Raw genomic sequence first — 108,335 nt, 5'->3', positions numbered from 1 at the left:
CACAGCTCGCTCAGCGTCTGGCCGTTGTGCTCGCGCAGTCGGTCGAGCAGGAGTCGTCGGGTGGGGTTGGCAAGTGCTTTGAAGACCGAGTCCATAGGGCCTGGCCGACCAGGCGCGGCGGCTCGACGACGACCCGCTGACCGTCGCGCGGCTGGCGGGGCTGCGCGGCCGGATCGCCTTCGACCGGGGAGCCGTGCACGACGCCCATCGGATCCTGCTCGACGGCGCCGCCTCCATCTCCGTCCTGGATCGCAAGGCCGCGGCGCTGATCCTGCTCGACGCCGTGCGCAACGCGTGGTACCTCAGCGATCCGGCGGCCGTCGCCGAGTCCGCGGCGCGGCTCGCCGAGCTGCCGTTGTCGCCGGAGGACGGGCTGGACGGCTTCGTCAGGGCGGCCCGCGCCATGGCCGACTTCCTGGCCGGCGACCTGGACCGGGCGCTACCGCCGTTCCGCGAGCTCATCGCCGTGGCCGTGGCGATCCCCGCCGGCATGACGGCCCTGAGGATCAGCCTCTGCTCGCTGGCCGGGATCTCGGGGGACTTCGACAACGGGGAGGCTATCGCCCAGTCGGCGATCGAGGAATGCCGGTCCGTCGGCCTGATCGGGCTGCTGCCGCTCGCTCAGGCCGTGCTGGCGATCCACCAGATGTACCTCGGGCGCTTCCGCGACGCCGTCACGACCGCGACGGAGGGCCGTCGGCTCGCCGTCGACATCGGCCACACGCACCGCGTCGCGCACTTCGAGAGCGTCATGGCCATGGCGAGCGCCGTCCAGGGCCACGAACAGGAATGCCGCGAGCTCGCCGAGCGGACGATCGCGCACGTCGCCGCCCATCCGGTGGCGACCATCGTCGGCTGGGCCGAATGGGCGCTCGGCCTGCTGGACCTCGGCCAGGGCCGCTTCGAGGCGGCGCTGGAACGCTTCGACGCCGCCGCCCGCGGGCCGCTCCGGCACCAGATCATGCCGATCTACTTCGCTCCCGACCAGATCGAGGCCGCCGTGCGACTGGGCCTGCCCGCCCGCGCGGAGCAACCGCTCGCCCGCTTCGCCGCCTGGGCCGCGGCCGCCGGCCATCCGTGGGCGGAGGCCGTGCTGCACCGCTGCCGCGCTCTCCTCGCCCACGACGACCACGAGGCGGAACAGCACTGGGAGCAGGCCGCGCGCTCGCACGCCGAGGCGAACCGGCCCTACGAGCGGGCCCGTACCGACCTGCTCCACGGCGAGTGGCTGCGCCGCAACCGCCGCAGACACGAGTCCCGGGCCCGCCTGCGCGCGGCACTGGAGACCTTCGAGCGCGTCGGCGCCCGACCCTGGGCTGAGCGGGCCCGCGCCGAGTTGCGCGCGGCGGGCGAGAACGTGGCCCAGGGCGGCCCTGACCTGGCCGCTCTGCTCTCACCCCAGGAGCAGCAGGTGGTACGCCTCGCCGCCACGGGGATCACCAACCGGGAGATCGCCGCCCAGCTCTTCCTCAGCCCGAAGACCGTCAGCCACCACCTGTACCGCGCCTTCCCCAAGCTCGGCGTCACCACCCGCACCGAACTCGCCCACCTCGACCTGAGCTGAACGACCCAAACCGGCTGCGGAACCGCGACCTGGGCTGATGCCTGGCGACGGGTCTCCCGGTCACCAGGCATCAGGCGGTCAACGCACGGCGTACGCGGTGCTGCGCGCCCCCGACAGGCGGGCGCGAGACGGCCAGCTCCGCCCACCGCCGTCAGGCCCCGAAGCAACCTCGCAGGAGAACTCCAAACCCGGACAGACGCCGTAGAGCCGTGCTGATGGACGAGCCTGTCTCCTTTGTCTCGGCCTCGCAGCGGCAGGACCATGCGGGCGCGTGACCAGCCACAGGGGGAGGCCGTCAAACGGCGCTCGGCTGGTCACGGGCTTGTGGTTAGTGATCGCGGGCCAGAGATGGCCAGGCAGCGGGGTACGGCAAGTCGGCCCAGACCACACGGCGTTCACCGCTCAGGTGTGTGCCCCAGGCGCCTGAGAGCGTCTTCACGATGTGCAGGCCCCGTCCTGATTCCGTCAGGGCCTTCAACCCCTCACCCGCAGCACCACCCGGTCGCGCCCCTCGCCGCCCCGACATGTGTGACGGCATTCGCGATCCTTATGATCCTTTAACATGTAGGAGCATAAAGTACTAGCAGGCTAGATAAATGGAGAAGCCAGTGATCGAGTTCCATCTGGACGGCAGATCGGGTGTTTCGCCGTACCTGCAGCTGGTCCAGCAGGTACGGCATGCGCTACGGCTCGGGCTGCTGCGCGAGGGCGACCAACTACCGACCGTCAAGGAAGTGGTGGCGCATCTGGCGATCAACGCCAACACCGTCCTGAAGGCCTACCGGGAACTCGAGCACGAGGGCCTGATCGCCGCCCGGCCAGGGGTGGGGACGTTCGTGACGGCGACGCTCACCGACACCTCCCTGGCCGCGCACGGCCCGCTGCGGCTGGACCTGCGGCGCTGGCTGGCCAAGGCCCGCCGGGCCGGCCTCGACGAGGAGAGCATCGAGGCCCTCTTCATGACCACCTTTCGGACCACCGCTCAGGAGGACATAGCGTGAACGCCGTCCTGCAGGCCCAAGGACTGGGCAAGAAATACGGCAAGCGCTGGGCGCTGCGCGAGTGCACCATCGACATCCCGGCGGGCCACGTCGTCGGGCTGGTGGGGCCCAACGGGGCCGGTAAGACCACGCTGCTGAAGCTGGCCGGCGGTCAGCTGGAGCCGACGGCGGGAGACATCACCGTGCTCGGCGGCCGGCCCGCGGCCACGCCCGCGCAGCTGGCCAGGGTCGGCTTCGTCGCCCAGGAGACCCCCGTCTACGCGGGACTGACCGTCGCCGATCACCTGCGGTTAGGGGCACGGCTCAACCCTCGCTGGGAGGCCACCATGGCGCGCGAGCGTATCGCGCGACTCGGTCTCGATCCCCGCCATCGGGCGAGCAAGCTGTCCGGCGGGCAGCGCGCTCAGCTCGCCCTCACCCTGGGCCTGGCCAAGCGACCTGAGCTGCTGATCCTGGACGAGCCGGTCGCCTCGCTCGACCCGCTGGCCCGCCGCGAGTTCCTGCAGAGCCTGATGGAGGCCACCGTCGAGCACGAGTTCAGCGTGCTGCTCTCCTCCCACCTGGTCTCCGACCTGGAACGGGTCTGCGACTTCCTGATCGTGCTCGTCGACTCCCGCGTCCAGGTCGCCGGGGAGGTCGACGAGTTGCTGGCCACCCATCACCGGCTCACCGGCCCGCGCCGCGACCCCGACCGGCTACCCGCCGACCAGCACGTGATCTCCGCCAGCCACACCGACCGGCAGAGCACGTTCATCATCCGTACCGACGCCCCGATCCACGACCCCGCCTGGACGGTCACCCAGCTCAGCCTGGAGGACCTCGTCCTCGCCTACATGGAGAAGCGCACCACCGAGAACCGAGTCGCCCTGGAGGTGCAGCGATGATCTGGCTGACCTGGCGCCAGCTGCGCGGCTCGGCCGCGATGTTGGCCGCCCTGCTCGTCATCCTCGCCGTCGTCCTGGCCCTGACCGGCCCGAACCTGGCCGCCGACTACTCCACCGGTATCGCCGCTTGCACTCAGGACGACACCTGCGGCCGCTTCTACGACCGGTTCTTCGGCGAGTACGACATGCCCTTCATGGCCGTCAGCCTCGTCGTGCTGCTCCTGCCCGCTGTCGTCGGGCTCTTCTGGGGAGCACCGTTGATCACCCGCGAGCTGGAGACCGGCACGCACCTGCTGGTGTGGAACCAGAGCATCACCCGCGGCCGCTGGCTGGCGGTCAAGCTCGGGCTCACCGGCCTGGTCGCCATGGCCGCCGCCGGCCTGTGCGGCCTCGCGGTGACCTGGTGGTCCGATCCCCTGGACAAGTCGGCCCCGGGCGACTTGGCCTTGATGGCTCCGCTGGTGTTCGGCGCGCGCGGCATCGCCCCGATGGGGTACGCGGCGTTCGCCTTCGTCCTGGGCGTGACCGTGGGCATGCTGGTGCGCCGCACACTGCCCGCCATGGCCCTCACGCTGGCCGTCTTCGCCGCGATCCAGCTCGCTATGCCGCTGCTGGTCCGGCCCCACCTGATGCCCCCGGTCACGGGGACCTTCGAGCTCAGCGAGACGAACGTGAACGGCATCGGCATAAACCGGGATCAAGGCGGACGTGTGGAGATTCGCCTGAATGCGGCCATTCCCGGCCAGGCGGGCGCCTGGGTCCTGTCCAGCGGTCTCGTCGATCCGTCCGGACGTCCGGCTGCCGGCCCCGAGCCCGGAGTCGGGATCGTCCAGATCTCGACGACGTCGGGACCCTGCGCACCGTCGTCATCGACGATGGGCGTGTGCCCGGCGGAGATCAACCGGCTCGGCTACCGGCAGAAGGCGACCTACCAGCCCCTCGACCGCTTCTGGCCCTTCCAGTGGATCGAGACCGGGATCTACGCCCTGCTCACCCTCGGCCTCACCTGGCTCTCCTTCTGGTGGATCCGCAGGCGCCTGTCGTGACCGCTATCAAGATCGCGACCGCCGGGCTCGCCCTCCTGCTGGCCGCGGCCTGCACCGCACCGGCACCACCGCGCAGCCAGGCGAGCACGGCAGCCAGTACGGTCTGCAGGACGCCCCAGGGACCCCCCGGGGCGGAGACGGCCACCACGATCGACGTCATCGAGCAGGCCTACTTCTGCATCCTCGGCAACTACTACAGCGGCCCCACCCTCGACGCCCGCGCGCTGCTGTCCGCCGGATTCGTCGCACTGACCCAAGAGCTCAACCGCAACGGCCGCGACCTGCCCGAGGCCACCATGCCCGCGCTGACCGGCGACCGCAAAGCCGACTGGACCGCCTTCGAGACCGCATACCGCAAGATCACCGGCCAGGTCCCCGACCTCCGTAACAAGCTGGCGATCGTCACCCTCGAGGCCATCGTGGCCGCCCTCGGCGACAACCACGCCCGCTGGACACATGACGCCAAGCGGCCGCCCGACTACTACGACGGCGACGGCTACGGCCTGGGTTTGCAAGCGAACGTCGAACGCTCTCAGGTGGAGGGCGAGCCCGGCGCCGCCCTCCCCCCGCTGTTCGTCACCACCGTGCAGGGTGGCGCGGCGCAGGCCGCCGGACTGCGCCCGGGCGACATCATCGAATCGATCAACGGCTCGACGCCCTTCTTCGACGGCAGGCCCACCTCCGCGATCGCCGCCCTCTACCCGCAATACCCCGAAGCGCGCCCGGTCCGGCTGCGGCTCCTGCGCCAGAGCACCGGCCGCCGCTGGAGCCTGACGCTCAAGCCCGGCCTCTACCAACGGGACCTGGCCGCCCTGCAAGTGGTGCAGTCCAAACTGCTGGACGGCAGCATCGCCTACGTACGTATGCGCGGCTTCGCCCCCGACTCCGCGAACAGGGTCCTCAAAGCGATCTCCAGGCTGCGCACCGGCCGCACCCTCACCGGTGTCGTGCTGGACCTACGCGGCAACGGCGGCGGCAGCCCCGTGGAGGCGACCCGGCTGCTGAGCGCGTTCGGCCACGGCAAGGTCACCGCCTACCAGTGCACCGTGGACGGCAAGTGCGAGACCTCGCGGACCGACGACACCGTCGAGCTGGTCAACCTGCCGCTGATGGTGCTCACCGACCGCGGCTGCGCCTCGGCGTGTGAGCACTTCAGCTCCGCGGTCAAGGACCATCGCCTTGGCCGGCTGGTCGGCACCAGAACCGCCGGGGTCATCTCCGGGCCGGCTCAGTCACACCTGCTCGGCAACAACACCCTGCTGGGTTTCCCCACCAGGCACCACCTGGGGCCCGATCGCGAGGTGATCGACCGGATCGGCGTGCCGCCCGACCACTACGTGCCCCTGAGCCCCGAGGACGCGGCCGCCGGGCGTGACCCCGCCCTGGCCAAGGCCCTGACCTTGCTGCACACCTGAACGGACCTCGCGATGAGACACCCTTTGGCAGTCGCCGCAGCACTGACCGTCCTGGCCGCGTCCGGCTGCACGGCACCCGCGCCACCTCGCTCCGCCGTCCCCTCGGCCACACCGACCGGCCCCGCCACCCTGCCCGCCCCCACCGGCGCCCACCCGGTCGGCACCACCGCCCTGTACCTGAAGGACACCTCCCGCCCCGATCCGTGGAACCTCGACGTCAACGCCAGGGAGCTCAAGGTCACCCTGTGGTATCCGGCCAAGCAGCGGGACGGGGAGCGTGCGCCGTACATGACGCCGAAGGAATCGGAGCTCGCCATGAGACGCTACGGGACCGCGGGCGTCCCGGACGACACGCTGCACAAGACCCGCACGAACGCCATCAAAGACGCGAAACCCGCAGGGGAAAAGCTTCCGCTGGTGGTGCTGTCCCCCGGCTTCACCAATCCGATGAGCACGCTCACGTCGCTGGCCGAGGACCTGGCCAGCCGAGGGTACGTCGTGGCCGGCATCGACCACACCTACGAGAGCTACGCCACGACCCTGGCCGACGGGCGGGTCGCCGAATGCCTCGCCTGCGACAGCGACACCGACCCGGGCTTCGGCACGGGAGTGGTCCAGGGCCGGGCGGCCGACGTCTCCTTCGTACTCGACCAGCTGTCCTCGAAATGGAACGGTTCCGACCGGATCGACCGCTCCAGAATCGCCATGGTCGGCCAGTCGATCGGCGGAGCCAGCGCCATGGCGACCATGGTGAAGGATCCCCGCGTGCGGGCCGGAATCGACATGGACGGCACCACCTACGCCCGAATCCCCACGAACGGGTTCACCCGGCCGTTCATGTTCCTGGGCTCGGCGCAGCACGTCCCCGGCGGCCGCGACACCTCCTGGGACCGCGACTGGAAGCTGCTGACCGGGTGGAAGCGCTGGCTCGTGGTGACCGGCGCGGAACACTCGACCTTCACCGACGCATCGCTGCTGGCGGGCGCCCTCGGCATCAAGCCCGCCTACGGCGTTCCGCCCGCGGCGCGCGCCGCCGAGCTCACCCGCACGTACGTGGCCGCCTTCCTCGACCAGCACCTGAAGTCCAAGCGGCAGCCCCTCCTGGACAAGCCGTCATCGCGCTACCCCGAGGTCAAATTCTGCCCAGCGACCTGCGGTCAATCCTGAGGCCGGGCACGTTCGCCGAAGCCATCGGGGCGCAGCAGCGGCACGTCGGTGGCGTAGCGGCCGAACCGGCTGCGGGCGGTCATGCTCCGGGACGGGTTTCAGCGGTCGCGGGCGTCGTACGCCTCGCGGGCGCTGTCGATCCGGTCGATGTTCTGCTCGGCCCACTGCTTCATGACCGCCATGACGGGCAGGAGGCTCCGGCCCAGGTCGGTGAGCGCGTAGTCGACGCGGACCGGCACCGCCGGAGTGACCGTACGCGAGATCAGGCCGTCGCGTTCGAGGTTGCGCAGTGTCTCCGTGAGCATCTTCTGGCTGGCGCCGGCGATCGCGCGAGCCAGGTCGCCGTAGCGGCGCGGGCCGTCGGCCAGCTCGTTGAGCAGGACGGCCACCCACTTGTCACCGAGGCGCTCGATCAACCGGTTGGCCGGGCAAGCGGTGAAGCGCGCCTGGTAGGAGAGCCGGCCCTCGGTGCGCCGCTGGGCGGCGGTACGGGTCGTCATGGCACCCCTTCACGTGCGCTGGCCACTTTGAAGTGCGTACTGCCGTTCGACCGTAGCACCGCCTAACTTCGCTCGTGAGCAGGGCCCAACCTGCCTGATCAAGGAGCGAAGACAGACCATGACGACGATCGCCATCCTCGGCTCGGGTGCTGTGGCCCGAGCCCTCACCGGCAGGCTGCGCGAGGCGGGGCACGAGCTCATCGTGGGCTCTCGTGCCCCGCGCGAGGACGCTTCCGTTCCCGTCGTCGGCCTGCGTGAGGCGGCGGGTTCGGCGGAGGTGGTGATCAACGCCATGCCCGGCCCCGTGTCGGTGGAGGTGCTCACCGGCCTCGCGGCCGAACTGGCGGGCAAGGTGCTGGTCGACGTGGCCAACGCCACCGAATCCGACTCACGTGGCTTCGCGGCGGGGCTGCTGTATCCGGGTGGCAGCCTCGCTGAGGAGATTCAGCGGGCCTTGCCGGAGGTACGGGTGGTGAAGACGCTCAACACCCTGCACGAGTCGATCATGGCTCAACCGGATCGGCCGGCCCATCCGCCCACCGCGTTTCTGTCCGGGAACGACGCCGATGCCAAGAAGGCAGTCGGTGGGCTGCTGGCCGACCTGGGGTGGGCGGCTGAGTGGATCATCGATCTCGGTGGGGTGGAGACGGCGCGGGTGCCGGAGGCGTTCATGCTGATGGTCGGCGACCTCGTCCGCGCGCTCGGGCCGGTGCCCTTCGGCATGGCCATCGCCCGCTGACGCCCGTTGACGCCTGTTGACGCAGACGCACGCCTGTTGACGCCTGCTACGCCGATCGAGGGGTGAGCCAGGTGGTCACCGCCTCGGGCAGGCCGTCCGTGCCCGCCCAGGCCACGTAGCCGTCGGGGCGGATCAGCAGGGCGTCGGCGGGCGGGTCCGCGCAGTGCGCGGTGACGACGTGGAGGCGGTCGTCGCTGACCAGGTCGCCCAGCTCCGAAGGGCCCAGGTTGAGCAGTACCCAGCCGGCCGGGCGCATGAGCTCCGCCACGCGGGTCGGCCCTTCCGTGGTGGCCAGTGCCAGGTCGGGGGCGAATCGGCCGGTCAGGGGGTGGGGGGCGGTGCCGTACCGGATGTCGGAGCCCTGGAGCAGTTCGCCGAGGCGGCGCAAGGGCTGGTCGAAGGTGAACAGCTCCGCGAGGAGGTCGCGCAGGGCCGTGCCGTCCTCGCCGGTGAGGCGTTCCAGGGTCGCCTGGGCGCGGGTGTGGCGCAGGGTGTGGACGGCCACCGGGCGGCGTTCCGACTCGTACGTGTCGAGCAGGCCGGGCGGGGCGTGGCCGCGCAGGTGGGCGGCCAGCTTCCAGGCGAGGTTGGCGGTGTCCATCAGGCCGACGTTCAGCGCCGAGCCGCCCGCGGGGAACAGGTGGGCGGCGTCACCCGCCAGGAACACTCGGCCCTCCCGGTAACGGTCGGCGACGCGGGCCTGCGCGACGGTGCTCGACAGCCAGATGGGCTCGCCGAGCGGCAGGTCGACGCCGCTGACCCGGCGCACCGCGGCCTCGAACTCCGCCGGCGTGACGGCCGTCGCGGGCGCCGCCCCCTTCTCGCGTACGCCGACGATGTGGACGCCGGGCTGGAGCGAGGTGAGCAGCAGGCGGCCGTTCGGAGTATGGTTCCAGCCCTGCCGCAGGCCATTGACCTGCGCTATGTCGAAGATGCCCCCCGCCTGCGGCGCCGCGAAGTGACCGAACAGCAGCACCTCGTCGTCCGTCGTGCCGGGGAAGCCGATGCCCGCCTGTTCGCGTACCAGGCTGTGGCCGCCGTCGCAGCCGACGACGTAGCGGGCCCGGAGCCGGAAATCGTCACCCTCCAGCGTCACACCTTCGTCGTCCTGGGTGAGCGTCCTCAGCCGGTGGTCCCAGCTGATCTCGGCGCCGAGCTCGGCCGCGCGCTCGCGCAGCAGCCGCTCCAGGCGGGGCTGCTGGATCATCAGCAGCTGTAACGGGGAGTCGCCGCCCAGCTCGGCGAATCTCAGGGGCACCGAGCCGAACGGAAAACCGGGCGCGGGCCCGGCGAACGGGCTGCCCGCGCTGAACCGTTCGAGCAGGCCCCGATGGTCGAGCAGCTGGATGATCTGCCCGCCCAGGCCGTTGGCCTTGGGGAGGTCGCCGGGCTCGGCTCTCTTCTCCAGCACGGTTGTACGGACGCCGGCCAGGCGCAGCTCGCACGCCAGCATGAGCCCGGCGGGGCCCGCTCCGATGATCACTACTTCTTCCATGCCTGTCAGGCTAGATTGACAAGCTTCGCTCTGTCAATCTAGCCTGACGACGTGGACATGGGAGAACTCTCCGAACGCATCAAGTCGAACGACCCCGCCATGGGACTGCGCGCGGTCGGCGCCCTGCACCGGCTGGCCGAGCAGGTCGAGGCCGTATCCGTGGCCGTGGCCAGGGAGCAGGGGTGGACGTGGGAGCAGATCGGCGACGCGCTCGGCATGTCGCGACAGTCGGTACACGCGAAGTACGGAAAGTAATGCGACGTACGGGAAGTGAGGGGTGGCATGTTCGGCATGGAGAAGAGCCCGTTCGCGGTGGTCGTGACCGCGGCGCTGGAGGAGGCCAGGCAGCGCGGCGACCGGCGGCTGGGGACCGAGCATCTGCTGCTCGGACTGCTGCGCCAGCCGGATCTGGCCCCCGCCCGAGCGCTCGGTGTGGATCTGGAACGGGCGCGGGCAGCACTCGAAGAGCGCGACCGGGCGTCGCTGCGTGCGCTCGGGATCGACGTCGGCGAGGTGCCACGGGCCCGGCCGCGCAAGCATCCGGCCGTGCCGGGCACCGCGTTGACGTCCAGCGCGCGGGCGGCGATCAACCAGACGATCAAGACGACCACCCGCAAGGTCAGGAACACCGCCGCACCGGCCCAGCTGCTGCTGGCCCTGCTCGCACAGGGACGGCCCGATCCGGTGGCCGAGCTGATCGACCAGCTCGGCATCGACCGCGCCGAGGTCCGCGCCCGCCTGGCCGCCTAACTAACAACCGACCGACCGGTAACCGGCCGAACGGCAAACGGACCGACCGACCGGTAACCGACCGACTGGTGACCGGCTGACCGGCTGAAATCTGGTTGATCGCGTCTCAGCCCCCTGGCAGGCTCGAACGACGCCCTGGCCGCCAAGCGGCTGCGCGCCCGTGGCGCCGCGGTGGTGGCCGACGACGAGCCGAGCAGGCCGGGCTCACGGTGGTCGATCTGCGGGTCGAGTCGTTGCGGATGGAGTTCCGGGACATCGGCGCGGTGATCTACTTTCTGCGCAAGGTGATCTGGACCGTGCCGGACTTCTCGGTCGACCGCTACCGGAAAGAGCTGCGCGAGCTGCACGATCGCATCCAGGAAGACGGGCCGTTCATCGCCCATTCCACCCGTTTTCTGATCGAGGCCAGAGCCTGACGCGTCGCCTGGCCGCAGCGGCTGGGCATCGACGAGGCCAGCCGACTACGCCTGCGGGCGTACGACGAAAGAGGCCGGACACTCCCCTGGGTGGAGCGCACGACGCGCCCACGGTCCGATGCGCCGGGCGCGCCCGGTGGCGACCCTGGATGTATGAACACCATGATGCATTGGGGCTGGGGCGCTGGATTCTGGCCGATCATCCCGGTTCTCTGGGGCCTGTTCTGGGTGGCCGTCGTCGCCCTGGCCGCTCGGACCTGGCAGAAGGGTCGCTGGCAGCGTACCGAGGCCGGAGCGACCGCGTCGGCGGAGCGGATCCTCGCCGAGCGGTACGCGCGCGGCGAGATGACCGACGACGAGTACTTCGAGCGGATGTCAGTGCTCAAGAGCTGACCCCCAAGAACTCAAGAGCCGACCCCATCGGCGCTCGAGAGCCACGGCGCACGCCAAACCACCACACGAGTAAAAGAACTGTTACTGGCCGCATCCGGTTCGCGACGTTAAGTTGCCTCTAGGGACTGTCGAGAAGTGGGGGCCCTTATGCAGTCAATCGCCCGATTCTGCGGCCAATGCAACTGTGGCTGCCCCGAGCTGTTCGTCGACCGTTCGGCGCCGGAAGAGCGTCAGGTGCTGATCACCGACGACTTCGGGCAGCGGGTGGAGATGAGCCTCGACCAGTTCGGCTCGATCGTCGAGGCGGCCAAGAGCGGAGCGCTGGACGACCTGGCGCTCCGCGGCTGAGCGTGCAGGCCGTCGCCCTGCTGGCCAGCGGGTTCGCCGCCGGGCTGGTGGCGGGGACAGCATCGTGCACCGCGGTGCAGGGCGGGCTGCTCGTGGGCCTCACCTCGGGCGGCTGCGATGGCGACGAACGGGGGCCGTCGCGCGATCCCGTGCTCGTGGGATGGTTCCTGGCGGGCCGGCTGGCCTCCTACGCGAGCGCCGGGGCGCTGCTCGGTCTGGCGGGTTCGGCTGTCAGCCTGCCTCCGCAGGCGCGGGCGTTGCTGCTCGTGGCGGCGGGCGTCGCGGTCATCACGTACGCGATCAGGCTGCTCCGCCGGCGGCAACCCGGCTGCGAGGCCCCCAAGCGGGCGCCCCGGAGCGCGCCGCTGCTGGGCGCGGCCACCATCCTCATCCCCTGCGGGGTGACCCTCGGCATGGAGATGGTCGCGGTCTCCAGTGGCTCGGCGCTGGGCGGCGCGGCGGTGATGACCGGGTTCGTGCTCGGCACCGCACCCGCCTTCGCGCTGCTCGGCTGGATCCTGCGGCGCGTCTCCCGGACCAGGCTCGCCCGGCTGGCCGGGGTGGCGGCGCTCGCGGCCGGCCTGTGGACGGTCGGCTCGGGAATCAGCCTGGGCGGCTGGCTCACGGCTCCAGCAGGTTCGGCGGGCCTGGCAGGTTCGGCGGGTCTGACCGGCTTGGCGGGTTCGAGAGGTTCGGCGGGCGACGCGTCGGGCGGGGCCAGCGCCGGACAGGGTGCCCGTACGGTCACCGTCTGGGCGACCCGCGACGGCTACCGGCCGGAGATCGTGACCGCCCGCGCCGGAGTCCCCGTCGAGATCGTCTTCAAGCTGGCAGACCAGGGCTGCACGAGCACGGTCACGATCGCCGGGCGGGACGTCGCCCTTCCCGCGACGGTTCACCTGCCGCCGCAGCGTCCCGGGTCGCTTCGCTACGTATGCGGGATGGGAATGTACAGCGGCTACATCAACTTCTCCTAGTCCCTCGGCGATTACTGTTCGCATTCGCGCGATTACCTGGCACCCTGTGGCCATGGCGTGGTGGCAAGGGGAGGTGGCGGCACCGGCGATTCCGGCGCCACGGGTGGGAGACGAGCCGGAGCTGCTGATGGCCGCTCGGGCCGGCGACCCGCAGGCGGCGCACCGGCTCGGTCGGCTCTGCGCCCAGCGGGGCGACCGCTCGGCGGCCAAGGAGTGGTGGGAACGGGCGGCGGCCGGCGGCAACATCGACAGTGCCTACAACCTGGGCGTCTGGCACGAGAAGCACGGCAGCCTGGAGGAGTCCGTCTCCTGGTACAAACTGGCCGCCGCCACCGGCGACGTCGAGGCCGCGGTCAACCTGGCCACGCTGCTGCTGGAGCAGCGCGGAGACGTCCCGGCCGCCCGGCGCTGGTTCGAGATCGCGGCGCGCGAGGGCTCCCGGACGGCCGCCCGGCGACTGGCGCTGATCTGCGAGGACGCGGGCGAGGTCGCGGCCGCGCGCGAGTGGCACCGCCGAGCGGCGGCCGACGGCGACGCGGCCTCCGCGCACGACCTGGGCTTCCTGGCGTACGCGGCGGGCGAGGACGAGGAGACCCTGCACTGGTGGGAGTGCGCCGCGCGCAGCGGCCACGCCGAGTCGGCCTACTGCCTCGGCCTGCTCCTACAGGCCAGCCGTGACCCCGAGGGCGCCGGCGCCTACTTCCGGCTGGCCGCCAAGAGCGACCATCCGGGCGCCGCTTCGCAGCTCGGCGGCAGCGCGCTGGCCCACGGAGATCTGCGTACGGCCCGCGCCTGGTACGAGCGGGCGGCCGGCGCGGGCCGGCTGGCGGACCAGCGGATGGCCGGGTTCGTCTGCGTCGAGCTGGGCGACTCCGCCGGGGCCAGCCACTGGTTCGGCCGGGCGGCGGCCAGCGGCGACGCCGAGTCCGCCTTCCACTTCGGGCTGCTGCTCATCGCCGAGTTCAGCGACCTGGCGGGCGGCCGGCACTGGTTCCGGCAGGCCGCGCTGGCCGGACATCATCAGGCGGCCATCGAGCTGGCCGGGCTGCTGTCGGCGGCCGGGGAGACGGACGAGGCCGCGCGCTGGCTGACCGACCCCCCGCCCCCGTCGTGGGACCGGCCGGCCGAGCCCGAACTGGCCGCGCGGGCCGAGCTGGCGGCCTCCGCCACGGGCCGCCGGGGTGGTGTCTCGCTGGCCGTACGCGAGCTGGCCGAGATCCTCGGCACCTGGGACCTGGCGACCAGACCGCTGCACGACCACGCGGACGTGCTGGGCTGGCTGGCCCGGCGCAGCGGCCTGCACTCCAGTGCGATCGAGCACCTGGCGTCGGTGCGCGGCACGCTGCTGCGTCCGGGCAGCGCGCCCTGGCCCAGCCCCGGCGAGATCGACCACGTCCTCGCCACGGCCCGAGATCTGCGACAGCGGCTCGGCGTCAGATAGCCAAGCCGCTGTTCTCCAGTGATGAGGTCAGGCGGCGAGGACCTCGGTCACCGGCGTGACCGGGAGTTCGAGCGCCTGCGCGACCGGGCCGTTGGTGAGCAGCCCGTCGTAGGTGTTGAGCCCGCCCGCCAGGCCCGCGTCCGCCTTGAGCGCGTCCCGCCAGCCCAGGTCGGCGAGCTTGACGGCGTACGGGAGCGTCGCGTTGGTCAGGGCGTAGGTGGAGGTGTTGGCCACCGAGCCCGGCATGTTCGCCACGCAGTAGAAGATCGACCCGTGCACGGTGTAGGTCGGCTCGGCGTGCGTGGTCGGGCGAGAGTCCTCGAAGCAGCCGCCCTGGTCGATGGCGATGTCGACGAGCACCGAGCCCTTCTTCATGCGCGAGACCAGGTCGTTCGAGACCAGCGTCGGGGCCTTGGCGCCAGGGATCAGGACCGCGCCGATGACCAGGTCGGCGTTCAGCACCTCCCGCTCGATCGCGTACGACGTGGAGACCAGCGTCTTGAGCCGGCCCTGGTAGATGGCGTCGATGAAGCGCAGGCGGTCGACGTTCGTGTCGAGCACGGTGACCTCGGCGCCCATGCCGACGGCGATCTGGGCCGCGTTCAGCCCGGAGACGCCGCCGCCGATCACGACCACCTTGGCCGGGGCCACCCCGGGCACCCCGCCCGGCAGCACGCCGCGTCCGCCGTTGAAGCGCATCAGGTTGTACGCCCCCACCTGCGGAGCCAGGCGGCCCGCGACCTCCGACATCGGGGCGAGCAGCGGCAGGGTGTTGCCGACCTGCACGGTCTCGTACGCGATGCCGGTCGTCTTCGCGCCGAGCAGCGCGTCGGTGCACGGCCTGGAGGCGGCCAGGTGCAGGTAGGTGAACAGCACCAGGCCCTCGCGCAGCCGGTGGTACTCCTCGGCGATCGGCTCCTTGACCTTGAGCACCATCTCCGCCTCGCCCCACACGGCGTCGGCGCTTTCGACGATCTTCGCGCCCGCCGCCAGGTATTCCTCGTCCGGAATGTGCGAGCCCAGGCCCGCGCCTCGCTGGACGGTGACGTCGTGGCCGTGACGGACCAGCTCGTGCACGCCTGCCGGGGTTGCGGCGACTCGGTATTCGTGGTTCTTGACCTCGGCAGGCACGCCGATCTTCATGGCGGATCCTTTCTTTCCTTGAACAGCGTGGTCCTTGAACAGTGTTAGAGGCGAGCCCACGCTTCCGTGAGCACGTTGCGGAGGATCGACCCGATCTCGTCGAACTCCTTCGGCCCCGCGATCAGCGGCGGCGCGAGCTGGATGACGGGGTCGCCACGGTCGTCGGCGCGGCAGTAGAGCCCGGCCTCGAACAGCGCCTTCGACAGGAAACCGCGCAGCAGCCGCTCCGACTCCTCGTCGGTGAACGTCTGCTTGGTGGTCTTGTCCTTGACCAGCTCGATGCCCCAGAAGTAGCCGGAGCCCCGGACGTCGCCGACGATCGGCAGGTCCTTGAGCCCGTCGAGGGTGGCCTGGAAGAGCGGCTCGTTCTTGGTGACGTGGCCGAGCAGGTCCTCGCGCTCGAAGATGTCGAGGTTGGCCAGCGCCACGGCCGCGGAGACCGGGTGCCCGCCGAAGGTGTAGCCGTGGGCGAACATCTGGTCGCCGCCCTTGAACGGCTCGAACAGCCGGTCATGCACGATCATGGCCCCGATGGGCGAGTAGCCGCTGGTCAGGCCCTTGGCGCAGGTGATGATGTCGGGCACGTAGTCGAACTTCTGGCCGCCGAACATCGTGCCGAGCCGGCCGAAGGCGCAGATGACCTCGTCGGAGACGAGCAGCACGTCGTACTCGTCGCAGATCTCGCGCAGCCGCTGCCAGTAGCCGGCCGGCGGCGGGAAGCAGCCGCCGGCGTTCTGCACCGGCTCGGCGAAGACGGCGGCCACCGTGTCGGGGCCCTCCATCTCGATCGCGCGGGCGACGCGGTCGGCGGCCCAGATGCCGTACTCCTCCGGGCTCATCCCCTTGACGCCGCTGATCTCGTCGGCGCGGTAGTAGTTCGTGTTCGGCACCCGCACCGAGCCGGGCACGAGCGGCTCGAACATCTGCTTGAACGCCGGGATGCCGGTGATCGACAGGGCGCCCTGCGGGGTGCCGTGGTAGGCGATCTGGCGGCTGATGACCTTGTGCTTGAGCGGCTTGCCGATCAGCTTGTAGTACTGCTTGGCCAGCTTCCAGGCCGACTCGACCGCCTCGCCGCCGCCGGTGGTGAAGAAGACCCTGTTGAGGTCGCCGGGGGCCAGGCTCGCGAGCCGCTGCGCCAGCTCGGCCGCCTTCGGGTGCGCGTAAGACCACAGCGGGAAGAAGGCGAGTTCCTGTGCCTGCTTGGCGGCCGCCTCGGCCAGCTCGCTCCGGCCGTGACCGGCTTGGACCACGAAGAGTCCCGCCAGGCCGTCCAGGTAGCGCTTGCCGTGGATGTCGTAGATGTAGGAGCCCTCACCGCGAACGATGGTCGGGATCTCCGCCTGCTGGTAGGCGCTGTGCCTCGTGAAGTGCAACCACAGGTGATCCTGCGCGGCCTTGAGAATCTCGTTTTCCGGCTGCGTCATGATTATCTTCCCTCGTGTCTGATCTCCCCACAGTCTGCATGTTCACCTCGGGTTTGCCAAGCGAAAGCGTCGCAGCAGTGTGCAAGAAAACCGAGATCCGCAGGAACGGTATGTAACAGCTGCGAAATCCGCAGGTAGATTAGCGCGCGGGTCATGCCCGTTTCACGCGTTGTGAAGCCTTTGTGATCCAATGAGACGTTAACTATCGAAGAACGACCCGGGGGACCGTCCGTGACTCCTGACCAGATCGAGAGCGCCGTCGCGGCCGCGATGCCGCAGTCCGTCGAGGACCTCAAGCGGCTCGCCGCCATCCCGTCGGTGGCCTTCCCCGGGCATCCCGAGGAGCCCGTGCTCGCCGCCGCCGCCATGACCGAGGAGCTCCTGCGCAGCACGGGGCTGACGCACGTGCAGCGGGTCGCGGTCGAGGGCAGCTTCCCCGCGGTGTACGGCGAGGTGGCCGCGCCGCCCGGCGCGCCCACGGTGCTGCTCTACGCGCACTATGACGTGCAGCCCGCCGGTGACCCGGCCGCCTGGCGCACTCCGCCGTTCGAGCCGACCCTGATCGACGGCCAGCTGTACGGCAGGGGCACGGCGGACGACAAGTCGGGCATCATCTCGCACGTCACCGCCCTGCGCGCGTTCCAGGGGCAGTTCCCCGTCGGGGTGAAGGTCCTCATCGAGGGCCAGGAGGAGTACGCCGGGGAGCGCCTGGAGGCGTTCGTCGAGCGCAACCCCGACCTGCTGCGGGCCGACGCCATCGTGGTGGCCGACTGCGGCAACCCGCGCGTCGGTGACCCCGCGGTCACCACCTCGCTGCGCGGCATGGCCGCGTTCACCATCGAGGTCCGCACCCTGCGCGAGCCGGTGCACAGCGGCCAGTTCGGCGGCGCCGCCCCCGACGCGCTCTCGGCGCTCATGCGCATGCTGACCTCGCTGCACGACGACAACGGCGACATCCGGGTGCCGGGCCTGCCCCGCGGCTCCTTCCTCGGCCAGGGACCCTCGGAGGAGGAGTTCCGCAAGACCGCCGGTGTGCTGGACGGCGTGTCGCTGGTCGGCTCCGGCTCCTTGGCGGACCGCCTGTGGGCGTCGTACGCCATCACCGTGACGGGCATCGACGCGCCCACGGTGTCGGGCGCCATCAACGCGGTCCAGCCCGCGGCCCGCGCCCGCGTCACGGTCCGCATCCCCCCTTCCGGCGACCCCAAGACGACCGTGAACGCGGTGGTCGAGTTCCTGCGGCAGGTCACGCCGTGGGGCGCGCAGGTCGCGTTCGGCGACTACACCGTGGGGTCGGGCTTCCAGGCGGACTCGGGCGGCAAGGCCCGCACGGCGCTCAACCGGGCGATGGAGCGCGCCTTCGGGCGGCCGCCGCGCGATGTGGGGGCTGGCGGGTCGATTCCGCTGGTGAACACGCTGCTGAAGCAGTTCCCGGCGGCGGAGATCCTGCTGTTCGGGGCCGAGGACGAGGAGGCGGCCATCCACGCGCCCAACGAGCGGGTGGACCTGGAGGAGCTGCGCCGCACCGCCACCGCCGAGGCGCTGTTCCTGCGCGAGCTCAGCCTGCCCTCCGCGCTCGGCGTCTGATTCGCTACAGCAGAAGTCGGCCGCCGCGCTTGACCGTGCGGATGATGGGGGCGGTCTCCATGGTGGTGACCGCCTCCAGGGCGGCGAGCCGTTCGGTGAGGTAACGGCCTAGGTCCAGCGGGTCGCGGCAGTTCAGGGCCGCGACCAGATTGGTGGGCCCGGTGGTGAGGGCGGCGAAGGCGATCTCGGGATGCCGCGCCAGCTCCGCACCGACCTCGACCGCCTTGGCCGGCGGGGCGGCGATCCACAGCCGGGCCTCGGTGCCGAATCCGAGCGCCGACGGCGGTACGTCGAGCTGGTAGCTCAGGATTCCCTGGCCGCGCAGCGCGTACAGGCGGCGTTTCACCGTGGTCTCCGACCAGCCGGTGGCGGCGGCCAGCTCGGCGTAGGGCGCGCGGCCGTCCAGATTGACCGCCCGCAGCAGCGCCTTGTCGCCCTCGTCGAGGTCGATCGGGCCGTCTCCGGCTTCGACCGGCGGCGGGCGCAGCCGGTCGGCCTGTTCGGGTGACAGGCAGGCCAGCCCCTGCCAGCCGTCCGGCAGCACGAAATTACGCAGCAGCAGGTGCGCGGAGACCGAGACGACCCGGCTGGTGCGCGGCAGTTTGTCGAGCAACAGGGCGTCCTGGTCGCGGGTGCCGCGCGTCCGTACGGTGCAGGAGATCTCGGTGCCGCCGGACAGCAGGTACACGAAGGACGTGTCGTCACGGGCCGCCAGTGCCTTGGCGACCGGCATGGCCGCGTCCGGGGCGCAGCGCAGCCGGATGGTCCACTGGGTGTGGCCCAGCCGTGCGCCGTTGACCAGGCCCGCCACCCGCAGCACGCCCTGGCCGCGCAGTCGCCGGTAGCGGCGGGCCACGGTGTTCTCCGAGACCCCGAGCACGTCGGCGATCGCCCTGAACGCGGCCCGGCCGTCGATCTGCAGCGCGTGAACCAGACCCCTGTCGACGGTATCCATCCAGACATTCCTGTGCGGTGACGGTTTCCGGCGATCCTAGCCGCCTGGCTGGGACGCGTTGACGGTCGTGCGCGACGCTCGCCGCATGAACATCCTCGTCCTCGCCGCCACCGGAAACGTCGGTGGCCAGATCATCGCCCAGCTGCGCGAGACCGGCCACGCCGTACGGGCGGTCACCCGCGATCCACGCACCGCCCGCTTCCCCGCCGAGGTCGAGGTGATGCGCGGCGATCTGTCCGCACCGGACACCATCGCGGCCTGCCTGGACGGCATCGACGCGGTGTTCCTGCTCTGGCCGCTGCACACCGGCGAACAACTGCCCGCCGTGCTCGACGTGGTCGCCCGTCGGGCCCGCCGCGTGGTCTTCCTGGGTACGGGCGGCGTTCCCGACCTGAGCTTCGAGGAGCAGGAGAAGCTCGTCCACGGCTGCGGAATCGAGTCCATCGTGCTCCGGCCGAGCACCTTCGCGGTGAACACGTTGTGGTGGGCCGACCAGATCCGGGCCGGCGACATCGTCGAGGGGGCTTACGGCGCGCTGCCGATGTCCCTGATCCATGAGGCCGACATGGCGGCCGTCGCGGTCCGCGCCCTCACCGAGCCGGGACACGACGGCGCCACCTACTCCCTGACCGGCCCGGAGGTGCTCACCCAGGCCGAGCAGGTCCGCGTCATCGGCGAGGCGCTGGGCCGGCCGCTGCGCTGGCGGGAGCTCACCCGTGAGCAGGCCCGAGAGCGGCTGCTGGCCGACGAGAGCTTCCCCGACTCCTTCGTCGACGTGCTGCTCGACGGCTACGCCGCCATGCTGGCCGGGCCGCCCCCGGTGCTGACCGCCACCGTCCATGACGTCACCGGGGTTCCGGCACGATCTCTGCGCCAATGGGCCATGGACCACGCGGCCGACTTCATGTGATGGGGCTGGCAGGGTGAGCGGTGGGCGGGCGCGCCGGATTGACACCTATGTCACCGGACGTCAGTTTTGATTTATGGAGGAGTTTCGCATGGTGCGCGAATTCTCACTCGCGACCGCTGCCCGCTTACTCGGCCCGCTCATCCTGTTGGTCCCGGTATGCATGGCGCTCCCGGGTCCGCATGTCGAATGGGGGTTGACGGCTGCGGGAATGGCGATGCTCGCCATTGGCGTACGGCTGGCCAGGCATCGGCAGATGGCCGCTGACACGGTCGTACGTTTCTCCGCTCAAGGTGTGGAGATGGAGGACCCGTATGGATCACGCGTACGCCTGGCATGGCGGCACATCGAGTGCGTCGACGTCGTGGAAAGCCGGGTGCCGAGTCCGCGTACTATCGCCGAGGCAGACCGGATTTATGTCCGGACCGGAACAAGGAAATGCATCGGCGTGGTCGGCTGGGGCGAATATGAGGTTTCTCCCAGCGCCCCTGGCTGGTTGTTGGGCCACCTGGATCGGATGCCGGTCGATCCGGCGACCGGATTACAGAAACTGAGCATTCCTCTTGGCGCGGTCGACCCGCTGTGGGAACAGGGTCCGATGGGCGATCGGGTCCGCCACCACCGGCCCGATCTGCTGGCCGACGATCAGCCCTGGGTAGGCTCCGAGCTCAGCTGTCGGCGTCGAGCAGCGTGCGGATGAGCGGCACGGCCAGGCGGAGGACGTCGTCGAGGTCGGCCTCGGCCAGGTCGGGCATGCGCACCAGGTGGCGGTGGACGGTGATGCCGAACATCATCGCGCCCGCCAGCGCCGCCCGCAGGCGCGCGTCGGGACCGTGGACCCCGGCCGCGATCCGGTCGATCGCCTCCGCGGTCACGTGCTCGCGGAGCAGCTGGGCGGCTTCCTGGCTGGTCATGCTGGTGCGCAGGAGTATGGCCATCGGGTTGTCGGGGGCGGCGGCCCAGCGCTCGAGCATGGCGCGCAGGTAGTTCTCGGCGGAGCGGCCCGGGTCGTCGGCCGTCAGGGAGTCGACGTCGAGGCAGAAGTCGAGGGACTCGCGGAACAGCTGCTGCTTGGTGCCGAAGTATTGGATGACCGAGGACTTGTCGACGTCCGCCTCGGCCGCGATCGCGCGGATGGTGGCGCGTTCGTAGCCGACCTCGCCGAAGGTGCGGCGGGCGGCCTCCAGGATCCGGCGGCGAGTGCGCTGGCCCTTGCTCTCGTTCTCCCACGCCTGGCCGGCGATCTCATCGGTCGACATGGGCCACCACCTCCTGCTATGGCCTCCGATGGTACGGGGTCAGGCACCATCAGAGGCCGGGCAAGAGGCTGCGCGGACCTAGTGGACCTCCTCGATGGACGAAGGGAACTGCCCCGCCATCAGCTCTGCCATCCTGCGCTGCAGCGACTCGGAGTCGTTGAGATGCGGGAACGGCTCATCGGGCACCTCGACGTCCAGGAACTCGCACAACGGCTCCCACCCCTCGCGCACGTCGAACACCAGGAGCCGGCTCGCGGGCAGGCTCGCCTCGACGGTGGCCCGGTGGCGCTCGAACGCCTCGATGGCGACCTTCTCGTCGGGCAGGCCGTCCGCGGGGTTCCAGCCCTGGCCGAAGGTGTCCTCCCCGATCGCGCTCAGCACCGGCTGCATCTTCTGCATCCCCTCGAAGATCTTCGCCGCGGCCGGGGGCAGGGTCGACGGGTCCATGGACATGGTCCGGCCGGGGCCGTTGGAGAGGAGGTTCTGCATGCTGATGTACCAGCGAGCGGGGTCGCGGACGGTCAGGATGACCTTGGCCTCGGGGTAGGCCGCCGCCTGCTCGCGCCAGAAACCGCTGGCCGGCCAGTCCTGGGCCGACTGGTAGCCGTCGAACACCTGGTCCCAGTCCACTGGCTCGCCGGAGACGACGGACACCCACCGGTCGGCGTGCTCGGGCTTGGTCAGGATCTCGAACATGTGGTAGCAGGGGCCGAACCCGAGCCGCTCCAGCGCGGCCTTCATCGAGCTGGTTCCGGTACGCGGGAACCCCGCGCCGATCACTTTCAGCATTGCCGTGCCTCCCGTTTCCAGCGGCTGACGCGCGCCTCTGGCTGAGAGTAAAGGACTCGCCCACAGATCTCAACGCTTGTACATTTTTTCCTATTATGGCCGGGTCGGTGGCCGCTTGGGGCCGGGTCGGTCGGCGCTTGGAGCCGGGTCGGTGGGCGCTTGGGGCTGGGTCGGTGGGCGCTTGGGGCCGACTCGAGCGTCCGCTCGTGGCCGGGTCAGCGAGCGCCGACGGTCCCGTACCTGAGCAGGTCGAGCAGCCGCGCGGACTGGTCCGAGCCGGTCAGCGCTATCGCGTTGGCGAGGGTCATCAGCTCGCGGACGGTCAGGTCGGGGCGGACCTCGCCCGCGTCCTGCGCCCTGGTGAGCAGCGCCGACGCGGTGGCCAGCATCTTCTCGTGCCACTCGCCGAACAGCGCCGAGCCGTCGCGCGGGATGGCCAGCGCCAGGTCGCGCTTGCCGGCGACGTGCGCGACGAAGGCGCCCAGCCACTCGTGCAGCGCGTCGCCCGGCGAAGCGGCCGCCAGGAGGGCGTCGCCGCTCTCGCACAGCTCGGTCACCTCGTCGGCGTAGACGGCGATGATCAGGTCCTGGCGGGTGGGGAAGTGCCGGTACATCGTCGCGTTGCCGACCCCGGCGTGGCGGGCGACGTCGTCGAGCGGCACGTCGATGCCGCGCTCGGCGAACAGCGTCCTGGCCGCGACCAGGACCGCGTCGTGGTTGCGGCGCGCGTCCGCCCGCCTGGGGCGCTCAGCCGGCATACGGCTCAGCCTAGCCGCGCTGGAAGCGCCAGCGGGTTTGGCTGAAGTCGCCCTTGCGGAAGCCGAACGCCTTGGCCGGGGCCACCGCGAACACCAGGGCCCGGTCGCCGCCCGAGTTCAGGAAGGCGTCGTCGTCCACCGCGAAGCGCCAGTCGCTGCCGTACTTGTCCCCGTAGGCGTCGGCGAGCCGCTTGAGCCGGCCGGTGTCGGTGACCCGCTCCGCGACGCCTTCCACGACCACGTCGAGGCCCTCCTCCAGGGAGTTGGTGCCGGTCGTGAGCGTGCAGTGCTGGTTGGACTCCAGGTTGCGGGCCTTCTGCTCGCCCGCGCCGGTGCAGAAGTAGAGCGTGCCGTCCTGCCAGACGGCCAGCAGGGTCGTGACGTGCGGGCTGCCGTCGGGGCGGACGGTGGCCAGCCAGAATGTCTGGGCGCGTTCCAGGGCGTCGCGCGCCCGCGCCCATTCGGTCGCGGTGGCACCCTCGGCGCTGTATCTGGCGTCCAGTTCGGTGATCGGTTCCATGATGGCTTCTCCTCGATGGGCCTACCTGCGTACTGACCGCTCCGCAGGTGGAAACTCATCGGTGAGAGCCGGTGACTAGGCCGGCGTTCTGACGGGCAGGTCGTAGACCCGGCGCACGCTGCTGCCGAGCCTGCTCACGTCGGCCCCGTACACGTGCACCGACACCCCGACCTCGTCACTCACATTGATCACCTTGTGGATGTCGCCGGGCGGCGCGAACCCGCTGGCCTCGCCCGGCAGGTTGGCGGCCTGCCCGATCTCCAGCAGATGGTCCCCCATGTCCCGGTAGAGCGTCTCGTGTTCGATCCCGCTGATCACGCCGAACGCGCACCACGACACGTGGTCGTGGATCACCGTGCACTGGCCCGGCCGCCATACGACCGACACGATCGAGAAGTCGTCACACGCGTACAGCGCCTGGGACACGTACGTATCAGGCGATCCCGCTCGTTCCTCCGCCGTGAGCAGGTCGAGCGTGGACAGCCGTGGGCGGAGCAGATCCGCCACCGCGAACGCGGTCTCCCGCGGGGCGAGACGGCGGGCGGTGATGTCGCCGATATCCGACACGAGGGCGTCGAGCCCCGGCCGAGTCAGGACCGTGTCCATGTTTGTCCTCCCTTTCTCTCCCTTCTTACGGTGCTACGTCGAGATCCATAGGTCCAACAGAAGTTTTGTGGCTCATCAATAGATATGGTTGATGAATGCTGGATGTCGTACGGCTCCGCGTCCTCGTCGCCGTCGCGCGTACGGGCTCGCTGACCGCCGCCGCCAAGGAGCTGCACTACTCGCAGCCGTCGGTCAGCCACCACCTCGCCCGGCTCGAAGCCGAGACCGGGGCCAAGCTCGTGCAGCGCGTCGGGCGCGGCATCCGGCTCACGGAGGCCGGCAAGCTGCTCACCGCGCGGGCCGACGACATCATCGGCCGCCTCGACGCCACCGCCGACGAGCTCGCCGCGCACGTGGGGCTGCGCTCGGGGCGGGCCCGGCTGGCCGCGTTCCCCTCCGCGCTGGGTACCTTCATCCCCAGGACGGCGACCCGGCTGGCGGGTTCGCATCCCGGGCTGCGGCTGCACCTCACGGAGACCGAGCCGCCGGAGGCGCTGCGGCTGCTGCGGAGTGGGCGGGTGGATGTGGCGGTGATGTTCCGCTATGACGACACCGCGCCGGAGGACCCGGGGATCCAGATGATCCACCTGCTCGACGACCCGAGCTATCTGGTGTCCTCCGGCGTCTCGGGGGATTTGGGGGCACACGCCGAAGACCCCTGGATCGCCGGGTGTGACCGGTGTCGTAGCCATCTGCTCGACATCTGCGCCAAGGCGGGGTTCGAGCCGCGGATCTCCTTCACCAGCGACGACATCGTGGCCGTACAAGCGCTGGTGGCGGCGGGCATGGGACTGACCGTGCTGCCCGGACTGGCACTCAGCGCGCACCGCCATCCGGACGTGCAGGTGGCCCCGATCCCGGGTTCGACCAGGCACGTGTACGCGGCGGTCTACGGCGACCCGCCCCACCCACCGGCCACCGAGGCGCTGCTGTCGGCCCTGGTTGAGAGCGTCTGACCCGTCGCGCCTTGGCGGCGGGGCGCACCCCTACGATTCGTCGCGGCGCGGGGCGGAATTCCGTTGACTGCGGTGAGGGGCGCACGCCTACCATGAGCGACATGCCGGATTTCGCGACGCTCGCTCTCTTCTGCGCGGCCACCCTCGCCCTCCTCCTGGTGCCGGGTCCCGCGGTTCTGTTCATCGTCACCAGAAGCGTCGCGCAAGGCAGATCGGCGGGCCTGGTCTCGGTGCTCGGCGTCCACGCGGGCTCCGTGGTGCACGTGGTGGCCGCGGCCCTGGGCATCAGCGCGCTGGTGGCCGCCTCCGCCACAGCGTTCACCGTGATCAAGTACGCGGGCGTCGCGTACCTCGTCTGGCTCGGGGTGCGCAAGCTGCTGAACCGGACCGCCACCTCGGCCGAGGACGCGGTGGAGGTCGAGGTGCACTCCAAGCGGCGGATGTTCTGGGAGGGCTTCGTGGTCAACGTGCTCAACCCCAAGACCGCCATCTTCTTCCTGGCGTTCCTGCCGCAGTTCACGGATCCGGCGGCGGGTCCGGTCGCGCCGCAGATCCTGGTGCTCGGGCTGCTCTGGATGGGGCTCGGGATGACCACGGACGGCACGTACGCGCTGCTCTCCTCGGCCCTGGCCGGCCGGGTCCGCCGCTCCACGCGGGCGCGCCGCCGCCTCGACATCGGCAGCGGCCTCGTCTACCTCGGCCTGGCCGCCCTACTCACGGGCGAGAAGGCGTAGCCACTGGCCCGCCGCTCACAGGCGAGAAGGCATAGACACTGGCCGCCCTGGTCGCGGGTGGGAAGAGATAGTAAGCGGGGCAATTTCCTGCCTGGGGGCGAGCCCTGATGGGATAATGGTGGGACCCTCGTCGGGGGACGACACATCGGGACGTAGCGACTAGGCGGGCCCCATGGACAGGCCACCGCACCGCCTCGGGGTCGAGCGCGTCGTCGAGGTCCACTCTCTGCCGAGCCTTCTGCGGCGCGCCCGCGAACCGCTGCCGCCCGACTGCCCTGACTGGCCGCTGCTGGTGCCGGAGCACGCCGTCGTACCCTTCCTGGGGCGCCACGAGGAGCTGGCGACGCTGCGCGGCTGGGCCGATTCCCCGGCGCCACTGTCGATCGCGGTGCTGACGGGCCGAGGTGGCACGGGTAAGACCCGGCTGGCGGGCGAACTGTGCACGGAGCTGGCCGAGCTCGGCTGGGACGCCGGTTTCCTCACCACCCCTCACCCCTGCGCCACCGGCCTCGACGTACTCCGCCCCATCCTCCTCGCCGTCGACCACCCGGAACCGTGGGCGGCGGGGATCGGCGAACTCATCGGGCATCTGGCCGGTCAGCGGCGCCGTCACCGGGTCAGAATCCTGCTACTCACCCGCGAGCCCGCCGACGGCGAGTGGTGGCGACGCCTGGTCGCGGGCGCCTCCCGTACGGAGCACCACGGCCCGGCCGCGCCTGGCGTGGGTGGCGTGCCCGACGTAAGCGGCGTGCCCGACGTAAGCGGCGTGCCTGGTGTTGGCGGTCTGCCGAAGGAGGTGAGTGAGCTGAGCAGCATTATCGTCCAGCTCGACCACCGTTCCCTGACGCGCGCCGAGCGGGTTGGGCACGCGGCGGCGGCTATGCGGGCGTTCGCGTCGCCTCGGGCGGTCCTGCCCGATCTCGACGATCCGGAGTACGGCGATCCGCTGCGCTTGCATCTGGCCGCCTTGATGCGGCTGCGGGGGGATGACGTCGAGGGCGGGGAGTTGCTGAGCCGGTTCCTGATGTACGAGCAGCAACAGTGGATGACGGTATGGCCCGAGGGACATGAGCCGGTGGACGCCCTGACGGCTCGGCAGGCGGTGGCCCTGGTCACGCTCACCACGCCTACCCGCCAAGAGCTGCGGGAACTGCTGTCGGCGGTGCCCGGGTCCCAGACGTACGACCGCAGTCTGGCCTTGGGCGACTGGCTGGTCCGCCTCTTCCCGGGGCGGGCTGGTCCGCAAGGGAGACTGGCGCCTCTGGGGCCGGAGGTCGTGGCTGAGCAGTTCCTGGCCGAGACCGAGGGGCTGGACGCGCTCGTGCTGGCCGTACACGACCATCCGGCCAGAACGGCCGGGCACCTCCTTCGGATGCTGGACGTCCTGCGGCGGTCGAGCGAGCAGCCTGCCGTACGGTCGGCGCTGCGGTCGCTGCTCACGGCCCGGCTCGACGGACTGCTGGAGGAAGCGGCGGCCGAGCCGTCCGCGCGGCTCGGCGACCAGATCGAAGCCGCACTCCGGCCGCTGCTGGGCGACACGGACGGGGACGTGGAACGCGGCATGCTGGTGCGGTGCCTGTGTGTCTACGCGCGGGCGTTGCTCGGGCGGCAACGGGCTGTGGAGGCTCTGGCGCAGGTCGAGCGGGCCGCCGATCTCTGCGACGAGCTGGACGAGCCGATCGGCGCGGCCATGACGTACGCGGTCCTGGGCGCGACGCTGGCCGCGCTCCACCGGCCGCACGACGCGCTGGAGGCCATCGCCTGGTCCCAGGCCGAAGCCGCCGCGCTCATGCGCCAGGACAGGCATGCCGACGCGGTGCGGCCGTTGGGTGAGGCGGTGGCGGCGCTGGAGCGCTTCGCGTCCGGCGATCCGGTCCTCATGGGGCATCTGGCCAACGGGATGCTCATGCTCGGCGACGCCCTGATCGAGGCGGGACGGGTGCTGGAGGCCAGCGTCGTGCTGCACCGAGGCACCCGGGTGATCGAGGACGACCTGCTCCGCGCCGTGGCCCAGACCCGGCTCGACTTCTGCCGGACCGAGCTGGGCCACCACGAGGAGGCGCGAGCCGCTGAACCCCGGGCTTACGAGCCGCCCGACTCCGCCTGCCGCCGAGCCCACCGATAGTCGGCCTTGCCCGCCGGTGACCGGACCATCTCGTCCACGAACACGTACGTACGAGGCACCTTGTACCCCGACAACCGCTGCCTGCAGTGCGCGTCCAGTTCGTCCGCCGTCACCGCCACTCCCTCGCGCGCCTCGACCACGGCCGCCACCCGGTTGCCCCACCGCTCGTCCGGTACCCCGGTCACCACCGCGTCGAAGACCGCGTCATGCCCCTTGAGCACCGCTTCCACCTCTTCGGGGAAGACCTTCTCCCCGCCGGTGTTGATGCACTGGGACCCGCGACCGAAGACGTTCACGGTGCCGTCGGCGTCGACGCTGGCCAGGTCGCCGGTCAGCAGCCATCGGGTGCCCTCGGCGTCCGTGACGACCGTGCGGGCGGTCTTCTCCGCGTCGTTGTAGTAGCCGAACGAGATCGGCCCCGACTTGGCCACCGTGCCCAGTTCCCCCGAGCCGGGCTCGACGGGTCGCAGCTTCTCGTCGAGCACGGCCAGGCCGGACGTGGCGTTCGGCTGGTAGCGCAGCCCCGCCTCGGGAGAGGAGCCCGCCACTCCGGAGGCGGTGTAGCCGGACTCCGTGGAGCCGAAGCTGTCGAGGATCATGACGTTGGGCAGGGCCGCCTGCAGCCGGTCGCGGACGGAACCGGTGAGGATGGCCCCGGTCGAGCTGAGCGCGATGAGCGAGGACATGTCGTAGTCGCCGCTCTCCATCGCTTCCGCCAGCGGCCGGGCCATGGCGTCGCCGGTGATGCTCAGCGTGGCCACCTTTTCGCGGGTGATCGCCCGCAGCACCGTGTCGGCGTCGAACCTGCGTACGTAGACCACGGTCGAGCCCATCCACCAGCTGACGAACGTGCCCATCTGCGCGGCGCCGTGCATCAGCGGCGCGGCGGCCATCATCACCATGGGCGGGTTCGCGGCGGCCGCCTGGTCGATCACCGCCTGCGGTGTCGGGAGTGGCGCGCCGTACGGGTTGCCGCCGCCGAAGGCCACGAACAGGTCCTCGACGTGCCACATCGCGCCCTTGGGCATGCCGGTCGTACCGCCGGTGTAGATGATGTAGACGTCCTGCGTGGATCGCGGTTCGAAGCCGCGCGTGGGCGCGCCGCGTTCCAGCGCCTCGGTGTACGGCACGGCGGTCGCGATGGACGGCCGGCCGCCGACCGAGATCAGGTGCTCCAGCAGGGGCGCCTCCCCCATGACCGCCGACACCCGCGGCTCGAACTCCACGTCGTAGATCAGCGCCCGGATGTCGGAGTCCTTGTAGAGGTAGAGGAGCTCGGCCTCCACGTAGCGGTAGTTGACGTTGATCGGCACCGCCCGGATCTTCAGCGCGGCGAGCATCCCGGCGACGTACTCGATGCTGTTGTACAGGTGCAGCCCGACGTGCTGGCCGGGCTTGACACCGAGATCCTGGAGGTAGTGGGCGATCCGGTTCGCCTCGGCGTCCAGCTCGGCGAAGGTGCGGCGCTCGTCGTCGCAGACGATGGCCGTCCGGTCGCCGACCGCGTCCGCGATCCCTTCGAACAGGTCGGCGTGGTTGAACTCCATCAGGGCTTCTCCCGTCCGACGATCCACATCGCGAAGAACTGGGCTCCCCCGCCGTACGCGTGGCCGAGCGCCAGCCGAGCGTCGTCCACCTGGTGCTCCCCCGCCATCCCGCGTACCTGGAGCGCGGCCTCGGCGAACCTGATCAGCCCCGACGCCCCGATCGGGTTGCTCGACAGCACGCCGCCGGAGGCGTTCCACGGGGTGTCGCCGTCGAGGGCGGTGGCGCCCGATTCGGTGAGTTTCCAGCCCTCGCCGTCGGCCGCGAAGCCCAGGTTCTCCAGCCACATCGGCTCGTACCAGGAGAAGGGGACGTACACCTCGGCCACGTCGATCTGGCGGCGCGGGTCGGTGACGCCCGCCTGCCGGTAGACGTCGGCCGCGCAGTCCTTGCCCGCCTGCGGGCTGACCGTGTCGCGGTCGGCGCGGAAGATCGGCTCGGAGCGCATGGCCGTGCCGTGCAGCCACGCGGGTGTGCCGGTGACCGCCGACTCCGCCGACAGGACCATGGCGCAGGCGCCGTCGCTGGACGGGCAGGTGTCCAGGTAGCGGATCGGCTCCCACAGCATCGGCGTCGACTCGACCATCTTCAGGTCGATGCCGGGGATCTTCAGGTGGGCGTAGGGGTTCTTGAGTGCGTTCAGGCGGTCCTTGACGGCCACCAGGTGGCCGATGTGCTCGGGCGCGCCGGTCCGGCGGATGTACTCCCTGATGTGCGGCGCGAAGTAGCCGCCGGCCCCGACCACCAGCGACGCGCTGAACGGCAGGTGGGTGGACAGCGCCCAGGTGGCGTTGGACTCCGACTGCTTCTCGAACGCCACGACCAGCACCCGGTCGTGCACCCCGCCCTGGATGAGGCTCGCGCCGACCAGCGCCGTGGAGCCGCCGACGCTGCCCGCCGTGTGCACGCGCATCATCGGTTTCCCGGCCGCGCCGAGCGCGTCGGCCAGGTACGCCTCGGGCATCATCACGCCCTCGAACAGGTCGGGCGCCTTGCCGACGACGACCGCGTCGATGTCCTTGAACGTCAGCCCGGCGTCCTCCAGAGCCCGGACGGCCGCCTCGCGCACCAGCCCGGCGATCGACACGTCCCCGCGCTTGGTCGTGTAGTGCGTCTGGCCGACGCCGATCACGGCACACCTGTTGCCCATTTTCATGCCTCCAGGACGGTCACAAGGTTGTGCTGCAGGCAGGGGCCGCCGGCGGCGTGGCCGACCGTGCGGGCGGCCGTGCCGTCGTGGATGCGCCGGGCCGCCTCGCCGATGCGGATGAGGCCGGTGGCCATGACCGGATTGGCGGCGAGCGGGCCGCCGGACGGGTTGATCACCGTGCCGTCGGGGAGCTCCAGCGCCCGGCGCAGGATCGGCTCCTCGTGGGCGAACTGCGTGTGCAGCTCCGCCACCTCGACGGGACCCTTGCCGACCCCCGCGGCACGTGCGGCATCGGCCGCGGAGACCGACAGGGCGAGATCCCGCATACCCAGGTAGTGCGGCTCGATGCGATGCGCGATGCCCCTGATGTAGGCGGGTTTGGCGCACAGCTCCCTGGCCAGGTCGCCGGCCGCCAGGACGATCGCCGCCGCGCCGTCGGTGATGGGGGCGACGTCCGACTTCCTGATCGGCTCGACCGCGTACTCCTCGCCGACGTCCTCGGGCAGGTCGAGCGCGTACGGGTTGCTCCGCCCGTCGGCTCGGCTGCGCCGGACGATCTCGTCGAGCTCCTTGCGTTCGGCGCCGGCCGCGCTGGCCTGGAGGGCGGCGAAGGAGAGCTGGTCGAGGCCGAGCGGCGCCAGATAGTACGGGTCCAGCTGGAGCGTCATGATCTCGCGCAGGTCGCCGAGTGACGACTTGCCGAAGCCGTACACCAGGGCGGAGTCGATGTCGCCGTGCTGCAGGCGTACCCACGCCTCGTACAGCGCCCAGGCCGCGTCCATCTCCACGTGGCTCTCGGAGATCGGCGGCCACGCGCCGAGCGCGTCGAGCGCGGAGACGAACGAGAACGGCGCGCCCGCGAGGTAGTCGCAGCTGCCGGAGCAGGTGAAGCCGAACCGCTTCAGCCCGGTCGACTCCTTGACCTCGTTGATGACGGGCAGGATGAGCTCGGGCTCGCTCAGGCCGCCGTCATGATCGGCGTGGCGGGTCTGGGCGAACGCGACGACGGCTACCTCACGCATCAGAGCTCCACATCCGGCTCGCCGGTGGGGGTGAACCATCGGACGTTGCGCATGGACTTCGTCCGCTCTCCCTCGGGCACCCATTCGGCCCTGACCCGCATGCCCTGCCGCACCTCGTGCGCCGGGACGCCGCCGACGAGGGCGATCATCGGGATGTCCGCCCCGTCGAGCAGGATGTAGGCGGAGACGAAGGGCACCTCGGGGGCGCGGGGGTCGGGCAGGTTGTTGATGGCGTACGTGGTGATCGTGCCGGTGTCGGGTAACTCCAGCTGGTCGGCGATCGGGCCACCGCAGGCCGGGCAGAAGACGCGGTACGGGACGTACACCTTCTCGCAGCTGGGACACCGGCCGCCGAGGAACACGCCGCGCTCGACGCCTTCCAGGAAGGTCAGCAGCGACCCGCCCACCTGCAACCGGTAGTCGGCCCGCACGGGGGACACGATCTTCGTGACCTCTGGCGCGAAGTAGGAGATGTCGGTGATGTGGCCGGTACGCTCGCTCCGCCAGACGGGCCAGACCCGGCTGCCGATCCGCAGCGCCTTGGCGTTGCCCGCGTCGACGGCGTGCACCAGCGCGGTGTCGGCGCCGTCGAGTTTGATCGTCGCCCAGGCGAACGGCCGGTCGAGCGGGTGGCTGTCGCGTGGCTCGTCCACCCATGCCCACGCGGTCACCGTCCCGGCGGGCCCGACCTCGACGAACTCCTCCGTGACGGCCTCGCCGCTGCCGGGGTCGTACTCCAGCGGAGGCACCAGCACCTTGCCCTCGGCGGTCCGCACGCCGACGATCCGGCCGCCGCGCAGCTCGGTCAGGAAGCGTCCGATCACCGGCCCGGTCGTGCGGGCGTATCCGCCGGGGAACTCCAGTACGTGCTCCGCCACCAGCGGTTCAGATGGCACGGTCGTGTCCCTCCCAGTAAGGTGCGCGGAGTTTGCGTTTGAGCAGCTTGCCGTTGGGCTCGCGGGGCATCTCTTCGATGAAGTCGATCGACCTGGGCCACTTCATCCTGGCCAGGCGGCCTTCCAGCGAGGCGAGGATCTCGGCCGCGAGCTCGGGGCCCGGCTCCGAACCCGGCGCGGGCTCGACGATGGCCTTGATCTGCTCGCCCCACTCCTCGTCCGGGATGCCGAACACCGCCACGTCCGCGACCTTGGGGTGGATCATGATCTCGTTCTCGATCTCGGCGGGGTAGATGTTCGCCCCGCCCGAGATGATCATGTCGGCCTTGCGGTCGCACAGGAAGAGGAAGCCGTCCTCGTCCAGGTAGCCGATGTCGCCGACGGTGAAGTAGTCCTTGAGCTGGTTCTCGGCGGTCTTGGCGGGGTCGCCCTTGTACTCGAACCGGGCGCCGAGCATCTTCATGTAGATCGTGCCGGGGGTTCCGGTCGGCTGGGGTTCGCCCGCGTCGTCCACGATGAGCAGCTCGCTGATCGGCCAGGCCGAGCCGACCGTTCCCGGGTGCGCCTTCCAGCCCTCGGGCGTGGCCAGGGTGCCGCCGCCCTCGGTGGCCGCGTAGTACTCGTAGACGCAGTCGCCCCACCACTCGAACATCGCCCACTTCACCGGCACCGGGCAGGGGGCGGCCGCGTGGATCATCCACTTGAGCGAGGACAGGTCGTACTTGTGGCGGGTCTCCTCGGGCAGTGCGAGGAGGCGCTTGAAGTGGGTGGGCACCATGTGCGAGTTCGTGACCTGGTACTTCTCGCAGAGGCGGAGCATCTCCTCGGCGTCCCACTTGTCCATGTAGACGAGCGTGTGGCCCATGTGCAGCGCCGTGCCGCCGAACTGGGTGACGGCGGTGTGGTAGTTCGGCGAGGTGATCAGGTGCGCGTTCGGCCGGCCCCGCGTGATGCCGAACAGGCCCGGCAGGAACGACAGCATCTCGGCGGCGTCGTCGGGGTCGAGCCCGTTCAGTGGCCGCCGGACGCCCTTGGGCTTGCCGGTCGTGCCCGAGGTGTAGTGCATGGTCAGCCCGGCCGTACGGTCGGGAGGCGCGGTGTCCGGCTGTCCGTCGGTCAGCTCACTGATCCGCCGGAACCCCGAAATATCGCCATCCTCAACGGCGAAGCGCCGCTCAGGCGCGATGGCCTCGGCGCCTCTCGCTCCTTCGGCCGCGTACCTGGGGTGTACGAAGAACGCCTGGGCCTCGCTGTCGGCCACGATGTAGGCGATCTCAGGCCCGGTCAGGTGCCAGTTGATCGGCGTGTAGTACCAGCCGGCCTGTAACGCGGCCAGGTAGAGGACGAGCCCGTCCACGCCGTTCGGCACCAGGCCGCAGACGCCGTCTCCGGGCTTCAGCCCGAGCTCGCGCAGGCCGTGCACCAGCTGGTTCGACCGGGCGAGGAGGTCGCCCGCGCGGTGCTCCGTACCGTCTGGGTCCACGCACGCGATCCAGTCCGGATCCGCCTGCGCCAGTCTCCAGAAACCGAGCGTGCCCATCGAAACTCCTCTTCAGGTGGTCCGAGGCCCCGATAAACAAGAACTTGTTCTCGTTTTGCCTGGGCAGCGTATCCCGGCGCCGGAGTCGTAGCAAGCGCTTGATCGAGGTCGTGCCGCCATCATCGTCCGCGGGCCCGTCACAGGGTAGGATCACTGCCAAACAAGCGCTTGATTCGTTACCTGGAGGCGTCCGTGGAGATCCTGCCGATCAGCACCCCCCACTGCCGGGTCGAACGCGACGGCCACGTCGTCATCGTCACCATGAACCGGCCGGAGGCGCGTAACGCGCTCTCCTCCGACATGCTGATCGGCCTGGCCTCGGCCTGGGCGTACGTGTCGGCCGAGCCGGAGGTCAGGGCCGCCATCCTCACGGGCGCGGAGGGCACCTTCTGCGCCGGCGCCGACCTCAAGGCCATGGGACAGCCCTCGACGGACGCCGACGTCCAGGCGCGCGCCGCCCAGATCCCCAACTTCCACTGGAAGGGTCTGCTCCGCGAGGACCTGCCGACCAAGCCGATCGTCTCGGCCGTCGAGGGCTACGCGGTGGCGGGCGGCACCGAACTGCTGGTCGGCACCGACCTGCGGGTGGTGGCCGAGTCGGCCACACTCGGCCTGTTCGAGGCCAAGCGGGCGCTGTTCCCGATGGGCGGCAGCGCGATCCGCCTGCCCCGGCAGATCCCGTACTGCCACGCCATGGACCTGTTGCTCACCGGCCGCTCCATCACGGCGGCCGAGGCCCTGTCCATGGGCCTGGTCAACCGCGTCGTACCGGACGGGCAGGCGCTGGCGGTGGCGCGGGAGATCGCGGACGACATCGCCGCCTCGGGCCCGCTCGCGGTGCAGGCGATCCTGCGCACGTACCGGGACACGCTCGGCATGCCGGAGCCGGAGGCCCTCAAGGTCTCGGACGAGATCGGCTGGCCGGTCATCGGCTCCCAGGACGCCCGCGAGGGTGCCCGGGCCTTCAAGGAGAAGCGCGCGGCCGTCTACAAGGGCCATTGACCGCGTAGCCCCATGAGCTACACGGAGCTACACTAGGCCTTATGAAGGTCATCACCCAACGGGAGTTCCGCAACAACTCCGCCGCCGTCATGGATCAAGTGGAGTCGGGTGAGGTGTTCCACATCACCCGAAACGGCGTCGAGGTGGCAGAGCTACGGCCGCTGCCCCGCAAGCGTCGCCTGAGCACAGCGGAACTCGTGGCCAAATACCGAAGGCTTCCCCGCGTGGACTACGCCGAAATGCGCAGGGAGGCCGACGAGTTCTTCGGCAGCGATGACCGCATCGACGATGACCCCTGGGAGCGGCGCCGTGCATGAGCGCCACTCTCGCGGGGTGATCGATACGTGCGTCTACATCGACCTCGATGAGCTCTCGTTGGGCGACCTGCCAGACTTTGTCGACATCACGTCAATCACGCTGGCCGAGCTTCATCAGGGCGTGGCGATGGCGAAGAACGAGGCAGTCCGGGCCGCCCGCATGGAAAGACTAGGGGCGGCCGTCGTCGATTTCGAGCCCCTGCCCTTCGACGCGGACGCGGCAGCCCGCTACGGCACTCTCGTCGCATTGACGATCAACGCGAAGCGCGATCCCCGGTCACGACGGATGGACCTGATGATCGCCGCTATCGCGTCGAGCCGGGGACTGCCGCTCTACACCCGCAACACAGATGACTTCGTGGGGCTCGAAAGCCTGGTGACCATCGTCCCCGTCTGACGACAGGTCAGTCGCCGGTGATGCGGCCCAGCCGTTCCGTGGCCTCCGCGTACTCCTCCATCATCGAGTACATGACGTCCCGCGTGGAGCGGACCTGGTTGGTGATGCCGATGATCTGGCCCGCCGGGAAGGTGGCCAGTTCGGCGGCGTCCGAACGGCCGATGCGGCGCAGCGCGTCCGATACCAGCATGAACTGCAGGGGCATCGGCAGCGTTCCCGGCGACTCCTGCGACTCCCAGGCGTCCGTCCACTCGTTCTTGAGCAGCCGGGCCGGCTTGCCCGTCCAGCTGCGGGAGCGGACGGTGTCGCGGGAGGTGGCCTCCAGGATGCGCTTCTTGGCCATCTCGGGAGTGTCGGCCTCCTCGACCGTGAGCCAGAGCGAGCCGGTCCAGACGCCCTCGGCGCCCAGGGCCATGCCGGCGGCCATCTGACGGCCGTTGCCGATGCCGCCCGCCGCCAGGACCGGTACGTCCACCGCGTCCACCACCTGAGGGATCAGGACCATGGTGGAGATCTCGCCGGTATGCCCGCCGGCCTCCGTACCCTGCGCCACCACCACGTCCACGCCCACCTCCACCTGCTTGAGCGCGTGACGCGGGGTGGAGGCGAGGGCGGCGACCTTGACGCCGTGGGAGTGGGCGAGCTCGACCACGTCCGCGGGCGGCGGGCCGAGCGCGTTGGCCAGCAGCGCGATGGGGTGCCGCAGCGCCGTCTCCACCTGCGGGCGGGCGGTGACGTCGGTCCAGCCGAGCAGCACCTTGCCCGCGTCGGCGTCCGAGGACAGGGGCGGCACGCCGTGGGCGGCCAGGAGGTTCTCGACGAACTGCCGGTGGCCCGCCGGGACCATCGTCTGCAGGCGGCCCACCAGCTCCTCGGGCGCGAAGTCGGCGCCCTCGTAGGAGGCGGGCATGACCACGTCGACGCCGTACGGGTGGCCGTCGACGTGGTCGTCGATCCACTTGAGCTCCATTTCAAGCTCTTCTGGGGTGAAGTAGAGGGCACCGAGAACGCCCATCCCGCCGGCCCGGCTGACCGCGGCGACCACGTCGCGGCAGTGGCTGAAGGCGAAGATCGGGAGCTCGATTCCGAACATGTCCGTGACACGGGTCCGCATGGGCCGACAATACGACCGGCGGCGAAGAAACTGCAACGTGTTCTAGTACTAGAACTTTTCGTCGGTCGGACAAATAACCACACAAACGGACAGGGCGCCCGGAACGAGTCACGGGCGCCCTGTGCCAGCCGTACGAGTTACTCGCCTTCGCGGCGACGGCGGCCGAGGAGGACCGCGACGGCCAGCGCGAGCAGGCCGAGCACGAGCAGGACGATCGGGATCGTGGTCTTCAGGAGCGTGATCTGGTTCTTGGCGTCACTGGCCGTGCGCACCATCTCGGTGATGGTCTGCGGGGTGAACGAGGCCGTGGCGACCAGGGCCTTGGCGCGCTCGACGCCGTCCTGGGTCTTGAGCGTCTCGTTGCGGCGCACTTCCTCCTTGACCGGGGCGCCGCTGTTGGGCTCGACCCAGTAGGTGTCGGTGCCCTCGTACCAGCGGTCGAGCTGGATGTCGCCCGACTGGGTCACGCCGAAGAGCGAGCCGGGGGCGGTCAGCGTGGCGACCTTCGTGGACGGGACGACCTGCTGGAACTTGTACACCGGCAGCCCGTTGACGGTGTCCTCACCGACGAAGGTCGTGTCGAACGCCTTCTTGGCCGTCTGGTTGAAGACCTTGTACGTCTTCTTCTCCACGCCGAACGGGAACAGGTAGATCTGCCCCTCCAGCTTCACCGGCTCCTTGTTGACGCTGACCCCGCAGCAGTTGACGCCCACGCCGGTGCGCCGGTCGAAGGCGCTGCGCCGCTCCGAGAGGCTGATCTGCGGCTTGCTGTTGGTGACGTCGTCCACCACGGTGAACTCGTCCCAGACCACCCGGTTGTCCGTGGCCTCTTTGACGTCGCCGCGGGTGGTGACGAGCATGCTGAGGTCCGCGGTCAGCACCTTGCCGTCGGCGATGGAGAAGTATTGGGCTCCCGGGGCCTGCAGCTTGGTGACGCTGTACTGGGCCGCCGGGGCTGCGATGATCTTGTCCGCCGCCCAGAAGCGGACCATCCCCGCCAGGACGACCAGGAACGCGCCGACGGCGACGAGAATGAGTACAGGTGTGCGTCGCATTCTGGGATCCTCCTGGCGGTCGAGGGATACGAAGGCCCGTTACTTGTCCCCCCGGACAACAGATCGCGGGCGTGATCAACCCGCGACATGATCGCTACTGGAAAGTAGCATTCGATCACAGATCGCTGCAGCTACATCCGCATAACGAATCGGAACAGGTTCTACGATGAGGCCGGTCCAAGCGGGATGTTATCGCGACTGTCCCGCAGCGGTATCGCCTCCGCCAGAGCTTCGTTCTATTGTGGGAGCCCGTCAAGCATCCGGGAGCCGCGAGTATGCGCGCCGATCTGGCCAGATCCATCCGCCTCTTCCGCGCGTTCAGGTCCGAGCAGACCACGCCGAGCGACTACTACACCACGCTCGCCGCCGACACCGCCGCGCAGCTGCGGCATTACGTCGCGTTGAGCGGCAAGACGGTGCTCGACGTGGGAGGCGGTCCTGGATACTTCGCCGACGCCTTCAGGCGTGACGGCGCACGGTGCCTGTGCGTGGACGTCGACGCCGGCGAGCTGGCCGGACAGGGCGCGCCCAGCGGCGGGGTGCTCGGCAGCGCGCTCGACCTGCCGCTGGCCGACGCCTCCTTCGACGTCTGCTTCTCGTCCAACGTCCTGGAACACGTTCCAGACCCGTGGCGGATGGCGGCCGAGATGACCCGCGTCACCCGGCCCGGCGGCCTGATCTTCCTCGCGTACACGAACTGGCTCTCCCCCTGGGGCGGCCACGAGACCTCGCCCTGGCACTACCTGGGGGGCGACCGGGCCGCCCGGAAATATGAGGAAAAAAACGGGAAGCCGCCCAAAAATCGTTACGGCCAGAGCCTCTATCCGGTCTCGGTGGCCGACGGGCTGCGCTGGGCGCGGACCCGTACGGACGCCGATCTGGTCGACGTGCTGCCCCGCTACCTGCCCTGGTGGTGGCGGCCGATGCTGAAGGTGCCGATCGTCAGGGAGTTCGCCACGTGGAATCTGGTCCTCGTGCTCAGGAAGCGCCCATGAGTGCCTCGCAGACGCCCGCAAGCCCTCCGCACGCCCCCACGAGCCCGCCGGAAGCGCCCGTGAAGGACCCGCTGGCGGGCAGGGACGCCGCACTCGACGGCATCCGCGCCCTGGCCGCGCTCGGCGTCTGGGTGCTGCACGTCGGCGGCAACACCGGCATCATGTACCGCGAGGGCATGTTCGCCTGGATGACCACCCGACTGGGCATCGCCGTGCCGATCTTCTTCCTGCTGTCGGGCCTGCTGCTCTACCGCCCGTGGGCCCGCGCGGTCATCGAGGACACGCCGGGCCCCAGGACGGGACGCTACCTGTGGCGCCGCCTGGTCCGTGTCATGCCCGCCTACTGGCTGGTCACGGCGCTGGCCCTGTGGGCGTGGAGCTCGCTCGACTGGACCGGCTGGGTGAAGTGGCTGTTCCTGCTGCAGAACTACACCGAGCAGAACCGCGCCCCCGACGGCCTCTACCAGATGTGGACGATGCCGATCGAGATGGCGTTCTACCTGCTGCTGCCGGTGCTCGCCTGGGTCCTGAACGTCTGGGCCCTGCACGCCTGGGCGCGCGGCGGCAACCGGCCGGTGCGGCTGCTCGCGGGCATCGCGGTGCTGCCGGTGGTCTCGCTGGCCAGCGTGGTCGTCTCGCACGTCTTCGACCAGCCGCAGCTGGCGCTCTGGCTGCCGCATCACCTGATCTACTTCGCCGCCGGCATGACCATGGCCGTCCTGTCGGTGTGGATCAAGCAGAGCCAGGTCGTGGACGCGCTCGCGCCGCAGCTGCTGGTGCTGGCGCTGCTGCTGTACGCGGTGCTGAGCACCGAGCTGGCCGGGCCGCGCACGCTCACCCTGCCCACGCTGTCGCAGTCGCTCTGGCGGATGATCCTGGAGACGTCGGTGGCCGTCCTGGTGGTCGCGCCGTTCGCGCTCGCCTCCAGGCACGACTCACTGAGGCACCGCGTGCTGGGCAACCCGGTCATGGCGTACCTGGGCCGCATCTCCTACAGCTTCTTCCTGTGGCACGCCCCGGTGATCACCCTGTACTACAAGATCACCGGCGACCAGCCGTTCACCGGTGACTTCGTCAAGGTCGCGATCCTGACCTTCATCGCCTCGCTCCTGATCAGCGCCACCAGCTACCACCTGGTCGAGGAGAGCGCGCTCAGGCTGGCCGGGCGCCGGCCAGCTCCTGTTCCGCCGCCACCGCCGGCTCCGGCTCAGCCGCCGGCGGTTCCGGCTCCGTGACCAGCTGCCCGAAGAGCACGCCCATGGCCGCGCAGGCGATGAGCTGAGGCACCTGGTCCATCAGCAGCCCGACGTCCACCCCGTAGTCGCGCAGCGCCATGGCCGCCGCCAGCGCCGCCGTGGCCCCGCCGAACAGCCAACCGGCCACCCAGTGCACGGCCACCGCCCGCCGTACGCGCAGCAGCAGCACCGCCACGACGGCGGCCAGGACCGCGAGCATGCCGGGCCAGTCCGCCACCCAGCCGCCGAACGCCAGCCCCAGCACGATCACGTACGGCACCCGCCAACGCGACAGCCGCGACTCGGCGGCGCTCGCGGTCGCCATGACGTGTTCGGGACGCGGCCCGCGCAGCGCCAGGGCGAGCAGCGTGAGCAGGGCGATCCCGGCCAGCCCCACGGCGAGCGCGAGCCAGTAGGGCCGGTCGGGCAGGTACTCCATGCGCACGGTCCCCGCCGTGCCGGCGGGCAGCTCCCAGGCCTGCTTCCAGCCGTCGATCCGGACCGGCCGCAGCGCCTTGCCGTCGAGCTCGGCGCGCCAGCCCGCGTTGAAGTTCTCGTTGACGACGAGGAAGGCGTCCTTCGGCGCCGTCACCCGCGCCTCGCGCACCGACGACGACCACGTAGCCGGGACGGCCGCGCCCTCCACGGCCGGCGGCCCGGCGGGGAGCGCGCCGATCACCAGGTTCTCCACCGCGAACGGGTCCCAGCCGGCCGCCCTGACCCGGTTGTCGCCGGCCGCCAGCGCGGCCTTGGAACAGCCGGTGAACTTCACCGGCCGCTGTTCGAGCAGGTCGGCGAAGGTGCCGCTCACCTTGGTCGCCACGCTCGCGCCGTTGACCTGCAGCTGCGGCCCCTGCCCGCAGGGCAGCCGGAACGGCACGCCCTCCGGCCTGCCGGCCGCCGCGACGCCGGGGATCACCAGCTCGGTGACCTGCAGCCGCTTGGAGGCGGGATAGAAGCGCAGCTTGAGCCGGGTCGTGGTGAGGGGCTTGAACGTCAGGTAGCCGTTGGCGTCCACCCGGCCGCTGCGGACGGCGCCCTTGTCACCGGTCACGGCCACGTCGAGCGGCTGCTTGTCACCGCCGGGCCGGGCGATCTGGATCCGCGACAGGACGCGCTTGGCCCGCCAGCCGAGCGTGAGCGTGGGCTCGGGGTCGTCGGCGGCCGGGAGCCAGGTGGTGGCCGCGTCGGCGTCGAAAGCCGATCTCGGCGCGGCCACCGTGTCCTTGGTCGCCTGCGACGAGCCGGTCACCGTGGTCAGGTCCCCGCCCAGCCGGGTGAAGCGGTCGACGAGCTTGGCGTCACGCAGGACGGCGGAACCGCGTACCGCGACCTTCCGCCCCTCCTTAACGGTAAAAGTCCGGTCGAATCCGGCGCCTTCTTCGCCCGGTCTGGCCAGCAGCGGGTTGCAGATCCAGCGGCTCTGGTTCCGCATGCACCAGGGGCGGGAGTCGAGCCCCCGGTCCATGACGAAGGCGTCGCCGCCCTCGCCGGGCAGCCGGATCGTCCGGCCCGGCAGGATGCCGGGGATCGTGAGCTCGGTGATGCCCACCCGCTGCACGAAGCTCCAGTTCCGGTTGTACGTGGCCAGGATCTTGACGCGCAGCCAGCTGGTCGCGCCGGGCGGGACGCGCAGCCACTGCGGGCTGTTGGTCTGTTGGACGTCCTGCTCGATCCGGCCGCCCTCGCTCTCCACGGCCACGCGCCTGACCGACTGCCCGAGCAGCACGTTGTTGGTGAACGTCGCCTGGAAGCGGGGGATCACCCGCGGGTTGGGCAGGTCCACGCGCAGCCACTCGCCCTGGGGCCGGTGCCAGCCGCCGCTCTCCCAGCCGGTCTCGTAGTCGCCGTCCATGGCGGCCCACGGGCTGCGCCCCGTGGCGCTGAGGCCGGGCACCGCCTCGGCGTCGGCCACCGAGGAGGAGGCGGTGATGCTGGAGATGCCGTCGTACTCGGCGGTGGCGGTGTCGCGCAACCAGCCGTTCTCGAGCAGGTCGAGCGTCTTGACCCCGGAGAAGTCGTCGCGTCTGTCGGCCGTCAGCGTGGGCGTCCAGTTCGACCGGATCTCACCGAACTGCCGCTCGCGTAGCCGCAGCGCGTCGCTGGCCACGACCGGCGCCTCGCGCTTGCCCGCGTCGTCGTTCACCAGCACGGGACCGTCGCCGAGCAGCCCGAGATCGCCCATCGCGAGCAGCGAGTCCGGGCCGCCGCGCACCTGTACGGCGTCGCCCGCCGACTGCACGCTGAGCAGGTCGGAGCTGCCCGACACCTCGTAGATCTCCAGCGCGGGGAACGGCCAGTCCACCGACTCGATCACGTCGTCCGTGACGGTGTCGCCGACCTCCCCGCCGAACGAGCGCACCTTCGTGATGCCCGGCGACTCGCGCAGCGCCTCGTAGACCCTGGACGGCCAGGCGCCCTGGAGGTTCGCCCGCATCAGGTCGTTCCTGACGACCAGGTAGCGCACGCCCATCCTGCGCAGCACGTCGGTCAGCCCCGCCGAGCCGTAGCCGGCCGTGAGCCGCTGGTCGATGACGTCCAGCAGCCGGGTCAGGCCCACCGAGCCGGCCGCCGCGACCTGCCGGGTGGTCCAGCGGGCGGCGAACAGCGGCTGCATGGGATCGTCCATCGGCCGGCCCCAGAGGTATTCGCCGAACTTGGCGCCGGGCACGACCAGCACGCCGTCGTCTCCGGCGTTCTCGTTCACCCAGGCGGCCGCCTGCTTCCAGTAGAGCGGCACCTCCTTGAAGTCGCCGGGAGCGCTCAGTCCCTGGTTGAAGACGGGGAGCACGAGTCCGGCCAAGGCCACCAGGGCCACCGAGCGCAGCCGCAGCCGGGCCCCGGCCAGCAGGTGCGCCAGGCCGAAGGCGAGCGGCAGCCGTACGAGCGGATCGAACTTCCGCAGGTTGCGCAGCGGCGCGAGCGGCCCGTCCAGCAGCCAGCGGACCGGCTCGGCGACCACCGGCTCCAGCGCGCTCACGTGCCCGGCGACCAGCGCGGCCACGCCCACGACGAACAGCACGAGCAGGAAGCCCTTCGCGGGCAGGTCGCGCCGGGCCAGCCCGGCCAGGCCGAGCGCGGCCAGCAGGCCGGTGATCGCGACCAGCACGGCGGAGGTGGCGATCGCGTAGCCGGCCGGCTGGTCGGTGACGCCGCCGACGGTCAGGTAGCGCACCCAGTCGGAGGCGCCGCGCAGCACGTTCGTCAGCGAGGTGACCTGTGTGGTCGTCGAGGCCGTCTCGGTATAGGGCAGGAAGGAGAAGGCGTAGCGGCCCACGAGCAGCAGCGGCAGCCACCAGAACAGGGTGGCCACGGCGACCGCGCCCGTCCACCAGCCGAGCATCCGCCAGCGGGGCACCGGGGCGGGCCGGGTCAGGATGTAGAGCACCGGGGCGATGAGCACGGCCAGCACCGCGACCGCGTTCACGCCGCCGCACAGCGCCACGGCCAGCCCCGACCTGACCGCCGCCCTGGCCCGCTGGCCCGTCTCCGAGGCGGTGAGCAGCGGGATCAGGATCCACGGCAGCATGGCGGCGGGCAGCCACTCGATCGAGATCTCGCCGATGATCGACAGCGTGCGCGGCGCCAGCGCGTACGCCAGCGCGGCGACGATCCGGGTGCCCGGCGTGCCGACGCCGAGCTGCCTGCCCAGCCGCTCCACGCCGAGGAAGGCCACGCACAGCAGCACCGTCATCCAGAGCCGCTGGGTCACCCAGGGCGCCAGGTTGACCAGGTCGCCGAGGGCGAAGAAGGGGCCCATCGGGAACAGGTAGCCGGCCACCTGGTTCTGCAGCTGGCCGAAGTGCTGCGGGTCCCACAGGTGGGCGGCGCGCTCCAGCCAGCCGATCGGGTTGAGCGCCAGGTCGAGCTTGGTGTCGGAGATGACGCTGCCCGGCTTGGTGGTGAACGTCAGCACGGCGAAGCCCAGGCAGCACAGCGCCAGCCAGAGCCTGTGCCGGACCCTGTCGATCACGGCTCCTCCCAGCCGGGTCCCGTCGTACGGCCGTGCACCAGCGCGGCCAGCCGTTCCGCGCTCCGGTCCCAGCAAAACTTCCCCGCCCATTCCCGACATTTCATGCGATAGGTGTCGTTGAGTTCGTCGAGGGCCGCGGCGATGCCCTTGGCCAGGCCGGTGCTGCCGACGCCCTCGGGCACCAGCCAGCCCGTCTCGCCGTGGCGTACCGCGTCCCTGAGGCCGTCCACGTCGTACGCGACGGTCGGCACCCCGAGCGCGGCGGCCTCCAGCACGCACAGCCCCCAGCCCTCGCCCTGCGAGGCGTTGACCTGCAGCCAGGCGGCGGCGATCAGCCGCTCCTTCTCGTCCTCGGGCAGGTAGCCGTGCATGGTGACGCCCTCCGGGAGCCGGGCGCGCAGCCGCGCCTCCTCCGGGCCCCTGCCGATCACGTCCACGGTGAGGTCCGGCCACTGCTTCCTGAGCTGATTCACCGCGTCGAGCAGCAGGTCGACGCGCTTGTGCGCGACCAGCCTGCCGACGCAGACCAGCCGCGGTGTCCGGCTTCGGGGGAAGTCTCCGTCAGTGGAGACGTTCACCCCGTTGGGCACGATGTGGATGGGGCCGACCCAGCCGAGCCGCTCGCGCATGGCGCTCACGGTCGAGGGCGAGACGGCCACGCTGTCGCGCCCCTTGTACGTCCACCGCGACGCGGGCCCCTCCAGGAACCGCCCGAACACCGCCAGCCACCGGGGCAGGTGCACGTCGAACTGCCGGTCGTGCACGTGATGGACGACGCACATGACCTTGGTACGGCGAGGCAGCACCAGCGGCGTGAAGAACGGGATGCCGTTCTGGCAGTCGAGCACCGCGTCGAACACGCGACGGCGGAGCACCAGCCAGACCAGGACCAGGGGGTAGACGGTGAAGGGCCCGCCCATGCGGGCCAGCCGTACCCCCTCGACGGTCTCCTTCCTGCGCTGGCCCGGCGCCCGCGCCGTGACGAAGCACACCTGGTCGCCGGCCCGCGCGAAGCGGCGGGCCATCTCCCAGGCATACGTCTCGGCGCCACCGGCGGCCGGGTGCCACGGATCACGCCAGTTGACGACGGCGACGTTCACGGAGATCCGACGGGGTCGAGCGGCTGCTCCCACCTCGGAGTGACACCGGGGCTCGGCACGGCGCGCAGCCGGAGCCAGATCCGGCCCAGCTCCAGCAGGATGCCGAGGCTGTGTCTGGCCGGGGAGAAGCGGGAGCCGGGCATGTCCCGCCAGTTGACGGGGATCTCCAGCACCGTCGAGCCGAACGCGACGCAGCGGGCCAGCAGCTCGACGTCGAAGGCGAAGCCGTAGGTACGCAGCCCGTCGACGGCCTCGCGGACCAGCGCGCCGTCGAAGAACTTGAAGCCGCACTGGGTGTCGCTCACCCCGCGTACCAGCACGCGGGCCAGCGCGCGGAAGCCGACGGCGCCCAGCTCGCGCACCCGGCTGTGCCGGTTCTCGACGTCGGAGAAGGCGTGCGCCCGCGAGCCCACGACCACGCGCTCACCGGAGAGCAGCAGGCCGAACGCGACATCGATGGCGGCCAGGTCGGTGGCCATGTCGGCGTCGCAGAACCCCACGAAGGGAGCGCTGGTGTCGAGCAACCCCGCGCGGACGGCGGCACCCTTGCCGGGAGTCGCGCACTCGACGAGCCGAACCGGAACCGGCCCCCGCGGCCAGGTCCTGACGATCTCAGCGGTGCTGTCCGTGCTGTTGTTGTCGACGACGATGACAGCGGTCGGGAACGGCATGCGGGCAAGCTTCGCGCACAGCTGCAGGAGCCCCCCCGGGAGTCGAAGTTCCTCGTTGAAGGCGGGAACGACGATCTCGAGCAGTGGTGGTCGGCTCGTCCTCTCGTCCCCTTGGGGGGAGGGCGGCATAACGGCTCGGACTACCGGTCGCCGTAGTTGTAGAGCGGGCGGTTGACGGGCGTCGCGGTGGCCCCGGTGAAGGACACGGTGGTGACCGTCGCGACGAGCGCGGCGACGGCGACACCGATGATCGCTGCTAAGAGGATCTTGATCACGGGGGGTTCCTCCTCGAGCGGATGATGAGCGGGCGTCCCAAACTTAGAACCAATTCTTGCTACTCGGAAGTAGCTCTACGAAATCTTAATAAATACGCTGATCAGCGGACCTAGTGTTGTAAAAAACGTACAAACCGGCGGCCGGTTCGGTACAGTTTCAGCTCATCTGTGTCCACGAGCAGGCTCGCTCCGCTGAGCCAGCCCGCGAACCGCTGCCGCTCCTCGGGTGTCCCCGCGTCGACCACGATGTACCGGAAGCCCGCTGCGGCCAGGTCTGGCGAGGGTGTTACTAGTACGCGTTCTAGCTCGCGCACCCTCTTGTCCTCAGGCTGGACGACCATGTTACCGACGCGTACCGAGTCGTTGGCGACCACCTCACGCCCCGGCACGGCGAAGTAGCGCTGGGCCGGGTCGAGCACCGCCCGGTCCCCGTTCCACGGGAATCTCCGGTAGGACTCGAAGGGCAGCACCAGCACGTCTCCCGGCTCCGGATCGCGCCGCATCACCTCACGGGCCTGGCTCCAGCTCTCCGGATAGCTCACGGCCCGCAGCGCCCCCGCGCCGCCCCAGGCCAGGGTCGGCAGCACGGCCACGGGCACGAGCACCATGAGGCCCGCCCACCGTCCGGCCTTCCCCGCCTCTTTTGGCAGCGCCTTCGGCGCCTCCCGTGTCAGGGCTTCTCTTGTCAGGGCGCCCAGGCCGACCGCGGCCAGCAGGGCCAGCGGCGCCACGAACTGCTGGGCATCCCTGAACACCGCGAACCCGCCCCACACCCCGACCAGCCACCTGAACACCGCCCGCCCCGGCTCGGTCACCCCCAGGCAGGCGATCCCGAACCCGATGGCCGCCGCCGCGCCCAGCCCCCTCGGCCGATCCTTCATCAGGACGAACCCCACGATCCCCGCCACGGCCAGCGCCAACCGGGCCACCGAACCCACGGCGGTCTCGTACCCGGCCGGGACGGCATTGGCGTTCCAGATCCCGCCCAGCGCCAGCAGGCTGCCCACCGCCCCGAACGGCCCGTCCGCCCGGGCCGCGAACGCGTCCACGCCCACCGGATCCCCGCTCAGCCCGCCCGGCCGCAGCAGCGCGAGCAGCAGCCACGGCAGGCTGACGGCCAGCAGTACCGCGCCCACCCGGACCCGCCGGCCCGCGACGGGCAGCGCCGTGAGGGCCGTGACGGTCATGGCCGCGAACCCGCCGACGGCGGCGGGCAGCACGGCGAGCAGCAGTCCGCGCCGGGCGAGGACCGCGCGCACCACCCACGGCAGCCCCGCGTACCCCAGCAGCAAGGCCCACTGCCCCATCAGCAGCCGCTCGGCCACATACGGGTTCCACACGTAGTACGCCCCGGCAACCAGCCGAGCCCCGAGGAGACCCGCGGGCACGAGCAACGCGGCACCCGAGCAGCCCAGCACGAAGATCCCCAGCAGGATCGCCTTCTGCACCAGCTCGGCCGGGACGACGGTGGCCAGCGCGGTGACCACGGCGTCACTGGGCACCACCCGCGGCGCCCCGCCGGCCAGCCCGAACGTGAAGCGCGAGAAAACCGGGTCCGGCACGAAGACCATGTCCTGCACCAGGACGAAACCCCAGCCCAGAGCGGGTCCGAGGGCGAGGCAGCCGAGGACGAGCCCGAGCACGGCCGACAGCGGTCCGGCGCGGGTCGTGTGCGGCATCCCGCTATGACATCACAACCGAACAACGGCCATTCCCCGCAAATCACCCAATGACTACGCTTCCCGCTGGAGGCGGCCTTGAGGGGGGCCTGGAGGGGGCGGGGTGGCGACGAGCGAGACGACGGTGGGGGCCCGTCATTGGCTGCGCGGCGGGGACGCCGTGATGGCCACCGCCCTGGCGATGATCGCCGTACAGCTCGTGTGGAAGTCCGGTCTCGTGCGGCGTACGTACTTCCGCCAGGACGACTTCACCTTCATCGCCCGCGGCCTGGAGCACGACCTGACGTGGGACTACCTCATGCGGGTCGACTACGGCCACCTGGTCCCCGGCCCGTTCGCGATCCAGTGGGCGATGGGCCGCCTGGGCGTCTACAACGACGTCCTCGCGCACGTCGTGACGATCACCCTGTTGGGCGCGGCGGGCCTGGCCCTGCTGCGGCTGCTGCGCCTGCTGTTCGGGGCGCGCCCGGCCATCCTGGTGCCGCTGGCGTTCTACCTGCTGACGCCGATGACGATCTCCTCGCTGTCGTGGTGGGCGGTGGTGATCGAGACGCTGCCGTTCCAGATCGCGCTGCCGATGGCGCTGTGCTCGCACGTCCTCTACACCAGGACGGGCCGCTTCAGGCACGCGCTGGCCGCGGCGGGCTGGACGCTGTTCGCGATGGCGTTCTTCGTCAAGGCGCCGTTCATCCTGCTGCTGGCCGTCGCGCTGAGCGTGGGCTGGCTGGGCTGGAACCGGCGGCGGCAGTGGCCGGCCCTGCTGCTGTACGCGGGCCTGCTCGCCGGCTACGCGGCCGTCTTCTTCCGCCAGCTTCTCACCTCGGTGCAGCTCACCAACGACACGATCCAGCCCAGCCTGCCGGACGCGGGGCTGGCGGCGAAGTTCGCCTGGACGCTGCTGTCCAGCTCACTGGTGCCGACGTCGCTGGGCGGCCCCTGGCAGTGGCGCCCGATCGGCGAGGACTACGCGATGGCGGGGACCCCGCCCGCGCTGGTCTGGGCCGGGCTCGGCGTCGCGGTGGTCGTGCTGGCGGTCTCGGTGCTCTTCCGGCGGCGGGCCTGGCTGGCGTGGCTGGTGCTGCTCGCCTACTTCGCGCTGGCCGACGTGGTGCCCGTCATGATCGGCCGGATCCAGCAGCTCGGGCCGGACCTGAGCGGGGCCGAGCTGCGCTACGTGTCGTCCACGGCCACGGTCGTGGCGATCGCCATCGGCCTGGCGTTCATCCCGCTCGCCGGTGAGGAACGCCCCTGGCTGCGTGCCTGGCCGCGCCTCAGGTTCGCCTGGCTCCCGCTGGCCGCCGCGATCGCGATCGGCTCGGTCTGGTCGGTCGCGGCGTACGCCCGCCTGCCGTTCGGCGCGGACGTCAAGAGCTACGTCGAGACCGGCAGGCTGGCGCTCAAGCGCGCCCCGGACCACGCGGTCGTGCTGGACACGCACGTGCCCGCCAAGGTCGTCTACCCGATCTTCTTCTACGACTACGCGCTGGCCTCGAAGGTGCTCGGCCCGATCGCGCCGCACCCGGTGACCTGGACCAAGCGCCTCAGCGGTCCGGTACGCAACCCGCTGACCTTCGACCCGCAGGGCCGCCTGCGCCCGGTGAGCATCGACGGGCTGACGATCCCCCAGCCCGCCGGCTGCGAGCCGGTCGGCGCGCGCGAGGTCCGCTTCCGGCTGCCGGCGCGGCTGCCCGAGGGCGAGTGGACGGTCCAGGTCGGCTACCTCAACCCGGCCGCCACCCGACTGTCGGTACGGCTCGGCACCGGGCGGGACGAGGTGGTCGCGGAGAAGGGGTTCGGCTGGACGTTCGCCGCGGTCAAGGGCGGCGGGAGCGAGCTCGTCATCCGTACGGCGGACGGACCGGACGCCTGCCTCGGCGAGATCAAGATCGGCATCCCGAGACCGTGGGCCGACGGGACTCCCAGCCCGCTCCAGCCGGTCACCCCCTGAGCCCCTTCCCCGGGGGGTTTGCTGCCCGTGGAGGGCCGGGCCCCCGAGCCCGGCCCCCGCCGTCATTTACCCGGCTCAGGGTCCCTGGGCAGGCCGAGCATGCGCTCCCCGATGATGTTCAGCTGCACCTCTGTGGTGCCGCCGTAGATGGTCATCGCCCGGGTGGCGAGCACCGCCCGGTTCCAGTAGCCGGCGTCACCGAGCTTCATGTCGGCGGCCACCACGGCCGCGGACCCCAGCAGCTCCACCGCCGACTCCGAGACGTGCTGGGCGTGCGCGGTGGACAGCAGCTTGCGTACCGAGGCGTCCGCACCGGGCTCGGCCCCCGCCAGCTGCTTGAGCGTCACCCGCATCGACAGCGCGTTGATCGAGTGCCCCTCACAGATCACCTGCGCGACCTGGTACGCCTCGACCGGCGACAGCTCCCGCCCGAGCCGGCCTGCCAGCCCGAGCAGGTCCGGCACGGACGCGCCCGTGCCGCCCGACCCCGACGAGAGCGAGACCCGCTCGTTCGACAGCGTGTTGCGGGCGACCTTCCAGCCCTGCCCGACCTCGCCCACGACCAGCTCGTCCGGCACGAACACATCGTCCAGGAAGACCTCGTTGAACAGGTTCTCGCCGGTCATCTCGGTCAGCGGCCGGACCGTGACCCCCGGCGCCTTCATGTCGACCAGGAAGTAGGTGATGCCCTCGTGCTTGGAGCCCTCGGAGGAGTTGCGGGCGATGCAGATGCCCCATTCGGCGACGTGCGCGACCGAGGTCCAGACCTTCTGGCCGTTGAGCTTCCAGCCGCCCTCGACCTTGTCCGCCTTCATCTGCAGCGAGGCCAGGTCGGATCCGGCGCCGGGCTCGGAGAAGAGCTGGCACCAGATCATCTCGCCGCCGAGCGTCTTGAGCAGGAAGCGTTCCTGCTGCTCGGGAGTGCCGTACGAGACGATCGACGGCACCACCCACGCGCCGATGATCATCGCGGGCAGCTTCACCCGCGCGGCCTTGAGCTCCTGGGCGATCAGCACCTGCTCCAGCGGCTTGGCGCCGCGGCCCCACGGCTTGGGCAGGTGCGGCATGACCAGGCCGCGCGCGGCCAGCGCCCGCTTCTGCTCCGTGCCCTCGAGCTCCTTCAGCGAGGCGATCTCCGCGCGGATCGACTCGCGCAGCTCCTCGGCGTCCTCGGGCAGGTCGAGCTCCATCTCGCGCGTGACGCCCTGGAGGGCGAGCGCGGTGACGGTGGCCGCCCACTCGGCCGACGAGCCGAGCAGCGCGCGGATCGTGAGCGCGCGGCGGTAGTAGAGGTGGACGTCGTGCTCGTAGGTGTAGCCAATGCCGCCGAAGGTCTGGATGGCGTCCTTGGCGCACCGCACGGCCGCGTCGGGCGCCATGACGGCGGCGATCGCGGCGGCGTAGTCCAGCTCCTTGCCGTCGGCGCGGGTGGCGTCCCAGACGGTGGCGCGTGCCTGCTCCAGCGCCACGAGCATGCGGGACAGCTTGTGCTTGATGCCCTGGAACTGGCCGATCGGGCGGCCGAACTGGACGCGCACCTTCGCGTAGTCGGCGGCGGCCGTCACGCACCAGGAGGCCAGGCCCGCGGCCTCGGCGCCGAGCAGGATCGCGGCGAGGTTACGCACGTCGGAGCTCTGGACGCCGCCCAGGATGCCCAGGTCGGGCACCAGCACCTCCGACAGCTCCACCTTGGCCACCGGCCTGGTGATGTCGAGGGACTTGATCTCCGTGACGGTGGCGGACGAGGCGTCGATGATGACCCATTCCTCGCCCTCGGACGTGGCAACCGGCAGCACCAGCGCGTCGGCCAGCGAGGCGCCGAGCACGTTCTCGGCCGTGCCGGAGACGATCAGGCCGCCGTCCTCGGTGAGGGTTCCGGTCAGCGAGCCGGTCAGGGCGACCGCGGCGGTGAGCGAGCCGTCGGCGAACGACTCCAGGTGCTCGGGCCGCTTGGAGGCGTTGATCACCGCACTGGCCAGCACCGTCGGCACGTACGGCCCCGGCGCCATCCGCTCGGCCAGCGCCTCGACGGCGACCGCGGCCTCCAGCAGCCCGTAACCGGAGCCGCCGAACTCCTCGGGCAGGTGCAGGCCGAGCAGGCCCTGCTCGGCGAGCCCCGACCAGAACGCGGGACGCCCGTCCGTCCCGGATCGCAGCAGCTCGGCGGGGATGTTCCGCGCCGCCCAGCCGCTCACCGACTCGCGGAGCGCCTCGTGTTCCTCGCTCAACCCGATCGCCATCGCACATCCTCCAGCCAGGCCTGTTATATCCCAGAACCATATTCTAGAGCATGCTTCTGGCTTAGAGGGTCCGTATGTTCAGGACGATCCCGTTCAGGTCACGGTAGTGCGACTTGCCGCTCTGGGGGATCGAGGCGAACAGCATCGCCGGCTTGGTCTTCCCCACGTCGTGGATCGAGATGATGGCCTGCGAGGTCTTCTGCTTGCCCGAGACCGTGTAGGTCACCTTGTAGCCGACCATCCAGCCCTTGCCCACCGGCACCTTCTGCGATCCGGTCCAGGCGATCGTGGCGCCCGCCGGATACTGCGTGCGCAGCGTCCAGTTGACGGCCCTGACGGCGAGGGCGCGGTAGTCGGCGCTCTTGGCCGGCTTGGGCTTCGGGGTGGCGCCGGGGAGCATCGCCGAGCCGATCACGGTGTGCGGGATGGCGACCTTGCCGACGCGCTGGGCGATGGCGAAGGGCGCGAACGACTTGGCCGTCCACGGCAGGCCCAGGCGCGGGTAGCTGATCCCGGTGGCCAGGTCGGAGATGGTGCCGATGGTGAGGGTCGCCGTACCGGCCTGGTCGGGGTACGCGAGGCTCGCCGGCACCTCAGGGAGCACGATCCCGGCCGCCGACGGCTTGGGCGAGGCGGAGCCCCCCGGCACCGGCGAGACCGGGACCACCTGGCGCGGGGGCTGCTGCGTCTCCTTCGGCACGTCACCGGAGAAGATCACGAACACCAGCAGCACGGCCAGGACGGTCGCGATGATGGCGCCGAGCAGGTAGACGGCCTTGATCGGGACGTCACCGATCCGGGCGAGCAGCCCACCCTTGAGGGGCGGGGGCGGCGGTGGGATGGGCGGCAGCGGCTGCACCGGCTGGACCTGGCCGCGCTGGACCGGTGGATGGTCGGGTGGCTGTGGCCGCTCCAGGGGCCGAGGGACCATGACCGTCTCCTCGGCGGGCAGGACGATCTTCCTGAACGGGGTGGTGGGAGAGTCCGAGGAAGGTATCTGGTCGCCGACGTCCGCCATGGCTTTCAGGTTACGTCACGAAGGAGCGGGATAATTCCGCTACTCGCTCGCCAGAATCTAGTTCTGTATGGTCGCGAGCATGAGGGGTTTTTACGAGATCGCCGCCGCCGATGCCGAGCGTCCCGCCCTGCTGGGCCCCGACGGCGCGACATACGGGGAGTTGCTCGCCCGCGCCAACCAGGTCTCCCACGGCCTGACCGCGCGCGGGGTGGCGCCCGGCGACTCGGTGGTGACCGTGCTCAGGAACGGGCTGGACGCCCTGACCATGATGCTCGCGACGTACCAGATCGGGGCCTACCTCGTACCGGTCAACTGGCACTTCACCGACGAGGAGATCGCCTACATCGTGGCCGACTGCGGCGCGAAGGCCGTGGTCTCCCCCGGCGCGCTCACCGTCGGCGAGCTGGCGGCCGGTCAGCCGGGCACCGCGCCGGAGCACCGGCGGGCCGGGTCGATGATGCTCTACACCTCCGGCACGACGGGGCGGCCCAAAGGCGTACGCCGGCGGCTGCTGCCCCTGACGCCCGAGGAGCTGTACCCGATCCTCATGCGCAAGAGCTGGCGGCACTTCGGGCTACCGGTCGGCGGGGTGCACCTGGTGTGCTCGCAGCTGTACCACTCGGCGCCGTACGGGCAGGCGATGATGGCGCTGCAGCTCGGACACTCGATCGTGGCGCCGGAGCGGTTCGACGCCGCCGAGACGCTGCGGCTGGTGGAGCGGCACCGGGTGACGAACGCGTTCATGGTGCCCACGATGTTCCACCGGCTGCTGGCCGTACCGGATCGGGAGGAGTACGACCTCTCATCGCTGACGCACCTCTACCACGGCGCGGCGCCGTGCCCGCCCGCGACCAAGCAGGCCATGATCGACTGGCTCGGGCCGGTGCTGTGGGAGTACTACGGCTCCACCGAGGCGGCCGTGGCCACCATGGTGTCGTCGCGGGAGTGGCTGGCCAGGCCGGGCACGGTCGGCAGGGCGCTCGACGGCATGACGTTCACGATCGTGAGCGATGAGGGCGAGGAGGTGGCGCCCGGGGAGCCGGGCCTGGTCTACATCGGCGGCGTGAACCGCTTCGAGTACCACGGCGACCCCGGCAAGACGGCCGCCGCCATGCGCGGGCCCGCCTACACTCCCGGCGACATCGGCTACCTGGACGAGGAGGGCTACCTGTTCCTGCTCGACCGCAGAACCGACCTGATCATCTCGGGCGGCGTCAACATCTATCCCGCCGAGATCGAGGCGGCGCTGCTCGAACACCCCTCCGTGGCCGACGTCGCGGTGATCGGCGTACCTGACCCCGAGTGGGGCCAGCGGGTCGTCGCCCTAGTCCAGCCCGCCGAGGGAGCCGACACCGGCGATCTCACCGCCGAGCTGATGCGGCACTGCGCGCCGCGACTGGCCAAGCTCAAGCATCCGCGCGTCATCGAGTTCCGCGACGCGCTGCCGCGTACGCCCACCGGCAAGCTGAGCAGACGTAACGTCCGCGAGGCGTATCTTTCCAGCTGACCGGGGCAGTAGCTCTGCATGAGCAAGGCCGTCGTCGCGATCGTCGCCGCCACGCTGCTGGTCGCCTGCTCAGGACCGTCGGCCACCGATGCGGCCCGCTCGACGACGCCCACGGCCTGGCCGTCTTCCCAGACGCCCGCCGCCCAGGAGTCCGCGCCGCCATTGGAAGCGTCCTACGAGCGCGTCATCAAGCAGGCGCTCCCGTCGATCGTGCAGATCACCACCGATGAGGTGCTCGGCTCGGGCATCGTGTACGACTCGGCGGGACACATCCTGACCAACGCGCACGTCGTGGGCGGCGCGAAGCAGATGACCGTGACGCTGGCCACGGGCAGCAAGTCGCACAGCGCCCGGCTCGTCAAGAGCTTCGGCGGCGGCGACCTGGCGGTCATCAAGGTGGACGACCCGAAGGGGCTGACACCGGCCAGGTTCGGCGACTCGTCGAAGCTCCAGGTCGGCCAGGTGGTGCTCGCCATGGGCAACCCGCTGGGGCTGTCGGGCAGCGCCACCCAGGGGATCATCTCGGCGCTGGGCCGTACCGTGACCGAGCCGCAGGATCCCGACTCGCCCGGCGCCACGATCACCGGCGCCATCCAGACGTCGGCCGCGATCAACCCCGGCAACAGCGGCGGCGGCCTCATCGACCTGTCCGGGCAGGTCATCGGTATCCCGACACTCGCCGCGACAGACCCGGACCTCGGCGGCGGGGCCGCGCCGGGCATCGGTTTCGCGATCCCTATCAACACCGCCAAGGACATAGCCACTCAGATCATCCGCAACGGCAAGGTCACCAACAGCCACCGGGCCGCGCTCGGCATCAGGGGCACTACGGCCATAGAGGACGGCGAGGCCGCCGGGGTCGCCGTGGTCAAGGTCGACAAGGGCAGCGCGGCCGCCAAGGCCAGCATCGGGCCGGGGGACGTGATCATCTCCATCAACGGTCGGAAGACATTGACGATGGCCGCGCTGGCCGAGGTGCTGAGCACGTTCCGGCCGGGACAAAAGGCCAAGGTAGGGGTGGTCAGGCTCAAGGGCTCGACGACGACGATCACGGTGACCTTGGGCGTCCTGCCAGGCGACTGACACCGCATGAGGATGGCCGTCGTTCGAGCGGGAGCTGGCCGCCCGCCGGTTTCTCCTCATCGCTTCGCTGCCGCGACCCCGGTGGTGGCGAGGAGAGTTCGCGCCTGTTCGCGGGCGTGACCGATGGGGTCCGGGAAGATGTTCAGGCCGTGGGCGACGAGCGCTCCTTCGTGAAGCAGCATGAGCGTCCAGCCCAGCTGGGCGCCCCCGCCTGGGGCGATGTTTTCGGCGAGGTCGGTGAACAGGGAGAGCATCCACTCCTTTTGCCCGGTGATGATCGGGTACGCCGGGTGGGACGGATCGCTGATCTCGGCATGGGCGTTGACCATGCTGCACCCCTTGGAACTGTTCTCCGCCGACCACACGCGTGAGGCGTCGAAAACGGCGAGGACGCGCGCCGACGCCGCCGGCTGTGCGGCGTCGAGGTGCTGGGCGAGGAAGGCCCGCCAGCGTTCATCGCGACCCGCGAGGTACTCCACGACGATCTGCTCCTTGGAGCCGAACCGGTCGTAGAGGGTCTTCTTTGTCACCCCGGCCTCGGCGGCGATCAGGTCCACACCGACGGCATGGATGCCGCGCTCGTAGAACAGCCGCGCAGCGGCTTCCAGGACGCGCAGTGCGGCTGGGGTCATCGTGATCCGTCGCGGCTTCTCCACAGTGCCCACAACCCGTCAGTATACCGATCTGTATATTAAGCCGGATGAGTATACCGATCTGTATATTGAAGGGTGAGTCGTGAACCTCCTGCTCTCGATCGCCTTCGTCCTCTGCTGGAGTTCTGGGTTCATCGGGGCCAAGCTCGGCGCGGGAAGTGCGTCCGCGGTCACGATCCTGATGTGGCGATTCCTGCCGCTGACCGTCATCTTGATCGCCGTTGCCGCCACCGTCGCGAGAACGTCGTGGCGGGGCCTCGGGGCGCGGGACGTGGCTCGGCAGGCCGTGATCGGTGTGCTGTCGCAGAGCGGCTATCTGCTCACCGTCTACTACGCGATCCAGCTCGGGGTCTCCAGCGGCACCACCGCTCTGATCGACGGCGTCCAACCCCTCGTCGCCGGGGCACTTGCCGGACCGTTGTTGCGTCATCACGTCTCGCGTAAACAGTGGCTCGGCCTGTGCCTGGGGGTGAGTGGCGTCGCCATCGTCACCATGGCCGATGCCGTGGCCGGCACCGGCGTGGCCTGGTGGGCCTATCTCATACCGTTCCTCGGCATGTTCTCACTGGTAGCGGCCACGTTCCTCGAAGGACGCTCCCCTGCGCGGGTCGCGCCCGCGGTGTCGATGACCGTCCACTGCGCCACCAGTGCCGTCATCTTCACCGCGCTCGCCGTGAGCGCCGGAGCCGCGAAGCCGCCCGCTGAGCTTTCCTTCTGGGCCGCGATCACCTGGCTCATAGCCTTGTCCACCTTCGGCGGGTACGGGCTGTACTGGCTCATCCTGAGGCGATCCGGAGTCACCAAGGTCAACACGCTCATGTTCCTCATGGCCCCGGTCACGGCAGTCTGGGGAGCCCTCATGTTCGGTGAGCCGTTCGGCCCGCAGACCGCTCTCGGGCTGGCCGTCGGCCTCGCGGCAGTCGTCATCGTCTATCGCGGTGACACCCCATCCACCAGGGTGTGTGCGCCGGATACGGACACGGTCGAGGCTTTGAGACCAGCCAAACCCAGCCGCGCCTGGCGTAGGTGACCCAGCGAACCGCGGTGTCGCGGTGCAGGTGATCGGCGCCGGCCCCATCGACTACTGCTTGACGTTGAAGACGAGCTCCACGCGGCGGTTCTTCGCCCGGTTCTGGGCGACGGGCTTGCCGTTGACGATGTTGGGCACCTTCGGGCGGCTCTCGCCGTACCCCTTCGCCTGGAGATTCGCGTTGCCGCTGGTCAGCATGGCGCGCATGGCCTGCTGTACGGCCTGCGCCCGGCGCTGCGACAGCGTGGCGTTGTAGGCGTCGGTGCCCTGGTCGTCGGTGTGCCCCTCGACCTTCACGACACCCCCGGCGCCCTCCGCGTCGATCTTGCGCGCCACTTCCTTGAGCCGCTGTCTCGCCGCCCCGGTCAGCACCCACTTGTCCACCGCGAACAGCACGTCGCTGGTGAGCGCGACCGTGACCTGCTCGCCCTGCTTGGTCTCGCTCTCGGTGCCGTCGAGCGACTCGACCTCGCCGATGATGTCCTCGACGGGAAGCACCAGATCCTCCACCGGGCCGGTGGCGTCGGCGGGCGGAGCGGGGGTCGGCGAAAGCAACAGAGCCAGCGCGACGCTAAGAGATCGGAACATCGGTGAACACGCCCATCATCGGCATCTCGACATTGATCTTCGTGACGTCCGGGGGCGGGGCGGCGAATACCGCGTAGAGCGTGGTGGCGTCGCCGCTGTTCAGGAACTGCCCCTGGGTGCCCGAGCAGACGCACTTCGCGTCCTGGCCCGTACCGTTGCGGGCGACGCGGTAGCGCTTGGCGTTGACCGGGTCGATCAAGGAGACGGCCGACACGGTGTAGTCGAGCGTGCCGCTGCTCATGCCGTTGTGCAGGTTGACCTTGCCGTCGGTGGCGGTGACGGTCCAGTTGAGGCTGATCGTCCTGCCCTGCCGCTTGAGCCCGGTGATGTCGACGCGAGCCTTGCCGTACTGTCCGCCCGCCCCGACCTTGACCTCCCGGCTCGCGATCGCCTTGGCCTCCTGCGCGGGCGCGGTCGGCTGCGCTTCTTGCGCTTCGGCCGGTGCGCTCGCCGTGCTGGCGGCCCGCTCAGGCACCGGGGTCTGTCCCGTCTGCTCCTCGCCGCCGCCGCCCTGCTGGCCAGGGAGCATCCCGCAGCCGGTCAACGCGACGGCCGCGACAGCCAGCGCGATCGTCTTCCGCATGTTCTGATCACCTTTGCCGGTAGGAGTGGAACTCGTGGCCCCGAAGGTAGCCGGGCGACCTTCAGGATCCGCATAGTGGGCTAAATCCCCAGGCCACGACGTCTGTCCAGCTCTTGCGCCAGAAGCTCGACCTCGGCGCTCCGGGGCCCACCAAGGCTGTCAGACTCTCCCATAACACGCGCAAGCCCATCAACAGCAGCATCAACCTCATCAAGGTCTAGATGCGCTTTTATGAGGATAATCAGGGCTTTTGACGCGCTTCTCCGGTCACCGTGCGTCGTGAACGTCACCTCGGCCTGACTCGCCAGCCTGGCCGCCGCCTCCGGATCGCCCTCGGCACTGGCGATGTCGGCCAGCACGAGCAGCCCGGCCGCCTCCGGCAGCCGGTCGCCCAGGCGCCGGTTGATCCTTATCCGCCGCTCGGCGCAGTCGCGGGCCCGTGCGTAGCGGTGGGCTCCGAGGTGCAGCCGGGCCAGGTCGAGCAGCGCTTCGGCCGCGCCGCGCGGGTCGCCCAACTCCTCGTACGCCTCCAGGCTCCGGTCGACCAACCCCAGGTCTCCGCGTACGACGCCCAGCGCCCGGAGCGCGTCGGCCGTGCCACGCCGATCACCGGCCTCCTCGAACACATGCAGGCACCTGACCAGCGCACGTTCCGCCTCGACCGGCCGCCGCTCCACCAGACCGAGCCGCAGCATGATCCGGGCCAGTTCCAGGCCCTCGACCAGCGGCTGAGCAGCCCTCAGCGCGGCCGCGGCCGACTCGGGACGGCCCTCCACCCGATGGAGATCGGCCAGACCACGTAACAGCAGCGCCTCACCCTCCCGATGCCCGGCCGCCCGCGCCGCGTCGAGACCGGTGGCGGCGGTGACGTGCCAGTCGTCGTGATGCGCCCCCAGCTCGAACAGCGGAGTCAGATAGAAGGCCAACCGCCAGGCCGCCTCGTGCAAACCAGCCCGGTGAAAATCGCCCACGGTCGCCACGAGAAACCGGCGTTCGGCACTCAGCCACCGAGCGTCCGCCCGCAACCGCCCAGTCTCGAACGCCCACCCACCGGTCAGCCCCCACCCGCCCGTCGCCCCGGGACCCGGCTCTCCCACCCAACCCGGACCACCGTCCGGTCCACGCTCTCTAGCCTCACCCGGCCCCGACCCCAGCCCACGCTCCCCCGCCCCGCGTGAACCGGACCCCAGCCCACGCTCCCCCGCCCAGCCCAGGCCAACGCCAAGCTCCCGCTCTCCTGCCCGCCACGGATCGGCCGCCAGGGCCTGGTCTTCGGTGTGGGCCAGGGTGCGGCCCGAGCCGGGTTCGGCGGGGAGGAGGGCCGTCCTCGCATGGCGGGTCCGGTTGAGGATCTCGCCCGCGATTTCGGCCAGGACCGCTGCCGGGCCTCCGTCCTCGGCGGTCAGGCGTTCGGCGGCGTACAGCCGGGTCAGGTCGTGCCAGCCGTACCGCTCACCGCCGGACTCGTCCAAGCCGAGCGACTGGAGCAGCCCCGCCTCGGCCAGCGGCTCCAGATCGGCACCGAGCGCCCAGGAGGCGAAGTCGGGCGCGGACAGTGCGCCCAGCCTGCGCAGCAGCCGACGTTCGGAGTCGGCCAGCCCGTGGTAGCCGAGTGCCAGGCTGCCGCGTACGGCCAGGTCGCCCGCGCTCAGCTCATCCAACCGCCGCCGCTCGTCGCCCAGCCGTCCGGCCAGGTGGTCGAGGGTCCAGCCTGGCTTCCTGGCCAGGCGAGATCCGGCGATGCGCAGGGCCAGCGGCAGACCACCGCAGAGCCGCACAATCCGGTCTGCGGCCGCAGGCTCGGCGCCGACCCGTTCGCGACCCACCACCTCGGCGAGCATGGCCACGGCCTCGGCGGGTTCGAAAACCCCCAGCTCGTACGCCCTGGCCGCCTCCAGCCCCGCCAACGGGGACCGGCTGGTCACGAGCGTCAGGCTGCCCGGACCGGTGGGGAGCAGCGGGCGTACCTGGGCCTCGTCCGTGGCGTCGTCGAGCACCACGAGCAGGCTGCGGGCCGCCGTCATGCCGCGATATAGCCGTACACGCTCCTCGAACGCGGCAGGCACGGCACCATCGGGACAGCCCAGGGACCGGAGCAGGTCCTCCAGCACGGCGCCGGGCTGCCGGTCGCGGAGCGACGCGTAGAGACGGCCGCCCGGGAGGTCGATCATGGTCGCGGCACGCACAGCCACGGCGGACTTACCGCACCCCGGCGGCCCATGTACGACGAGGTGCACGGGAGCACCTCCCCGCTCACCACCCCCTTGCGCCGGCACGCGGGTGACGATCCAGTCGAGGACGGCCCGGCGTCCCGTGAAATCCGAAATATCCGGCGGGGCCTCGCTCTTCACCGGCGCACGCTGCTGCGGTCCCTCGCTCGACAGCACGCGCTGGTGCGCCTCGATCAGCTCGGTGCCCGGTTCCAAGCCGAGCTCGTCCACCAGCACCCGGCGCGCCTCCTGGTAGGCCGCCAGTGCCTCCGCTCGCCGTCCGGCCTGGCGCAGCGCGTCGAGCAGCAGCGCCCAGGCCCGCTCGCGCAGTGGGTACGCGCCGACGAGCGCCCGCAACTCGCCGACCACCTCACCGCCCCTGCCCAACCGCAGGTCCAGCTCCACACGTTCTTCGAGCGCGGTCAGGCGGAGCTCTTCCAGGGGTACGGCGTGCTTTCTGCGCAGGTACGAGGACTCGATATCTGCCATGGCGTCCCCTCGCCACAGCGCCAGCGCCGCCCGGAACCCCTCGGTCGCCGCTTCGGCCCTGCCCGCCTCCCTCGCCCGCCGCGCCTCGCCGACGAGCCGCTCGAACCGGTGGCAGTCGACCGCATCCGGCTCCACCTCGATCAGGTAGCCACCGGGCACGGTCCTGATGCCGTCGACGAGCTTGCGGAGCGCGCTGATGTACACCCTGAGCACCGACTCCGCAGAAGCCGGCGGCCGGTCGTCCCAGACCACGGCCATCAGCCGCTCGATCGGCACCACCCGACCGGCGGAGACCAGCAGCGCGGCCAACACCGCCCGATGCTTCGCCGGCCCCGGCCCCGACCCCGACTGCACCCCAGAGCCCGGCCCGGACGGCGGCCGTGGCACCGCCTTAGAACCCAGCCCGGACAGCGACTCCAGCTGCGGCCCAGAACCCGGCCCGAACAGCGGCCCCGACCGCGACCCAGAATCCGGACCCGGCTCCGGCTCGGTTTCGACCCGCAGTGGCCCCAGTAGCCGGAACCGGATGGGGTCGTGCCCCTTCTCGCCGGGCGGTGCCGGGAATTTCGGCATTTGGGGGGCTTAGTCCTTCGTGCGGTCGATGGCGAACGACTCGAAGCGTACGCGCAGCGCCTCCCCGGCGTCCGGAGCCACCTGAACCCCGGCCGCCCCCGGCCCGAGCGGATCGTTCACATCGGACACCTCGGCGACGAGCTTCTCGTTCACCCACATCCGCAGCGTCACCCCAGCAGAGTCGCTGGGACCGGCACACTCGGCGACGATCCGGCCGCCCCTGGCCGGCGCCGCACCACTCAGAGCCGCCGGACCGTACAGAGGCGTGCCCTTCTGCCCAGTACGGCGCTTGACGATCGTGACCTGCCCCGAGCCGCTCACCCCGAAGTCGTAGCGGTCCCCCGAGCTCGCCGAGCCGTGGCACCACACACCGTACTCACCGGACCCCTGCTCAAGCCGCGCCTTCGCGCTCACCACCACCCCACCGGACGGCTCCGGCACGGGCGCGGACTTCCACAGCCGCCAGCCCGGCTTGGCGGTCAGCAGGTAGTCGCTCCCGGCGACCCGCGCGTCCCCGCCATCGGACGCCCCGGTCGCCCACGAGTCGCCGAACCCCGCCGCGTACGGCCACGACGGCGACCACACCCGAGGCACCACCACGACCCCCGCCACCACAGCGGCCAGGACAGCGACCGCCCCCGCCACCCAGGGCCACCGACGCCGCGCCACGCCACCACGTCCACCACGTCCACCACCGGCGAGGCTCACACCGGCAGCAGCCTGGACGGGCGCGTCTTCGACCGCTGCGACCAAGCCACGCCCTTCGACCGCCCCGACGCGCTCCCCACCGCGGGTGCCAAAGCCCGCCGGCTGCTCCTCGGTCGAACCGCGAGAACCGAAGTCCGCCGGCTGCTCCACGGTCGAACCGCGAGGACCCAAGTCCGCCGGCTGCTCCTCCGTCGAACCGCGAGGACCGAACGCCGCCGGCTGCTCCGCGGTCAGGCCGCGAGGGCCGGTCCAGGTACGTTCGACGACCTGAGTGGCCGTGGCCGGGCTGAGCTGCCTGCCGCCCGTCAGGGACTCCAGCAGTTGCCGGGCCGTGGGGCGGAGGCGTGGATCCCTGGCCATCGCCCGCTCCACCACACCCCGCATGCCCGCGTCGAGCCCGTCCAGCCGTGGCCCCTCGTTGACGATCCGGTACAGCACCTCGGCCGGCGACCCGCCCCCGAACGGCAGCCGCCCGGTCCCCGCGAAGGCGATCACCCCGCCCCACGCGTACACGTCGGCGGCCGGCCCGAGCGACTCCCCGCGTACCTGCTCGGGCGCCATGAACGCGGGCGTCCCCAGGATCGCCTGGCTGGCCTGGCTGTCGGCCTCGACCAGCTGTGCGATGCCGAAGTCGATCACGCGCGGACCGAGCGGCGAGAGCAGTACGTTCGACGGCTTGAGGTCCCGGTGGACGACTCCGGCGCCATGGATCGCACCGAGCGCGGTCGCGATGCCCACCGCCAGCGCTTCCAGGTCGGACCCGGACAACGGCCCCTGTTCCCGTACGGCCTTCGCCAGATCCGGCCCTTTTACGTATTCGGTGACGAGATAGGCGACATCCCCATCTATCCCGGCGTCCAGCACCGGGGCCGTACAGAATCTGGCCACCCGGCGAGCCGCGGCCACCTCGCGTGCGAACCGCCGCCGGAACGCGGGATCGCGGGCCAGCTCGGGATGGATCACCTTGACCGCGGCCAGGCCACCGGTGGGCGTGGTGGCGAGATGCACCTCGCCCATGCCACCCCGGCCGAGCACACGCCGCAGCACGTACCCGCCTATGACCCGCTCACCACTCATCGCAGACACACTAGCCAGGGTCAGCGCACATTCCCGATGCCGCCCACCTCCAGGACCGGGTCAGTCCGGGCCCGCGACCATGAGGAATGTCGTCAACGCGGTGAGTATGAGCAACACCACGCCGACCAGCACCAGACCGAAGGCCAGCAGAGGCTCCGGCGGGCCGGTCCGTTCTCGCGAGCCTTCCGAATCCGTTTCCACGGCCGACAAACTAACACCTGACAGCGAAGGTGACAAAGAATGTCAGGCAGCGCAGGCGGCAAAACCAGGAAAAAGGTCGCCGAATAACGATGAGTTTCTTCACCGCAACCGCACCCAAGCTTTCTTTACCGCAGCCAGCGCAAAAGAATGGACAATGCGCAATAGTCACCTAGTCGTCCTGGACGCTGCGGCCTTCCGTACGGGCGATGGCGATCGTGCCGGTCGAGCCGCGCAGGCCGAAGCCGTACCGGTACTGCTGCCGTGCCTGCGGCGTCGCGAGCATGTCACCGATGGAGGCGGTGCCCAGCCGGCGCCATGTCCCGCCGCTCTCGGCGTAGGAGGTGATCCTTTCGCCGGACAGCATCAGGGCGAAGCGGTCGCCCTGCTTGAGAGTCAGTGGCGCCGAGCCCGGGGTGCTGACGAAGGCGCCGTCCATTTGGACTTCGAGCCCCGATTCCTTGCGGGTGTTGTTGTACCAGGCGGTCACGTAGCTGTTGCCGTTCTTCACCCACCCCACGAAGAGGCTGTCCTCCGGCTGCCCGGTGTTCGCGAACGTGCCCGCCGTCAGCACGCTGACGGCCGCGCCGGAGGACGGCAGGCCGCTCTCCCCGGCGACCAGGCCGAAGAACGGTGCCGATCCGGTCCCGGAGAACCGGCCGCCCCCAGCCCTGATCACGGGCATGGCCTCGTCGTTGTTCTGCTGGAAGGTGGCGTACTGCCGGGAGGTGTCCTTGCCGAACTGGTCGGCGACATCGACGTGCGAGAACGTCGCGAGGTTGAAGGGCCCGTCCTGCTGCCCGCCGCCCGAGGCGCTGAGCCAGTGCGGCACGACCAGCACCGCGGCCGTCACGGCCGCCGCCGTGAGCACGGCGGCCACCGCGATCAGCGCCCCTCGCGGACGCTTACGGGATGATCCTGGATGTACGGCCCTGCCCGACGGCGAGGTCGCCCCGCGCTCCGGGTCCCCGCTGGACGGCGAGGCCGGTCCGCACTCCGGGCCCCCGCCGACGGGCCGGAACGGCGCTTCGCCCATCGGGCCCGCCTGGACGGCGCCCATCGGACTCGCCTGGGCGGCCGGTTCGACGAGCGTGTGCCCGTTGGCCGGCGTCGCCGAATGCCGCCCGCGTGCGGGTGGGCCCGCGTTCTCGCCGGTGAGGTCGCTCAGCAGCCGGGCGGCGTCCGGGCGGGCCGACGGATCCTTGGCCAGGCACGCGATCACCAGCGGCCGCAGCGGAGCGGGTACGCCCGCGACGTCGGGCCGGCCGGACATGATGCCGTGCAGCACCGCCGGGACGGCCTGCCCGGGAAAGGCCAGCCGCCCGGTCGCGGCGAAGACCATCGTTCCGGCCCAGGAGAACATGTCGGAGGCCGGGGTGAGCGGCTGGTCGCTGAGCTGTTCCGGCGACATGTAGGCGGGCGTGCCGGTCAGCTGGGTGTTGCTCGTCATGTGGTCGAGAGCGCGGGCGATGCCGAAGTCGATCACCACCGGTCCTTCCGGCCCGAGGATCACGTTGCCCGGTTTGAAGTCACGGTGCACGATCCCGGCCCGGTGGATCGAGGCCAGCGCGGTCAGCGTACTGACCGCCAGCCGCTCCAGCCCGCTGCCGGTACGCGGGCCGTCGTTCTTGACCAGCGCGTCGAGCGAGGGCCCAGGTACGTACTCGCTGATGATGTACGGCCGTTCGTCCACCATCCCCGTGCCGATGACCCGGGCCGTACAGAAGGCGGCGACGCTCGCCGCCACCTCCGCCTCGCGCAGGAACCGGCGCCGGATCTCGGGATCGGCCGCCAGCCGGGAGTGCAGCACCTTGATGGCCACCGGCGCCTGCCCCGGTGACTGCCCGAGATAGACCGTGCCCTGGCCACCCTCCCCCAGCACCGCCGAGATCCGATGGTCACCGATGCGTTCCGGCTCCTTGAAACCCAGCGCACGAGGAACCGTCACCGTCCACCCCGCTAAGATCGGATGATCCCCCAAAGCCGCGCCCAGGCTAACGCCCGCCCTCACACCAGCGCCGGGGAACACCGACATTTACCGCTTTAAATCGGTTTTCCGCTTTCCGCGGTTTCAGTACACTCGCCCGGAAACGTGGCACGCATTGACGAGTGAGGGGAGCCGGCCGTGCACAGCACCAGCAACAGCACCAGCACCAGCACCGCCTCGGTCATCCCCACGTCTCGCTACGAGGTGATCCTGGTGTCTTCGTCCGCCCGGCGTCGGCTGCGCGGCCGGCACTGGACGTCCTGACGAACACCTGATCAGCCCTTTCCTTTCGGAATCGAACAAACATCGGGCGGTGTTCGTCCGGGAATCGCGCTGTCCTGTCTGAAGCGTCCCGAAGGGCCATGAGGCCGTGCGTACCGAACTGCACCGTCATCACACCGACTCGCTGAACGCCGTCCGCAACCTGGGCATCCTCGCCCACGTCGACGCCGGCAAGACCACCATCACCGAGCGGATCCTGTACCTCACCGGCGCCACCTACAAACGCGGCGAGGTACACGACGGCACGACCATCACCGACTTCGACCCCCAGGAGCGCGACCGTGGGATCACCATCTTCGCCGCGGCCGTGAGCTGCTCCTGGGACGGCCATCGGATCAATCTGATCGACACACCGGGACACGTCGACTTCTCCGACGAGGTCGAGCGCTCGCTGCGGGTGCTCGACGGCGCGATCGCGGTGTTCGACGGCGTCGCGGGCGTCGAACCGCAGAGCGAGTCGGTATGGCGGCAGGCCGACCGGTACGGGGTGCCGCGCATCGCCTTCGTCAACAAGCTGGACCGCGCCGGTGCCGACCTCGACACGGCGGTCGAGTCGATCCGCGAGCGGTTGCGCGTGGTCCCGCTGGTGGTCCACCTGCCGATCGGGCGGGAGGACGGCTTCACCGGGGTCGTCGATCTGCTGAGCATGCGGGTGCTGGCCTGGCCCGGCAGTGGCGACCCGGTCGAGGAGGGCCCGATTCCGGACGGCCTGCGGGAAGAGGCGCACCGGCGCCGCCGACTGCTCGAGGAGGCGGTGGCCGAGCTGCATCCGTTCGCGTTGGAGGAGTTCTGCGCGGAGTCGGCGATCTCCGAACGGACTCTCGCCGCCGCGCTGCGCGACCTGACCCGTACCGGTGAGGGGGTGGTGGTGTTGTGCGGATCGGCGTACCGCAACCGCGGCATCGAACCGCTCCTCGACGCCGCCGTGGCCTACCTGCCCTCGCCGCTGGACGTACCGGCGGTACGCGGCACGCATGACGGCGCGGAGCAGGAGCGTGCCGCCGACCCGGCGGCGCCGTTCGCCGCGCTGGTGTTCAAGGTGCAGTCGACCGCCACCGGGCGGCTGACGTACCTGCGGGTGTACTCGGGAACGATGCGGAGAGGAGACGCGGTGCTGGACACCGGCGCGGGGCGCACCGAGCGGATCGGCCGGATCCTGCGGGTGCAGGCCGACCGGCACACCGAGGTGGACCAGGCGGCGGCCGGGGACATCGTCGCGGTGGTCGGGCTGAAGACGGCCCGCACCGGCGCCACCCTGTGCGCGCCCGCGGCGCCGCTGCTCCTCGAACCGCCGACCGTGGCCGATCCGGTGGTCTCGGTGGCGGTCGAGGCCCGTAGAAGCACCGAGACGGACCGGTTGACGTCGGCGTTGGCCCGGCTGGTGGAGGAGGACCCTTCGCTGGTGGTACGCACCGACCCCGAAACCGGCCAGACGGTGCTGTCGGGGCTGGGCGAGCTGCATCTGGAGGTCGCGGCGGAGAAGATCCGGCGCGCCCACGGGCTGGAGGTCGCCATCGGCCGGCCTCAGGTGGCTCACCGGGAGACGGTCGAGCGCGGAGTTTCCGGGTTCCTGTACCGCCACGTCAAGCAGGACGGCGGGGCGGGGCAGTTCGCGCACGTCGTCCTCGATGTGGATCCGCTGGACGTCTCCGACGGCGTGGAGTTCCACTCGACCGTCGTCGGCGGACGGGTGCCGCGCGAGTACATCCGGGCGGTGGAGGCCGGCTGCCGGGACGCCCTGGCCGACGGACCGCTCGGCGGCCATCCGGTGACCGGCCTGCGGATCACCCTGACGGACGGAGCCACCCATCCCAAGGACTCCTCGGAGATGGCGTTCCGTACGGCCGGCCGGCTCGGGCTGCGCGAGGCACTGCGCGCCAGCCTCCTGGTGTTGCTGGAGCCGGTGGTCGAGGTCACGGCCACGGTGCCGGACGACGCCGCCGGCGGGGTGCTCGGCGACCTGGCGGCCCGGCGCGGCCGGATCTCGGGCTCGACCGCGCGGGCGGGCACTGTGGTGATCACCGCGACCGTGCCGCTGGCCGAGGTGTTCGGGTACGCGACCCGGCTGCGCAGCCGGACGCAGGGCCGGGGCACCTTCACCACCCGGGCCGCCGGCTACGCCCCGGCCCCGAGGCCGTCCCGGTAGACGACGGCGCTCCGGCTCCCGGGGCCGCCACCGGTAACGTCCACCGCTCCGAGGCCGTCCCGGTAGACGATGGCCCCGTCCGTACTCGGACGGGGCCATCCGGACCTACGTTCCCGGGCGGAAGCGGCGCGGCGGGGTGTGGATGTCGAAGCTCAACCGCGCCTGAGCCAGAACCGAGTGCGGCGCGGCGTCCGGCGTGATCAGCCCGAGCCGTTCGAAGACCGGAAAGCGCGCGGAGCCGGCGACGAGATACCGGGGACGCATCGGCGGATGCCAGATGCTGTGGACACCCACCCGCCCGTCGCGCCGCCGGTACCAGCCCTGGGTCGGATGGGTGAGCCGTTCCAGCCAGTCCGGCTCGTCCGTGAACCCGGCCAGCCGGGTGAGGGGCTCGGCCAGCTCGACCGCCTCGCAGCGGGCGTCCCCGGCCACCAGCCGCCAGCGGGCCGGGTCGGCGTCCCAGTCCGCCTCGATGCGGATGCGATCGCGACGCCACGGCATGCCCCACAGATGCTGCGGGATCGCGACGACCGGGTGATCCAGGCTGGTGCCGAAGAACCAGACGCCCGCCTTGCCGTACGCGGTGACGTAGGCACGGTAGTTGATCTGCCCGCAGTCGATCCCCACCGACGGGAGGAACCGGAAGTGGAAGTCCCGGTCCCGGAAGGCGACGGCGGAGACCAGGGCTCCGGGACCGTCGTTCATCCTCATCGGGACGAACCCCTCGGGCAGGTGCCGGGCGAGCGCGTCGGCGTCCACCCGGTAGCTGACGATCGCGAAATCCTCCAGCTCCGTCCGCGCGTGGAACCAGCGCGGCCGCGGCCGGGGCGTACCGACGAAGCTCATGCCCAAAGGCTAACCACGCCTCAGTCACGCGCCCCGATCAGCTCGACCGGCCGCCGGCCGAGGACGAGGCGGCCGGGCAACGCCGTGGCCAGCAGGGCGAGGCCGGTCGCGGCGGCGATCACCGCGAGGTAGGTGAGCAGTGGGATGTGCGGCACGATCGACCCGGTCATCCCCAGGCTGAACGCCGACAGCGTGACCAGCGCGATCACCGTCCCGATGGTCACCGCGACCACGACCGCCGCCAGGGTCTCCAGCCTCAGCATCCGCAGCACCTGCCGCCGTGTGGTGCCGACCAGGCGTAGCAGGGCGAGTTCCCGCGACCTCGACGAGGTGGACATGGCGATGGTGTTGACCACGGCGATCGCCGTGAACGCGATGATCAGCCCCATCGCCACGTAGTTCACCTCGCTGTTGGCCCCGCCGACCGAGGACGAGGCGGCCCGGTCCAGTACGCCGACCCCCGGCACGGCCCGTTCCAGATCCGCCCGCGTCACCGAGGGGGCCGCGACCAGCACGGTCCCGAGCGGGTCGTCCACGTGCCCGGCCACCAGCGCGTGGGAGAGCGTGAGTTCGCCGAAGCCCAGCCCGCGCGAGTAGATCGCGACGACGCGCAGCTCGGCGGGGGTGCCGTCACCCAGTGTCAGGCTGATCTTCCCGCCCGCCGAGACGCCGAGCCGCTCGGCCGCCGTCCGGCTGACCGCCACGGACCCGTCGTCGAGGTCGTCGAGCGAACCGGAGACCACGCCCAGGTCCATGGTCCGGCCGAGCCCGTCGGCGGTCACGGCCTGCGCGCCGTACTTGTCCAGGCCCACCCGTACGGAGGTACGCAGCACTTCGGTGACCGCCTCGACACCCGGAAGCCGCCGCACGGCCGCCGCCGTGCCGGAGGGGACGTGCGGGCCGAGGACGTGCTCCGCTCTGGTGCCCGCCGTCGCCTGCTCCTGGGCCGCGTACCCCATGGTCGTCTGTACGAACAGGATCGTGCAGGTCATCGCCACCATCAGGCTGAGCGGCGTGACGACCGAGCTCAGCCGCTTGGACGTGGCCCGCAGACCGGCGGCGGCCAGGTATCCGCTCGTCCGGGCCGCGCGCAGCGGCACCCCGAGCAGGGCGGTCGCCACCTGCGCGAGCACCGGGCCGAGCAGGGCCACGGCGACCGTCCACACCAGCGCGGTGAGCAGGGTGACCGGGCTGGAGGCCGCCTCGCTCGACAGGGCCGACAGCACCAGCGTCAGCGCGACGCCGCCCGCGGTGCACAGCAGCCCGGCGATCATCCTGCCCCGGGGGATGCGTGCCGTCGGCAGCTCCGCCTCGCCGAGTGCCTCCACCGGGCGGATCCGCACGGCATGCCGAGCCGAGAGGTACGCCGCTGCCCAGGCCGCCACCACGGCCGCGCCCAGCGCGGCGAGCAGCGGAAACGGACTGACCACCAGCCGCAGGTTGTCCGGCATCGCGCCCAGCGCGACGAACCTGGACCGCAACCAGAATCCCAGCCCGACCCCGGCCGCCGAGCCAAGGGTCCCGGCCACCACGCCGACCAGCAACGCCTCGCCACCGAGCATCCCGCGTACCTGGCGGGGAGTGGCGGCGACGGCCCTGAGCAGGGCGATCTCCCGCTGGCGCTGCTGGATGGAGAGCGCGAACGTGCCGACCACGACGAGGATCGCCACCAGCAGCGAGGTCCCGCCGAGCGCGCCGCCCAGGCTGATCAGCTTCACCCGCGACTGCTCGGCGTCCAGGAACTCCACGGCCCCGCGCTCGTCCCCGGTGTAGGCGAGCGCGCCCTTGACCACCCCGGACACGTCCCCGGTGTAGGCGAGCGCGCCCTTGACCACCTCGGACACGTCCACCTGGGGAAAGACGCCGATCGCGGCCACCTGCCCCGGCCGTCCCGCCAGGCGCCGCGCCTCGGCGGTGGCGAAGAACAGCGTGTCCTGGCTCGGCAGGTCCTGGACGGTGACACCGGTGACCAGGTAGGTCCTGTCCCCGGCCGCCGTCCGCACGGGCACGCGCGCGCCCACCGACAGCCCTGAGGCGGCCTCGACGACCACCTCTCCCGCCGCCCTGGGCTCACGTCCTGTGCGCACCGTGTACGGAGTGAGCGCCGCCGACTCCCAGCCGTGCCCCTGGAACCGGCGGCCCGCGACGTAGGCGGGGAAGGTCACCTCGGCGACCACCCGCGACACCCCGGGCATCCGGCGCAACCGGTCGGCCAGGGACGCGGGCACCCAGGCCCGCTCCGACAGCTGCTTGGCCTTGGTCTTGGTCTTCGTCTCGGACTCGCGGACCGTCTGGCGGGCGTACTGGTCCCCGCTGACGATCACCGGAGCGCCCGCGTAGCGTTCGGGCGCCACGCTGCCACGCAGTCCCGTCTCCAGCAGCATGCCGCAGGCGCAGACCAGCGCGGCGGCGCAGAACAGGGCGACGAACGCCCCGGCGAAGGCGGCCTTGCGGTGTCGGAGCGTCTTCAGGGCCACAAAGATCATGGAGGTCAACGCACCCACGCTCCCAGCCTGGTCATCCGCTCGGCGACCTGCTCCGAGGTGGGCGCCGCGACGGAGTCCACGATCCGGCCGTCGGCCAGGAACAGCACCGCGTCGGCGTATGAGGCGGCCACCGGGTCGTGGGTGACCATCACCACCGTCTGTCCGGTTACGTTCACGATCTCCCGCAGCAGCGTCAGCACGTCACGGGCGGTCATCGTGTCCAGCGCGCCGGTCGGCTCGTCACCGAACACGACCTCCGGCCGGGTGACCAGCGCCCTGGCGATGGCCACCCGCTGCTGCTGGCCACCGGACAGCTGCGCGGGCCGGTGGCCCGTCCGCCCCGTCAGGCCCACCTTGGACACGACCTCGTCGAGCCATGCCCGGTCCACCCGTACGCCCGCCAGGCGCAGCGGCAGCGTGATGTTCTCGATCACGGTGAGCGCCGAGACCAGGTTGAACGCCTGGAACACGAAGCCGATCCGCTGCCTGCGCAGCTCGGTCAGCGCGGTCTCGTCCATCCCGGCCAGTTCGGTGCCGCCGAGCCGTACCGAACCCGAGGACGGCACGTCCAATCCCGCCGCGCAGTGCAGGAAGGTGCTCTTGCCCGAGCCCGAAGGGCCCATGACCGCGGTGAAACTCCCGCGTGGGATGCCTATCGACACCTCGCGCAGGGCCGCGACCGCGCCCTGCCCCTTGCCGTACACCTTGCTCACCGCGTCCAAGCGCAGCACGTCTGTCATGGCTCCCAGCCTGCTGACCAGGCACGGAGCGGACCAGAGACACGGTCACGCCTGCACCATGACCTCATCATGATCCGGACACTGGTAGACATATCCCTGTGATTCACGTGCTGCTGGCCGAGGACCAGCACGTCATCAGGGGCGCCCTGGTCGCGCTGCTCAGCCTCGAACCGGACCTGGAGATCGTGGCGGCGGTCGAGTCGGGCGACGCCGCCGTACCGTCGGCCCTGGTCCACCGGCCGGATGTCGCGGTGCTCGACATCGACATGCCCGGCACGCTCGACGGCCTGGCCGCCGCGGCCGAAATACGCGCGAAGCTGCCGTCGTGCCGCACGCTCATGCTGACCGGGCACGGCAAGCCGGGGCACCTGCGGCGGGCGCTCGGGGCGCAGGTGGACGGGTTCCTGTTGAAGACCGCGCCGCCCGAGGACCTGGTCGCGGCGATCCGCGACGTCGCGGCGGGCAAGCGGGTGCTCGACCCCTCGCTGGCGGTCACCGCCTGGGACCTGGCCGACAACCCGCTGACGTCGCGAGAGGCCGACGTGCTGCGGCTGGCGGCGGGCGGCGCCGACGCGGCCGAGATAGCGGCCAAGCTCTTTCTCGGCGCGGGCACGGTACGCAACTACCTGACCGCCATCGTCGCCAAGCTCAATGCCCGAAACCGTACGGACGCCGTCCGCATCGCCACCGAGGCGGGCTGGATCTAACCGACCAGGTGCATGGAGGTCGGCGCCTGGGCCGTCAGCTCGAACCAGCCGTCCTCGCGAGCCGTGCCGAGCCGCCCGTCCAGGGCCGCCAGGCGGGTGGTCAGGTTGCCGATCCCGGCCGAACCGGGCCGCCCCTCCGACGAGCGCACGCCGTCATTGCGTACGCGGAGCCGTACCACGCCTTCCTCCACCACCGTCGTGATCGCACAATGCCGGGCCGAGCTGTGCCTGAGCACGTTGGTCACCGCTTCCCGGAGCACGGTGCCCAGGACGTTCTCCACTTCGGCGGACAGCTGCGCGTGCGCGAGGCCGAGCTCCACCTGGATGCCCGCGGCGGCCAGCACCGACCGTGCCGACTCGGCCTCGGCGGCCAGCGACAGCGCCGGCCGCTCACCGGAGATGACCCGCAGATCTCCCTCCGCCTTCTCGGCCATCGCCAGTACGTCCGCCAACTCGGTCCGGGCCCGCGCGGGGTCCAGGCGCCTGGCGAGTTCGCACTTGAGCAGGATCGCGGCCAGGCTGTGGCCGAGCAGGTCGTGCAGGTCGCGCGCGGCGCGCAGGCGCTCCTCGACCACGGCGGCGCGGGCCAGCGCCTGCCTGGCCTCCTGCAGCTCCCGTACCAGCTGAGCGAGCTTGAGCAGCCCGTACACGACCAAGCCGGTCACGAGCGTGCTCGCGGTGAAGTTGACCGTCAGCGGGACCGGCAGGCCGAGCAGCACCGCGCTCACCGCGACGCTCGCCATCACGCACCCGACCAGCGGCCAGGCCACGCTCCACGGGAACGCGAGCAGGATCGGACCGGCGAGGAACCCGGCCGCGCCCAGCCAGGCCCGCCCGAACACCGGAATCGGCAGGTAGACCAGCAGCGCCAGCAACGCGAGCGCGAGCATGTGCCGCCCGTTGATCGAACGGAGCTGCATGACGACGATCACCGCGAGACAGGCCGCGGCGGGCACCATCAGGCTCGCGGGGACGAACAGCAGCGCCTTGATCGAGAACCCGACCACCACCGCGGCGAGCAGCGCGACCGACAGCCGGTAGGCGCCCGGGTCCTCGGCCGCCTCCGCCTGTGCCGGCCCCTCGGGCAGCACGGCGTCCACGGTCAGCCGGCCCTCGGCGGACAGGCCCGTGGTCAGGCTGCCGCCCGCCGCACCCAGCTGCCGGGTCAGGTCGGCCAGGCTCTCGTCCTCGGCGGTGCGGGCGCCGTCGTGGGTGACGCGCAGGCGTACCGTCCCGTCGGTGGTGGTGGTCTCGATCACGCAGGTCGTGGCCGTGTTCTGGCGTACGGCCTCGGTCACCACCTCGCGCAGCACCGCCGCGAGCAGCGCGCCCGCGGGGCCGAGCGGCTCGGAGTGCCCGACCCGCGTCTCGGTCTCGATCGCCGCGGCCGTCAGCATCGCGCGGGCGGTCGTCATCTCGGGCGCGAGTGACGTGGCGCGGTAGCCCGCGGCGGCGTTCCTGGCGTCGGCCAGGGAGCGGCGGGCGGTGGCGACGACCTCGCCAAGCGTCTCCGCGGCGCGTTCCGGGCGGTCCAGGGCGGACCGTACGCCTGCGGCGATCGCCGCGAGCCCTCTGCCGAGGCCGTCGCTCAGCCCGGTGGCGATACGCAACCGCTCCTCGGCCGCCGCCGCCAACGCCAGCGCGAGCCGGGCGGCGTACATCTCGTCCACCCGATCGGTGAGCCGGGTGAGGCCGTAGATCACCAGGGCGACCAGCACCATGCTGATCGCGGGATCCGCCGGACCGACGACGGCGGCGCTGACCGCCACCAGAGGGGCCAACGGCCATGCCGGGGTCAGCAGCAGCGATCCGCCCAGGAAGCCGAGGATCCCGACGGAGGTGCCGAAGCCGAGCGTGGCCGCGTAACCGACCGCCGCCTGTACGACCAGCAGCCACGGCCCCCTGAACCGCCGCAGGGAGCGCAGTACGTAGACCAGCTGCAGCCCGAACGCCACGATCGCGAGTGGGGACCCCGCCAGCACATAGACGGACGCGAACCCGGCGAGCACCACGATCACGATCCCCCGCGCCAGGCGCGGCTCCGGAACCTGCGACAACTCACTCCCCCGTGTCAGATCGGGGGCAAGCCTACGGGTTGTCCGTTTCGTGAGGAGGTCATGGGTCGTCGGTGACGCGGTCTCTGGTTCGAAGTTCGGCGGCTCGGCAGAGTCGTTGACGCAAGCCGAACGATCACTGAAGAGGACCCCTGATGCGAAACCTTGCCAGACTGTCCGCCGCCGGAGCGGCCACCGCCATCCTTGCCACCGCCCTCGCGACCCCCGCGCAGGCGGCGACCGTCTCGTGGAGTGCCTGCCCCACCGGGCCCGGTGTCGACGCGCGACAGGAATGCGCCACGCTGAAGGTTCCCCTGGACTATCAGGCGCCCGGCGGGCCGACGATCTCGCTGGCGGTGTCGCGGATCAGGACCGCCAAGCCCGCGTCGCGTCGTGGCGTGCTGCTGATCATCCCTGGCGGGCCGGGCAGCCCGGGCCTGAACCGGCCCAGCGTCCAGGTCAAGCGGCTGCCGCAGGACGTGCTCGACCGCTTCGACGTCATCGGGTTCGACCCGCGCGGCGTGGGCCAGAGCTCCCCTGTCTCCTGCGGGATGGCGACCGGTGATCTCTCGTTCACCAAGCTCAAGCCGTACCCCGACGCCGACGGCGGCATCGCGGAGAACGCCGCCTGGTCGCGCAGGATCGCCGAGGCCTGCGCCCGCAACGGCGGGCCGCTCATCCGGCACATCAGCACCCGTAACGAGGCCAGGGACATCGACGCCATCCGCCGGGCGCTGGGCGAGAAGAAGATCTCCTACTGGGGTGTCTCCTATGGCACCTACGCGGGGGCCGTCTACGCCACCATGTTCCCCGAGCGCACCGACCGGGTCGTCCTGGACAGCAACGACGATCCCGATCCGAGCCGGGTGGCGCGGCAGTGGCTGGCCAACTACTCCATCGGTGTGGAGGACCGCTTCCCCGACTTCGCCGCCTGGGCCGCGGCCCGTGACGCCGACTACGGCCTCGGTACGGACGCGGCGGCGGTCCGGCGCACGTTCCTGGAGCTCGCGGCCGAGCTGGACCGCGAGCCCTTGCCGTGGCCGGGCGCCAACCCCGAGGAGCTCAACGGCAACCTCCTCCGGGAGACCATGCTCAACGCCCTCTACTCGGACGCGAACTTCCCGATGCTGGCCGGACTCATGCGGGCCGCCCTGACCACCGGCGAACTGCCCCCGGCGAACACGCCGCCGGCGGCCGTCCTGCAGAACACCGCCGCCCACGCCGGCGCCACCATGTGCAACGACGTCGAGTGGACGGACTCGGTCGCCACGTTCCAGCGGCAGGTGGCGCGTGACCGGATCGCCCACCCGCTCACGGCGGGCATGCCGGTCAACATGGGGCCGTGCGCGTACTGGCCGGTCAAGCCCGCGGAGTCACCCGTACGGGTCGGCTCACGTGGCCCGGCCAACGTGCTGCTCATCCAGAACCTGCGTGACCCGGCCACGCCGTACAGCGGCGCGCTGAAGATGCGGCAGGCGTTCGGACAGCGGGCCCGCATGGTCAGCGTCGACTCCGGCGGCCACGGCGCCTACCTCGCCAACGGCAACGCCTGCGGCGACCAGACCGTCACCGGCTTCCTCACCACCGGCCGGCTGCCGAACCGCGACAAGGCCTGCTGACCGGCCTCGCTCCGTACGGTTACCTAGGCCATCGCCGGAGAAAAAAATCATTAGCTGATATGCGCAGGTCGCAGAGGTAACCGAGTGACCGAAAACCCGCCAGGAACGCCTAAATGGGGCGCACCTTAATGAATGACGAGCTAGCGTGACAAAGGTCAACACCTCTCGTCACGCTGGTCGGCGTGCTTCACTCCGGCCACGTCAGACACGAAAGCGATCTGGCTTGAACATCAAGAAGCTCGCACCCGCCCTCATGGCCACCGCCGTCGCGACCGCGCTGCTGAGCGCCCCGGCCGTCGCCACCGCGGACGTCGCGGCCACGCACAAGAAGTCCGCCAAATGCGCGTCGCCCAGTGGATCGAAGATCAATATCTCCTGGGGTGACGGCAACGTCTCCACCACGGTCTACTTCAACAACCACTGCAACCAGAAGCGCGCCATCAATCTCCAGTTCGTCCAGGAGAACGGCAAGATCTTCGACAAGTGCATCACGGTCAACCCCAAGACCAAGGGCAAGAAGAAGATCGGTTACAGCATGCCCAACAAGGTGACGTTGCCCAAGAGCTGCTAGGCAGCCCAATGCGCGCTGTCGCCCCTTTTAAGGGCGGTGGCGCGCCGACGACGTTATCGAAGAAGGGGCGGCCGATAAACCCAGAACGTGGCGAGGCGATCCACGGGACACACCGCGCACGGCGCGTCATCCGCTCTTGACAGCGCGTGTATGGTTCCGTAAGTGCTTGATCAGCATTCGCGACAAAGGTGATTCGCATGTCATATCCCTCCCATGACCGCCATGATCGCCACCCGGGGTCGGCCCGGCCGAGAGTCAATCCGGCGCGAGTGTGGGGAGGCGGCGTGGCCGCCGCCGTGGTGGCCGCACTGATCGTGGTCGTCGGAGCCATGATCAGCAACCGGCTTCTGGGCATCCGTGCGCTCACTCCGTACGGGAACTCCGCTTACGGCAGCACGGCGATCACGGGATACGCGATCTCGGCCGCCACGGCGGCGCTCGTCGCGACGCTCCTGCTCTATGTCCTCATGCTGTCGACGCCGGAGCCGACCAAGTTCTTCGGCTGGATCGCCGGGCTCTTCACCGTGATCATCACGATCCTGCCGTTCATGTACTCCGTCGACCTCATCAGGCAGATCGCCACGGCCGCCATCAACCTCGTCGTCGGCATCGCCATCTTCTCGCTCCTGGCCTCGATCGGGCGCACGGCCATAGAGTTCGAGCACGTATCGGACCCCGACCCGTACCCGTACGAGCAGCCCCGTGGGTATGAGCCGCAAGGATACGAGCCGCGCGGATACGACCAGCGGGGATACGACCAGCGGGGATACGACCAGCGGGGACCTGAGCCCCGAGACCACGAGCCCAGGGGACACGGGCAGCGCAGTTACGAGCGCCCTCGCGCGTACGAACAGCGCGAATACGAGCGCCGAAGCCGCGACCCGTACAACTGATCGGCTTTTGTCAGCCCGTACTCTTTTCCGGTGATTTGGTATCACCTCTCGGAGCTGACCGGGCATGCTTAAGGGCAGACGCGAGGACCAGGCGGTCATCGACGGCCTGCTGGAGAGCGCGCGAGCGGGGCGCAGCGGCGCTCTCGTGATCTACGGTGATCCGGGCATCGGCAAGAGCGCCCTGCTGGGAAGCTCCGCCGAACGGGCCACCGATCTGCGGGTGCTCCGCAGTGTCGGGGTGGAGACCGAGGCCGAGCTCCCGTTCGCGGCGCTGCACCAGTTGCTGCGGCCGGAGCTGGCTCGCGCGGAGGCGCTGCCCGAGCGACAGGCGCTCGCGCTGAAAGGCGCGCTCGGCCTCGGTGCGGCCACAGGCGAGGACCGTTTCCTCATCGGACTCGCGACACTGTCCCTGTTGTCGGAGATCGCCGAGGACGGCCCGCTGCTCTGCCTGGTGGACGACGCGCACTGGCTGGACCGGGCCTCCGCTGACGCGCTGGTCTTCGCGGCCAGGCGGCTCGACGCCGAGGGGGTCGTCCTGCTCTTCGCCGCGCGTGACGGGTTCAACGCGCAGGGCCTGCCGGAGCGCCGGCTCGGCCCGCTCGACGCGGAGTCGGCGGCCGAGCTGCTGACAGAACGCGACCCGCACCTGGCGGAGGGCCTCAGAAGCCGGGTCCTGACCGAGAGCTGCGGCAACCCGCTCGCGTTGATCGAGCTGCCGCGCACCGCCGACCCGTTCACTCCGATGCCGCTGCCGCGCCGGATCCAGGAGGCGTACGCGATCCGTATCGCGCGACTGCCGGCCGGAGCCCAGCTGATGATCCTGCTGGCCGCCGTCGAGGACACCGGCGACCTGGGCACCGTACTCCGGGCGGCCGAACGGCTCGGGATCGGCGCCGGGTCACTCGGTACGGCCGAGCAGGCCGGCTTCCTCACGACCGGCGGCGGCCGCACCTTCGCCGACGGTGGCGGCGTCACGTTCGCGCATCCGCTCATGCGGGCCGCCGCCGTCCATTCGGCCCCCTTCGACCAGCGGCTGGTCGCGCACCGCGCGCTGGCCGACGTACTGGACGAGCAGGACGACAGGCGGGCCTGGCACCTGGCCGCGGTCGCCCTGGGGCCCGACGAGCAGGTGGCCGACGCGCTGGAACGCGCCGCGGAACGGGCCAGGACACGGCACGGCCACGCGGCGGCGGCGGCCGCGCTCGAACGCGCCGCCGAACTCACCACCGACCCGGGATCGCTGGCCAGACGGCTGACGGAGGCGGCCGTGGCCGCCGCGGACGCGGGGTTGCCCGACCGAGCCCAGGCACTGGCGGAACGGGCCGCCCGCCTCGTCGAAGACCCGCGCTCCATCGCCAGGCTCGCCGGGCTCCGCGCCAGGGTCGCCTTCGAACGCGGCTCCGTCCACACCGCCCACGACATTCTGCTCGCCGGCGCGAGCCGGGTCGCCGAGCTGGACCCGGTCGCCGCCGGTCTCATGCTCGTCGACGCGGGGCGCAACGCCTGGCAGCTCAGCGACCCGCGGCGGGTCGAGGAGGCCGCCGTACGGCTCCGCCGCCTGCCGCTGCGCGAGGAGGACGGCCTGGACACCGCCGTGGACGCGGTCGAGGCGGCCGCCGAGTCGCTCGGCCACGGCCCGGCCAGAGCGCTGCCCGGCATGCGCCCGCTGGTGCTCGACGCGCGCGGTATCGAACGCGGCTCCTACGGTCTGCGGGTCAACGGCGCGTTCGTGGCTGGGCTGGTGGGCGAGTTCGAGGCGCAGCGGGAGATCTCGGCGGCGCTGGTCGAGGAGTGCGCTGCGCTCGGCATGACCGGCTGGCTGCCGATCGCGCACGTGACGCTGGCCGCGTCCGCGGTCTATCTCGGCCGGTTCACCGACGCCAAGGCCGATGCCGCGGAGGGTCTGCGGATCGCCAGGGACTTCGGCCAGCCGCACCGGACCGGCTACCTGGAGGGCATGCTGGCCTGGATCGCCGCCGTCGAGGGCGACGACGCCAGGTGCGCGGAGCTGGCCGCGCGCTGTGCCGAGCATTTCGCCGCGACCGGCATCGCCAACGGCGTGGCCTGGTCGGAGTGGGCCCAGGCGATGCTCGATCTGAGCCGTGGCCGCCACACGCAGGCGCTGGACCGGCTGGAGTCCGCCCTCGCCGGACCGGTACGCCACCAGATCCAGGCCGTCTACTTCGCCGCCGACCAGGTCGAGGCGGCCGTACGCGCGGGACTGCCGGACCGGGCGAAGGAGCCGCTCGAACGGCTGGCGGAATGGGCCGGCGCCGCCCGGCTCGACTGGGCCGACGCGGTGCTGGCCCGCTGCCGCGCGCTCGTCGAGCCGGGCGACGAGCTTTTCTCCGCCGCGCTGAAGCCACACAGCCGGCCCTTGGAACAGGCCAGGACCGAACTGGTGTACGGCGAATGGCTCCGCCGCGAGCGGCGCAAGCGCGACGCGCGGACCAAACTGCGTGCCGCGCTGGAGACGTTCCAGCGGCTCGGCGCCGCCCCGTGGGCCGAGCGGGCCGCGGCCGAACTCCGTGCCGCCGGGGAGATCATCGCCGCTCCCGCCGCCTTCGACAAGCTGGCCGACCTGTCGCCGCAGGAGCTGCAGATCGTCCGCCTGGCCATGACGGGCCTGACGAACCGGGAGATCGGCGCCAGGCTCTTCGTCAGCCCCAAGACCGTCAGCTACCACCTTTACCGGGCCTTCCCCAAGCTCGGCGTCTCCTCCCGGGTGGAGCTGGCCAGGCTGGACCTAGGCGCGACGTAGCGCGGGCGCCACGGCGGCGGCGACCGCGAGCGCCACGCACCCCGCGATCACCGCGCCGACCGCCGGCCAGGGCACACTGATCGCGATCGGCCCGGCGATCTGCACCAGCGAGCTCCAGAGTCCGCCCAGGCTGATCGCCGCGACGGCGGCGGCCAGCACCACGCCGATGGCCACGACCAGGAGCGCCTCGCCGGCGACGTACCTCACCACCTGAGCGCGGGTCGCGCCGAGCAGTCGCAGCGACGCCCGCTCCGCCGTCCGGTCGGAAGCCGCCATCAGCAGGATGTTGACCAGTGAGATCGCGGTGTAGGCGAGGATGATGCCGAGCACCACCAGAAGCCCGAGGCGGCTGGCCGAGCCGCGCCGGTCGCCCGTCTCGCTCACCCAGGCGTCCTTGGTGAGCGCCCGCGCGTTGTGCCCCTGCGTGGACCGCCGCAGCGCGGACTCCACCTCCCGTGCCGAGGCTCCTGGCCGCAGCTTCACATAGGCCGTGGTCACCGGCGCGGAGAAGGCGTGTGCCGTGGTGACGTAGGAGTCGGACGGCGCGTTCGGGGCGAGCAGCGCGACCACCTTGAGCGAGATCTCGCTGCCGTCGGCCCGCCACAGCTTCGCGCTCTCGCCGAGTTCGAGTTCCCACGTCTCCGAGACCGCGATGGTCCGGTCGTTCAGCTGAGCCAGGGAGCCCTTGGTCACCGGGATGTCGAGCACGCTCCCGAGCCGGGCCGGGTCCACGGCCTCGGTAGGCCGCTGGATCAGCGCGGTCTTGCCCTCAAGGGTGTACATGCTGGTCGGGGCCGTGGTCGCGATCTCCACATCGCGGATGGCCCGCAGGCGCTCGACGAGTTGCCGATCCAGTCCTACGGATCCTTCGGGGAGCACCAGATAGTCGGCCCGTACGGGCGCCGCCTGCGTCGCGGTCTTGGCCGCCTCGGTCATCGCGGCCGCGCCGAGCAGCGCGGCGGCCAGTCCCACCGCCACCAGGACCGGTGCCGCCGTCGCCGCGGTCCGCCTGACGGAGGTGGCCGCGGCGGCGGGCACCAAGGTGGCGCCCACGCCGCGAAGGCGGCTCAGCGGTACGGCGAGCAGCCTGGCGACCGGTCGCACGACGACCGGGGCGAGCAGGCCGACGCCCGCCACGAGCAGCATCAAGATCGGCATGAACGACTTGTTGTTGGTGGCGCCCTGCGGATCGCTCACGGCGTTCACCACCATGCTGATCAGCGCGGCGGTGAACAGCCCCGCTCCGACGAGCAGGCGCCCCCAGGTCATCACCCGAGGCTCGATCGCGGCCTCGCGCATGGCCTCCGCCGGGTGCACCCGACCGGCCCGCCTGGCCGCGACGCTCACGCCGGCCAGCGCGACCACCACGCTCACGACGAAGGCCGTGACCGCCGGCCAGGTCTGCCTGCTCGGCACCAGCCAGGCGGGCGCCATCCCGAGGCCGACCAGCCAATCCAGAATCGGCCCCGCGGCGTACGGCCCGGCCAGCGCCCCCAGCGCGGAGGCGGCCACGGCGACGAATCCGGCCTCTCCGTACACCATGCGCCGCACCTGACGGCGGGTCGCGCCGACGGTCCGCAACAGCGCGAACTCGCGCCGCCGCTGCGCCACCGCGAACGCGAACGTCGACGACACCACGAAGACGGCGATGAACACGGCGAATCCCGCGGCGATGCCGACGATCGTGTTGGCGTTGTCGCGGGCCCGCTCGTCGCCCTCGCGGTTGGGGTCCATCAGCGCCCGCTCCTGCCCGGTGAGCACGGGTACGCCGCTCGGCCTCGTCCACAGGGCGAGCGCGTCGATGCGCGGAGACAGCCTGGCGGCCTGATCGTCGGTGAAGAACACGGTGGGCGGGCCGTCCGTCACACCCACCACGGTGTACGGCTTCGTCCCCGACCGCGTGATCACGCTGACTTTGTCGCCTACCCGGGCTCCCGTGCTCACCACGATTTCCCGCGCCGTTCGCGGCGCCCGGCCTTCGACCAGCCGCTGCGGCGCCGTACGGGACGCCGACCAGGGCCGGCCCACCGCGTCCCCGCCCAACTTGCCCTGTCCGCTCGCGACCTGCGCGGGGAAGATCCGGTCGAGGACCGCGCCGGGAAAGCGGGCCGCCAGCTCGGCCGTCAGGCCGTGTCTCTCCGCCAGCGGCCGGCTCTGCTCTCCCTGCCAGGTCTCCACGCGCAGCCGCTCGTCGGGCACGACCACGTACGGCGTGGCGGCGTAACGCTGCGGGGCGCGGTCGGGAGAGTCCACAGTGGTGGCCAGCACCTGACCCATCGCGGCGATCAGGGCGGCGCCGAGCGCGAGCGCGAGGAAAGTGCCGACGAAGGAGACCAGGCGCGTGCGCAGGGTGTGCCACGCGATGTTCAGCACGACTCCTCCAGCATCAACATGCGGCCCGAGACGGCCTCGGCCGTGGGGTCGAGCAGCTGACCGCAGATCCGGCCGTCCGCGAGGAACAGGACCCGGTCCGCGTACGCCGCCGCGGCCGGGTCGTGGGTGACCATCACGATCGTCTGCGCGTGCCGGTCCACCAGCGAGCGCAGCAGCCTCAGCACGTCCCGGCTGGTGTTGGTGTCCAGCGCGCCGGTCGGCTCGTCGCCGAAGAGCACGGCGGGCCTGGCGACCAGCGCCCTGGCGATGGCCACGCGCTGCTGCTGGCCGCCGGACAGCTCGGCGGGACGGTGCCCGGCCCGCTCCGCCAGACCGACCGCGTCCAGGCTCTGCCGTACCAGCTCACGGTCCACCCTGCGGCCCGCCAGCTTCAGCGGCAGCGCCACGTTCTGCTCCGCGGTCAGGGAGGGCAGCAGGTTGAACGACTGGAACACGAATCCGACGCGGTCGCGACGCAGCAAGGTCAGCTTCCGCTCCGTCAGCTGGGTCAGGTCCCTGCCGTCCACCATGATCCGCCCCGACGTGGGCTTGTCCAGGCCGGCCGCACACTGCAACAACGTGGACTTGCCCGATCCGGACGGCCCCATCACGGCGGTGAAGGTGCCCCGGCCGAACCCGACGCTCACGTTGTCGAGCGCGGTGACGCCGTGCGCGTAGTGCTTCGTGACCGCCGTCAGCTCAACCGCGGAGTCCAAGGCTTCCATGAGTTTCACGATCAGAACGCTAGGGACGCCGGCCCGCCCGCGGTATCGGACAAGTGACTAGGACCGCCATGCGTTCATTTTGATCACCCATGAGTTCGTCTGGAGCCGGCGGAGGGCACCAAGTCGGAGCGGACAAACCAACTAAAGAAGGATGTTCAATGACAAAAGCGATCATCCCCATCATTTTCGCCCTTGCGATAGCCGTCATGTCGCCTACGGCCGCCGGCGCGCTCACCCGCCTGGAGCCGAACGAACAGGACCGGACCTTCCTCCGGCATGCGCACCAAGGCAACCTGGCCGAGATCCAGGCCGGACAGGCCGCCCAGGACATGGGCGCCAGCCAAGCGGTCCGGGAGCTGGGCGCCAAACTGATCAGCGATCACACGAAGATGGACGACGACGTGACCCGGGTCGCCAAGCAGGTAGGGGTGGACCTGCCCACCAAGCCGAGCACCGCCCAGCGCCGCCAGCTCGGGGAGGTGGCCGGCAAGAACGGCGAAGCATTCGACCGGGCATGGCTGGCCGCGCAGATCGCCGGACACCGCCAGAGCCTCGCCAACGGCGCCAAGGAACTGCGGAAGGGATCCTCGCCGGAAGTGAAGCAGCTCGCCACCGATGCCAAGCCCATCGTCCAGACGCACCTGGACCTCCTGCTGGCCGCCAAAGACGGCACCTGAAGCTGTAGGCCTGACGCGTCAAAGGTCCAGGATGACGTCCTCACGTGGCCGGGAGCAGCAGATGAGCGCGTCGCCTTCGGCGGGCGCGTCGAGCGGCTGGGGCGAGTAGTCGACGCTTCCGGCCAGCAGGCCGCTCTCACAGTTGTGGCAGACGCCGGTACGGCATGACCAGCGGGTGGGCACGTCACAGGCTTCGGCGAGCTCCAGCAGGCTCGCGTACACGGTGCTCCAGTTCACCGTCAGCCCGCTGCGCGCGAAGGAGACCGCGGGCCCGTCGCCCGGCGGACCCGCGGGTGGGTGCACGGGGGTCACGGCAGCGCCGGTGACACCGGGCGTCAGAGACGGACCGGCGCCGAAGATCTCCGTACGGACATGGGAGGGAGCGAGCGCGGAGGCGGCGAGCGCGACCGGCAGGTCCCGCATGAGCGCGGGAGGGCCGCACACGTACGTGTCGGCGCCGCGGGGCAGGCCGAGGCCGCAGAGCAGGTCGAGGGAGAGCCGGCCTTTGGAGTGGTAGTCGACGCCCTGCCGGTCGCCGGGGGCCGGGCGGCTGTAGCAGACGTGCCGGTGCGCGTTCGCCAGCCGGTCGAGCAGATCGCGGCTCTCGTCGGCGAAGGGGTGCTCGGTGCCGTCGCGAGCGCCGTACAGCCACCACACCTCACGGGGGGATCGCTCGGCGGCGAGCGCGTACAGCATGGCCATGACGGGGGTGGCACCGATACCCGCAGAGATGAGGGCAACGGGACCGTCACCGGGCACGAGCGTGAAGGCACCGCGCGGGGCCGCGCACTCGAGAACGTCTCCGGTACGCAGATGGGCACGCAGGTATCCACTGGCCACCCCGTGCGGCTCCTGCTTGATGCTGAGGCGATACTCCCCGCCGCCCGGAGGGCCGGACAGCGAGTAACTGCGGATCAGCGACGGCCCGCCGCCCTCGGATGGCACCCGAACGGTGAGGAACTGCCCCGGCAGCGCGGCAGGATGCGGGCCGCCGTCGGGCGCGGCCAGCGTCACGGAGAACACGCTGGTGCTCTCCGCCTCGATCCGCTTCACCCGGAGCGGCCGGAACCCCGTCCAGGCCGGCGGCGGAGAGACGGCGGGGGCCAGCCCCGCGTTGCCACCGGTCGCGCCGGAGGCGTCCTGGTCGAGCAGCGCCTGCAACGACGTTCTCCAGCCAGGACTGAGAGCGGGAATGCGCAGCGCCCGCGCGAGCTGCGGCCGGGAGTGGCCCGGCAGGTACAGCAGCGCGTCGATGTCGGCGACCGTCATCTCCTCGGGGCCGGAGGCGACCTTGACGAGCTCCTGCCCCGCCTCCACCTTGCCCTCGACGAGGACCTTCAGGTAGAAACCCGGCCGCCGGTGGGACACCAGCAACGCGGCCATCTGGGGCTCCCCCATCCGCAGCCCCACCCGGTAGCAGGTGACCCGCGGCTGGGTGACCTCGAACAGCGCCTCGCCCACCTCGAACCGGTCTCCGATGCGGACCTCGTCGTCCGGCAGTCCGTCGACGGTGAAGTTCTCCCCGAACTGCCCGTAGGCGAAGTCGTCGCGGCCCAGGTACTCCTGCCAGTGGCGGTAGGAGTCGAGCTGGTAGACCAGGACGGCGCGATACTCACCGCCGTGCCCGGCCAGATCCCCCTGACCGTCCCCCTCGACGTTGAGCCGCCGCACCATCCGCGGGCCGGTGACGGCGTACTTCCACACACCGGTGTGCACCGTCTTGCCCTGCCAGGCGATGTCCTGCGGAAGGCCGACGTTGACCGATACCAGCCGCGCCATGCGCCCCTCCTCGCGTCAGCGTCTGAGTCCGCGTACGGGGTACGGAGCCGGACTACCGAACATACAGAACGAATAGCAACAAAACGGTCAGGTGCTGTTCGCCGGAAAACGGAGGGCGGTGCATTGCCTACCCTTAAATTATTAGTTAACTTTCCTGTATGAAGTCGCGCCCCCTAGCCGCGCTCACATTGGCTGCGGCCACCCTCATCACCGCATTCAGCCTCGCTTCGCCCGCACAGGCCGAAATACCCGGCTATGTCAAGCAGGGCACCTACGGCTGGCCCGACCAATGCGCCGGGATCGGCTACAACGGCCAGACCAACCACACCTGGCGCCTGTACTACTGCGAGACCGTCATCCCGACCAACTGGAACGCGCCCGGCCTTTACTACCTGTGGGTGCAGTACTAACCACAGCGAATACGAGCGCAACCGCAAGCTGCTCACAGAGGAGGCCAGCGCGGCCGTCCGCGGCGTCCACGCCTACGAGGCAGGCGCCCAGGTACTGGTCACCGAGGCCCACGCGCGTTTCCGCAATCTTCTCCCCGAGCTGCTGGACCGGCGTGCCGAGTTACTGCGTGGCGCGCCCAAACCCGGCGGAATGATGGCCGGACTGGCGGACAGTATCGACGCGGTGCTGTTCATCGGCTATCACGGCAAGGCGGGCACGCCCCGCTCGGTCATGGCTCACACCGTCTCTGGCGGAGTGATCGCCGACGTGCGCTGTAATGGCCGCTCGCTTGGCGAGATCGGCTTGAACACCGCGCTCGCCGCGCACAGCGGCGTACCGCCGGTGCTGGTGAGCGGCGACGACACCGTGGCGGCAGAGGCGGCCGACGTTGCCCCGGGCATCCACTCAGTGGTGGTCAAGCACGCGCTGGGCGCCCGCGCCGCCGCGCTGCTGCATCCCGACGAGGCATGCGACCGGATCGAACAGGCGATACCTGAGGCATTGGCCGGCCGCGGGGCCGTCCGTCCGCTGCGCTTCGACGGCCCCGTGCGGTTGGAAGTACAGGTACATCGGCCGCGGATGACCGAGTACGCGCTGCTGGTGCCCGGAATGGAACTCGAAGACGGCCGCACGCTGCGCTACGCGGCACCGGACTTCCCGACCGCGTACCAGGTCATTGAACTCATCGCCACGCTCGGCGCCATCTGATCCCGATCCGAACCGATGCACCTACCGGTGGACGGCGCGGCGTGGGCGAAGCCCGCGCGCAAATCAAGCGCGGCGGGCAGGCAGCTCGGCCAACCCCTCACCGGCCACACCGATACGGTCTGGGAGGTCGCTGTGGGCACGGTGGACAACAAGGCCATCGCGGTCACCGGCAGCATGGACTACGCCGTGAAGGTATGGGACCTGACCGCGTTGTAGCCACAGACAAAAAACCGCCCCTTGCCTGCGAGGTTTTCACAGGTAAGAGACGGTTTGATGTGGTGGAGGTGGCGGGAATCGAACCCGCGTCCTTCAACCCCAAGACAGGGCTTCTCCGGGCGCAGCCTGCTGTGCTTTTCTCAGCCCCGGCAATCACGCAGGCGTGTCGCCGACGGGCTCAGCCACTGTTTGATTTCCCGCTCTCCCCCGTGGCCGGGTTGAGCGGTTGAGCCTTCTAGCGATGCCAGATCCCGGGCCGAAGGCACTCCCGGGCTGACAGTGGCTACGCTACTTAGGCAGCGAGGGCCAGGTTGCCCTGGCCGACCACAGTGCTCTTAGAATTGGCACTTGTTGTTTGCGGTCACAGTGTTAACGAGGTTATGTCCGCAGTCCTCGGCCCGCTTCACCTGACTTGCAAAGTCGAAGTCGAAGCCAGTCACCCCCATGTGCAGTTGTCAACACGGCCCCGAAGAGCCGAGCAACAAGACCTTACATCCCCCAACACCTGCGGCGTCAACTTGATTCCCCACACGACGAAGCCCCCGGAAACGCGTAGGCGTTTCCGGGGGCCGACCGGCAGGGTCGAGCCGGTCCGGACGGCAGGACTTCCCCCGAGATGAAGTCCTGAACTCGTCACGGCGACTGCACCCGCAACCCCCCGAGCGGGGCAGTCACTGAGTAAGACGCAGCCGGCCGCCCGAACGGTTGCCTAGAGTGACAAGAAATCACTTATCGTCGCGCAGGCCGGAGAAGAAGTCGCCCGCGACCGCCGCGGGATCGTAGTTCTTGGTCAGGACGGCTATGGCCACATCTCCCTGCCAGCCCACGAACCAGCCCATCCGCTTCTCCTGGTCGCCCGCGGCCGTCACGCCGTAGACCTGGCCGCGGCCGGCCTGGGCGGGCGAGCCGGTGGCGCCGGCCAGCATCATGGCGGTCAGCGCCGTGCGTACCTTGGGCTCGACGGCGACCGGTTGCGGCGGCTTGACCGAGACCGTCTCCGTCGAAGGGTCGGGCGTCTTGGGGTCGGTCACCAGGACCGGCGGGTGCCAGGTGCCCGAGGCGATCGCTCCCGCGACGAGGGCCATGCTGAGCGGGCTGACCTCGACGTTCTGGCCCACGATGGCCTTGGCCTTGTCGGCGTCGCCGACCCGCGCGGACGGCGAGCCGCTGAACGAGGCGGGCAGCGAGCCGCTGAACGACTTGAGCGGCAGCCGCCAGTCCTTGCCGATGCCGAGCGCCTCGGCACTCTTGGCCAGGGCCTTGGCGTCGACGCGCCGGGCGAGCGAGGCCAAGGCGGTGACACAGCCCTTGGCGAAGTTGTCCTTGAAGGTCGGCGAGGCGCCGGTGACCTGGCTCGCCGTCACGAAGTGCGCGCCGCCCACCGTGCGCTCGGTTGGGCAGGCGAGCTTCTGCTTGGTCTTCATCCCGGTTTTGAGCAGCGCGTCGGCGGCCACGATCGAGAAGGCGGTGCCCGCCGGGAACTTGCCGGCGAAGGCGTCCTTCTCCTGGTTGAGGCCCTTCGTGCTCACCGCCAGGATCTCGCCCGTCGACCGGTCGACCGCCACCAGCGCACTGGTCTCCGTCCGCGCCACGGCGGTTTCGGCGGCGTCCTGCTTGGCGCTGTCGATCGTGGTGTGTACGGGTACGTTCTTGCGGCCGGGCCAGTCCTTGAGCTGCGCGACCTCGTCGTCGGTCTTGAGGTCGAGGATGATCACCCTAGTCTGCGTGGATCCGGTGAGGTAGTCCTGATAGGCCCGCTGGAGCCCGCTCTGTCCGTAGGAGTCGCCCGCCCGCTGCGGGCCGCCGAGTTTCTGCTCGGTCTCCGGGGTCAGCGCGCTGACCTTGCCGACGATGTCCTTGGGGTCGTCGGGCGCGACAGGCTGCTTCTGCGGTCGGATGATGAGCTGCGGGATCTTTTCGAGCCTGTCCTTCAGATCGCGGTAGCGCCGCTCGCCGAAGTTGGCGAGCGGGACGAACTGCTTCGGCGGCGACGACCTGATGCGGCTCAGCAGCCGGTCCTGGGCGAACCCGGTGTACTCCGAGAGCAGCCCGACGACCTCCTCCGCCTGGTCACCGAGCTGCGACGGGGTGACGCCGGCCACGTAGAGGAACTGGGGGCTCTGCAGCGGCGTGTTGTTGCGGTCGACGACCGACTGGCGGGGGTTCGGGTCGGTGGAGACGGCGAACCGCTGGCCGTCCTTCAGCTGCGGGTGTAGCACGGAGGGCGACCAGCGCACCCTCCACTGGCCGTTCACCAGGTGCAGCGGAAGTGCGCCGTCATACCCCCAGAGGGGGTTGTTCTCCCCCAGGTCGACCTCGGCGTGGAAGTCGGCCCGCGTCTGGTCGCCGGCCCGGCTGATGCTTTTGATCTTGAATCGGAACGAGGCCGCGTCGAGTTCCGCCTTCACGTCCGAGAGCGCCTTGCGTACGGTCGCCCGGTCACCGTCGGTACGGCCGGCGGCCAGGTCGTAGTCCTCCGTCTGCCAGCCCACCAGGAAGTCCCGCACGGCATCGTGCGGGGACGACTCCTCGAAGCAGGCGGTCAGCGACATGCTCGCGACGGCCAGCGTGACGGTCGCGGCCAGGCCGCGGCGTACGCGGCCCAGACGTACGGGACGGCTCATCGGTTGCGTTGCCGCACTGCCCGGGCCATCTCGCGCTTGGCCTGCTGCTCCGCCAGCGTCTGCCGCTTGTCCCAGTCCTTCTTGCCGCGGGCGATGCCGATCTCGATCTTGGCCCGGCCGTCCTTGAAGTAGAGCGACAGCGGCACGATCGTCAGCCCGCCCTCCTTGGTCTTGGCGGCGAGCTTGTCGATCTCCTTGCGGTGGAGCAGGAGCTTGCGCTTGCGACGGGCGGCGTGGTTCGTCCACGTCCCCTGGGTGTATTCAGGGATGTGGACGTTCATCAACCACGCTTCGCCATCGTCGATGGAGGCGTAGCCGTCGCTGAGGGACGCCCGTCCCTCGCGCAACGACTTCACCTCGGTGCCCTGCAGCACGAGCCCCGCCTCGAAGGTGTCCTCGACGTGGTAGTCGTGCCGGGCACGCTTGTTCTGGGCGACGACCTTCCGCCCGGTCTCACGTGGCATGCTCCGACCTTACCGGCGATTCGTCAGACCCTGAGGTAGCGGCGGAGCGTGACGAAGGATGCCAGCACACAGATGAACACACCGATCACCATGGTCAGCGTGATCACCGAGGCCACCGAGTCCCAGCCGAGCTGACTGCCGAACGCGAAATAACGCGCGATCTCCTCGAACAGGAAGACCTTGGCGACGATCAGCATCACGGCGGCGATCACTCCGCCCATCAGCCCGGAGATCACGCCCTCCATGACGAAGGGCAGCTGGATATAGAGGTTGGACGCCCCCACCAGCCGCATGATCCCGGTTTCTCGACGGCGGTTGAAGGCAGACAGCCGGACGGTGTTGCCGATCAGCAACGCCGCCGCCAGCACAAGGACGATGGCCACCGCCAGCGCGCCGGATCTCAGCTTGTCGAGCAACCCGAAGAACTGGTTGACCAGGTCCTTCTGGTTCGTCACCTGCGAAATGCCGGCCTTGCCCTGGAGCGCCGCCACCACCGGCTGATAGTTGTTGGGGTCCTTCAGCTTGACGCGGAAGGACGTGGGCATGTCCTCGACCTTGGTCGCTTCGGCGAGCAGCTTGTTGGCCCCGGTGCCATAGGCCTTCTGGAAGTTGGCGTACGCCTGGGCCTGGTCCTCGTAGAGGACCTGCGCGACACCGGCCATGCCCTGGAGCTCGGCCTTCAGATCCTTGGTCTGCTGGGCGGTGACCTCCTTGCCCTTGCAGGTGGGCATCGGGGAGTTCTTGGGGCACAAGAAGACCGAGAGCTCGACTCTGTCGTACCAGAAGCCCTGCATCATCGTGACCTGGGCATTGATCATCAGGCCGACGCCCAGCATCGCCATGCCGACGGCCACGGTGATGACCACTGCGATCGTCATCGTGAGATTGCGACGGAGGCCGATCCAGACCTCGGAGAAGATGAAGTTCGCCCGCATGTTCTGTCTACTGCTCCCTGTCAGTACGCCTGGCCGTACACGCCACGCGACTGGTCGCGGACGATCTTGCCGTCCTCCAGCTCCACGACACGCTTGCGCATGGAGTCGACGATGGCCGCGTCGTGCGTGGCCATGACGACCGTAGTGCCGGTCCTGTTGATCCGGTCGAGCACCTTCATGATGCCGATGCTCGTCGCGGGGTCGATGTTGCCCGTCGGCTCGTCGGCCAGCAGGATCATGGGCCGGTTGACGAAGGCTCGGGCCATGGCGACGCGCTGCTGCTCGCCGCCTGACAGCTCGTCGGGCATCCGGTGGGCCTTGCCTTCCAGGCCGACCAGCTCGATGACCTCGGGCACCACCTTGCGGATGAACCGCCGCGGCTTACCGATGACCTCGAGCGCGAACGCCACATTCTCGTAGACGTTCTTGTTCGGGAGCAGCCTGAAGTCCTGGAACACGCAGCCGATGCGGCGGCGCAGGTGCGGCACCTTGAAGTTGGACAGGCGGGCCAGATCCTTGCCGGCGACGTGAATCGCCCCGGAGTTGGGCCGCTCCTCCTTCAGAACCAGACGCAGGAAGGTGGACTTGCCTGATCCCGAAGGACCGACGAGGAACACGAACTCGCCCTTGTCCACGTCAACGGAGACATGGTCGAGAGCGGGCCGGTTCTGGTTCGTGTAGACCTTGGTGACATTATCGAAATGGATCACGAGAGCATCACGGCATGCCAGTCTAGGGGTCAGGACGGAAGCGAGGGTGGCACATGCCCACTTCCCGCCACACGCCTATCGGGGACGGCTTTCTTTACTGATGATCGACGTTCCGATTGGCCAGAGCACAGTCTAGGGGGAAGACTGGCATGGAACGTCCATAACGGAAACAAAACGATTGTGCGGCTAGACTTGGGGCTGACATGAGTTGCCAACACCTCGTATGCGCGCAGTGCGCCCACCCCGTGATCGAGGGCCGCTGCCCCCTGTGCCGAGCCAACCGCGAGCGGATGCACAACCACGGCTTCGCCGGGCTGTCACCCGCCCTTATCCTGCTGCTGCTGGTCGTGCTGCTCTTCCTGGCCTTGGTGCTCAAGCACCTAAGCGGGCTCTGATTCCTGCCGGCGCATCCAGCGGATCTCCGACTCGATGAAGCCATCGATGTCGCCGTCGAGAACGGCTGTCGGGTTGCCCGCCTCCGTGCCCGTGCGCAGATCCTTCACGATCTGGTAGGGGTGCAGCACGTAGTTGCGGATCTGCGTGCCCCATGAGGTGGTCGAGGCGCCCCGCAGCTCGGACATGCGCTCAGCCTCCTCCTGCCGCTTGCGCTCCAGCAGCTTGGCCTGCAGCACGTTCATCGCCGAGGCGCGGTTCTGGAGCTGCGAGCGCTCGTTCTGGCAGGAGACCACGATGTTGGTCGGCAGGTGGGTGATGCGGACCGCCGAGTCGGTCGTGTTGACGCCCTGGCCGCCGGGTCCCGACGAGCGGTAGACGTCGATGCGGAGCTCGTCCTCGTTGATGTCGATGTGGTCGGTCTGCTCGACGACCGGCACGATGTCGACCCCGGCGAACGAGGTCTGGCGGCGGCCCTGGTTGTCGAACGGGCTGATGCGGACCAGACGGTGGGTGCCGTGCTCGCCACGGAGCGTGCCGTAGGCGTAGGGGGCCTTGATCGTGAAGGTGGCCGACTTGATGCCGGCCTCTTCCGCGTAGGAGGTGTCGTAGACCTCGGTCGGGAAGCCCTTGCGCTCGGCCCACCGCAAGTACATGCGCAGCAGCATCTCCGCCCAGTCGGCGGCGTCGACGCCACCGGCCTGCGAGTTGATGGTGAGCAGCGCCTCGCGCGCGTCGTAGGGACCGGACAGGAGGGTGCGGACCTCCAGCGCGCCGATGTCGGACCGGAGCGAGGCCAGCTCCTTGTCGGCCTCGGCCCTGGTGTCCTCGTCGCCCTCCTCGGCGGCCAGCTCGTAGAGGACGCTGAGGTCGTCGAGACGGCGGACCAGCCCCTCGACGCGGTTGAGCTCACCCTGCATGTGCGAGAGCTTGCTGGTGACCTTCTGGGCCTGCTCAGGGTCGTCCCACAGGTCGGGCGCGGCTACCTGCCCCTCCAGCTCCTCGACCTGCTTGCGCATGGCGCCGAGGTCGAGCACGTCCTGGATGCTCCGCAGGGTGCCCGCGAGCTCGTTGATCTCTTCTGCTGGATCGATGCCTGCCACGTTTCCATAGGGTACGCGACCCTCGCGGGCCCGAATAACATGGCCACGTGCGTAGTTACGGTCGGCGGAAGGTGCTGGCGCTCGCCGCCGGCCTGCTGGCCGCGGCGGTCGGCTGCTCGGCGTCGCCACAAACCCAGCCCAGTCAGGTGGCGGCGACCACGGCCAAGCCCGTGACGCCGACGCCCTCGGCGGCGACCCCGCTGATCACCCCGGCCGACGCGGCCAAGGCGTTCGCCACCTTCACCGCCACCGATGACCTGCTGCGGGCCGGGGGCGACCTACGGCTGGCAATGGAGCTGACCCGCGACGCGGAGGCGCAGCTCACCTCGTCCGCGTTCCTGTCGACGGGCAACCGGCCGCCGCGCTACACGTGGGGCGCGCCGACGCTGTTCGTCCCGCGGTTCAAGCAGAGTGAGACGGCGGCCTGGTTCACGGTCCTGGCCACGCGCAACGGCCATCCGACGCTGCTGACGTTCGCCAATGCCGACGCCAAGACCGACGACTGGCGGCTCAGCTCGGCGACGCAACTGCTGCCAGGGCAGGACCCGCCCCACATTCAGCTCGACGCGGAGGGCTACGCGACCTTGCTGGCGCCCGACGACAAGAGCATCACCATCAGCCCGCAGTTCATGGGCCCGCTGCACGCCACGGTGGCGGAGGCGGGCGAGACGGGCGTGGCGGCCGGCCTGCTCGAACGGGGCCCCTACACCACGGACGTGGCGGAGCAGATCACCACCGACCGGGAACGCGCCAAGATCGGCGGGTTCAGCTACGACTCGATCTTCAGCGCGGGCGACTACCCGGTCTACGCGCTGCGCATGGTGGGCGGCGGGGCGCTGATCCAATACGCGATGACGCGCACGACGACGACCACGGTGGAGACGGACAAGATCGACTTCGTCCCGGTGCCTGAGTCGGCCCGCTGGCTCTATCACGAAGTCAAGGCCCGCCGCTTCCTGAAGACCACGGAGATCAACCAGTACGCGACGGTCGTCCCGCCATCCGGCACCCCGACCCCGACCGCCATCATCGCCCACACCGGCGCCCTCACCAAGGCCGTAGGCGGCGATCCCTAAACCCCTTTTTTTCTTTTACGGCAGGCACGGTGGGCCCCACCCGCCGTACGGGGCTGAGCCCTGTCCAGGGGCACGCTCCTCCGGTGGAGGTGGCTTGGCGCCGTGACGTGCGCATTCTTGGCCATGGCCTTCCCACGCAACAGTGGTGGTCGCTACGCGTAGGTCTCTCGTAGGCGTTGGAGGGCCTCGTGGGAGGGGGTGCCGGGGGCGGCCGTGTAGATGACCAGGCGTTGGTCGGCGCCGGCTATGGGGAGGAAGTCGCAGTCGAGTTCGATGGGGCCCGCGATGGGGTGGGTCATGTGCTTCGTCAGGGTGCGCTGGACCTCGATGTCGCGGGCCGCCCACAGTTCGGCGAAATGAGGGCTGCGCTCTTTCAGGTCGTCGACCAGGGCTCTGATGTCGGCGTCCCCTGGGTAGCGGCCGGTGGCTCGGAGGTCGGCCACGCACTTGCGGGCGAGTTGGAGCTTGTCGGCCGGCGTGGCCTGATCGCCGAAGAGCCAGCGCAGCGTGTTGCGTTCCCGGGGTGGCCTCTCTGACAGGTCGCCGATCAGGGCGACCAGCATGCTGTTCCAGGCGAGTACGTCGTAGCAGGCATTGACCACCATGGCCGGGACGTCAGTGAGGCGGTCCAGCAGGCGCCGGACGTTGGCGGGCACCTCGCGTGCGGGCCCGACGCGGGCCGGGGAGTGGTCGGCCAGCCGGAGCAGGTAGTCGTGCTCGTCGGCCGTCAGCCGCAAGGTCCGGCCGAGCGCGGTGAGGACCTGGTCGGACGGGTGCGGGCCGCGGCCCTGTTCCAGCCTGATGTAGTAGTCGACGGAGATGCCCGCCAGCAGCGCGACCTCCTCACGGCGCAGCCCAGGGGTCTGCCGGCGCGGGCCGGGCGCCAGCCCCACCTCGGTGGGCTGGATCCGGCTCCTCCGGCTACGCAGAAAGCCGCCGAGTTCCTCCCTGTTCATCCCCACCATCATGACCCAGCCCATCCGGGCCTGGTACTCCGAGTCCCAGCCCTGGCGGTGCCTACCCGCCTGGTACGGCCCCGGACCAGCATGTCCGCATGACGATCCTGGTAACCGGGGCCCGTGGACACGTGGCCCGGAGTCTCATACGGCAGCTCCTGGCGGCCGGCGAGCAGGTCCGCGCCGCCAGCAAGGATCCCGCCGCGACCCACCTGCCCACCGGCGTGGACGTGGTCGACGCGGGCAGTGCGGCACTCGCGCTGGACGGCGTCGACCGGATGTTCCTCTACGCCGACCGGCAGGGGCTGGACGCCTTCCTGGCGAAGGCCCGCGAGGCCGGAGTGCGCCACGTGGTCCTCCTGTCGGCCGCCCTGGCGGACCCCACGGCCTCGGACGCGATCGCCCGCATGCACGGCGTGGCGGAAGAGTCGGTGGCCGCCTCAGGGCTCTCCTGGACCGCCCTGCGGCCCGGCGCCTTCGCCACCAACACCCTCGGGTGGGCGCCGGAGATCATCGCGGCAGGCAAGGTCAGCAGCCCGTTCCCTGACACCCACTCGGCTCCCATCCACGAGGCCGACATAGCCGAAATCGCGCTGAAAGCGCTGACAGAAGATGGCCACGAGAACGCCGTCTACAAGTTGACCGGCCCCGAATCTCTCACCCAGCGCGACCAGATGAACACGATCGCGCGAGTGATCGGCAAGCCGATCGAGTGGCACCTACAGGACTTGGAAGCCCACCGCCAGGCTCTGTCCCGCTGGGGCTCACCGGAAGTAGTGGAGTCACTCGTTCAAAACTCCATAGCGGCCATAAACACTCCAGAAACGCCATCAACCACATTCACTGAGCTAACCGGCAAACCCCCAAGAACCTTCGCCCAATGGACGGAAGACCACAAGCACGCCTTCACGGCCACAAACTAACCAGAGGCCGAGAGCCAAGACGCGACCACGGCCGGGGCCAAGAAGACGCACGTCACGGCGCTCAGCCACCTCCACCGGAGGAGCGTGCCCCTGGACAGGCCCCAGCGCCGTGCGGCGACTGGGGCCCACCGGGCCTGCCGTAAAGGATCGAAAAGGTTGTGAAAGGGATCAGCCTTCGGTGTGGGGGAGGCTGCTTGAGGCGACGAGCGTGCGGATGGCGCGGAGGGCCACGGAGAGCGTCGCCAGGTCGAAGTTGTCGCTTTCCCAGATTTCCGAGAGCGTCTGACGGGCTCGGTGGACCGCCGCCGAGTTCGCCTCCGTCCAGCGGGCCAGTCGCTCCTCCGGAGACAGCCCAGGCGTGCTGTGGGCCAGCACATCCCGGGTCAGTGAGGCGTGGGCCGCGTACAGGTCGTCCCTGAGTGCCGCCCGCGCCATCGAGTTCCAGCGGTTGTCACGCGGCAGCGCGATCACCCGCTCCCTGAGGAGGGCCAGCTGGAGGCGGTCGGCGAGGTCGAAGTACACCTCCGCCGCCTCGTTGACCGGACGGCCCGTGAGCGACGAGATCTCCACCAGGTCGAACGTCGAATAGGCGGGCACCATGGCCGCCACCCGCTCCGCCAGCTCCAGCGGCACGCCGCGGGCCGCGAAGGAGTCGCGGCGCTCCTCGAAGGCCGCCAGGTCGGGACCGGCGAGCAGCTTCGGGATGTGGGCGAGCAGGCCGTTCACGCCCTTGACGAAGAAGCTCACCGACCCGGCCAGGTCGAGCGGCGGGCGGCGGTTGCCGAGCAGCCAGCGCGTGCCACGCTCGGCCAGTTTCCTGGCCTCCAGCAGCATCGCGATCTGGATCGACGTGTCGGCCTTGTTGTCCAGCGCCTCCACCGCGCGGTGGAAGCTGGCCAGGTCGAACACCTCGCGGGCGACGAGGTAGGCGCGGACGATGTCGGGCGTCGAGGCGCCGGTCTCCTCGCTGAAGCGGAACATGAACGTGGTGCCCATCGAGTTGACCAGCTCGTTCACCACCGTGGTGGTGATGATCTCGCGGCGCAGCGGGTGGGCGTCCATGTACGGCCGGAACCGTTCGCGCAGCGCCGACGGGAAGTACGACACCAGCCACGAGGCCAGATACGGATCATCGGGCAGGTCGGAGGCGAGCAGCTCGGCGTCGGCCACCAGCTTGGTGTAGGCCAGCAGCACCGAGAACTCGGGCGCCGTCAGACCCAGCCGGGCCTGGCGGCGTTCGGCCAGGATCTTGTCGGAGGGCAGGAACTCCAGCTCCCGGTTGACCAGCCCGTCACGCTCCAGGCGCCGCAGATAGCGGGAGTGGATGTGGAGCATCTCGGGGGCCTGGGCGCGGGTCGCGGCCAGCACCACGTTCTGGGCGTAGTTGTCGCGCAGCACCAGGTCGGCGACCTCGTCGGTCATCGAGGTGAAGACCTGGTTGCGCTGCTTGTCGGTCAGCTCGCCGTCGCGGACGACCTGGTCGAGCAGGATCTTGATGTTGACCTCGTGGTCGGAGGTGTCGACCCCGGCCGAGTTGTCGATGAAGTCGGTGTTGACCAGCCCGCCGCCGCGCGCGAACTCGATGCGGGCCAGCTGGGTGAACCCCAGGTTGCCGCCCTCGCCGATGACCTTGCAGCGCAGCTCTCCGGCGTCGACCCGGAGCGGGTCGTTGGCCTTGTCGCCCACGTCGGCGTTGGACTCGGTGCTCGCCTTGACGTAGGTGCCGATGCCGCCGTTCCACAGCAGGTCCACGGGGGCCCGGAGGATGGCGCTGATCAGGTCGTTCGGCGCCATCGAGTTGATCGCCGCGGGGATGGAGAGCGCCTCGCGGATCTGCGGCGTGATCTGGATGGACTTGGCCGTACGCGGATAGACGCCGCCGCCCGCCGAGATCAGCTGGGTGTCGTAGTCCGCCCAGGAGCTGCGTGGCAGCTCGAAGAGCCGTTGCCGCTCGGCGAAGCTGCGGGCGGTGTCGGGGTCGGGGTCGATGAAGATGTGCCGGTGGTCGAAGGCGGCCACCAGCTGGATGTGCCGCGACAGCAGCATGCCGTTGCCGAACACGTCGCCCGACATGTCGCCGACACCGGCCACGGTGAAATCGGTGGTCTGTATGTCGGTCCCGATCGTGCGGAAGTGGTACTTGACCGACTCCCAGGCGCCGCGCGCGGTGATGCCCATCGCCTTGTGGTCATAGCCGATCGAGCCACCGGAGGCGAAGGCGTCGCCGAGCCAGAAGCCGTACTCCTTGGCCACGCCGTTGGCGATGTCGGAGAAGGTCGCGGTGCCCTTGTCGGCGGCGACCACCAGGTAGGTGTCGTCGCCGTCGTGCCTGACCACGTCCGGCGGGGGCACCACCTTGCCGTCGACCAGGTTGTCGGTGACGTCGAGCAGTCCGGAGATGAACATCCGGTAGCACGCCACGCCCTCGGCGAGCTGCTCTTCGCGCCCTCCGCCCACCGGCGGACGCTTCACGACAAATCCGCCCTTAGACCCAGTGGGCACGATAACGGTATTTTTCACCATCTGGGCTTTGACCAGGCCGAGGATCTCCGTCCGGAAGTCCTCCATCCGGTCCGACCACCGCAACCCGCCTCTGGCCACCTTGCCGAAGCGCAGGTGCACGCCCTCGACCCGGGCCGAGTACACGAAGATCTCGTACTTCGGCCGCGGCAGCGGCAGCACGCTGATCGCCTGCGGGTCGAACTTCAGCGAGATGTACGGCTTGCGGCGCCCGCCGACGGTCTGGAAGTAGTTGGTACGCAGCGTCGCCTGGATCATCTCCAGGTACGCCCGCAGAATCCGGTCCTCGTCGAGCGAGGCGACCTCGTCGAGCGCGCCCAGGATCTCCTCGGTGAGCGCGTCGGTCAGGTCGGCCCGCACGTCGTCACCGCGCCGTGGGTCCAGGCGCGCCTCGAACAGCCGCACCAGCAGCCGGGCCAGCCGCACGTTGCCCGTCAGCACCCGCTCCATGTAGCGCTGGGAGAAGGCGGAGCCCGCCTGGCGCAGGTATTGGGCGTAGACGCGCAGGATCTCGACCTGCTCCCAGGTCAGTCCGGCCCGCAGGATGAGGGCGTTGAAGTTGTCGGCCTGGACCTCGCCCTTCCACAGCGCGGTGAGGCCGTCCTGGAAGAGCCGCTTGAAGTCCTTCCTGTCGACCTCCTCGTTCGGCGTGTAGCGCAGCCCGAAGTCGTAGATCCAGGCGTTCTTGGTGGCGGGGTCGTTGTCCCGGTCGATCTCGTACGGCCGCTCGTCCACGACCTCGACGCCGAGCCGCTGGATCAGCGGGAGCGCCCGCGACAGCGAGATGGGCGAGCCCAGTTTGTAGATCTTCAGCCGCCGCTCGCCCTCGGCCGCGTCGTAGGGCTCGTAGAGGTTGAGGCCGATCTCGTTCTCGTCGGCGCCGACCAGCTCCTCCAGGCGGCGCAGGTCCACCACGGCCATCTGCGGAGGGAAGTCGGCCTTGTAGCCCTCGGGGAAGGCCGACTGGTAGCGCCTGCTCAGCTGGGGGGCCTCCGCCTCGGAGGTCTGCTCCGCCAGCGCCGCGGCCAGGTCGTCCTCCCACGACCGGGTGATCGCGGCCAGCCGCGACTCGAGCTCCTGCACGTCGACGCTCGGCGGCGGCAGCTGCCGGCCGCGCTCGCCGCGGATGACCACGTGCAGCCGGGCCAGGGCGGACTCGCCGATCATCGCGCTGTAGTCGAGCGTCTTGCCGCCCAGCGCCTTGAGCAGCAGCTCCTGCATCCGGTAGCGCACCTGAGTGGTGTAACGGTCGCGCGGCAGGTAGATCAGGCAGGAGATGTAGCGGCCGTAGTCGTCGCGGCGCAGGAACAGCTTGACCTGCTTGCGCTCGCGCAGCCGCAGCACGCCGAGCGCGATCGGCAGGAGCTGGTCGAGCGAGGTCTGGAAGAGCTCGTCGCGCGGGAAGGTCTCCAGGATCTCGATCAGGTCCTTGCCGTCGTGGCTGTCGGGGGCCAGCCCGGCCTGCTCCAGCACGTCGGCGAGCTTGCGCCTGAGCACCGGGATCCTGGAGATCGACTCGCTGTAGGCCACGTGCGTGAACAGGCCGAGGAAGCGGCGCTCGCCGATCACCTCGCCCTCCGGCGAGAACAGCTTCACCCCGATGTAGTCGAGGTAGGCCGCGCGGTGCACGGTCGCCCGGGAGTTGGCCTTGGTGATGATCAGCAGTTGCTTCTCGCGCGCCTTGGCGCGCACCTCGGGGGGCAGCACGGAGAAGCTCTCCGAGCCGATCTTGTCGTCCCGCAGGATGCCCAGCGCCGCGCCGGGCATGGCGCGCAGCGCGTCGCCCTCGTCGGTCTGCTCCAGGCGGTACTCGCGGTAGCCGAGGAAGGTGAAGTGCCCGTCGGCGAGCCAGCGCAGCAGGTCAAGACTGTCCTCGACCTCCGCGGGCTCCAGCGGCGGCGGGTTCAGCGTGAGGTCCTCGGCGGTCTGTACGGCCACCCCCCGCATCTTCCTGAAGTCCTCGACCGCCTGCCGCACGTCGGACAGGACCCGCTGGAGGTCGGCCTCCAGCTGCCCGAGCACCTCGGGGTCGGTCTGCCGGTCGATCTCGAAGTGCATCCAGGACTCGACCAGTATCTGGCCGGTGACGTCCTCCTGACCCGCGCCGAGCATCTTGCCGGTCATGTCACGGCGTACTCGCATCTGCGGGTGGACCACCAGATAGGTGTTGATGTCATGCCTGGCCAGCTCCATCGTCACCGAGTCGACCAGGAAGGACATGTCGTCGGTGACCACCTCCACCACGGAGTGCCCGGGGTCCCAGCCGTTCTCCTCGAGGGTCGGCGTGTAGACGCGGACCACGGCCCGGCCCTGGGGGCGTACCTCGGCCAGCTGCTTCTGCGACATCGCCGGGCCGTAGACGTCAATGGGGCTGCGGTCGAGCAGGTCCTCCGGCGCGATGTGCCGGTAGTAGACGCGTAGGAAGGCCAGCGCGTCCTCGGGGCTCACATGGTCGCTGCTCACCGCGCATCGTTGCGCGGCTCTCTGGAGCAGCTCATCCTTGGCCTCGTCGAGCGGCATTTCGCTCTCACTCCTTTGTGAGGGTTCGCCATGGCTTGTCACAGCCAGGCCCTTAGTTCCCACAGCAGCGGGAAGTAGTGCAGGCGGGTCCTACCTCGCAGGTAGGGGGCACCCGTCGAGCCGCCGGTGCCCGATTTGGTGCCGATCTGCCGTTCGACCATCTGCACGTGACGGGTCCGCCACTGGGCGGCGGTCTCGTCGTGGGTCAGCAGATCTTCGGCCAGTTGCCACAGGTCGTCGTGCGACCCGCGGTCCCTCGCCACGGCCAGCAGCGTGCCCATGATCTCGTCGTCGGAGACCGGCAGCCCACGCTGGGAAAGGGCGGTGAGATAAGCATCCCACAGCGTCGGCTCGGCCAGCCGACGGCGCAGCCTGCCGAGCTCGGCTTCGTCGGCGTCCCTGAGCCGGCCGAGATAGCTCGGATCCTTCAGCCCCGACAGGAACTCCAGCTCGCGGAACTGCACCGACTGGAAGCCGCTCGCCGGGGCGAGCCTGGCCCGGAACTCCAGGAAGTCCTGGGGCGTCATCGTCTCCAGCACGTCGACCTGCTCGATCAGCACCCGCTCCACCGCGTGCACCCGCTGGAACACGTGCCGGGCCTGCCAGAGCTCGCCCTGGAACATGGCCTCGCGGCCGGTCTCCAGCTCGTGCAGCAGCAGCTTGAACCAGAGCTCGTAGACCTGGTGGATGGTGATGAACAGCAGCTCGTCAGGCGCCTGGGACTGAGGCCGTTGCTGGTCGAGCAATTCGGGCAGGCGAAGGTAGCCGCCATAGCTGAGCCGGCCGCCCTCCTCGCCGAATCGCCTGTCAGGAGGAACGGCCGCATCACCCTCGATGCCCACCGAACACCTCCCCAAGCCGCCCGGTCTGGTCGACCGGGCGTACGCGCCTCGCCGTACCGATATCACCCGAAAAGGGGAAAAAGGTCAACGTGACATCGACATGGGCGGGTCGTCCTCAGCGGCTGAGGGCAGGTGTTTGAGCTCGTCGAGCCGGCTCGGAATCTCGGCCATGTCCTGGAGCTCCGCCTGGCACCTTGCGCATGTGTCGAGGTGGCGCTCGAACTCCTCCAGGTCCTCTTCATCGAGGACACCGAGGACGTAGGCGACCACCTCTTCATGCATTACCCGGCTACCCCCTTGTCCCGCAGAAGCACACGTAGAGCCCGGATCCCGTAGTAGAGCCTGGACTTCACCGTGCCCGGCGGGATCCCCAGAATCTCCGCCGCTTCATTAATCGTACGGTCCCGAAGGTAGGTCTGCTCAATGACTTCCCGGTGTTCTTCTGACAGGCTCCGCAGCGCGTCAGCGACCACCATGGCCGAGAGCGCCCGCTCCGAGCCGTCAGGGACCGCCAGCATGTCGACTTCCGGCGGCTCGACCTCGTGAGGCCGAACACTCTTACGCCGGCGACCGTCGATGACGATACGGCGGGCCACTGTCAGTAGCCATGCCCAGATGAGGCTGGGCTCCCATTGAAGTCTTGCCGAGTGACGCCAGGCTCTAACGATCGTCTCTTGAACGACGTCTTCGGCCCATTGAAGATCGTTCCCGGTCGACTTGCGTACGTGGCGCAGCAGAGGGCCGCCGAACTCCTGGTAGAGCACCGCAATGCGGTGTTCCGCCTCGGCATCCGTACTCTCTAACTTGCCGGCGAGATGACCTAGCACGGGGCACATCTTTACACCTTCGTTATCACTCCGGTAGTCACTCCGATAACTCCAGTCATTTCTGACTATTTGGACCCCTTGAGTGAACCGGTCCCCGGAGGCCCGCGTACCTCCGATCATGCACAGGCTTTTGCGCGGCGAACTGCTCATGTTCGGCGGCTTCGCAGTGGCTGCCACGGTCACGATCCTGCTGGTCCTGCCACCAGGAAGCTCCGCAGGATCCACTCAGTACACGCAGTCGGCCGCCGGTCCTCTCGGGCCGGCAGACCGCGACCTGCTAGTCAGAGTACGCCAGGCAGGCCTCTGGGAGATTCCTGTTGGCCAATGGGCCCAGACACGGGCCGAGTCAGCAAGCGTGAAGGAGACCGGGAGGCACCTGGTCGAAGATCACACGAAGCTGGACGAGGCGACTCGCGCGCTCGCCGCGAAACTCGGCGTGCCCATCCCAGACGTGGCCAATGCCGATCAGCAGAGCTGGATGGCCCAGCTGTCCGCGGAGAAGGGTCCCGCCTTCGACAAGGACTTCGCCAACCTGTTGCGAGCCGCGCACGGCAAGGTCTTCGCCGTCGTGGCAGATGTGCGGGCGGGGACCCGCAACACCGAGATCAGGAAGTTCGCCAACACCGCCAACACGGTGGTGCTGAAGCACATGACGTTGCTCGAAGGGACTGGCCTGGTCGACTTCGGCGATCTTCCCGAGCCCCCCACGCCCTCACCGGTTCCACCCGTCGCAACGGCGGTCGAAACGAGGAGACAGTAATGAGGAGATCCAGACGCACGGCCGCGGCCGTGTCCGCCCTGGCCGTGATGGCCAGCGGCCTGGTGTCCGCGGCCGTGATCGGCGTCGGTCCGGCGCTTGCGGACCATTGCGATCCGGCACAGCAGAGCAACAACCAGCAGCCGTCTCAATCACCGACGCAACAACGGCGACAGCAGCAGGCTCCGGACAACCAGGACCAGCAGCAACAGGACCAGGGTCAGCAGGACAACCAGCAGCAGAACAACAACCAGGACCAGCAGCAGCAGGACCAGCAGGGCCAGCAACAGGACCAGCAGGGTCAGCAGCAGCAGGACCAGGGTCAGCAACAGCAGCAGGGTCAGCAGCAGCAAGGCGGCGGGGCCCTCTTGGCCGCGCCGACCCCGGAGCCGGGAACGCAGGACACCGGTAACGCCCAGGACCAGCAGAACAACAACCAGGACCAGCAACAGCAGGACCAGGGCCAGCAACAGCAGCAGGACCAGGGTCAGCAGCAGCAACAGGATCAGGGCCAGCAGCAGCAGTTCCGCCGCCGGGGCAACAACAACAACCAGAACCCGACGAAGAGCCCGTCCGCGACCCCCTCCCCCACCGAGAGCGACCACGATGAGGGCGAGTGCGCCGACCTCGGCCCGTTCGTCGAGGACTTCATCGACATCCGCCAGGTCGGCCGCGGCCAGCTCGCCAACCCCCAATTCGGTAGGAACGGCTCAAGGGGCACCTTCGTCTCCTCTTGCGGGACGAACGGCAACAAGCACAACAACCCCGACAACTTCATCGTCGCTCCGGGCGTGAGCAACGGCGCGCACCACCTGCACGACTACGTGGGCAACCTGACGACGGACGGGTTCTCGACGGACCAGAGTCTCGCCGCGGGAGGTACCACCTGCCGGTTCGGCGACAAGTCGGCCTACTTCTGGCCAGTGCTCCGCGACCGCAAGGTGGACGTCAACACCAACGACCAGGACGGCAACGTCGGCCAGGTCCTGCGGGCCCGCCAGGTGACCCTCCAGTTCCGCGGCAACGCCTCGTCCAGGGTGGTCGCGATGCCGAGGTTCCTGAGGATCATCACCGGTGACGCCAAGGCGGCCACGAACGGCGGCGCGAACGCGAAGGCCGCGTGGACGTGTACCGGCTTCCAGAACCGCATCACTAATAACAAATATCCACTCTGCCCACGCGGCAGCCAAGTCGTCCGTATTCTAGACTTCCCAAGCTGCTGGGACGGCCAGAACACCGACAGCGCCAACCACCGTACGCACGTGGCGTTCCCGGGACAGGGTGGCGCCTGCCCGCAGGGAACCAAGGCCATCCCACAGCTGCGCATGTCCCTCACGTACTCGGTTCCACAGGGGCCGTCCTTCGCCGTGGACGCGTTCCCTGAGCAGAAGCACAATCCGGTGACCGATCACGCAGACTTCGCCAACGTGATGTCTGACCAGCTCATGAACTTCGTGGTCAGCTGCATCAACCGCGGACGTCGTTGCTGACGTAGATCGGCCCTCCCGAGTCGCACCCTCAATCGACGACCATGGAGGGAATCGATGCTCCACAGAAGACTGCCCCGGCACGCTCCGAGCAAGCTGGACTCCAGGTATGTCCGGTTCGGAGTAAGCGCCGTGCTGGCCGCGTTGGTCCTGGCGGGGTTCGCCCTGACCAGGACCGACAGCGGGATCTCAGTACTCGGCCAAGGGGTGGCTTTCCTCGAGTTCTACGCGGGCGTGTTCGCCCTGGTGCTGCTGAGCGCGACTGTCGGGCTCGGCCTGCTCACCACCGAACGCGTCTTCCTGTCCCCGTCCAACAGGGTCAGGGCACAGCTGGCACACCGGGCCACAGCGATGATCGGGATGGCCTACCTGGTCACGCACATCACCCTCATGGTCAGTCTGGGGCATGCCCCACTGGCCGCGACAGTGGTCCCAATTGCCGGTATCTATGTGGGATTCGGCGCTGTAGCCTTCGACATGATGGTGATCATCGTTGTGTCGGGAATGGTCCGAGGACGGTTCGCGGTGACGGCCAAGCCATGGATATGGCGGATGCTCCACGCCACCGCGTACCTGTCCTGGCCCGTGGCCATCATGCATGGTCTGACCGCGGGCCGCCCTCCGGCGCCCTGGGTGGCGTGGTCCTACATCGCCTGCCTCGCGGCGGTCGGTGGGGCACTGCTCGTCCGAGTACTCGCCACCACGCTCAGGCCGGCTCTCCAGCCGGAATGGGTGAAGACGATGGAGGTCGACACCTCACCGGTCGAGCGGCCGGTGGACGTCAACGCGCCGGTTAGCCTCGACGCGGCGCGCAGGAAGTACCGGGAGGCGGGATGAGACCGCACAGGAATGCCCAGGAGGCGCCAGAGTGATCCCGCATAGAGTCCCACGCGTGTTACGCGTGGGCCCGGCCCGGCTCACCGCCGGGCTGGAGCACACCAGGCGGATCGACCTGCCGGCGCACCGGACGCTTCATGGCGAACCGGTGTTGCGCGATATCGAGACGCTGATCGCCCAGGTGAACGAGGTCGACATGCGCGGCCGAGGCGGAGCGGCGTTCCCCGTCGGCCGCAAGCTGCGCGCCGTCGCCGACGCCGCCGGGGCACGCGAGAGTGTCGTGCTGGTCAACGGCTCGGAGGGCGAGCCGGCCAGCTTCAAGGACACCATGATGCTCATCCGCAACCCGCACCTCGTGCTCGACGGAGCGGTCCTCGCCGCCGAGGCCCTGCACGCGCGCGAGGTCGTCGTGGCGATCGGGTCCGGCGGCGAGGTGGCCGAGTCATCGGTCTCCGCGGCCGTCGCCGAGCGCCGCGCCGCCAATGTGGCGGGCGGCCAGGAGAGCCACGTGAAGATCCGGGTGGTCGGCCTGGAGGAGCGGTTCATCTCGGGCGAGGGTGGCGCGCTGGTACGCGGCGTGAACGGCGACGTGGCCATCCCCAACGGCCGCAAGAAGCGCGCCGCCGAGAGCGGCGTGGACGGTCTGCCCACGCTGCTGTCGAACACCGAGACGTTCGCCCAGCTCGCCCTGCTCGCCGAGTTCGGCCCCGAAGGGTACGCCGAGTACGGCACCGCCAAGGAGCCCGGCACCGTCCTGCTCAGCGTGAGCGGCGGCGCCACCAACCCCGCCGTCGTGGAGGCGCCCACAGGCACCCCGCTGATCGACGTCCTCGACCTGTGCGAGGCGGAGATCGGCGACGGCGTCCTCATGGGCGGCTACCACGGCGCGTGGATGAGCTACGAGAACGCCCTCTCCGCGGTGATCTCGCGCGAAGGCATGAAGAAGATGGGCAGCGAGCTGGGTGCCGGGATCATCGTCCCGCTCGGCGACTCGACCTGCCCACTTGGCGAGACCACAAGGGTGGCGGCCTACCTCGCCGCCCAGTCCTCGGGCCAGTGCGGCCCCTGCCGCCTCGGGCTGCCCGATGTGGCGCGGGCCCTGCTCGCGCTGGTCGAGGGCACCGGGTCCACGGACGCGGTACGCCGCACCGTACGCGCCGTCGAGCGCAGAGGCGCCTGCTTCCACCCCGACGGCACCGCCAGGTTCGTCCTCTCCTCCCTGGACGCCTTCGAGAGTGACATCGCCCTGCACCTGGAGTACGGCTCCTGCGGCCGGCCGGTCCGCGGTGTGCTGCCCCTCCCGGAGCACGAGGACGAGCCCGAGTACCGCCTGGACGTGGACTGGACCCGTTGCGAGGGCCACGGCCTGTGCGCGCACCTGCTGCCGGAATTCGTGGAACTGGACGAATACGGCTTCCCGTCCTTCAAGACCGTGCCGGGCTGGATGGCGAAGGAGGCGCGTCGGGCCGTCGACATGTGCCCCGCGCTGGCCCTGCGCCTCAATGAGTCCATAGCGGTACGGGCGGGTTAATCACCCGGTCCGTCCGCCTGAGCGCGCTCAGGCGGAC

Annotated in this window: 94 protein-coding genes, 1 other RNA gene and 1 pseudogene; 47 read left to right on the top strand and 49 right to left on the bottom strand. The window is 70.2% G+C overall.

Annotated elements, in window-relative coordinates:
- Positions 1–193 precede the first annotated feature (193 nt).
- From AB0B61_RS45995 to AB0B61_RS45970, 6 genes are all read left to right on the top strand, one after another.
- Positions 194–1,564 (top strand): LuxR C-terminal-related transcriptional regulator, encoded by a 1,371-nt coding sequence (locus AB0B61_RS45995; protein ID WP_358446731.1) that lies wholly within the window; start codon positions 194–196, stop codon positions 1,562–1,564.
- A 596-nt stretch (positions 1,565–2,160) separates the two neighbouring features.
- Positions 2,161–2,565 (top strand): GntR family transcriptional regulator, encoded by a 405-nt coding sequence (locus AB0B61_RS45990; protein ID WP_358446728.1) that lies wholly within the window; start codon positions 2,161–2,163, stop codon positions 2,563–2,565.
- Positions 2,562–3,449, top strand: coding sequence for an ABC transporter ATP-binding protein (locus AB0B61_RS45985; RefSeq protein ID WP_358446725.1), 888 nt, complete (start codon positions 2,562–2,564; stop codon positions 3,447–3,449). Before AB0B61_RS45990 ends, AB0B61_RS45985 begins: the two co-directional genes overlap by 4 nt.
- Positions 3,446–4,495 carry an ABC transporter permease gene (locus tag AB0B61_RS45980; RefSeq protein ID WP_358446723.1) on the top strand — a complete coding sequence of 350 codons (1,050 nt, stop codon included), beginning with the start codon at positions 3,446–3,448 and terminating at the stop codon, positions 4,493–4,495. Before AB0B61_RS45985 ends, AB0B61_RS45980 begins: the two co-directional genes overlap by 4 nt.
- On the top strand, positions 4,492–5,910 hold the full coding sequence (locus tag AB0B61_RS45975; protein WP_358446720.1) for a S41 family peptidase: 1,419 nt from the start codon (positions 4,492–4,494) through the stop codon (positions 5,908–5,910). The genes AB0B61_RS45980 and AB0B61_RS45975 overlap by 4 nt, the downstream gene beginning before the upstream one ends.
- Positions 5,911–5,922: 12 nt before the next feature.
- Positions 5,923–7,077: an alpha/beta hydrolase gene (locus AB0B61_RS45970; RefSeq protein WP_358446718.1), complete on the top strand. Its 1,155-nt coding sequence runs from the start codon at positions 5,923–5,925 to the stop codon at positions 7,075–7,077.
- A 98-nt stretch (positions 7,078–7,175) separates the two neighbouring features.
- Here the strand turns inward: AB0B61_RS45970 and AB0B61_RS45965 are convergent, their stop codons facing one another.
- Complete coding sequence (locus AB0B61_RS45965; RefSeq protein ID WP_358446715.1) at positions 7,176–7,577, bottom strand: helix-turn-helix domain-containing protein; 402 nt, start codon at positions 7,575–7,577, stop codon at positions 7,176–7,178.
- A gap of 118 nt (positions 7,578–7,695) precedes the next feature.
- Between AB0B61_RS45965 and AB0B61_RS45960 the strand changes: the two genes are divergently transcribed.
- A complete protein-coding gene (locus AB0B61_RS45960) occupies positions 7,696–8,316 on the top strand; it encodes an NAD(P)-binding domain-containing protein (protein ID WP_358446713.1) in 621 nt (206 codons plus the stop codon).
- Between the two features lie 46 nt (positions 8,317–8,362).
- Here AB0B61_RS45960 and AB0B61_RS45955 read toward each other — a convergent pair whose 3' ends face one another.
- The gene (locus AB0B61_RS45955; protein ID WP_358446710.1) at positions 8,363–9,811 is read right to left on the bottom strand and encodes an FAD-dependent monooxygenase; all 1,449 of its coding nucleotides are present in this window, start codon (positions 9,809–9,811) and stop codon (positions 8,363–8,365) included.
- 57 nt (positions 9,812–9,868) lie between these two features.
- On the opposite strand from AB0B61_RS45955, the gene AB0B61_RS45950 reads away from it, so the two are divergent.
- From AB0B61_RS45950 to AB0B61_RS45920, 7 genes and pseudogenes are all read left to right on the top strand, one after another.
- A complete protein-coding gene (locus tag AB0B61_RS45950) occupies positions 9,869–10,066 on the top strand; it encodes a hypothetical protein (protein WP_358180081.1) in 198 nt (65 codons plus the stop codon).
- A gap of 36 nt (positions 10,067–10,102) precedes the next feature.
- Positions 10,103–10,561, top strand: coding sequence for a Clp protease N-terminal domain-containing protein (locus tag AB0B61_RS45945; protein WP_358446708.1), 459 nt, complete (start codon positions 10,103–10,105; stop codon positions 10,559–10,561).
- Between the two features lie 188 nt (positions 10,562–10,749).
- Positions 10,750–10,977, top strand: a pseudogene (locus AB0B61_RS45940) (SAM-dependent methyltransferase); the annotation flags it as partial.
- A 153-nt stretch (positions 10,978–11,130) separates the two neighbouring features.
- Positions 11,131–11,370: an SHOCT domain-containing protein gene (locus AB0B61_RS45935; RefSeq protein ID WP_358446705.1), complete on the top strand. Its 240-nt coding sequence runs from the start codon at positions 11,131–11,133 to the stop codon at positions 11,368–11,370.
- Positions 11,371–11,517: 147 nt separating this feature from the next.
- On the top strand, positions 11,518–11,718 hold the full coding sequence (locus AB0B61_RS45930) for a hypothetical protein (RefSeq protein WP_358180002.1): 201 nt from the start codon (positions 11,518–11,520) through the stop codon (positions 11,716–11,718).
- Positions 11,719–11,720: 2 nt separating this feature from the next.
- On the top strand, positions 11,721–12,695 hold the full coding sequence (locus AB0B61_RS45925; protein WP_358446702.1) for a sulfite exporter TauE/SafE family protein: 975 nt from the start codon (positions 11,721–11,723) through the stop codon (positions 12,693–12,695).
- 52 nt (positions 12,696–12,747) lie between these two features.
- Positions 12,748–14,136 carry a tetratricopeptide repeat protein gene (locus AB0B61_RS45920; protein ID WP_358446699.1) on the top strand — a complete coding sequence of 463 codons (1,389 nt, stop codon included), beginning with the start codon at positions 12,748–12,750 and terminating at the stop codon, positions 14,134–14,136.
- A gap of 27 nt (positions 14,137–14,163) precedes the next feature.
- Here the strand turns inward: AB0B61_RS45920 and ald are convergent, their stop codons facing one another.
- Both ald and AB0B61_RS45910 read right to left on the bottom strand, forming a co-directional pair.
- The gene (gene ald, locus AB0B61_RS45915; RefSeq protein ID WP_358446696.1) at positions 14,164–15,279 is read right to left on the bottom strand and encodes an alanine dehydrogenase; all 1,116 of its coding nucleotides are present in this window, start codon (positions 15,277–15,279) and stop codon (positions 14,164–14,166) included.
- Positions 15,280–15,323: 44 nt separating this feature from the next.
- Positions 15,324–16,706, bottom strand: a complete 1,383-nt coding sequence (locus AB0B61_RS45910; protein ID WP_358446694.1) for an aspartate aminotransferase family protein — start codon at positions 16,704–16,706, stop codon at positions 15,324–15,326.
- Between the two features lie 231 nt (positions 16,707–16,937).
- Between AB0B61_RS45910 and AB0B61_RS45905 the strand changes: the two genes are divergently transcribed.
- A complete protein-coding gene (locus tag AB0B61_RS45905) occupies positions 16,938–18,293 on the top strand; it encodes a dipeptidase (RefSeq protein WP_358446692.1) in 1,356 nt (451 codons plus the stop codon).
- Positions 18,294–18,297: 4 nt separating this feature from the next.
- Here AB0B61_RS45905 and AB0B61_RS45900 read toward each other — a convergent pair whose 3' ends face one another.
- Positions 18,298–19,248: an Lrp/AsnC family transcriptional regulator gene (locus AB0B61_RS45900; protein ID WP_358446689.1), complete on the bottom strand. Its 951-nt coding sequence runs from the start codon at positions 19,246–19,248 to the stop codon at positions 18,298–18,300.
- A gap of 85 nt (positions 19,249–19,333) precedes the next feature.
- On the opposite strand from AB0B61_RS45900, the gene AB0B61_RS45895 reads away from it, so the two are divergent.
- On the top strand, positions 19,334–20,158 hold the full coding sequence (locus AB0B61_RS45895) for an NAD(P)H-binding protein (RefSeq protein WP_358446686.1): 825 nt from the start codon (positions 19,334–19,336) through the stop codon (positions 20,156–20,158).
- A gap of 88 nt (positions 20,159–20,246) precedes the next feature.
- The gene (locus AB0B61_RS45890) at positions 20,247–20,855 is read left to right on the top strand and encodes a hypothetical protein (RefSeq protein WP_358446683.1); all 609 of its coding nucleotides are present in this window, start codon (positions 20,247–20,249) and stop codon (positions 20,853–20,855) included.
- On the opposite strand, the gene AB0B61_RS45885 is transcribed toward AB0B61_RS45890, so the two are convergent.
- The 5 genes from AB0B61_RS45885 to AB0B61_RS45865 all read right to left on the bottom strand — a co-directional run bounded on the left by AB0B61_RS45885 (position 20,824) and on the right by AB0B61_RS45865 (position 24,087).
- Positions 20,824–21,414, bottom strand: a complete 591-nt coding sequence (locus tag AB0B61_RS45885; RefSeq protein WP_358446681.1) for a TetR family transcriptional regulator — start codon at positions 21,412–21,414, stop codon at positions 20,824–20,826. The two genes, AB0B61_RS45890 and AB0B61_RS45885, sit on opposite strands and share 32 nt — an antisense overlap.
- Positions 21,415–21,492: 78 nt before the next feature.
- Positions 21,493–22,203 carry a sulfotransferase family protein gene (locus AB0B61_RS45880; RefSeq protein WP_358446678.1) on the bottom strand — a complete coding sequence of 237 codons (711 nt, stop codon included), beginning with the start codon at positions 22,201–22,203 and terminating at the stop codon, positions 21,493–21,495.
- Positions 22,204–22,418: 215 nt separating this feature from the next.
- Complete coding sequence (locus AB0B61_RS45875) at positions 22,419–22,961, bottom strand: helix-turn-helix domain-containing protein (RefSeq protein WP_358446676.1); 543 nt, start codon at positions 22,959–22,961, stop codon at positions 22,419–22,421.
- Between the two features lie 10 nt (positions 22,962–22,971).
- On the bottom strand, positions 22,972–23,481 hold the full coding sequence (locus AB0B61_RS45870; protein WP_358446674.1) for a pyridoxamine 5'-phosphate oxidase family protein: 510 nt from the start codon (positions 23,479–23,481) through the stop codon (positions 22,972–22,974).
- A 75-nt stretch (positions 23,482–23,556) separates the two neighbouring features.
- A complete protein-coding gene (locus AB0B61_RS45865; RefSeq protein ID WP_358446671.1) occupies positions 23,557–24,087 on the bottom strand; it encodes a cysteine dioxygenase family protein in 531 nt (176 codons plus the stop codon).
- A 95-nt stretch (positions 24,088–24,182) separates the two neighbouring features.
- Here AB0B61_RS45865 and AB0B61_RS45860 point away from each other — a divergent pair, with 95 nt between their 5' ends.
- The 3 genes from AB0B61_RS45860 to AB0B61_RS45850 all read left to right on the top strand — a co-directional run bounded on the left by AB0B61_RS45860 (position 24,183) and on the right by AB0B61_RS45850 (position 27,902).
- Positions 24,183–25,043, top strand: coding sequence for a LysR family transcriptional regulator (locus tag AB0B61_RS45860; protein ID WP_358446668.1), 861 nt, complete (start codon positions 24,183–24,185; stop codon positions 25,041–25,043).
- 101 nt (positions 25,044–25,144) lie between these two features.
- A complete protein-coding gene (locus AB0B61_RS45855; RefSeq protein ID WP_358446665.1) occupies positions 25,145–25,777 on the top strand; it encodes a LysE family translocator in 633 nt (210 codons plus the stop codon).
- A 172-nt stretch (positions 25,778–25,949) separates the two neighbouring features.
- A complete protein-coding gene (locus AB0B61_RS45850; RefSeq protein WP_358446662.1) occupies positions 25,950–27,902 on the top strand; it encodes a hypothetical protein in 1,953 nt (650 codons plus the stop codon).
- On the opposite strand, the gene AB0B61_RS45845 is transcribed toward AB0B61_RS45850, so the two are convergent.
- From AB0B61_RS45845 to AB0B61_RS45825, 5 genes are read right to left on the bottom strand one after another with little or no spacing between them, the layout of a single operon-like run.
- Positions 27,860–29,449: an acyl-CoA synthetase gene (locus tag AB0B61_RS45845; protein ID WP_358446659.1), complete on the bottom strand. Its 1,590-nt coding sequence runs from the start codon at positions 29,447–29,449 to the stop codon at positions 27,860–27,862. The two genes, AB0B61_RS45850 and AB0B61_RS45845, sit on opposite strands and share 43 nt — an antisense overlap.
- On the bottom strand, positions 29,449–30,597 hold the full coding sequence (locus AB0B61_RS45840) for a thiolase domain-containing protein (protein WP_358446739.1): 1,149 nt from the start codon (positions 30,595–30,597) through the stop codon (positions 29,449–29,451). Before AB0B61_RS45840 ends, AB0B61_RS45845 begins: the two co-directional genes overlap by 1 nt.
- A gap of 2 nt (positions 30,598–30,599) precedes the next feature.
- Positions 30,600–31,619 (bottom strand): thiolase domain-containing protein, encoded by a 1,020-nt coding sequence (locus AB0B61_RS45835; RefSeq protein ID WP_358446656.1) that lies wholly within the window; start codon positions 31,617–31,619, stop codon positions 30,600–30,602.
- Positions 31,619–32,515, bottom strand: coding sequence for an OB-fold domain-containing protein (locus tag AB0B61_RS45830; RefSeq protein ID WP_358446653.1), 897 nt, complete (start codon positions 32,513–32,515; stop codon positions 31,619–31,621). The genes AB0B61_RS45835 and AB0B61_RS45830 overlap by 1 nt, the downstream gene beginning before the upstream one ends.
- A complete protein-coding gene (locus AB0B61_RS45825) occupies positions 32,505–34,055 on the bottom strand; it encodes an acyl-CoA synthetase (RefSeq protein WP_358446650.1) in 1,551 nt (516 codons plus the stop codon). Before AB0B61_RS45825 ends, AB0B61_RS45830 begins: the two co-directional genes overlap by 11 nt.
- A gap of 192 nt (positions 34,056–34,247) precedes the next feature.
- On the opposite strand from AB0B61_RS45825, the gene AB0B61_RS45820 reads away from it, so the two are divergent.
- Genes AB0B61_RS45820 through AB0B61_RS45810 form a run of 3 tightly spaced genes read left to right on the top strand, consistent with a single transcriptional unit; the run spans position 34,248 to position 35,771 of the window.
- Positions 34,248–35,057, top strand: coding sequence for a crotonase/enoyl-CoA hydratase family protein (locus AB0B61_RS45820; RefSeq protein ID WP_358446647.1), 810 nt, complete (start codon positions 34,248–34,250; stop codon positions 35,055–35,057).
- Between the two features lie 41 nt (positions 35,058–35,098).
- Positions 35,099–35,374 (top strand): type II toxin-antitoxin system prevent-host-death family antitoxin, encoded by a 276-nt coding sequence (locus AB0B61_RS45815; RefSeq protein WP_358446641.1) that lies wholly within the window; start codon positions 35,099–35,101, stop codon positions 35,372–35,374.
- Complete coding sequence (locus AB0B61_RS45810; RefSeq protein WP_358446639.1) at positions 35,367–35,771, top strand: type II toxin-antitoxin system VapC family toxin; 405 nt, start codon at positions 35,367–35,369, stop codon at positions 35,769–35,771. Before AB0B61_RS45815 ends, AB0B61_RS45810 begins: the two co-directional genes overlap by 8 nt.
- A 7-nt stretch (positions 35,772–35,778) precedes the next feature.
- Here the strand turns inward: AB0B61_RS45810 and AB0B61_RS45805 are convergent, their stop codons facing one another.
- Together AB0B61_RS45805 and AB0B61_RS45800 are read right to left on the bottom strand one after the other, a co-directional pair.
- The gene (locus tag AB0B61_RS45805) at positions 35,779–36,885 is read right to left on the bottom strand and encodes a nitronate monooxygenase family protein (protein WP_358446636.1); all 1,107 of its coding nucleotides are present in this window, start codon (positions 36,883–36,885) and stop codon (positions 35,779–35,781) included.
- Between the two features lie 137 nt (positions 36,886–37,022).
- Positions 37,023–37,940: a DUF3068 domain-containing protein gene (locus tag AB0B61_RS45800; RefSeq protein WP_358446633.1), complete on the bottom strand. Its 918-nt coding sequence runs from the start codon at positions 37,938–37,940 to the stop codon at positions 37,023–37,025.
- Between the two features lie 275 nt (positions 37,941–38,215).
- Here AB0B61_RS45800 and AB0B61_RS45795 point away from each other — a divergent pair, with 275 nt between their 5' ends.
- Positions 38,216–38,935, top strand: coding sequence for a class I SAM-dependent methyltransferase (locus AB0B61_RS45795; protein WP_358446631.1), 720 nt, complete (start codon positions 38,216–38,218; stop codon positions 38,933–38,935).
- A complete protein-coding gene (locus tag AB0B61_RS45790) occupies positions 38,932–40,170 on the top strand; it encodes an acyltransferase (RefSeq protein ID WP_358446629.1) in 1,239 nt (412 codons plus the stop codon). The genes AB0B61_RS45795 and AB0B61_RS45790 overlap by 4 nt, the downstream gene beginning before the upstream one ends.
- Here the strand turns inward: AB0B61_RS45790 and AB0B61_RS45785 are convergent.
- The 5 genes from AB0B61_RS45785 to AB0B61_RS45765 all read right to left on the bottom strand — a co-directional run bounded on the left by AB0B61_RS45785 (position 40,088) and on the right by AB0B61_RS45765 (position 47,868).
- A complete protein-coding gene (locus tag AB0B61_RS45785; protein ID WP_358446627.1) occupies positions 40,088–44,143 on the bottom strand; it encodes an alpha-(1->3)-arabinofuranosyltransferase family protein in 4,056 nt (1,351 codons plus the stop codon). The genes AB0B61_RS45790 and AB0B61_RS45785 overlap by 83 nt on opposite strands.
- A complete protein-coding gene (locus AB0B61_RS45780) occupies positions 44,140–45,243 on the bottom strand; it encodes a glycosyltransferase family 4 protein (protein ID WP_358446624.1) in 1,104 nt (367 codons plus the stop codon). The genes AB0B61_RS45785 and AB0B61_RS45780 overlap by 4 nt, the downstream gene beginning before the upstream one ends.
- Positions 45,240–46,043 (bottom strand): glycosyltransferase, encoded by an 804-nt coding sequence (locus tag AB0B61_RS45775; protein ID WP_358446621.1) that lies wholly within the window; start codon positions 46,041–46,043, stop codon positions 45,240–45,242. Before AB0B61_RS45775 ends, AB0B61_RS45780 begins: the two co-directional genes overlap by 4 nt.
- 11 nt (positions 46,044–46,054) lie before the next feature.
- A complete protein-coding gene (locus tag AB0B61_RS45770) occupies positions 46,055–46,189 on the bottom strand; it encodes a hypothetical protein (protein WP_263655675.1) in 135 nt (44 codons plus the stop codon).
- A gap of 110 nt (positions 46,190–46,299) precedes the next feature.
- Positions 46,300–47,868, bottom strand: a complete 1,569-nt coding sequence (locus tag AB0B61_RS45765; RefSeq protein ID WP_358446618.1) for a hypothetical protein — start codon at positions 47,866–47,868, stop codon at positions 46,300–46,302.
- 103 nt (positions 47,869–47,971) lie between these two features.
- Here AB0B61_RS45765 and AB0B61_RS45760 point away from each other — a divergent pair, with 103 nt between their 5' ends.
- Entirely contained in the window at positions 47,972–49,816 is a 1,845-nt protein-coding gene (locus AB0B61_RS45760) for a hypothetical protein (protein WP_358446615.1), read from the top strand.
- Between the two features lie 62 nt (positions 49,817–49,878).
- Here the strand turns inward: AB0B61_RS45760 and AB0B61_RS45755 are convergent, their stop codons facing one another.
- Together AB0B61_RS45755 and AB0B61_RS45750 are read right to left on the bottom strand one after the other, a co-directional pair.
- The gene (locus AB0B61_RS45755; protein WP_358446613.1) at positions 49,879–52,056 is read right to left on the bottom strand and encodes an acyl-CoA dehydrogenase; all 2,178 of its coding nucleotides are present in this window, start codon (positions 52,054–52,056) and stop codon (positions 49,879–49,881) included.
- Positions 52,057–52,117: 61 nt separating this feature from the next.
- A complete protein-coding gene (locus AB0B61_RS45750; protein ID WP_358446610.1) occupies positions 52,118–53,074 on the bottom strand; it encodes a hypothetical protein in 957 nt (318 codons plus the stop codon).
- A 79-nt stretch (positions 53,075–53,153) separates the two neighbouring features.
- Between AB0B61_RS45750 and AB0B61_RS45745 the strand changes: the two genes are divergently transcribed.
- Complete coding sequence (locus AB0B61_RS45745) at positions 53,154–54,581, top strand: AMP-binding protein (RefSeq protein ID WP_358446607.1); 1,428 nt, start codon at positions 53,154–53,156, stop codon at positions 54,579–54,581.
- Positions 54,582–54,599: 18 nt separating this feature from the next.
- Entirely contained in the window at positions 54,600–55,664 is a 1,065-nt protein-coding gene (locus AB0B61_RS45740; RefSeq protein ID WP_358446604.1) for a trypsin-like peptidase domain-containing protein, read from the top strand.
- Between the two features lie 56 nt (positions 55,665–55,720).
- Here AB0B61_RS45740 and AB0B61_RS45735 read toward each other — a convergent pair whose 3' ends face one another.
- Positions 55,721–56,329 carry a helix-turn-helix domain-containing protein gene (locus AB0B61_RS45735; RefSeq protein ID WP_358446601.1) on the bottom strand — a complete coding sequence of 203 codons (609 nt, stop codon included), beginning with the start codon at positions 56,327–56,329 and terminating at the stop codon, positions 55,721–55,723.
- Between the two features lie 70 nt (positions 56,330–56,399).
- On the opposite strand from AB0B61_RS45735, the gene AB0B61_RS45730 reads away from it, so the two are divergent.
- Positions 56,400–57,347, top strand: coding sequence for a DMT family transporter (locus AB0B61_RS45730; protein WP_358446598.1), 948 nt, complete (start codon positions 56,400–56,402; stop codon positions 57,345–57,347).
- A gap of 51 nt (positions 57,348–57,398) precedes the next feature.
- Here the strand turns inward: AB0B61_RS45730 and AB0B61_RS45725 are convergent, their stop codons facing one another.
- The 6 genes from AB0B61_RS45725 to AB0B61_RS45700 all read right to left on the bottom strand — a co-directional run bounded on the left by AB0B61_RS45725 (position 57,399) and on the right by AB0B61_RS45700 (position 65,721).
- Positions 57,399–57,902 (bottom strand): OmpA family protein, encoded by a 504-nt coding sequence (locus tag AB0B61_RS45725; protein WP_358446595.1) that lies wholly within the window; start codon positions 57,900–57,902, stop codon positions 57,399–57,401.
- 16 nt (positions 57,903–57,918) lie between these two features.
- On the bottom strand, positions 57,919–58,518 hold the full coding sequence (locus AB0B61_RS45720; protein WP_358446592.1) for a hypothetical protein: 600 nt from the start codon (positions 58,516–58,518) through the stop codon (positions 57,919–57,921).
- Positions 58,519–58,598: 80 nt separating this feature from the next.
- The gene (locus tag AB0B61_RS45715) at positions 58,599–61,790 is read right to left on the bottom strand and encodes a BTAD domain-containing putative transcriptional regulator (RefSeq protein ID WP_358446589.1); all 3,192 of its coding nucleotides are present in this window, start codon (positions 61,788–61,790) and stop codon (positions 58,599–58,601) included.
- 9 nt (positions 61,791–61,799) lie between these two features.
- Complete coding sequence (locus AB0B61_RS45710; RefSeq protein WP_358446586.1) at positions 61,800–63,575, bottom strand: serine/threonine-protein kinase; 1,776 nt, start codon at positions 63,573–63,575, stop codon at positions 61,800–61,802.
- Between the two features lie 60 nt (positions 63,576–63,635).
- Positions 63,636–63,776 carry a hypothetical protein gene (locus tag AB0B61_RS45705; RefSeq protein ID WP_358446584.1) on the bottom strand — a complete coding sequence of 47 codons (141 nt, stop codon included), beginning with the start codon at positions 63,774–63,776 and terminating at the stop codon, positions 63,636–63,638.
- 169 nt (positions 63,777–63,945) lie between these two features.
- A complete protein-coding gene (locus AB0B61_RS45700; RefSeq protein ID WP_358446581.1) occupies positions 63,946–65,721 on the bottom strand; it encodes a serine/threonine-protein kinase in 1,776 nt (591 codons plus the stop codon).
- A 177-nt stretch (positions 65,722–65,898) separates the two neighbouring features.
- Between AB0B61_RS45700 and AB0B61_RS45695 the strand changes: the two genes are divergently transcribed.
- Together AB0B61_RS45695 and fusA are read left to right on the top strand one after the other, a co-directional pair.
- A complete protein-coding gene (locus tag AB0B61_RS45695; protein WP_358446579.1) occupies positions 65,899–66,024 on the top strand; it encodes a hypothetical protein in 126 nt (41 codons plus the stop codon).
- A 106-nt stretch (positions 66,025–66,130) separates the two neighbouring features.
- Positions 66,131–68,188, top strand: coding sequence for an elongation factor G (fusA, locus tag AB0B61_RS45690; RefSeq protein ID WP_358446576.1), 2,058 nt, complete (start codon positions 66,131–66,133; stop codon positions 68,186–68,188).
- Positions 68,189–68,293: 105 nt separating this feature from the next.
- Here fusA and AB0B61_RS45685 read toward each other — a convergent pair whose 3' ends face one another.
- Genes AB0B61_RS45685 through AB0B61_RS45675 form a run of 3 tightly spaced genes read right to left on the bottom strand, consistent with a single transcriptional unit; the run spans position 68,294 to position 72,260 of the window.
- Complete coding sequence (locus AB0B61_RS45685) at positions 68,294–69,034, bottom strand: DUF2071 domain-containing protein (RefSeq protein ID WP_358446573.1); 741 nt, start codon at positions 69,032–69,034, stop codon at positions 68,294–68,296.
- Positions 69,035–69,054: 20 nt separating this feature from the next.
- On the bottom strand, positions 69,055–71,520 hold the full coding sequence (locus AB0B61_RS45680) for an FtsX-like permease family protein (RefSeq protein WP_358446570.1): 2,466 nt from the start codon (positions 71,518–71,520) through the stop codon (positions 69,055–69,057).
- A gap of 5 nt (positions 71,521–71,525) precedes the next feature.
- A complete protein-coding gene (locus AB0B61_RS45675; RefSeq protein ID WP_358446568.1) occupies positions 71,526–72,260 on the bottom strand; it encodes an ABC transporter ATP-binding protein in 735 nt (244 codons plus the stop codon).
- Positions 72,261–72,358: 98 nt separating this feature from the next.
- Here AB0B61_RS45675 and AB0B61_RS45670 point away from each other — a divergent pair, with 98 nt between their 5' ends.
- Positions 72,359–72,967 (top strand): response regulator transcription factor, encoded by a 609-nt coding sequence (locus AB0B61_RS45670; protein ID WP_358446566.1) that lies wholly within the window; start codon positions 72,359–72,361, stop codon positions 72,965–72,967.
- Here the strand turns inward: AB0B61_RS45670 and AB0B61_RS45665 are convergent.
- The gene (locus AB0B61_RS45665; protein ID WP_358446564.1) at positions 72,964–75,024 is read right to left on the bottom strand and encodes a histidine kinase; all 2,061 of its coding nucleotides are present in this window, start codon (positions 75,022–75,024) and stop codon (positions 72,964–72,966) included. The genes AB0B61_RS45670 and AB0B61_RS45665 overlap by 4 nt on opposite strands.
- 152 nt (positions 75,025–75,176) lie before the next feature.
- On the opposite strand from AB0B61_RS45665, the gene AB0B61_RS45660 reads away from it, so the two are divergent.
- The 4 genes from AB0B61_RS45660 (at position 75,177) to AB0B61_RS45645 (ending at position 80,865) form a co-directional block, all read left to right on the top strand.
- Positions 75,177–76,640: an alpha/beta hydrolase gene (locus AB0B61_RS45660; RefSeq protein ID WP_358446562.1), complete on the top strand. Its 1,464-nt coding sequence runs from the start codon at positions 75,177–75,179 to the stop codon at positions 76,638–76,640.
- 223 nt (positions 76,641–76,863) lie between these two features.
- Complete coding sequence (locus tag AB0B61_RS45655) at positions 76,864–77,211, top strand: hypothetical protein (protein ID WP_358446560.1); 348 nt, start codon at positions 76,864–76,866, stop codon at positions 77,209–77,211.
- Between the two features lie 197 nt (positions 77,212–77,408).
- Positions 77,409–78,104 carry a DUF6069 family protein gene (locus tag AB0B61_RS45650; RefSeq protein WP_358446557.1) on the top strand — a complete coding sequence of 232 codons (696 nt, stop codon included), beginning with the start codon at positions 77,409–77,411 and terminating at the stop codon, positions 78,102–78,104.
- 64 nt (positions 78,105–78,168) lie between these two features.
- Positions 78,169–80,865, top strand: a complete 2,697-nt coding sequence (locus tag AB0B61_RS45645) for a LuxR family transcriptional regulator (protein ID WP_358446555.1) — start codon at positions 78,169–78,171, stop codon at positions 80,863–80,865.
- Here AB0B61_RS45645 and AB0B61_RS45640 read toward each other — a convergent pair.
- Both AB0B61_RS45640 and AB0B61_RS45635 read right to left on the bottom strand, forming a co-directional pair.
- Positions 80,851–83,238, bottom strand: a complete 2,388-nt coding sequence (locus AB0B61_RS45640) for an ABC transporter permease (protein ID WP_358446552.1) — start codon at positions 83,236–83,238, stop codon at positions 80,851–80,853. The two genes, AB0B61_RS45645 and AB0B61_RS45640, sit on opposite strands and share 15 nt — an antisense overlap.
- The gene (locus tag AB0B61_RS45635; protein ID WP_358446737.1) at positions 83,232–83,963 is read right to left on the bottom strand and encodes an ABC transporter ATP-binding protein; all 732 of its coding nucleotides are present in this window, start codon (positions 83,961–83,963) and stop codon (positions 83,232–83,234) included. The genes AB0B61_RS45640 and AB0B61_RS45635 overlap by 7 nt, the downstream gene beginning before the upstream one ends.
- Before the next feature lie 158 nt (positions 83,964–84,121).
- Here AB0B61_RS45635 and AB0B61_RS45630 point away from each other — a divergent pair, with 158 nt between their 5' ends.
- Positions 84,122–84,640, top strand: coding sequence for a DUF4142 domain-containing protein (locus AB0B61_RS45630; RefSeq protein ID WP_358446549.1), 519 nt, complete (start codon positions 84,122–84,124; stop codon positions 84,638–84,640).
- Positions 84,641–84,658: 18 nt separating this feature from the next.
- Here the strand turns inward: AB0B61_RS45630 and AB0B61_RS45625 are convergent, their stop codons facing one another.
- Complete coding sequence (locus AB0B61_RS45625) at positions 84,659–86,419, bottom strand: MOSC and FAD-binding oxidoreductase domain-containing protein (RefSeq protein ID WP_358446547.1); 1,761 nt, start codon at positions 86,417–86,419, stop codon at positions 84,659–84,661.
- Between the two features lie 158 nt (positions 86,420–86,577).
- On the opposite strand from AB0B61_RS45625, the gene AB0B61_RS45620 reads away from it, so the two are divergent.
- From AB0B61_RS45620 to AB0B61_RS45610, 3 genes are read left to right on the top strand one after another with little or no spacing between them, the layout of a single operon-like run.
- Entirely contained in the window at positions 86,578–86,829 is a 252-nt protein-coding gene (locus tag AB0B61_RS45620; protein WP_358446742.1) for a hypothetical protein, read from the top strand.
- Between the two features lie 28 nt (positions 86,830–86,857).
- Entirely contained in the window at positions 86,858–87,577 is a 720-nt protein-coding gene (locus AB0B61_RS45615) for a M55 family metallopeptidase (RefSeq protein ID WP_358446734.1), read from the top strand.
- A gap of 15 nt (positions 87,578–87,592) precedes the next feature.
- Entirely contained in the window at positions 87,593–87,793 is a 201-nt protein-coding gene (locus AB0B61_RS45610; RefSeq protein ID WP_358446544.1) for a hypothetical protein, read from the top strand.
- Positions 87,794–87,853: 60 nt separating this feature from the next.
- Here AB0B61_RS45610 and ssrA read toward each other — a convergent pair.
- From ssrA to ftsE, 5 genes are all read right to left on the bottom strand, one after another.
- Positions 87,854–88,237: a transfer-messenger RNA gene (ssrA, locus tag AB0B61_RS45605) on the bottom strand.
- Between the two features lie 281 nt (positions 88,238–88,518).
- Positions 88,519–90,417: a penicillin-binding transpeptidase domain-containing protein gene (locus tag AB0B61_RS45600; RefSeq protein WP_358446542.1), complete on the bottom strand. Its 1,899-nt coding sequence runs from the start codon at positions 90,415–90,417 to the stop codon at positions 88,519–88,521.
- Complete coding sequence (gene smpB / locus AB0B61_RS45595; protein ID WP_358446539.1) at positions 90,414–90,881, bottom strand: SsrA-binding protein SmpB; 468 nt, start codon at positions 90,879–90,881, stop codon at positions 90,414–90,416. Before smpB ends, AB0B61_RS45600 begins: the two co-directional genes overlap by 4 nt.
- A 23-nt stretch (positions 90,882–90,904) precedes the next feature.
- Complete coding sequence (gene ftsX, locus AB0B61_RS45590) at positions 90,905–91,816, bottom strand: permease-like cell division protein FtsX (RefSeq protein WP_358446536.1); 912 nt, start codon at positions 91,814–91,816, stop codon at positions 90,905–90,907.
- Between the two features lie 20 nt (positions 91,817–91,836).
- The gene (gene ftsE, locus AB0B61_RS45585) at positions 91,837–92,526 is read right to left on the bottom strand and encodes a cell division ATP-binding protein FtsE (RefSeq protein WP_049564761.1); all 690 of its coding nucleotides are present in this window, start codon (positions 92,524–92,526) and stop codon (positions 91,837–91,839) included.
- Positions 92,527–92,729: 203 nt separating this feature from the next.
- Between ftsE and AB0B61_RS45580 the strand changes: the two genes are divergently transcribed.
- Positions 92,730–92,921 carry a hypothetical protein gene (locus tag AB0B61_RS45580; protein WP_225295827.1) on the top strand — a complete coding sequence of 64 codons (192 nt, stop codon included), beginning with the start codon at positions 92,730–92,732 and terminating at the stop codon, positions 92,919–92,921.
- On the opposite strand, the gene prfB is transcribed toward AB0B61_RS45580, so the two are convergent.
- A complete protein-coding gene (gene prfB, locus AB0B61_RS45575; protein ID WP_358446533.1) occupies positions 92,907–94,022 on the bottom strand; it encodes a peptide chain release factor 2 in 1,116 nt (371 codons plus the stop codon). The genes AB0B61_RS45580 and prfB overlap by 15 nt on opposite strands.
- Positions 94,023–94,069: 47 nt before the next feature.
- Here prfB and AB0B61_RS45570 point away from each other — a divergent pair, with 47 nt between their 5' ends.
- Positions 94,070–95,098, top strand: coding sequence for a hypothetical protein (locus tag AB0B61_RS45570; RefSeq protein WP_358446531.1), 1,029 nt, complete (start codon positions 94,070–94,072; stop codon positions 95,096–95,098).
- A gap of 152 nt (positions 95,099–95,250) precedes the next feature.
- Here AB0B61_RS45570 and AB0B61_RS45565 read toward each other — a convergent pair whose 3' ends face one another.
- Entirely contained in the window at positions 95,251–96,054 is an 804-nt protein-coding gene (locus AB0B61_RS45565) for a helix-turn-helix transcriptional regulator (protein ID WP_358446529.1), read from the bottom strand.
- A gap of 98 nt (positions 96,055–96,152) precedes the next feature.
- Here AB0B61_RS45565 and AB0B61_RS45560 point away from each other — a divergent pair, with 98 nt between their 5' ends.
- Complete coding sequence (locus AB0B61_RS45560) at positions 96,153–96,977, top strand: NAD(P)H-binding protein (protein ID WP_358446526.1); 825 nt, start codon at positions 96,153–96,155, stop codon at positions 96,975–96,977.
- A 168-nt stretch (positions 96,978–97,145) separates the two neighbouring features.
- Here the strand turns inward: AB0B61_RS45560 and AB0B61_RS45555 are convergent, their stop codons facing one another.
- From AB0B61_RS45555 to AB0B61_RS45540, 4 genes are all read right to left on the bottom strand, one after another.
- Positions 97,146–102,017, bottom strand: coding sequence for an NAD-glutamate dehydrogenase (locus AB0B61_RS45555; RefSeq protein WP_358446523.1), 4,872 nt, complete (start codon positions 102,015–102,017; stop codon positions 97,146–97,148).
- Positions 102,018–102,055: 38 nt separating this feature from the next.
- Positions 102,056–102,859: a tryptophan 2,3-dioxygenase family protein gene (locus AB0B61_RS45550; protein ID WP_358446521.1), complete on the bottom strand. Its 804-nt coding sequence runs from the start codon at positions 102,857–102,859 to the stop codon at positions 102,056–102,058.
- Between the two features lie 84 nt (positions 102,860–102,943).
- Positions 102,944–103,141, bottom strand: a complete 198-nt coding sequence (locus tag AB0B61_RS45545; protein ID WP_357647790.1) for a zf-HC2 domain-containing protein — start codon at positions 103,139–103,141, stop codon at positions 102,944–102,946.
- The gene (locus tag AB0B61_RS45540; RefSeq protein ID WP_358446518.1) at positions 103,141–103,695 is read right to left on the bottom strand and encodes a sigma-70 family RNA polymerase sigma factor; all 555 of its coding nucleotides are present in this window, start codon (positions 103,693–103,695) and stop codon (positions 103,141–103,143) included. The genes AB0B61_RS45545 and AB0B61_RS45540 overlap by 1 nt, the downstream gene beginning before the upstream one ends.
- Positions 103,696–103,804: 109 nt before the next feature.
- Between AB0B61_RS45540 and AB0B61_RS45535 the strand changes: the two genes are divergently transcribed.
- Genes AB0B61_RS45535 through AB0B61_RS45520 form a run of 4 tightly spaced genes read left to right on the top strand, consistent with a single transcriptional unit; the run spans position 103,805 to position 108,298 of the window.
- Positions 103,805–104,446, top strand: coding sequence for a DUF4142 domain-containing protein (locus AB0B61_RS45535; RefSeq protein WP_358446515.1), 642 nt, complete (start codon positions 103,805–103,807; stop codon positions 104,444–104,446).
- Positions 104,446–105,933: a DUF1996 domain-containing protein gene (locus tag AB0B61_RS45530; RefSeq protein ID WP_358446512.1), complete on the top strand. Its 1,488-nt coding sequence runs from the start codon at positions 104,446–104,448 to the stop codon at positions 105,931–105,933. The genes AB0B61_RS45535 and AB0B61_RS45530 overlap by 1 nt, the downstream gene beginning before the upstream one ends.
- 54 nt (positions 105,934–105,987) lie before the next feature.
- On the top strand, positions 105,988–106,767 hold the full coding sequence (locus AB0B61_RS45525) for a hypothetical protein (protein WP_358446509.1): 780 nt from the start codon (positions 105,988–105,990) through the stop codon (positions 106,765–106,767).
- A gap of 55 nt (positions 106,768–106,822) precedes the next feature.
- Entirely contained in the window at positions 106,823–108,298 is a 1,476-nt protein-coding gene (locus AB0B61_RS45520) for a ferredoxin (RefSeq protein ID WP_358446506.1), read from the top strand.
- The last annotated feature ends 37 nt before the right edge of the window (positions 108,299–108,335 follow it).

It is taken from the genome of Nonomuraea sp. NPDC049158 (assembly GCF_040648335.1).
GTDB lineage: Bacteria > Actinomycetota > Actinomycetes > Streptosporangiales > Streptosporangiaceae > Nonomuraea.
This window is presented reverse-complemented; position numbering and strand designations above follow the sequence as displayed.

Coding starts and splice junctions, on each gene's coding strand:
- AB0B61_RS45540 (WP_358446518.1), bottom strand. CDS start 103,695: ATGTGCCCCGTGCTAGGTCATCTCGCCGGCAAGTTAGAGAGTACGGAT.
- AB0B61_RS45620 (WP_358446742.1), top strand. CDS start 86,578: ATGAAGTCGCGCCCCCTAGCCGCGCTCACATTGGCTGCGGCCACCCTC.
- AB0B61_RS45715 (WP_358446589.1), bottom strand. CDS start 61,790: ATGCCGAAATTCCCGGCACCGCCCGGCGAGAAGGGGCACGACCCCATC.
- AB0B61_RS45750 (WP_358446610.1), bottom strand. CDS start 53,074: ATGGCGGACGTCGGCGACCAGATACCTTCCTCGGACTCTCCCACCACC.
- AB0B61_RS45645 (WP_358446555.1), top strand. CDS start 78,169: ATGCTTAAGGGCAGACGCGAGGACCAGGCGGTCATCGACGGCCTGCTG.
- AB0B61_RS45815 (WP_358446641.1), top strand. CDS start 35,099: ATGAAGGTCATCACCCAACGGGAGTTCCGCAACAACTCCGCCGCCGTC.
- AB0B61_RS45900 (WP_358446689.1), bottom strand. CDS start 19,248: ATGGATACCGTCGACAGGGGTCTGGTTCACGCGCTGCAGATCGACGGC.
- AB0B61_RS45860 (WP_358446668.1), top strand. CDS start 24,183: ATGCTGGATGTCGTACGGCTCCGCGTCCTCGTCGCCGTCGCGCGTACG.
- AB0B61_RS45960 (WP_358446713.1), top strand. CDS start 7,696: ATGACGACGATCGCCATCCTCGGCTCGGGTGCTGTGGCCCGAGCCCTC.
- AB0B61_RS45980 (WP_358446723.1), top strand. CDS start 3,446: ATGATCTGGCTGACCTGGCGCCAGCTGCGCGGCTCGGCCGCGATGTTG.
- AB0B61_RS45660 (WP_358446562.1), top strand. CDS start 75,177: ATGCGAAACCTTGCCAGACTGTCCGCCGCCGGAGCGGCCACCGCCATC.
- AB0B61_RS45560 (WP_358446526.1), top strand. CDS start 96,153: ATGACGATCCTGGTAACCGGGGCCCGTGGACACGTGGCCCGGAGTCTC.
- AB0B61_RS45775 (WP_358446621.1), bottom strand. CDS start 46,043: ATGCCGCCCTCCCCCCAAGGGGACGAGAGGACGAGCCGACCACCACTG.
- AB0B61_RS45950 (WP_358180081.1), top strand. CDS start 9,869: ATGGGAGAACTCTCCGAACGCATCAAGTCGAACGACCCCGCCATGGGA.
- AB0B61_RS45920 (WP_358446699.1), top strand. CDS start 12,748: ATGGCGTGGTGGCAAGGGGAGGTGGCGGCACCGGCGATTCCGGCGCCA.
- AB0B61_RS45630 (WP_358446549.1), top strand. CDS start 84,122: ATGACAAAAGCGATCATCCCCATCATTTTCGCCCTTGCGATAGCCGTC.
- AB0B61_RS45890 (WP_358446683.1), top strand. CDS start 20,247: ATGGTGCGCGAATTCTCACTCGCGACCGCTGCCCGCTTACTCGGCCCG.
- AB0B61_RS45625 (WP_358446547.1), bottom strand. CDS start 86,419: ATGGCGCGGCTGGTATCGGTCAACGTCGGCCTTCCGCAGGACATCGCC.
- AB0B61_RS45865 (WP_358446671.1), bottom strand. CDS start 24,087: ATGGACACGGTCCTGACTCGGCCGGGGCTCGACGCCCTCGTGTCGGAT.
- AB0B61_RS45840 (WP_358446739.1), bottom strand. CDS start 30,597: ATGGGCAACAGGTGTGCCGTGATCGGCGTCGGCCAGACGCACTACACG.
- AB0B61_RS45600 (WP_358446542.1), bottom strand. CDS start 90,417: ATGAGCCGTCCCGTACGTCTGGGCCGCGTACGCCGCGGCCTGGCCGCG.
- AB0B61_RS45720 (WP_358446592.1), bottom strand. CDS start 58,518: ATGCGGAAGACGATCGCGCTGGCTGTCGCGGCCGTCGCGTTGACCGGC.
- AB0B61_RS45535 (WP_358446515.1), top strand. CDS start 103,805: ATGCACAGGCTTTTGCGCGGCGAACTGCTCATGTTCGGCGGCTTCGCA.
- AB0B61_RS45880 (WP_358446678.1), bottom strand. CDS start 22,203: ATGCTGAAAGTGATCGGCGCGGGGTTCCCGCGTACCGGAACCAGCTCG.
- AB0B61_RS45835 (WP_358446656.1), bottom strand. CDS start 31,619: ATGCGTGAGGTAGCCGTCGTCGCGTTCGCCCAGACCCGCCACGCCGAT.
- AB0B61_RS45895 (WP_358446686.1), top strand. CDS start 19,334: ATGAACATCCTCGTCCTCGCCGCCACCGGAAACGTCGGTGGCCAGATC.
- AB0B61_RS45910 (WP_358446694.1), bottom strand. CDS start 16,706: ATGACGCAGCCGGAAAACGAGATTCTCAAGGCCGCGCAGGATCACCTG.
- AB0B61_RS45755 (WP_358446613.1), bottom strand. CDS start 52,056: ATGGCGATCGGGTTGAGCGAGGAACACGAGGCGCTCCGCGAGTCGGTG.
- AB0B61_RS45930 (WP_358180002.1), top strand. CDS start 11,518: ATGCAGTCAATCGCCCGATTCTGCGGCCAATGCAACTGTGGCTGCCCC.
- AB0B61_RS45635 (WP_358446737.1), bottom strand. CDS start 83,963: ATGGAAGCCTTGGACTCCGCGGTTGAGCTGACGGCGGTCACGAAGCAC.
- AB0B61_RS45650 (WP_358446557.1), top strand. CDS start 77,409: ATGTCATATCCCTCCCATGACCGCCATGATCGCCACCCGGGGTCGGCC.
- AB0B61_RS45965 (WP_358446715.1), bottom strand. CDS start 7,577: ATGACGACCCGTACCGCCGCCCAGCGGCGCACCGAGGGCCGGCTCTCC.
- AB0B61_RS45530 (WP_358446512.1), top strand. CDS start 104,446: ATGAGGAGATCCAGACGCACGGCCGCGGCCGTGTCCGCCCTGGCCGTG.
- AB0B61_RS45850 (WP_358446662.1), top strand. CDS start 25,950: ATGGACAGGCCACCGCACCGCCTCGGGGTCGAGCGCGTCGTCGAGGTC.
- AB0B61_RS45765 (WP_358446618.1), bottom strand. CDS start 47,868: ATGCCGCACACGACCCGCGCCGGACCGCTGTCGGCCGTGCTCGGGCTC.
- AB0B61_RS45795 (WP_358446631.1), top strand. CDS start 38,216: ATGCGCGCCGATCTGGCCAGATCCATCCGCCTCTTCCGCGCGTTCAGG.
- AB0B61_RS45580 (WP_225295827.1), top strand. CDS start 92,730: ATGAGTTGCCAACACCTCGTATGCGCGCAGTGCGCCCACCCCGTGATC.
- AB0B61_RS45680 (WP_358446570.1), bottom strand. CDS start 71,520: ATGATCTTTGTGGCCCTGAAGACGCTCCGACACCGCAAGGCCGCCTTC.
- AB0B61_RS45740 (WP_358446604.1), top strand. CDS start 54,600: ATGAGCAAGGCCGTCGTCGCGATCGTCGCCGCCACGCTGCTGGTCGCC.
- AB0B61_RS45845 (WP_358446659.1), bottom strand. CDS start 29,449: ATGGAGTTCAACCACGCCGACCTGTTCGAAGGGATCGCGGACGCGGTC.
- AB0B61_RS45855 (WP_358446665.1), top strand. CDS start 25,145: ATGCCGGATTTCGCGACGCTCGCTCTCTTCTGCGCGGCCACCCTCGCC.
- AB0B61_RS45545 (WP_357647790.1), bottom strand. CDS start 103,141: ATGCATGAAGAGGTGGTCGCCTACGTCCTCGGTGTCCTCGATGAAGAG.
- AB0B61_RS45875 (WP_358446676.1), bottom strand. CDS start 22,961: ATGCCGGCTGAGCGCCCCAGGCGGGCGGACGCGCGCCGCAACCACGAC.
- AB0B61_RS45885 (WP_358446681.1), bottom strand. CDS start 21,414: ATGTCGACCGATGAGATCGCCGGCCAGGCGTGGGAGAACGAGAGCAAG.
- AB0B61_RS45685 (WP_358446573.1), bottom strand. CDS start 69,034: ATGAGCTTCGTCGGTACGCCCCGGCCGCGGCCGCGCTGGTTCCACGCG.
- ftsX (WP_358446536.1), bottom strand. CDS start 91,816: ATGCGGGCGAACTTCATCTTCTCCGAGGTCTGGATCGGCCTCCGTCGC.
- AB0B61_RS45945 (WP_358446708.1), top strand. CDS start 10,103: ATGGAGAAGAGCCCGTTCGCGGTGGTCGTGACCGCGGCGCTGGAGGAG.
- AB0B61_RS45970 (WP_358446718.1), top strand. CDS start 5,923: ATGAGACACCCTTTGGCAGTCGCCGCAGCACTGACCGTCCTGGCCGCG.
- AB0B61_RS45790 (WP_358446629.1), top strand. CDS start 38,932: ATGAGTGCCTCGCAGACGCCCGCAAGCCCTCCGCACGCCCCCACGAGC.
- AB0B61_RS45565 (WP_358446529.1), bottom strand. CDS start 96,054: ATGAACAGGGAGGAACTCGGCGGCTTTCTGCGTAGCCGGAGGAGCCGG.
- AB0B61_RS45800 (WP_358446633.1), bottom strand. CDS start 37,940: ATGCGACGCACACCTGTACTCATTCTCGTCGCCGTCGGCGCGTTCCTG.
- AB0B61_RS45870 (WP_358446674.1), bottom strand. CDS start 23,481: ATGGAACCGATCACCGAACTGGACGCCAGATACAGCGCCGAGGGTGCC.
- AB0B61_RS45610 (WP_358446544.1), top strand. CDS start 87,593: ATGCACCTACCGGTGGACGGCGCGGCGTGGGCGAAGCCCGCGCGCAAA.
- AB0B61_RS45710 (WP_358446586.1), bottom strand. CDS start 63,575: ATGAGTGGTGAGCGGGTCATAGGCGGGTACGTGCTGCGGCGTGTGCTC.
- AB0B61_RS45935 (WP_358446705.1), top strand. CDS start 11,131: ATGAACACCATGATGCATTGGGGCTGGGGCGCTGGATTCTGGCCGATC.
- AB0B61_RS45825 (WP_358446650.1), bottom strand. CDS start 34,055: ATGGGCACGCTCGGTTTCTGGAGACTGGCGCAGGCGGATCCGGACTGG.
- AB0B61_RS45990 (WP_358446728.1), top strand. CDS start 2,161: ATGGAGAAGCCAGTGATCGAGTTCCATCTGGACGGCAGATCGGGTGTT.
- smpB (WP_358446539.1), bottom strand. CDS start 90,881: ATGCCACGTGAGACCGGGCGGAAGGTCGTCGCCCAGAACAAGCGTGCC.
- AB0B61_RS45955 (WP_358446710.1), bottom strand. CDS start 9,811: ATGGAAGAAGTAGTGATCATCGGAGCGGGCCCCGCCGGGCTCATGCTG.
- AB0B61_RS45675 (WP_358446568.1), bottom strand. CDS start 72,260: ATGACAGACGTGCTGCGCTTGGACGCGGTGAGCAAGGTGTACGGCAAG.
- AB0B61_RS45555 (WP_358446523.1), bottom strand. CDS start 102,017: ATGCCGCTCGACGAGGCCAAGGATGAGCTGCTCCAGAGAGCCGCGCAA.
- AB0B61_RS45805 (WP_358446636.1), bottom strand. CDS start 36,885: ATGCGGACCCGTGTCACGGACATGTTCGGAATCGAGCTCCCGATCTTC.
- ald (WP_358446696.1), bottom strand. CDS start 15,279: ATGAAGATCGGCGTGCCTGCCGAGGTCAAGAACCACGAATACCGAGTC.
- AB0B61_RS45525 (WP_358446509.1), top strand. CDS start 105,988: ATGCTCCACAGAAGACTGCCCCGGCACGCTCCGAGCAAGCTGGACTCC.
- AB0B61_RS45745 (WP_358446607.1), top strand. CDS start 53,154: ATGAGGGGTTTTTACGAGATCGCCGCCGCCGATGCCGAGCGTCCCGCC.